Below are 115,343 nucleotides of genomic sequence, written 5' to 3' on the forward strand. Positions count from 1 at the left end.
CAGCCAAATAGCACTACAAATATTAACTCATTAGTGAGTAATGGCGTAAAGTATGTTTGACAGTCTGATCTTAAGAACCAATAATCCATTTATCTACATAATTGAGGCGATCCCTTTTTGAACGAAGTACCCTTAGGTGTTCTTGGTGGAATACTTTTTTGTCTAATTTTACTTTCTGCTTTCTTTTCGAGTTCCGAGACAGGGATGTTGTCGATCAACAAATATCGACTAAAACATCTTGTTAAAAACAAGAATCGGTCAGCAACCAAAGTACACTCTCTTTTAGAACGTCCGGATCGACTGATTGGCGTTATCTTAATTGGCAACAACTTTGTTAATATCCTTGCTTCTGCCATAGCAACCATCATTGCTGTGCGCCTTTGGGGCGACGCAGGTGTCGCTATTGCAACCGCTGCACTCACCATGATTGTGTTGATTTTCGCAGAAGTTACCCCAAAAACATTGGCGGCAATCCACCCTGAGAAAATTGCTTTCCCAGCCTCTTGGATTCTTGCGATTTTATTAAAAGCTCTTTATCCACTAGTTTGGCTAGTAAATGGCTTGTCTAATGGTCTGTTACGCTTAATCGGTGTGAATGCTTCACAGAAAAACCATGACACACTCGACTCAGAAGAACTAAGAACCGTGGTAAATGAAGCGAGTGGTTTGATCCCTGCAGCCCACCAAGAAATGCTTATTTCGATTCTGGATTTGGAAAAAGTCTCAGTCGAAGACATCATGATCCCTCGCAATGAAGTGGTGGGTATCGATATAGAAGATTCAATTGAAGAGATCATTGAGCAGATTTGCCAAAGCAGGCACACCCGCATGCCGGTTTATAATGGTGAGATCAATAAAGTCATCGGCATACTGCACGCACGCCATGCCGCTGTATTTCTTCGTGACCCAACACCATCGAAAGCCGCGCTTTTAAAAGCAACCGTTGAACCTTATTTCATCCCTGAAAGCACCTCACTAAACACCGTACTGCTGAATTTTCAAAAAGATCATCAGCAAATGGGGATAGTGGTCGACGAATATGGTGACGTTCAAGGTATTGCTGCTTTAGAAGACGTACTTGAAGAGATCGTTGGCGAATTCACCCCACCAACTCAAGACGAAGAAGAAGAAATTAAAACGCTTGATGATGGTTCCTTTAGAATTGAAGGCTCCACGCATATTCGAGAAATCAACAAAACATTGGACTGGCATTTACCAACAGATGGCCCCAAAACACTCAATGGTCTTATCATCGAAACATTGGAATTCATTCCTGAACACCCAATTAGTCTATGGGTTGGTCATTACATGATTGAAATTCAAGAAATTGAAGATAAGGTTGTCAAATACGCCAAACTTCAGTTGAAACGGTAAGGACATTCCATGAGATACTGCCCGCAATGTGGTCATGCTGTTAATATGACAATTCCTGCTGGAGACAATAGGCTGCGCGCAGTCTGTCCAAGTTGTGATTTTATCGATTACGACAATCCTAGATTAATAACGGGCACTCTCCCGCTTTACAATGGCAAGATCCTATTATGCAAAAGAAATATTGAGCCCCGTTTAGGTTATTGGACGCTGCCTGCAGGTTTCATGGAAAACCAAGAAACCACAAGTGAAGGCGCGTTAAGGGAGACATTAGAGGAAAGCGGATCAACTGCCATCTGTAAACAAGCATTCAGCATGATTAGTATCCCCAGGATCAACCAAGTTCATCTGTTCTATATCGCTGAATTAGAAAAAGATGACTTCCATGCGACAGAAGAAAGCTCTGAAGTCGCACTATTTGGTCTCGATGAAATTCCTTGGGATGAACTGGCTTTCAGCAGCGTGACTAAAACGATTGAACTATTCATCGAAGATCACAAAAAAGGTCAGTATGGCTTTCACGAAGACACCATTCACTTCAATACTGTACCGGAATAAAATGATAGGCCACCTCTTCATAGGGGTGAGCCAATAACAAAGCAGCCAAAACCCTTGCCTTTACCTCCTTACTCAGAACCATTTCCACTCGATACTCATCAACAACTTCTAGTTCATCAACCTTACCAAGAAACGGCGTCGCTCCTTCCACTGGTCTAAACTGCCCTTGGCCTTTTATCTGCCAACAACAAGAGTCATAGTCTCCCATTGAACCAGCACCAGCCGAAAACACAGCCTGCTTTACAGATTCTAAATGCGACTCAGGAACATAAAAAACTAATGAATACATAACACCTTCCAACCATTTCATTGAGATGAATAATCAATTTCCCCTGCTCACCACAGATTCGTCTGCTCCTGGCTTTGCGGTAAAACCAAAGACTTTTGATAACTAGGCGTTAGCGCACGAACTTTATCGTCTAATATTGCCGCTAACGTTGGCGCAGCGATATTATCTGACGAGTGCACAAACACACTCGGCGTCAGCCCTTCAAATAACCATTGTGACAGTTTCGCCGCCCATTGATCTAGCCAGATTTCATTAAGAGGTAAATCAGGATGACCAATAAAACGTACAACAGGATGTTTAGCCGTCGCTACAGGGTGGCAAGGCACTCTCGGCTTTTTCTTTTGCGCATCAATCAAACTATCACAGTACGCTTGTGTTGAAAAAACAGGGCGTGAATCCATCACCACACGATTCACATTACGCTCAGACAAAGCAGATAAAAACTGGCGTTCAGTATAAGTCTTATCAAAATAAGCAAGGTTACGCACCTCAACAGACAAAGGCGTAGATAACGTCCACATATCACACAAAGCCAAAATCGTCTCCAAAGCACGCTCGTCACATATAGCAGGGAACTGCAGCATGGTCGGTCCAAGTTTATTCTGTAGAGGTTGCAAGGAAAGCATGAAAGCGAACCAATCTTGCTGAATATCGCGCCAAGGGCGTTCTATTAATCGGTGAGAGACGGTTTGTGGCGCCTTAAAACTAAACCTAAAATCGCCAGCAACCGAATCATACCAACGCAGCAGCTGAGTATCGTCCACCCTAGTATAAAAAGTACTACCGACTTCAACCGTTGAGAATACTTGTGAATATCGACCAATTCTCTCCGCGGCAGGAAGCGAAGCAGGGTATAACCAATTAACCCAAGCAGGATGCTGCCATTGCGCCATACCGTAATAAATGCTCATGTGGATTTTTGACGATATTCGACAGCGTCAATAAAGTAGAATGTTTCTCTGCCTGCAAACCACCTACTCACAACACCTTCTGGTTTTAGATAGAAAGAATTAGCAGACACTAAGCTAGATACTATATCCCCCAGACTATATCTATCCGGATAGAAAACAGCACAAATCCCCAAACGCATGGTAAAGCCTCTGATGTACATGCTACACCTCCAATCACAGCGCTATAAATCAATTAGACTCAAGAATATCACACTCAAAGACCCTGTTTTGAAAAGTCACTAAGCCCTAACTAAATGGCACTTGGTGTTCCACGCTATTTAATAGAAAAAATACCACCTTAACCTTCAGAAAACACAGGACTAGACAAGCATCAATCCGATAAAAGCGTTTACAGATAGTCGATTACAAATTAGATTATGTACGCTCCTTTCTTGCATTGAATAGATAAAGCTTACGCTTTTTGGCCATGATAAAGACGGTATTATCTATTCTCGCTCCCCAAACACATAATAAGTGGAAGTTATGAACGAAAAATTTACGAATGTGCCTAATACACCACCCTTTAAGGTTATAGGTATTGCCTTTGTAGTATGCCTAATCTTGGGCTTTGGAATTCTGAACCCTGGTAGCTTGCCAATTAACTCTGTGGTGCTGGCGATTGGTCTGATGATTTTCCTTTGTGTTGCGCGAGTTCCTGTCACTATTGCTCTAATTGCTTCCGCTTTGGCAGGTGGCTTACACAGTGGGCTTTCCACCCAAGAAGCCATTGCCGCGATTAATGACAATCTGTTGGTCGGCTCTCAAGTCGGCATGACCTATATTATGGTAGGTGCACTTGCGGTTGCTCTTGCACGAAGCGGTGTGCTCGATTTGCTCGCTAGAAAGTTGGTGAGCATGTTAGGCAACGAAGATACGCATCACCAAAATAAAGTAAAATGGCTGCTTTATGGGGTTTTCATGGTCGCGTCGATCTTGTCCCAAAATGCGGTACCAGTTCATATCGCTTTTATCCCTGTGATGATTCCGCCTCTTTTGGTTATTTTTAATAAGCTGCGTATTGACCGTCGCGCTATTGCTTGTATTTTGGCCTGCTCAATCAGTTCTAGCTATTTACTACTACCTACAGGTTTTGGGGCGATTTTCTTAAATGAAATTTTGTTAGCAAACGTTAATGATGTCGGTTCTGCATATGACCTAGCGGTAACAGCTGATATGGTTCCAAAAGCTATGTTTCTCCCTGTTATGGGAATTCTTGCAGGCATGTTGGTAGCAATATTTTTCTCTTACCGCAAACCTCGTGATTACACCACGAACGAAGCCGCTCAGCAGCATCTTGATAACACCAAAGACACTGTACTGAAGCCCTTCCAGCTGGTCATGACATTAATCGCTATTGCAGTCACTTTGGTATTTCAAATCACGTTTGATTCACTGCTTGTGGGTGCCATGATAGGATTCATGATTCTATCGATTTCAGGCATATTTCGTTGGGATCAGCAGGATGATGTCTTTACAGAAGGCATGAGAATGATGGTGCAGATCGCGGTAATCATTACCATAGCGTCGGGCTTTGCGGGTGTACTAGAAGCCACAGGGGAAATTAAACCCTTGGTACAAGCGTCGGCGGAAATGATCGGAGATCACAAAGCGCTAGCAGCCGCGATCATGCTGATTGTAGGTCTGTTTATTACGATTGGTTTCGGTGATTCATTCGCCAGTGTACCAATTCTAGCGCCTATTTATATTCCTCTCGCGCTGACCTTAGGCTTCTCACCAATGGCGGCAGTCGCATTATTAGGAGCCTCGGCCGCACTGGGTGATGCAGGCTCACCAGCCTCAACCATCACTCTTGGCGCGACCTCGGGACTTAACGCCGATGGCCAACATGACCACGTTCGCGATTCAGTAATCCCTACCTTTATGCATGCTAACTTCGGCATGGTGATCTTTGCTTGGGTTGCTGCAATGATTCTGTAAACAATGCTTTTTTGTCTTCTGTACAAAAAACTAAAATACAAGGTAGCCTTTAAAACAAAGCCTCAGAGACGAGGCTTTGTTTCCTAAATAACACGAAGAAGTGAAGTTGTTATCCGCGAAAATAATGACGCCATAAACATCACTCTTTTGTGGTTGTACTAACTGCAGAGGCAAAATACGCCATAATTTCTGCTTTAGTCATTTCTTTCGTTTTATTAGCAAAACAATAATAACCAGGACGTTGGTCGCTAAAATATTGCATATCCATTTCAATACCATCAAGATCTGAAAAGATCCCGACCGACATGTTATAAGCGCCGCTTTCTTTCAGTTTATAAAATAAATGCGTGCCACATTCGGCACAAAAACTCCGTGACGCCCATGCCGAAGAGTCATACTCTTTAATGTGATCTTGACCTTCAATCACCACGTCGGTACCACATTGAACGGCAAAAAAAGGCGCACCGCCCCAGCCACGACAAGAATCACAGTGGCAAACGGTGAATTTAGGATCAATCTGATTGGCCATGATACTTACCGCACCACATAAACACTGTGCTTTTGCTTTTAACATTAGGCTACTCCTGATGAAATGAAATCTGTTGAATAAATGTCTCAATACATTCTATGGTCACCTAATGACAGCCCTATGTCAGGGGTCTAAAAGCAAATTAGCGATTATAGCGAAACCATTAACCATAACGACAAAAATACTCTTCTAACGTCATATCATGAGGCGTAAATGTTGTGGAGAGTAAATCGAGGTTTTGTATTCTATCTAAACGAAAGTTTCTAAAATCTTTACGTAAACGACACCAAGCAACCAGTATCCAGCCCTTCCTCGTATTTAATAAAGCAAAGGGTTCAGCTTGTCTTTGCGTCAGTCGACCGCTTTCATCCGTATAGCCAATATCGATGAGAAAGAAATTCGTGAGTGCGCATTGTAGCGTCGATAAATGATTGCTGTTCTTCTCTTGCGCCTTCATTTGGCTGAATTGCGTTCGTTCCGAGAGAAGATTCACCTTCGCCTTACTCCTACTGTTGAGCGATGACTTAATTTTATCTATGGCATTGGAGTACTCTTTTACTAGCGATGAATCCTTATTATGAAGCACTAACTGTTCCACCATCACCAAAGCATTCGCCTCATTTTCGGTAAACATAATGGGCGGTAAACGATAGCCTTCGACCATCCGATAGCCTTTGCCTTCTTCTGTATAAATCGGTATTCCCGAGCTCTCCAACGCTCGAATGTCTCGGTAAATCGTCCTGACACTGACTGAAAACCGAGCCGCCAACTCTGTCGCCGTAACTAACGACTTCGCCTGTAATTGTGTCGCAATTGCGGTTAATCGCGAAAGCCGTTTTACATCACTGCCACTCAAAACATTCACCCCTATTTAAAGACTCAATATGCAGTCCGCACGCTACGGTAATTCCCCACCAAAAAACCGACTTATCAATAAGCTAATGATGCGCAAGCTTTAGCAAAGTAATGACAATACAGTTGATAGAAGCGCGTAACATGAATAGGCTTTCCCCCTTTGTATTGGTGTAAAAAATAAAAGTGCCACTCTCTGCCTCTTATTTCAGGCAACACTCTAACAAGTCGCTCTTTATTAAGATCTGTTTGCGCTAAGAACTCGGGCAACAATGCAACCCCCATATCACTTAAAACCGCCTCTAAAGCAGAAGTCAGAGTATTCACTTTTGCACAATGAGCCACAGATATCAGTCGTTCATTCGTTTGTTTATTATCAAACAACTGCAATTTTTCACGATGCCAAGCCGTAGCAATAAATCGATGATTAGATAGCTGCTCAACACACTCAACAACGCCATATTGCTTGATATACAGTGGTGAGGCACAAAATATTTCAGACACCCTACCGACAGATAACGCACGATACCCACAGTCTTTTATATCGCCACCAAAAATTGCAGCATCTAAATTGTGCTCTATCAGATCTTGCCATTTCTCAGTAACCACCACTTCCGGCGTCAATTTAGGAAACTCCAAACACAGCTGTTTTAATACAGGAACAACAATGCCCTTCTCAAGAAAAGGTGGTACTGAGACTTTAAAGTGGCCACTGGGTTGCGCCTTTTCATCGTCAAGAGCCATGAGCGTCATACTCAACTGTTCACTCAGTAACTCACTACGAGCCAATAAAGTTTCACCTGCCGAGGTCAACACGACGCCTCGCGTATTACGTATTAATAACTGATGCCCTATTGATTCTTCCAAACGCTTTATTTGCTGACTGATGGCAGATTTACTCATACCTAATTTTTTCGCCGCCGCAGTAAAAGAACGCTTCTTTGCCACTTCGACAAAAATTAACAATAAAGGAGCCAATTTCACACTGTTCATATTTTTAAACAACAAGTTAATTTTATGAGTATTGTTCATTATGTTTTACGAATTTAAGCTATGTCAACACAACCAATTGAGGAGACACACAATGACAAGTTTAGTAATCGTTGAGCTAACCCCTATCGACAAAACAAAGCTCACAGAATACAGCGCTCTGGCCGCTGAAACCCTCAAACCATTTGATGGACGTTTTATTGCCAAAGGTGAAGTAGAGACATTATATGGAGAAGCCGTTCACCCAATGAAAGCGGTCATCGAATTTCCAGACAAAGAAAGTGCGAAAAACTGGTATAACAGCGATGCCTATCAAGCCATTATTCCATTGAGAGAAAAAGGCATGAAGTGCCAATTCCATTTGGTGTAAAAAATGCTCTCCGCGTAGCATCATCTATGAAAAAAGACCTTGGTAGCCACTTTCAGCCGCCAAGGTTAATCACCCCTAAAAAAAGAGACGGAATACTAAACATGCAGCATGTCACCTCATCGACACTTCCATTACAAAGCGCACTTCGTGATCGAATCAAGCCTATGGATTTCATTGATTGCTACTCTGTTGAAGCCGATTTATCACCACGCCATGCCGCAGAAATCATCACAGATTTTCCGGGGTGGGCTCAGTGTTTGGTTGCCATAAGAAACATCATCACGGCACCATTTGGGCTGTTAAAAGAAGGTCCTGATACTTCAGACAAAGTCGGATTTTTCCCAGTGGAGTCTGAGAATAACGAGGAACTTATAGCGGGGTTTAACGACAAACATTTGGACTTTCGAGTTTCAGTTATGTCTCAAAATGGGCGTATCTTTTTGGCCACTTGGGTGCATACCAACCACCCTGCAGGCAAGCTGTACCTAGCAACAATTCTTCCATTCCACATGCTTATCGTCCGTAATGCCTTAGCACGTGTCAAAGCGACCAACAAAATGAAGCAGCGTTAGAAAAACATGACAATACCGCTCTGATTACTTTCATCATCACGGCTTTTCAATAAGCTCGGCTGTATTGGTATGTTTGTCGTTAACTCCCTGTTTCAATACTTGAACTAATTGCTCTCACCATAATGTGCTGTGGGCCTGCGGATCCACCATAATAAAGACTATTGGTGTCTTTAAAACCTCCCTTTAAGTACAGTGCTTTAGCAATGGAATTTTGACAATTTACGGTAAGAAATATCTCGGTATGGTTTGGATAGGCTTCACTCAGGTAGTTTGGCAAGATCAAAATAGCTTGTTTTGCATAGCCTCCGCCTTGGTATTCTTTGCTGATAAAGAAGCTACGTAAGCCGATTGAGTTAGATTGCTTGGCAAAATCGTAGTTTTTCGAATAGGTGATATCTATCAGGAAGAAACCAACGATTTGATCCTCCGCGAAAATAACATGAGGGCGAACTTGTGCATTAGCACTTTTTAGAATCTCATCAATCGTGCCAACAAACTTTCTTTGCTCTTCCACAACGCCCAAATTAATGACGTCCGCTAGGTGTTGAGTCGTCATCTTTTCGATAATCACCATATCCTCTACTCCTAATTTTTTTCTTTTTTATCTTGTTGTATTTATTCTATTGGCCCAAATTATAAACAGCTATCCAAGTTAAACGTGGTGCTTTATGTTTGTTATCAAGATTGTGGTTGCCGTGATTGTAATACTGGGCCTAGCGGTTTATTTCGTTAATTTAAACATTAAATCCAAGGTAAATCCTATCGAGGAAACCACATCCGCGCCTTATCATAACGCTAAGTTTTATAATACAGCGCCTCGTATCCCCATGTCTTTTTCTGATATGGCCGCTTTATGGGTTCGTTTTTTCACTGAAAAAAAAGTCGACACTACGCCCGATATCAGCATTCCGCTACACACTGTTAGTCGTACTGATTTAGAGGTACTGAGTAAGGATACGCTGCACCTGATTAAGCTTGGACATTCCTCTATATTGCTAAAAGTTTATGGCGAATATTGGCTAATTGACCCAGTCTTCTCAGATCGCGCGTCGCCCTTTCAGTTTGCTGGACCAAAACGATTCCACCAGCCACCAATCAACCTAGAAGATCTGCCACCTATCGATAAAGTATTGATTTCCCATAACCATTACGATCATTTGGATAAGGCAAGCATTAAAGTTTTACAAGCAAAAACACAGCAATTCTTGGTACCAAAAGGAGTTGATGGTGATCTAGTAAATTGGGGAGTTGAAATACATAAAATTACCACGTTCGATTGGTGGCAGGAACTTCAAACTAATCAAGGCTTGGTCGCCTTTACACCGACTCAGCACTTTTCGGGACGTGGTATGGGCGATGGCAACGCGACTTTATGGGGAGCTTGGGTTATTAAAACACCGCAGGAAAGTATTTTCTTTAGCGGTGACTCTGGCTATTTTTCAGGTTTTAAACAAACAGGTGAAAAATACGGGCCATTCGATCTCACCATGATAGAAACCGGCGCTTACGATGAAGATTGGGCCGATATTCACATGAAGCCAGAAGAAAGCGTTCAGGCCCATATCGACTTACAAGGAAAAGTGATGATGCCAATTCACAATGGCACTTTCGATCTGGCATTCCATACATGGCATGATCCGTTTGACCGAGTGGTTGCCGAATCAGAACGCAGGAATGTGACCTTAAGTACACCTGAATTTGGTCGTATTGTTTCTATTAACAATCTGCCACCATTAACGCCTTGGTGGAATAAGTAATAAACGTGTCGAAGGTTTTGTATAAGGTCAGTTCGGTGCCCCTTCAAACATTCTATTACGAGCGCTATTCAAGTGTTTCTTCATTGCTTCTCGTGCCGCAGCAGGATTACCGTCTCTTATCGCTTCGACTATCTCATTATGCTCTTTCTGAACAAGTTGTAAGCGAGACTCTGGGTGTAACAAGGATAAATTCCGCGTGATATTGATGCCTTCTTTAATGCTCTTGCGCAGCAACTCCAATACCGTACTATAAAAATGATTATTGGCTGCGTTGGTAATGGCAATATGAAAATCAAAATCTTCATCTGTCGCCAATTTATTCGAAGCATTCGCCACATTCATCTTTTCATACGCTTTAACGATTGCGTCTAACTGGACACTAGTCCTACGCTCCGCAGCAAGTGCAGCAGCATCTGCCTCAAGATTAGAACGAAACTCAAAGCAACGTTGAATATCAGCAATACTTGAAAGTGGTGAAAACTGTAAAACCAGATTATCTGGCTGCTTGATAACATAACTGCCCGATCCACGCCGTGATGCTATCAGCTCATCTTCACGTAAACGAGAAAGTGCTTCACGTAATACAGGTCGAGAGACTTTAAATTCCTGACACAGTATGGTTTCAGCCGGAAGCTTTGTATTCAGCCCATAAGTACCATCCATGATTAATGCAAGTATCTGTTCATAAACTATTGCACCAAGAGACTGCTGGGAGTTTTTTGTTCGAGTAGGAACCTTACTCATAGTGTTTCACCGACTTAATAAATGGAAGCAATTTAGGATTATCGACTTGGAATATCGCCCGTCTATCTTCAGCCTAAGCATGACAGGCTAAAACGCTTATTAAAAATAACACATTTTAACACCTTTTCTTATTTATAGTACCAAGACAAGACAATGAAACCAAAAAAACACAAAAAAAGAGCCATTACATACAACAACTTAGAAATAATTAGTAAATAGTTGTAATAATTAGTTTGATTTGTAAATTTTCAGGGTGTATTGTTCTCAGGCGTTTCTTACCAATGGAGATCAAGGTTAATGAGCATTACAAACAAATATAAAAAATTAGATGAAGCTGTCTTAAAGCAACTGCATCAGGTATCAACAGCCACCTTACACACTGCTCTTTTCAAAAGAGGACTGCGCAATACATATATACAAGGTGTTAGCCAAGTTAATAACACAAAAGTAAAAATGGTCGGTCAAGCATTCACATTGCGCTATATTCCAGCCCGTGAAGACCTTGATACCGTTGCGGCCTTTAAAGATCCAGAACACCCACAGAGGTTAGCGGTTGAGTCTGTTCCTGAAGGCATGATTTTAGTCTCTGATTGTCGTCAAGATGCTTCTGCTGCAAGCGCAGGTAGTATTCTTCTAACTCGATTAGAGTTCAGAAAATGTGCGGGATTTGTATCAGATGCTGGCATTAGAGATTTTGAAGGTGCTTCAGCAATGAATATGCCAATTTTCTGCACTAAGGCAAGCGCTCCAACCAACCTCACTAAGCACCATGGCGTTGACCTCGAAGTGCCAATCGGATGCGGCGGCGTTGCCGTTTATCCAGGTGATGTCTTAGTCGGTGATGGCGATGGCATTATTGTTATTCCATTAGAAATTGCAGATGAGATATCAGCTGAAGCAATAAAAATGGAAGCGTTTGAAGATTATGTCATCACTAAAGTTCGCGCAGGCAGCGCAGTCATTGGTCTTTATCCACCAAATGATGAGGCGCAGAGAGAATACAATGAATTTATAGCAAGCTAATTTGGATAATTTGTTATTGTCCAAATACCACTTGTGACATTGAGAAATACAGGTTTGACAACAAATCTGTTGGTTAAACTAGGCGTAACCCCCTAATAATAAAAAGAGACAAAGTTATGTTATCTAAAAAACTAAAAAGTACATTAATGGCTGCTGTTGGTGCGTGCATTATCAGCTCATCTGTTGTTGCTGCAGACTTTCCATCTAAAGACATTCGTCTGATCGTACCTTGGCCTGCTGGCGGTGGTGCAGATGCTATTTCTAGGAAAATCAGTAATATTGCTGAGCAGTCGCTGCCTAAATCTATCTATGTTGAAAATATCGGTGGTGCGGTAACGGCAACAGGTCTGATGCAAATGACCCGTGCTCGCCCTGATGGACATACTGTTGGTGTACTTACCTATGACAGCGTCATCACACTACCTCGCGGTAAAATGGTACCTGGATATTCTCTAGACAAAATGACACCCATTGCTCGAATTACTCGTGAAGCAGATGCCATCGTGGTATCTAAACACTCAGGCTATAACAACTTTGAAGAGCTTATTGATGCGGCTAAAGCGAACCCGAACACGGTGCGAATTGGTGTGGCGCCAAAAGGTTCTGGCCCTTTCCTTGCCGTTCGCCGTTTAGAAAAAGAGCTGGGGGTTTCGTTTAATGTGATTACTTATCCTGGCTCTTCTAGTGCAGAAGCAGAAGCGCTTCTATCTGGCGAGCTGGATGCGGCAATCTCAAGCCTAGGCGATTTTAGCGGTATTATTAGTTCGGGAGATGCAAAAGGGGTTATTGAGCTATCTTCTGAACAAAACCCATCTTACCCAGGCGTTCCACCTATTAGCTCTCTGGGTTATCAGTTAGAAACTGGTAGCTTCATTTTGTTAGCGGCACCGAAAAATACACCAAAAGAATCCATTGCCACTCTAGAGTCTGCATTTAAAACCGCATTTGACAGTAAAGAGTTCCAAGATTGGGTAACGACTATTGGCGTAACACCTAGCTGGTTGGGCTCCACTGATGTTCAAGCTTGGATAGATGAATTGCAATCTAGCACATTTAAAGTCATGGATGATTTGAATCTGTAGTAACTCGGTATGACAGCCCCGAAAATATTTCGGGGCGTTTACAAGGTAGATGATGATGTTATTCAATAAAAATATCGCGTTCTTTTTTTTGATTTTTGCTTTTTCAGTTGCTTACTTTGCGACCGCTTTCAATTTAGGTAGTCCCATCTCGAACAACCGGGTTGAACCTTCTTTTTTCCCATTATTACTAGGCTTTTTTGCTGTGTTATTTAGCTCAATTTTACTATTTAAAGAAATTTCATCTAGTAAAAACAAAGATTTAGATACGTCAAATGAAGAGTCTCAAACGACTAAAGGTGAAAAAAGAAAAACGAACTACGCCCCTCTCTTGATTATGCTATCTATATTTTTATATATCTTAGCATTTTCATTTATTGGTTATTTCACTTCATCTTTTTTGTTCGTTCTATCAATTATTGTCATTTTTTCTTCGCTGGAAAAAATTATTCAAAAATCGATTATATCAATAGTCATCGTCTTAGTTGGATATCTGGTGTTTGATCAGCTATTCGGTGTAAGACTCCCGACTGTGTGGGGTTAAATGATGGAATTCATTAGTCTAGTAGCGAGCAGCTTGTCTATGCTGTCCGATCCTTTGATCCTCGCTTATGTTATTTCGGGTTTTATTATAGGGACTATTTTTGCCGCTATCCCGGGCCTAACCGCAACACTTGCTTTAGCCTTATTACTTCCTCTGACTTACAGTTTGGATGTGACAACCGCTTTAATGGCCTGTGCAAGTATTTACATGGCAGGTATGTGTGGGGGGAGCATTACCGCGACAACCATCAATATTCCTGGCGCACCATCTTCAATGATGACAGCTCTAGACGGTTATCCAATGCAACAAAAAGGAAAAGGCGCTTTAGCATTAGGTCACGCTGCTGTTGGTTCTATGGTTGGTGGGGCATTAGGAGCATTACTGCTTATCGCTGTTGCCCCATTCGTTGCTGAAGCGTCTTTACTGGTAAAGACCACAGGTAAGTTCTCATTACTCGCCTTTGCAATTGTCGTCATTATCATTGCACAGCGAGGAAAAATGCTTAAAGCCGCAATGGCAGCCTGCATTGGCTTAATGCTAGCAACCGTTGGGTTAGATGCTATGGAGCCGGTCACTAGATTCACGTTCGGATTAAGCGACTTGACCGCTGGTATAGATCTGATGCCAGTAATTATCGGCACGTTTGCCATTAGTGAAATTCTGATCCAAACCAACTCATCCGCAAATGCAAGAAAAGCAGTGGAAGCCTTCAGTAAAGTCACTATACGTAGACGAGACTTTATTCCACCTCTTTCCTCCATTCGCAAAATAGGAGTGGTTTGTTACGTCAAATCCAGCTTGATCGGCTATTTTGTTGGAACATTACCTGGCGCCGGTGGCTCTATGGGGAGCTTTTTGGCCTATGCGGAAACCGTCCGAACATCCTCCGATCCCGAGAGCTTTGGCAAGGGCAACCCAAAAGGTATTGCGGCATCAGAAAGTGCCAATAATGCCGTGTGTGGTGGTGCGCTGGTCCCTATGTTGACCTTCGGTATACCTGGCGACCCAATTACTGCGATTATGCTAGGTGTTTTAGTCATAAACGGTATTCAGCCTGGCCCACAACTTATGTCAGGGCAAGCTGAGCTAATCGCTCCCATGCTGGCATCATTGCTCTTTAGTGCAATTGTGTTGATTCCGCTGACCCTATTTTTGCTTGGGCCTTACTTCATCAAAATCGTCTCTATTCGCAAAGACATTCTTTATGGAATCATCGCACTCCTAGCCGTTGTCGGTAGCTATGTCGCAACTTATTCAGGCTTTCAAATGATAATGGCGTTAATGATGGGAGTTCTGGCGTATTATCTAAGAAAGAACGACTTCCCTATTATCACGCTACTATTAGGTTTTATTTTAGGGCCGAATTTAGAAGAATTTTTACGCAGATCCCTTGCTCTGTCTAATGGTAATCCACTTACTTTCTTCACAAATCTCGACAGTCTTTTCTTTATTATTTTAACCTTGGTTTTTGTCTATTTTCTAGCCATAAAGCAACCTCTTAAAAGCCCCGTAAAGCAAACTAAATAAAGAACTAGAGCTATTACTCTAAACCAGTAATAGCTCTAGTTCGCACTTCTTAGTCCTTTTAAGAAAAGCGCTTAATCCATTGTCATTAATTAAATAATCAAACCTATTTTAGGAGTTTCAAATGAAGTTAACAGGTCAGCAACTGATTGGACAAAGTAGCTTTTCAGCTTCTGGTACGCTCATCTGGGCAATAAACCCAGCAACAGGTGAAAAACTCCAACCTGGATACCTAAGTGGCGGACATAGTGAGGTTCTTCATGCTTGTAAATTAGCAGAAGCGGCATCTGTACCATTTCGCACTACTTCTTTGGAAGAAAGAGCAACGTTTTTGGAAACAATAGCAACAGAGATAGAAGCCCTAGGTGCTGACTTGATCAAGCGTTGTTCACTAGAAACAGGCTTACCAGCTGCGCGCATTGAGGGTGAGAGAGGCCGTACTTGTGGACAATTACGTTTATTTGCTTCCGTTGTAAGAGCAGGTGAATGGCTTGATGCTCGTATAGAACCAGCTCTGCCAGAGCGAAAGCCTCTGCCTCGCACTGATTTACGCCAGCAAAATATTGCCCTTGGCCCTGTGGCTGTTTTTGGCGCCAGTAATTTCCCGCTAGCATTCAGTGTAGCAGGCGGAGACACAGCGTCCGCATTAGCAGCTGGCTGCCCGGTTATTGTCAAGGCGCATTCAGCTCACCCTGGAACGTCTGAAATGGTTGGCCGAGCGCTTCAAAATGCAGTGACAAAATGCCAATTACCAGAAGGCGTGTTTTCATTGTTGTATGGATCAGGGAATGAACTAGGACAAGCCCTGGTCAAAGATCCAAGAATAAAAGCAGTTGGCTTCACAGGCTCTCGTAATGGCGGAGTAGCACTAATGAAAACAGCTCAAGCTCGACCTTACCCAATACCTGTCTATGCAGAAATGAGTAGCATTAACCCAGTTTTCCTGTTACCTAATGCTCTTAAAGCCCAGTCAGTCAGTCTTGCAGAGGGCTTTGTGACATCATTAAGTATGGGAGCAGGACAGTTTTGTACAAACCCAGGTTTAGTGCTTGCGGTACGAGGAAAGGACCTTGACCAATTTCTAACCACTGCTGAAAAAGCTATTTCCAAAGTCGGTGCGCAAACAATGCTAACGCCAGGTATCCATCAAGCCTACACAAATGGCATTATCTCGTTGGCAAATAATGATTCAGTGCAACTACAAGGCAAAGGAAAAATAAGTGACTTACCTAACCTTTGCCAAAGCAGCCTCTTTGTCACAAAAGCGAATGATTTTCTAGTCGACGAGAAACTACGAGACGAAGTCTTTGGAGCTTGTTCCTTAGTCATTGAATGTGATGATTTTGAACAAATGTTAACAGTGGCAAAGCAGCTGGAAGGACAATTAACAGCAACACTACATATGGATGATAGCGACCTTCAAGCCGCTAAAGGGTTGTTACCTATACTTGAGGACACAGCAGGTAGAGTCTTGGTTAACGGTTGGCCTACTGGTGTGGAAGTATGCCATGCAATGGTTCATGGCGGACCGTTCCCGGCAACCTCTGATTCTCGTAGCTCTTCCGTTGGAAGTTCGGCAATAAACCGCTTTTTGCGCCCTGTTTGTTACCAGAACTTACCACAAGCACTATTGCCTGAAACATTACGAGACAACAATCCTGTTGGCATCTCGCATTTATTCGATGGGAAACGAGTGAGTAAAACCGTCAAATAAGCACAAGATGCACTAAAGGCATGATTATTAAAATCATACCTTTAGTGCATCTGCGTTGAAATCAATAAAAAGCCTTGGCTTCTTCTCTTAAGTATTGAATTAATGTCTGCATTTTTTTCGGTAAATGACCAAAAGGATATTGTAGGTAAACCGGTAGTGGCTTACCTTTCCATTCTGGCAAACAAGAAACAAAGACTTCTGGGTGGCGACTTAAATGTTTCCCTGCAAAGTAATGCGGTAACAAGCCAACACCTTTCCCCCGAATAATGGCTTCAGCGTGTAATATATATTGATCCACTGTAAGACGAGATTTGGGCAAATCGAAGGACACACAACCCTGCGTGTCATGTTCCAGCGCTATGTCATTCTGCTCACTCTTCAGCGTATCAACCCAAGCATATTGATTCAACTCACTTGGGTGACTCAGCATACCTATTCGGTCTAAATAATCAGCGCTAGCGTATAAGCCTTGACTTAATGTACCTATCTGTTCTGAACGTAGATGATCGTTGGCGGGCTCACCAAGCCAGACACAAACATCATTGCTTTTTACTTCCTGAAAAAGCTGATTGCCAGAACGTACTTCAATATTCACTTGAGGAAATTCATCTAAAAAATCAAACATTAACCCTGAAAACCAACCCCGAACTAAGGTGGTATGTACATACACTATTAACGATCCGCTGATTTCATCTTTTAATTCTTCAACCGCTTTATGACCTTCATCGGCGACAGTAAGCATTTTTTTCGCAAAAGGTAAGAACTTAATCCCCGCTTCATTAGCAAAAAGCCGATTCGCTTGACGACGCAATAACGGCTGGCTTAATGCGTGTTCGAGATGATTAATACGGCGACTAAGAGTGGATTTTGACACTCCAAGCTTTTGGGCGCTTTCTTTCAAACTTCCTGTTTCCATTACAGAAACAAACGTTCTAACTTCGTTCAGGTCGTACATTCATTTTCCTCTTGATCCAACCTTTTCCATATTAATCATAATAGCCCCCTACTTTTTCCGAGTACTTACCGAGATTTTCAAGATTTTCAGATGTTGCAGAAAGAGGAACAAGACGTATCAACACAGAAAGCTTACATTGCTAGATAATAAAAATGATAAGCATTCTTAATATCTTTAAAGACTAAATTATACGGAATAAGTTCCATTCTAAATACGGAGAAATTGTTCATAATGCCCCTTTCAACTCGCCATTATAAACTGACTACTTTGGCCGCCCTAATTAGCGCCACCACCTATTCTGCAACACTACTTGCCGAAGATACTCTTACCGAAGATGCAATCAGCTTAGATAAGATGGTGGTGACCGCTTCGGGACACGAGCAACAGATAACGGATGCGCCAGCTTCCATAACCGTAATCACTCAACAAGAGCTTGAAAAGAAAGCCTACCGGGATGTTACCGATGCTTTAAAAGATGTTCCGGGCGTTATGATAACTGGTGGTGGCTCAACAGAAGAGATATCGATGCGCGGTATGAGCGGAAAATACACGCTAATATTGGTCGATGGAAAACGCCAAGGTTCTCGTGAAACAAGACCAAATAGTGATGGTTCCGGCATCGAGCAAGGCTGGACACCGCCATTATCAGTCATTGAGCGCATCGAGGTCATTCGCGGTCCCATGTCTTCTCTTTATGGCTCTGACGCACTTGGTGGTGTCATCAATATCATCACTAAAAAAGTACAAGATAAGTGGGGAGGCGAACTGTCTTTAAGTACCACAATCCAAGATAACTCAGCATCAGGTAACAGCCAACAAGCAGACTTAACCTTAAGCGGACCTTTAGTAAAAGAGAAACTCGGCTTACAACTCTATGGACAAGTTTCACAGCGCGACGAAGATGAAATTGTAGACGGTTATGCTGATCAAGAAATTAAAAATGCTACAGCAAAATTATCATGGGCCGTTTCCGAAAACCAACAACTGACCTTTGAAGCAGGGAAAGAAGAGCAATCCCGTTATCGTAATCCAGGTTATTCTATTTCTGCTGATGGCAGTGTATCAGAGCAAGACTATGACCGAGAGCACTACGCTATTACGCATTCAGCAAGAGTAAATGGCAACAGCATTGAAACTTATTTAACCCATGAAGAAATTGATAACCCTAGTCGTGATATGAATTATCAAAACACGGTACTAAATAATCAAACAGCGCTCCCATTCGACTCTCATGTACTTACTCTAGGTGGCCAATATGATTATCAAAAACTAAAAGATGAAGGCAATGAAGCTGGTAATGGTATAGACGAGTTAACGCGTTGGAACGCAGCCCTATTTGCAGAAGATGAATATTTCATTACTGACAATCTTTCAATTACTGGTGGTTTACGCTACAACGAAGATGAAAACTATGGCTCCAATATATCACCGCGTTTGTACAGTAACTGGTCATTCGCTCAAGACTGGACACTAAAAGGTGGAATAAGTACTGGCTACCGTTCACCAAATCTTCGTCAAGGAAGCGAAGGTTGGGGGCAAATATCTGGTCGTGGTTCAGCGCTTATTTTGGGCAATTCTGATTTAAAACCAGAAGAAAGCACCAGCCATGAAATTGGACTTTACTGGGATAATCAGCGCAGCACACAAATCAGCGCAACGTTATTTCACACAAACTACAAAGATAAAATTACAGAGCAGCGTATTTGCGATACTACAGCTGGAGATGCCAGCTGTTCGTACTCAGGCAACTCTTACACCTTCATCAGTGAACGAACCAATGTAGATCGAGTAGAAATGCAAGGGATTGAATTCACTTTATCCCATGAATTCTCAGACTCTATCAACGTAGTGGGGAACTATACTTATACCGAATCAGAGCAAAAAACAGGTAGTTTTGCTGGCGAGCCATTAAACCGTCTGCCAAAACATATGGCCAATGCGACACTGAACTGGGATACAACTCCCAAGCTGACTTCCTGGACTCGTATAAACTACCGTGGAGAATCAAGCGAAGGTTTAAACCGTACCTCAATGCAGGAAGCGATCCCTTCCTATACCTTTGTGGATACAGGCATCAGCTACAGCATAAACGATGCCATTTCTGTTTATGCTGGAGTGTATAACTTGTTTGACAAAAAAGTAGATATCGACACTTATGACACCGTATTAGATGGTCGTCGTTATAACGCTAAAGTAAAAATGGCCTTCTAGTTTATATTCCTCTTTTACTTTCCCTTTGTGCAATTTGCACGCAAAGACCGCAACCTAACTTGCGGTCTTTTTTTGGGGCTGTAACCTGCGGCCTATTAAACAAGCAATAGGCATAAAAAAACCACGACTCTCTGCAAGAGCCGTGGTTTTTAGTTCATCAACAAAACTTAGTTCTGATTGATGAAATAGTTAATTACATAAGCTGGAAGCTCTGCTGCTGGCACAACGATTTGCTCCATAGTATCACGGTCACGAACCGTCACAGGCGCACCTTCTTGTTCGATAGAATCGAAGTCGACTGTTACACAGATTGGCGTGCCTACTTCGTCATGACGACGGTAGCCTTTACCTACATTGCCTGTATTTTCATAAAGAATACGACCAAGGCCCAATTTCTGAAGCTTATTTTTCAATTCTTTAGCAAGGGCAACAATCTCTGGCTTGTTCTTTTTAAGTGGCATGATAGCCACTTTGATTGGCGCTAGATGCGGTTTGAACTTAAGAACTGTTCGAGAGGAGCCATTTGGCAGCTCTTCTTCGGTATAAGCTTCTGTCATTACAGCTAATAGACCGCGATCTAGGCCTGCAGAAGGCTCGATGCAAAAAGGCACTTCCCATTTATTTTCTTCAAGATCGCGGATCGCCAACTTAGCCGTTGAGTGCTCGTTTTTCTTCACTTTCGCAGAAAGGCCAAATTCTTCTTGTGCTTTTGTGTGAGAACCAAGATCGTAATCCGTACGGTTAGCAACGCCTTCTAGTTCTTCAAAACCATGTGGAAACTTGTACAAGATATCCACAGTCGATTTCGAATAATGTGCTAGGTCATCGCCTGTCACGTATTCAAATTCAATATTTTCTTCTGCTAGTCCTTGATCCAACCACCATTGCTTACGAGCGCCTACCCAGAATTCATGCCATTTCTCGTCTTCACCAGGCTTACAGAAGAATTCCAATTCCATTTGTTCGAATTCACGAACACGGAAAATGAAGTTACGTGGCGTAATTTCGTTACGGAATGATTTACCAATCTGTGCGATACCAAATGGCAAAGTACGAGAAGTCGAATCGACAACGTTTTTAAAGTTAGTAAAGATACCTTGTGCAGTTTCTGGACGAAGGTAAGTATAAGACTCCTCGTTCACCATTGGGCCAACGTTGGTTTTAAACATCAGGTTAAAGTCACGCGGCGCCGTAACGTTAGTAGAGCCACAGTTATCACAGACTTTGATGTCTTTCATGTGGTCGGCGCGCATACGAGACTTACACTCGTGACAATCCACCATCGGATCGGTAAAAGTATCTTCGTGACCTGAATATTTGTAGACATGTTTGTTTTGGATAATCGCCGCATCCAAACCTTCTACATCATCACGCTCATAAACCATTGAGCGCCACCAAGCGGCTTTTAGGTTGTTTTTTAATTCAATACCTAGCGGACCGTAATCGTAAGCACCTTGCATACCACCGTAGATTTCACTGCCTTGGAAAATAAATCCGCGACGCTTACATAGGGAGACGAGTTCATCCATTGTTTTAGCTGGCATTTCTAAACACACCTTAAGCAAAATTTGTTAATGAAGACATAAAAACCAATCAGGTATCATGTTCAAGTAATAATAGCCGCCCATTGTACTCGTTGACCCTATTTCGCTCAATGGCGATTCCATACAAGCCATGAATAAGTGTTCTTGACTATTATTCAAAAGACAGCGGGCAAGATCATACCTAGATACTTAAGCCTATTTGGCCATAATTAAAAACTTTACACTTCTATGCACAAAAATAGGACAAAGTAAGGAACTAGACTGCTGTTTTAAAGTCCATTTTGTTAGATAATTCGTATTGTTTACATATTTTAATTTACATAGAACATCTATTTAAAGGTAACGGCATGCGTTCTTACAAGCCAGTAGTGACTACATTAGCAATATTGGGTATTTTTCCGTTTATCTTCACGACGTATTTAAGCCTAACTAACGGGAGCTTCCTTGATAAATCTGGAGTAACACTCTTTGCCGCTTATTCTGCTGTGATTGTTAGCTTTCTCGGTGGGACAATGTGGGGGCGACTAATAGAATTACCTCACAGTTGTAACGGTGCGAAACTGCTTTTTTGCTCTTTTGCTACCCTTTTCTGCGCTTGGACTTCTTTACTTTTAAAGACACCGGAACTGTCCATTGTCCTTTTGTTACTTAGCCTAATCACTATTTTTTGGGTTGATGCTCGTTGGTTGAAACAGGCAAATAATGCAAAGCCGTATTACACCTCGCTAAACTTCGGTTTAACATCGGTTACCTCTATCATGCATTTGCTGGTTCTGTATCCGCACTATTAAGCCTACAGCAACGAAATCTTCGAAAAACTGATCTAACTGCTTTCTTGTTCCGTATCATTACTCGACTATAACGTTAAAAGAGCAATGATATATGCTAACTATTTTCTACGACGGACACTGCCCTCTTTGTGCCGCAGAAATGAGAACATTACAATCATTAGATACACAAAAAAAACTACAATTAGAAAATATTCACGCCGACAACTTTAGCGAGAGATTCCCTTATATTGACCAGGTCGAAGCAGATAGACTGTTGCACGGCCAACTCGCCAATGGAAAAATCATCAAAGGGCTAGACGTTACCTGCCTCGCTTGGAAACTGGTCGAAAAACACAAATGGATGCAGATGCTCCGCTGGCCAATAATTCGTTTTTTCGCGGATATAGGCTACAAATTTTTTGCACGCTACCGCCATCAAATATCTTCTTTTGTCACTGGAAAACAGCGTTGTGAGTCTTGCCTAAAAGATCGCTGTGATTTGTAAACTATCTTGATTATTGTTGGAGTCTGAATATGTCATCATTTTATGCCTTGGTGATTGGCGCAAGCAGCGCAATTGCTCAAGCTGCTATTCAACAGTTCGAAACGGATCAAGATTGCCTTGGCGTTTTTGCTGTCAGTCGATCTTTACCAGAAGCTGAAATAACCACAAAAGCCCAATGGTTAGAATCTGATTATACTGAAGCGAGTATTCAACAGACTTGTAAAAACCTTGCCCCCTATGCTGGGAAGATTACCAAAATATTGATTTGCAACGGTATATTACATAATGACAACATGATGCCAGAAAGAAAATTAGAAGAGATCAGAGTCTCTCAACTGGAAGATACATTCCGTACAAACACTATCATTCCCATGTTGTGGTTAAGCCAACTATTACCTATTGTGAAAGGTGAGAAAGCCACGCAAATTGCACTGTTTAGTGCTCGAATTGGCAGTATTTCAGATAACAAAACCGGCGGTTGGTACAGTTACCGAGCGTCAAAAGCGGCATTAAATATGCTGATTCAAAGCTGCTCGGTGGAATACGCTAGAAGAGCAAAAAACGTCAAGCTCATTGCTTTCCATCCAGGCACCACCGACACCCCTCTTTCCAAACCTTTCCAACGATCCGTACCGAAAGACAAACTTTTCACTGCAAACTTCGTAGCCACACAGCTCTTATCCATCATGAAAAGTGTCACCATGGACAATAAAGCTGCGTATTTAGATTGGAATAATCAGCCGATTGACTGGTGAGTTTTCAAACACCCAGCCAGCCCAAAAAAGTAAGATGCTAAATCATGTCTAAGCTTAAGAATAATCGCTTTTTCGTATCACTCGCAGAAGGTGATCGATGCACCACACCTCGCCCCAATGACGTAGGCCATTCGTCCCCTTTCATAAGCGCCACATCACCTACATTTAATCGATTAATACGGCCTTTTTCATGCAGACCACTATTGTGGTCGGCCACATGCCCACCAAGTCCCAAGCGATCTCTTATCACGTGAGCTTCATGCAGCCACTCACTGCCTATTCCTGCATACGTCGATACTAATCGACAAGGGATTTTATCCACATGAAAACGCGGACACATAGCACTTGAGAGCACATTCAGGCGTAGACCAACTTCTTTAAGGTCAAATAAACACGCAAACATATCGACCAATAACGTCACATCTTCCACGAACAAGCCCTTATGTTGGGCATCAGGCAAAAGCTTTGTTAACGTGGTGTTAAGTTGTTCTGAACTGCCATGAGATTTGAACACAAAATTTGGCGCAGACACTAATAAAGATTCGGCGTATTGAGAAACGGCCCCAAGCTGCCTTTGCCAAACCGCCATACTAATATTGTCTTGGTAAATATCGGCAAGAACGTCTTGATCATACGACTTCACTACCCCCAATAACTGCGGCTTTAGCTCGAAACTTACTTGATCAGTTTGCTCTGTATCAATGAAATTGAAACGAATATTCTTTAAATCAATCGATTCCGACATTTTTTGTAAACTAAGATTCACCTTCAAAACCACTTCCTCTAAAAATGCATGCTGACCAACAACATCAAAGTATCGATATGTTACGTTATAACATTTTATAAATAAAGTATTGAAATGAAGCCTGTGAATCCATTAAGTTAATGCCTACTTAAAAGAGATAGACGCTATGGAACAGTTAGACTCAACCGATCGTAAAATTCTTAATTTACTACAGCACGATGGCAGCCTAAGTGCGACTCAGGTGGCGGATAAGATAGGCTTGTCTCAATCACCCTGCTGGCGACGCATTAATCGTCTTGAACAAGACGGCTATATTCGTTCAACACAAGCAATTTTAGACAGAAACAAATTAGGATTAGGAATCGTCGTATTGGTAAACATCAAGCTCTCTTCCCATGGCCGAAAAATGCTAGATGAGTTTGAACAAGCAATTGTTGACTACCCCGAAGTGGTCGAGTGTTGGACGATTTCTGGTTCTATGGATTACAGCTTAAGAGTGGTTTCTAATAGCATCGAAAGCTATGAACACTTCCTACGTAGCCAGTTATTACAGCTGCCACATATTCAGGAAGCGCAAAGTCACTTCACCATGCGTGAAGTGAAAAACATCACCACTCTTCCACTGGACTTATAACCACTTACTGCAGTAGCGGGTCATCTTTAGGTAGTAATTTCTGAATCCACAACGCTAGCTTGTGTTTCATATTGGGCAAGTCTTCTTTATCCGCAGGTAAAGCAACGACCAACTTATCAAGTACCAATAAACGATAAATTGCTTCGACTTTTTCATTAGCAGACATGGTGGAAGAAAAGCCCGCATAACCACGTTTAAGCGCATAATTTTCGCCAACTTGAATAGCTTTTTTACTTAGAGCCGCTTCATTTTTAATTTTTTTCATAGTTTCCCTTATTTGTTGGGCAATCAAACGATTCTCACGACTCTATCAGCTTTTGATATTCAACCAAGCGTTTATAGTGAATAAAAGCCAAAAATCACTTAATAAACACAATGTTAGTGACTCATCTTACCTCTAAAAACTGCTTGGATAAGATTAAAGAATAATCTAAAGAACCACATATTGTTGACAATACCGCTTGATAATTCGAAAAAACACGACTATAAATAGATAAATTGTCAACAATATGGCGTTTATGGCGCTTGCTTCAAGAGTAAAGTATGAGCAATCTTATTTCGATTAAATCCGCGACACTGTCTGAAGACATCTCTCAACAGCTCACCAACGCTATTGTGCAAGGTTATATTCCGCAAGGAAGTAAGATCTCAGAACCAGAACTCGCCAAACAGTATGGTGTTTCTCGTGGTCCATTAAGAGAAGCCATAGTAAAACTAGAAGGGCTCGGTCTGGTGACACGTACCGCCAATGTTGGCGCTCGTGTTATTGAACTAAACACTCAAGACATGCTCGATACCTTTACCATGCGCGAGGCATTAGAAGGCATGGCGGCTCGATTAGCCGCTTCGACCATGCCATCAGAAGAAATAAACAGCTTGTATGCACTGCTCGACAAACACCAAGCCTATCTTGATGCCAACCAAGACGAGCATTACGTGCAACAAGGTGGTAATGACGACTTCCACTTACGCATTATTCACGCCAGTGGCAATGCCAAACTCATTCGTCTATTAACAGAAGAATTATACGCCATCATTCGTATGTATCGACGCCATACGGCAGATCAACGCAGCGACCCACGCCAAGCACTGCGTGAACACAAAGCCATTCTCGATGCGATTGCCAATCACGAAGGAGACCTCGCAGAGCTACTTATGCGCCGCCATATAAGCCGCGCCAGCCAACTACTAAAGCAAGCGATGGAACATTCTGCTGTCGCTTCCCGCACTTAATTAAGATCGTTCTAAAGAGAGGAAAATAATGACAATACTTTCAGCAGGCGCCCGTTTTAGAGAAGCCGTCGCAACCCAGTCGCCCTTACAAGTTGTCGGCGCCGTGAACGCGTACTGCGCCATGATGGCAGAACAAACTGGTCATCATGCCATTTACTTATCTGGCGGCGGCGTTGCTAATGCGTCCTATGGTTTACCTGATCTTGGCATGACAGACTTACACGACGTGTTAGAAGACGTCAGACGTATTACTTGTGCATCTGACTTGCCATTATTAGTCGATATTGATACTGGCTTTGGTGGCGCATTTAATATCACCAGAACCATTCAACAGATGGAAAAAGCCGGCGCTGCGGCAGTTCATATTGAAGACCAGGTGCAGCAAAAGCGCTGCGGCCATCGCCCGAATAAAGCCATTGTTAGCCAAGATGAAATGGTCGACCGCGTGAAGGCCTGTGTTGACGCTCGTGTTGACGATAATTTTGTCATCATGGCACGCACCGATGCCTTAGCTGTAGAAGGCATGGAACCCGCTATCGAACGAGCGATTGCTTGTGTTGATGCCGGCGCCGATATGATCTTCCCAGAAGCCATGATCACCTTGGAGCAATACAAAGAATTTGTCGCGGCTGTGAAGGTTCCCGTATTAGCTAACATTACCGAATTTGGCGCAACACCGCTGTTCAGCAAAGCAGAATTGGCCAGCGCGGGTGTCGATTTGGTGCTCTACCCACTGAGTGCATTCCGTGCCATGAACAAAGCCGCTCTAAACGTGTATCAGCATTTATTAAACGACGGCCACCAGCGCAATGTCGTCGACAGTATGCAAACCCGTAACGAGCTTTACGAGTTTCTCAACTACCATGAATACGAAGACAAATTAGACGCGCTCTTCTCTAAAAAATAAGAGCCTAAAAAATAAAAAACTAAGATAACAACTGATAAAGCGTTTACATATTTTCAACTAATCTCTAAACAAATAAAAATATGAGGTAGGAAAATGGCTAAAGTACTTTCTGGCGCAGGCTTACGCGGCCAAAGCGCAGGCGAAACCGCACTTTGTACCGTTGGCAAAGCGGCCTCCGGATTAACCTATCGCGGCTACGACATTGATGTTTTAGCGGACAAAGCAAGCTTTGAAGAAGTCGCTTATCTTCTGCTGTACGGCAAATTACCTAACCGCACTCAGCTGCATGACTACGAACAAAGGCTAATGAGTTTGCGCAGCTTGCCTGAAGAGCTAAAAGCCGTCTTAGAACTTATCCCGGAAAGTGCCCATCCAATGGATGTGATGCGTACCGGTTGCTCTTTTTTAGGTAACCTTGAGCCAGAACTCGCTTTTGAAAAGAAACCATCGCTAGCCTTACATACCGCGGATCGATTGGTTGCGACGCTGCCAGCAATGGTCGTTTATTGGTATCGTTTCACCCATGATGGCGTACGTGTTAATACACATAATGCCAATGTACCTTCTTTGGCTGGTCACTTTCTCACCATGCTGCATGACAAAGAACCAAGCGCTCTTCATACACAAGTGATGAACGCGTCTTTAATCTTGTATGCTGAGCACGAATTCAACGCCTCGACTTTCACCGCTCGTGTTTGCGCCTCTACCTTGTCTGATATGCATTCCTGCATCACTGGCGGCATTGGCAGCTTACGCGGCCCACTTCATGGCGGCGCAAATGAAGCGGCCATGGACATGATAGAGCCGTGGAAGACTCCTGACGAAGCCGAAGCCGCCTTGATGCAAAAACTCGCTAATAAAGAAAAAGTCATGGGCTTTGGTCACGCAATTTACAGTGAACGAGATCCACGCAATGACATCATCAAAAAGTGGGCAAAAAGACTCAGTGAAGATGTCGGCGACGATCACTTATATGCCGTCTCAGAGCGTTGTGAAGCTGTGATGTGGCGGGAGAAAAAACTCTTCTGCAACGCGGATTTTTTCCACGCTAGTGCTTATCGCTTTATGGGCATTCCAACCAAATTATTTACACCGATTTTCGTTTGCTCACGCGTTACTGGCTGGGCAGCTCATATCATGGAACAACGAGCTAACAACCGCATTATTCGACCAAGCGCCGATTATATTGGACCAGATCATTCTGAATGGATGGATATTGACGACCGTCATTGAGCCAACATCAGCATTAAAACTTAACGATTAAGGAAAAGAAATGAGTGCTAACGTAGATTTAAACAACCGCCCGGATTATGACCAAGTCATTCAAGACATCGCGGATTATGTACTGAACTTTAAAGTTGAAAGCCAAGAGGCCCTCGACACAGCGCGCAACTGTTTAATGGATACGCTCGGCTGTGGCTTGCTTGCTCTACGCTTTCCTGAATGTACCAAACACCTTGGCCCAATTGTACAAGGTACTGTTGTACCAAATGGCGCTCGCGTTCCGGGTACGTCTTTATCTCTCGACCCAGTCAAAGCCGCATGGGACATTGGTTGTATCATTCGCTGGTTGGATTATAACGACACTTGGTTGGCGGCAGAATGGGGCCATCCTTCCGATAACTTAGGTGGCATTCTGGCGGTAGCCGATCACCTGTCACAAGTCAGACTATCGAACGGCGAAAGCCCGATGACCATGCGCGAAGTGTTAGAATCCATGGTGATGGCGCACGAAATCCAAGGCGTTATCGCCCTAGAAAACTCGTTCAACCGAGTAGGTTTATGTCATGTATTATTGGTGCGTGTTGCCTCTGTTGCAGTCGTAACCAAAATGATGGGCGGCGATAGAGAGCAAATCATGGCGGCGATTTCTCAGGCTTGGGTCGATGGCTCCGCTCTGCGTACTTATCGTCATGCGCCAAACGCAGGCTCTCGCAAGTCTTGGGCAGCAGGCGATGCGACTTCTCGCGCAGTTCGCTTGGCGGACATGTCAATGCGAGGAGAAATGGGCATTCCCGGTGTGCTAACCGCAGATCAATGGGGCTTTTATGATGTCTCTTTCTCGAAGACCAACAAAGACCAAGCCATCAAGCCAGACACTCAACGTCAGTTTTCCTTCTCGCAAGATTACGGTACTTACGTAATGGAAAACGTCTTGTTCAAGATTTCGTTCCCAGCAGAATTCCACGCGCAAACCGCAGCGGAAGCGGCGGTTACTTTGCACCCATTAGTGAAAAACCGTTTAGCAGAAATAGACAAGATCGTCATTCGTACTCATGAATCGGCTATTCGTATTATTTCCAAATCCGGCCCATTAGCGAATGCTGCCGACCGCGACCATTGCTTGCAATACATGGCCGCCGTACCATTAGCGTTTGGTAATTTGATAGCCGAACATTATGAAGATGATTTTCATGCGGCTAACCCAATCATTGATGAGCTGCGCAACAAAATGGAAATCGTTGAAGACAAACGCTTCACTGCCGAATATTTAGAGTCAGATAAGCGCTCTATTGCCAATGCGATTCAAGTGTTTTTTAAAGACGGCAGCAGCACCGAAGAAGTAGTCGTAGAATATCCTGTAGGGCACCGTCGTCGTCGAGAAGAAGGCATTCCATTATTAGAGCAAAAATTTAAAAACAACCTAGCAACACGTTTTCCAAACCACCAATGCCAAAGTATTTTTGTTCTTTGCAAGAATCAAAAAGCCCTTGAAAGCACACCAGTAAATCGCTTTATGGATTTATTTGTTATCGCCTAACTCCCTCCCTTTTTTAGTCCATTTGAAAAGCATCCAATATAATGGGTGCTTTTTTTTGAAAACCTTTTGACAGATAGGTTTTAAAATTTCAAGATCTGCCGCCCGTAAAGAAATTGTAAGCCTTTAAATTAAAGTGTATCGTTTGCGGTAATGAGAATGACTCTCACAAAAACAACCCCCTGTAAGGATAATCTGTATAATGATTTCTTTCTTAAAAAAAGCCTCTCTCCCAACGCAATTGGGTATAGGGACACTTTTCTCTGTTTTACTTGTGTTTACACTTTTAGTGTTTGTTATTGGAAAACTCTTCAGTTACGAGATTAATGAGATTGTCACTAGTCATCAGAAAAAAGAAGCCGCATTGGTTGCGGAGCAACTAGAAAATAAGTACCAACTATTATTAAAAGTAGCAGAAGGTTATGGTGGTGTATTGAGCCAACAGCTTAAGTTTGTCGATATTGACACCACTCTTCTCTCTCAATCAGGCAATCAACGCCTTCCAACGGTACGTTTGAATGACACCATCCTAAATGGTCATTCACAATATCTAACCGATTTTGCAACCGCTTCCGACTTAGAAGTTAGCTTGCTAATGAAAACCCCAAAAGGCATGACTCGAATCAGCACTACGCTGAAAAATGCTAGTGGCATGGAAATAAACGGCAGTCTACAAAATAACGCCATTGCCACAAAATCACTGCAAAATGGAACTGACCTTACTGGACACGTCAAAATACAAAATGAGCAATATGTGGGACATTACGCCCGCATCTCAGGTCAGCCTAACTTGTTAATAGAACTATTGATTCCTTACGACACTATTTTAAAATCTTCTGCTGACTCTATTAACGCCATGACGTTTGGGAAGAGTGGTTACATTTATGTCTCGGATACAGGCGAAAATGAAGGCAAACTACTTATTCACCCAAGTTTGCCTGGAAAGAACTTATATACGCTTTTTCCAGAGTTGAAAAACACCTTCAAAGACATGTACAAAGACGACAGCGGCATTATCTCGTACTCTCTTAAAATCGCAGGTAAGGGCGAAAAATCACGCTCTTCCAAAGCGATTTACCAACATGTAAAGGGTTGGAATTGGGTCGTGACATTGAAATCGTATAACGACGAATATCAAGAAGAAATTAATGTCATCTTATATTTAATCGCTGCAATTTCTATTGTCGCTGCAGTATTACTCAGCTTAATTCTGTGGTTATTTATTCGTCGTGCACTTTTTCCTTTAAAAGAAATCTCTACAGCACTGCATTCTTTAGGGAACGGGAATCTCGCTTTCCGCTTTGCAAGCAAACAAGATAGCGACACTCGCAATGAAATGGCTTTACTTCAAAATGACACCATTATTATGCGTGACAGTTTGATAACGCTGGTTAACAACATCATGACGTCCAGCAATGAACTATTAAAATCTACGGGGGGTATTTCATCAGCCAACCGTAATTTACGGGAAAGCGCCTATGAAAGTCAGGATGCCAGTACTCAGGTTGGCTCTGCTATTACTCAAATTGCCACGTCTATTCAAGAAGTCGCACAGAGCTCGAACCAAGTATCGGAAGAATCCATTGAAGTCAGAAAACTGACAGAGGAAGGCAACAGCGCAGTTAAAAGCATAGAGACGACCGTCAGTGCCCTGTCTTCTGCCTTCAGCCAAGCTTCTGATACCATCAAAGAAGTAGAAAGCAGCTCGGAAAACATTGGTGATGTTGTCACCGTTATTAATAATATTGCCGAGCAAACAAACCTATTAGCATTAAACGCCGCAATTGAAGCCGCTCGAGCTGGCGAACAAGGTCGAGGCTTTGCGGTCGTCGCTGACGAAGTGCGTGTACTAGCACAACGAACGCAACAATCCACAGAAGAAATTCGTAACGTCGTCGAGATATTGCAAAACAATAGCCGCTCAGCGGTGAGCGATATGGAGCAAGGACGCAACCAAGTAGATAATAGTGTGCAACAAGCAAACCATGCCAATGCACTGCTCAATAAAATCTATCTGTCGATTCAAAATGTCGAAATGGGAATTAATAATGTGGCCTCGGCAACGGAAGAACAAAGTGTTGCTTCAACCCAAATCCGCCAAAATTCAGAAGAGTTACAACGTTCGGCTGAAGGTACACTGAAATTGGCTGGCACGTCTGAAGAACACAGTGAACATATTCGAGAATTGACATCTAAGTTGCAAAAAGACTTGTCTATTTTCACTTTAAAATAGACAACAAGTTCGCTTAACATTGGCACTACCTTATGGTCACAGTATGATAGCGTGACCATAAGGAGTTTTTATGCACTCATCAGACAACCATCGCCATTGCTTTTTATTAACTGGCTCAACCAATGACGTTCTGTCCGATTTTTTGAGTCTGTGCAAACATCTCTCAAAACCACTAATTTGCGCCCATGACGTGGCTCAATACAATCAACTGAATCTGAACAAATTTACAACTCGCACTTATAAGCAGGTTCGTCAGGAACTTGGAAGCACTCACGATGCGGTCTTAGTAGACCTAACTCACGGCGTTTCAGCCAGCGCACTGGCAATTTTAGCTGGGACAGTACGTGGTAACGGTGTATTTGCAATTGCCTTACCCAAAGGCGATTGGTTGTCTTTTGTAGATCAGGATTTACCTCGCTATTTACCTTGGCCTTATGAGCCTGCGCAAGTGACATCTCACTTTAAACATTACCTACTCAATAAATTACAGGACAATGACTCTCCTTTTCAACTTGTACTATCTAGTGACATACAGGCACTGCCTAAACTAAAACCAATAGAGTCAAATCCGTCGCTGACTAAAGAACAAGCCGATGCCCAATCCTGTTTATTAGAACAACTCGCTAAATCCTACGTATTGATTGCACCAAGAGGACGAGGCAAATCCACTTTATTAGGCGACAGCTTGGCGAAGCTACTCAAAGCGGGTAAACGAGTTGCGATTACCGCCCCTAATCAAGATGCGATTGTTAGTTTGAAATCTCGCTTCAAGCACCTTCTCGATCAAGACAAAACAACTCTACCGTTTTTCGCCCCTGATGCTCTGATAAGCGATTCGACCCACTGGGACTTTCTCTTTGTGGATGAAGCATCCATGATTCCTCTCCCCTTACTCATGATGTTAAATGAGAAAGCTGAGCACTGTCTTTTTAGTACTACAGACTATGGCTATGAAGGTGCCGGAAAAGGCTTTGGTATTCGTTTTTGTCGTCATTTAGCGTCACAAAAAACCACTCATGCATTCGCATTACAACCATTAACTTTGAGCCAACCTATTCGATGGGGGGGAAATGACCCACTCGAAAATTGGATCAATAGCAATTTCTTTTTAACCGATGCAGACGATAGAAATATCGCAACAACTACTGATCAGAATAATGATAAAGCGACGGTTGAATTTAAACAATTCACGGGGAAAGATTGGTTAGAAAACACAGGTTTACTCGCCTACACCTTTCAATTATTAGTACGTGCGCACTATCAAACATCAGCAGACAATTTACGCTGGATATTAGATGATCCCTCGGTTTCGACACACATTCTTCTATCTGAAGGGCAAGCTCTTAGCGTTGCGATTATTACCGAAGAAGGTAACCTGCCAAGCACGCTCAGCCAAGAAGTAATGCAAGGAAAGCGTCGTCCAAGAGGCCATTTAATCCCACAATCTCTGCTTGCTCACGAAGGGGTAAAAAATGCGGGACAGTACTGCTACTGGCGCATTAGCCGTATCGCAACCGAGCAAAGTCAACAAAACCAAGGATTGGCAAGCCAATTACTAACGCAGATAGAAAGCCTAGCCAATGATCGTTGCGACTTTTTATGCGCAAGTTTTGCGGCTACGCCAGACGTCGTGTCTTTTTGGTTAAAAAACGGTTACTTACCAGTTAGGTTAGGAACGAATAAAGACCAAGCAAGTGGAAGCTACTCTTTAATGATGGTAAAACCAATGACTCAACATGCAACCTTGTTAGCTAACGAGTGGCAGAACCGTTTTATTGAACAGTTTTTACTGAATCTATTACTGCAATATTCCGACTTATCTTCAAACTTAATCCTGATTATTATAAGCCAAAAATATCATCAAGATGAACTCCCTGCTCTGGCTACCTTGACCCAACAGGACTTACAAGATATTGCACTCTTTGTAGATTACCACCGTCATTTTGACAGTATCCGTCCAATTTTTCTCAAGGCAACACTGCACCTTGCCTTAACAGGACGCTTAACGCCCAAAGATCCAACCCATCAACTATTAATAGAAGCCGCTTTAGGCCGTAATACCGAACAGACCCGTCAAAAAGCGCAACTATTTGGTAAGAAATCGATGCATCAAGCCTTCAAACATCTGCTTATGCAAATCCTTAAATAATAGGCGGAAAACCACCCATTACTATCTTATCAATGTGTGTAATCCCCCCCTATAAGGTTTCCTTCATAAAACATCAAACCCCAAGAATGATTAAATTTACTATAAAAATCAAAAAGTTAAAAGAAACATAAAGAGTTGGCACAGATTGTGTAAACAGTATGACTAGCATCACCTGTTTTGCTTTGGCTGCTTCTGACACAAAGATCAGAATAAAGCAGGCTAAAAAACCGGTACACAATAATAATTCAGTTTTTGGAGTTTTATAAAAATGAAAAAAATCAGTCTTGCTCTAACGTCTTTAGCTCTTGCTCTTTCTGCTGGCACAGCGATTGCCAACTGTGATTCAGGTGAGCGCGTAGTAAAATTCAGCCATGTTACTGGTGGTACAACTCACCCTAAAGTAGTTGCTGCGAATAGTTTTGCAGACCGTGTGAACACAGAAATGAACGGCAAATTGTGTGTTGAAGTTTTCCCTAACTCTACATTATTTGGTGATTCTAAAGAACTTGAAGCCCTTCTTTTAGGTGATGTTCAACTACTTGCACCATCACTGTCTAAGTTCGGCTCTTACACTGATAAATACGGTGTATTTGATCTGCCCTTCATCTTCAAAGATATGGACCACGCTATCCGCTTCACAAAAACACCTGAAGGCAAAAAGCTTTTAACAGAAATGGATGATTATGCAGGTTTTGTTGGTTTAGGTTACTGGATGTCTGGCATGAAATACTTCTCTGCCAACAAAGCACTTATCTCTCCTAGCGATGCTGAAGGCTTAAAATTCCGCGTACAAACCTCTGACGTAGCTAAACAAATGATTGCGGCAATGGGTGCATCACCACAAGCAATGGCATTCTCTGAAGTGTACGGTGCATTGCAAACTGGTGTAGTAGACGGTCAAGAAAACACGTGGTCTAACATCTACACGAAAAAATTCTACGAAGTTCAAGACAGCGTGACAGAAACCAACCACCAATTGTTGGCTTACTTGTTTATGACGTCTTCCGAATTCCTAGCAAGCCTTCCTGCAGCAGATCGCGCTCAATTCATTCAAATTGCAGATGATGTAACACAAGAAGCAAACTTGAATGTAAAAGCCGCTGAAGCTGCAAACCGTGCCAACATCTTGAAAGCTGGCGGCAAGATCAATTCTTTGACACCAGCACAGCGTCAAGAATGGGTGGATACGATGGCTCCCGTTTGGACTCAGTTCGAAAGTTACATCGGTAAAGATTTGATTAACGCGGCTGCTGGCGCGTAATCGATTGCTATCCCGCAGTGAGCTGACCTTACCAGGTCAGCTCTTGTGGTTTTATCCTGTTCTTTCTTGATCTGCAATCACATCCGCAATTGATCCTAGAACCGACAAGACACTCCGCTACGCTGCACTTTAATTTGTTCTGGTCCACTTCGTTAAGGAGACCCCATGGCACATTGGCCGCATCTTTATTTACTTGTTTTTATTATTATTCTTTGGCTACTAGAAAGACGTTTCCCCAAAGTCATGGAGCGAGCAGAAGAAAACCTGCTAATTATCGTTATCTCTTCCATCATGGCGGTATCGTTCGGGCAGGTTATTGCTCGTTATGGGTTTAATACCGGTTGGGATGCGGCTCTAGAGTTCAATACTGTCGCCTTTTCTTGGTTAATCTTATTAGGTATGAGCTACGGCATCAAAACAGGTCTTCACCTTGGTGTTGACATTGTCTTGAACGCGGTGCCTAAACGCATTGCCAAAGGTTTGTCTTTGTTCGGCGCGGCAGCCGCTATGCTATATGGTCTTATCTTACTCGACTCCACTTGGCTGGCGATGCTTGGTATAGATGTCCGTGGCGGTGCTATTGAATACTGGTTAAAAATGTTCAAAATTGGCATAGGTTCCAATGAACTTCGCTACCCAGAGTTCGTACAAGAAATGTTTGGTTTGCGTCCTCGAGTTCACCGTTGGATTGTTCTTGTTATTCTGCCAATTAGTTTGGCTCTACTTTCTTACCGTTCTTTGCAAGCCTTCATTGACATCGCACGTGGCAAACGTGGCATGTTGATAAGTGGTCATGAAGCACAAGAATTGGTTGAAGAAAACAAAAACATCTTGAAAGACTAGCGCAGGAGCTTAATCGTGGAATCCATTATTCTATTTTCCTTGGTACTAATCCTGCTGTTTATTGGCTTGCCGGTTGGTATCTCGTTGGGCTTATCGTCCATCTTGTTTATTACTTTTTTCTCACACGACTCTTTGTCGTCTGTTGCCATTTCCTTGTTTGGCGCTGGTCAACACTATACCTTGCTGGCCATCCCATTTTTCATCATAGCCTCGTCTTACATGTCGACTGGTGGTGTAGCGAAACGCCTCATTAACTTTGCGATTGCCAGTGTAGGTCACTTCCGAGGCGGTTTAGCTATGGCGTCTGTTTTGGCATGCATGATGTTCGCAGCCTTATCCGGCTCCTCTCCAGCAACAGTTGTGGCCATAGGTACGATTGCTATTGCTGGTATGACGCAAGTAGGTTACTCAAAAGAGTTTGCCGCCGGCATCATCGCTAACGCTGGCACATTGGGCATCTTGATTCCACCTTCTATCGTAATGGTTGTTTACGCCGCGTCTGTTGATGTTTCGGTTGGCCGTATGTTCTTGGCCGGGGTTATTCCAGGCTTGATGGCAGGTGGTATGCTGATGCTAGCGATCTACGTGGTTGCTCGTATCAAGAAACTACCTGCTGAAGAATGGAAAGGCTTTGGCAACCTGATTCGTGGCGGCAAAGAAGCGGGGTGGGGCTTGTTTCTTGTCGTGATCATCATGGGTGGTATTTACGGTGGTGTATTTACACCAACAGAAGCCGCTGTGGTTGCCGCTGTTTACTCTATGTTCATCGCACTGTTTGTTTACCGCGATATGGGGCCTTTAAAAGGTCAAACATGGACAATCGATGGCGATGCACCGCATGCTCGTGTCGGTTTCAACGGAATGGTTTACGGTGTTTCATTCTTCCTAGTATGGGAAATTATGTCTTTCTTTATTTGGGCAGACAGCGAAACCATTACTGGCGGAGACCGTGCTATTTGGGGCGCGATCATGTCGGTTGCTCTAGCCATCTTCTACGTCTATAAGCGCGCAAGTAAACTAGAAGAATCTATCGGTGTATGTTTGGCCGCAGGTCTACCTATTTGGGGCCGCAACTTGTCGATGATGTTGCGTGGTTTCTTCCCGTCTTTGTTCGGCGAAGAGTCTCGTAAAGTCATGCTAGAAGGCACCAAAACAACCATCATGTTGATGTTTATCATCGCTAACGCTCTGCTGTTTGCTCATACGCTTTCTGCAGAACGTATTCCACAAATGATCACTGAATGGATGCTAGGAGTTGGCTTTAACTGGTTCACCTTCCTTGTTGCTGTGAACATATTGTTACTAATTGGCGGCCAATTCATGGAGCCTTCTGGTCTATTAGTTATTGTTGCGCCTGTGGTATTCCCAATTGCGATGGAGTTAGGTGTTGACCCAATTCACTTGGGTATCATCATGGTGGTAAACATGGAAATAGGCATGATCACACCGCCAATCGGTTTGAATCTATTCGTAACGTCGGGAATTACCGGAATGAGCTTGGCGCGTGTGGTAAAAGCCGCGATGCCTTTCGTTCTTGTATTGATGGTGTTCTTGGTAATGGTGACTTACATTCCAGCCTTGTCTACGGCATTACCGTACAGCATTATGGGACCAGAAATCGTTCAATAAGGATTTCTCCTCGACAAAAAGTCATACAGTTTAGCGCCCCTCGGGGCGTTTTTTTTGCTTATAATCCGCTTCTATATTTTCATGTTGTCATCATAGCTGACGTTTTCAATTTCTTTTCACTTAAATAGCCGTTCTTCAGTGTTTTACGACTTCACTCTGCTAAATATTTTTGTTTTGATGGAAACAAGCCATTTCACTCATCAATAAGGATTTTTCATGATGTTAAAAAAGCGCTGGTTTCGAGCCTTGAGTTTTCTTCCTTTACTTACGATCAGTCAGTTCACTCTCGCTGCTGGGCAAGCAGCAGATACTGTCTCCCCAGAAGCCGCCAGTGGCCTAGAGAAAAAGAGTTTAGCTCACGCCCAAAAATTTATGGTCGCTACCGCCAATCCAGAGGCCAGTAAAGCCGGTTACGATGTTCTAAAGGCGGGCGGCTCTGCTATTGATGCCTTGGTGGCAGTACAAATGGTACTCGGCTTAGTCGAGCCTCAATCCTCTGGATTAGGCGGTGGTGCTTTCGCTGTGTATTACGATGCCGTCAATCAAAAACTCACTACTTTTGATGGCCGAGAGACAGCCCCACAAGAAGCCACGTCAGAGCTTTTTCAAGATAAGAATGGCAAACCGCTTGCTTTCTATGATGCCGTGGTTGGTGGCCGCTCTGTTGGCACGCCAGGCACCGTCAAATTAATGGGCGAGCTGCACAAACGTTATGGCACCATGCCGTGGAAGGACCTATTAGCACCAGCCACCCAGCTTGCACAAGAAGGTTTTATTGTTTCGCCTCGTTTGGCTGATGCAGTCAAAGGCAGCGCAGAGCGGTTGTCTCGTTACCCAGAAACCAAAGCCTACTTCTTTAATATTGATGGTACACCGCTGGAAGCTGGTAGCCGCTTACAAAATACTCAGTATTATGAAACCTTACGTTTTTTAGCGACTTACGGGGCAGACGAATTTTACACAGGACAAATCGCCAAAAAAATTGTTTCTCAGGTACGCGGAACAATTGATAACCCCGGCGTTTTATCTGAACAAGACTTTCTCAGCTACCGAGTAAAAGAGCGAGCTCCTGTGTGCTTACCTTACAAAGAGTACGATATCTGTGGTATGGGACCACCAAGCTCAGGCGCCTTAACTGTTGGGCAGATTCTTGGTATTACCGAACACTTTGATTTAGCAACCTTAGGTGCAAACTCTCCAGAGGCATGGCAAATTATTGGTGACGCTTCTCGTCTTGCCTTTGCTGATCGAGGCCGCTATATGGCTGATACTGATTTTGTCCCCATGCCACAAGGCTTATTAGACAAATCATATTTAGCAGAACGCGCAAAGCTAATCACCAAAGGCAAAGCGCTAGAAAGCGTTGAAGCTGGTGAACCAGAATGGCGTCATCCCATCAAACAAGCCGACGATATTGCCATCGAACTGCCCTCCACTAGCCACATATCTATCGTTGATAAAGACGGTAATGCCGTTTCTGTTACTACTACAATCGAGAATGGCTTTGGCTCCAGCCTGATGAGCAATGGCTTTTTACTCAACAATGAACTAACGGACTTTTCTTTTAAATCTCACCAAGATGGCTTCCCGATTGCCAACCGCTTAGAGCCCGGCAAGCGCCCTCGCTCCTCTATGTCCCCAACCATAGTAATGAAGGACAACAAACCTTATTTGGTTGTCGGCTCGCCAGGTGGTTCGCGTATTATTGGCTATGTAGCAAAAACCTTGATCGCTCATCTCGAATGGGGAATGGACATTCAGGAAGCCATCACGTTGCCAAATATGCTCAACCGCTTCGGTACTTACGATATTGAAAAAGGCACAGAAGCAGAAACCTATGAGAAGACACTAACTGACATGGGGTATAAGGTATCCGTGAGAGATTTGAACTCTGGCGTACAAGGGATTGTTATCGAAGAAGACAACTTACTTGGCGGCGCGGACCCAAGACGAGAAGGTTTAGTATTGGGGGATTAATTGTGAGGCAATAACACACTAAAACGGAATATGTACGACGTTACTTTTGATTTGCATAATACACAGCATACCCATTTCGCCCTGAACGCTTCACATCGTAAAGGGCGGAATCAGCTGATTTAATCGCTTTATCAAGGTCTGATGTGTCATAGCCAGTAAAAGAAGATAAACCGACACTGACAGAGAACGAAATAGAATGCCCATCGGATTCAACTTTTATTGACCGCACTCTATCCACAATTTCTGTTGCCAAGGCTTGAGCGTCGTCCAAACTAGACTCTTTTAAAAATACCACAAACTCATCACCACCTAAGCGGCCGACGAAGTTCGGTTCTTGAACGACATTTAGCACTATTTTACTGAACGCTATAAGCACTTGATCACCGCCAGCATGGCCAAATTGATCATTTATGCGCTTTAAATCATCTAAATCTAACACTAAAAGCGAAGACTGATTTGGTTGTTTTAGTGCTAATAATGTAGATAAGTAGTGTTTACTATTTTCATAAAAATAGCCGCGATTATATGTGTTGGTCATGCTATCCATAGTGGCTAGCCTTGCCATTTGCACTTCCATTTGATCAATTTTAAAAAAAAGTCCAACCAAATACCAAGATAGTAAAGGGGTAACTAACATCGTGATAATGCAAATCACAACAATATCTTGCTCTGGAAGATAAGCGAAGTCTAACCAATCGACTATCGAAAAATTGAGGATTATGGCGAATATGGTTGATAAAATAGTCAATAAAAAAACTAAACCAACTCGACCTAATTTTCGGAGACTCATTCTCACTAGCGGCGTCACTTAGCCTCCAAGAGGTAAAAAAGGGATTACAAAACAATTAGATAATTCACACTTAAAGATATAGCAATATAACCATTTAGTTCAACTAAACCTTTTCCTGCCAATAACATTCTCTCACGACATACAAGGTTCCATTTTATCGATAGCTTTCGTTGTTACCAGATCAAACACTCGATGTGCCTAAAAATAATATTATGGCATACTACAACAATACCCAAGACTGCCAAATCAAACGTAGCGCCATTAGAGTCAATACTATATTAAATATTTGATGGAAGCGTTTATCTGGTATCCGCTTCAATAATCTTAGACCTATCCAAGTCCCAATTGCACCACTAATTACCATACAAGCTAATAAAGGCAACCAAGCAGCAAGCGAAAAACCTGCAACTTTAAACACTCCAATTTTCAAAATATGCTGTAACGACATCGCCGTGGCGAAAGTAGCAAGGGTGCGGAAGCGATCTGTATAAATCTGTTTTACGAAGGCAGCAACTAAAGGCCCAGTCGCGCCTGCAAAAAGCGTGATTAAAGTTGTCACAGCACCAGCAATGACCGTTCCCCATGCCCCCAATACCATTTTGGGTAATTTGGGGCCCCAACATAAGTAAAGAATAAACACCGCAATCGTTAAATACATAATAACTGGCGGCAAAGAGACTAAAACAAAGCTTCCTATAAAGGCCCCGAAAATCGCACCAGGTAAAAATGCACCAATCAACTTCCAGTCAATATGTCGCCAACTCATCACAGCGCGCCCAGCATTCGATCCAAGCTGCGCCACACCATGTAATGGAATAATCAACTGTGGGGGTAATATTTGTGCCATCACAGCAAGTAACATAACCCCACCACCAGCCCCAAAGCTTGCGGTAAAAAAAGAAGTCAGCCCAGCCATAGCAACCAGTAAAATAAACACATCCAAGGAAACTTGGTCAAAAAACAAAACTGAAAGGCTCATACAATCGACAAGGAGATCAAAAATAATAAAGTCGCCAGAATAGCAAAATGGGCCACAAAAATCTCAGCGTGCCCATTCTTGTTCGTTATAGAGAAAATTATTGCTTATAAATATCTTTGTCTAAATCGTATTTGCGCATTTTGTCATAGAGAGTTTTGCGCGGTAGCCCAAGCGCATCCATGGTATCTTTGATAGAACCTTTTTGGCGCAGCAACTCTTGCTCTAGCAAGGTTTTTTCAAAGCGCTCTAACTGCTCAGGGAGTGTCATTACACCAGGGTTGTTTTCATTGATGATAATCTGATCAAATTCAAACGAGCCCGCTTCCCCCATTAGCACGTAGCGCTCAGCAAGATTACGTAATTCACGAACATTCCCCGGCCAATCATAGCTCAACAAACTGTGCATTCGTGCAGCCGAAAGTGGCTCAGATTCACGTTTATATTGGGCTATGGCCACCAAACAAAAATGCTGCCACAACAAAGAAATATCGTCTTTTCGTTCCCGTAATGGTGGAATATCCACTCGTACAACATTAAGTCGATAATATAAATCTTCGCGAAATGTGCCACCTTCGCTTAGTTGTTTCAGATCTACTTTGGTCGCGGCAAGAATACGCAAATCTAAATCAATCGCCTTATTTGACCCCAAACGCTCTAAACGGCGCTCTTCCAATACTCGCAGCAAGCGAATCTGCATCGACATCGGCATGCTTTCAATTTCATCAAGAAACAAGGTTCCGCCATTGGCATGTTCAAGCTTACCGATACGTTGTGTCTTAGCGTCGGTGAAAGCCCCTTTTTCATGACCAAATAGCTCAGATTCCATAATCGAATCAGGCACTGCGCCGCAGTTAATCGCCACAAATGCGTGATTACGACGAGAGCTGTGCTCATGAATATAACGCGCTACGAGCTCTTTACCTGTACCGGTTTCTCCTTGAATAAGGATATCCGCGCCCGTATCAGCAACATGCAACAGAGCCTGGCGTAAACGATGAATTCCCGGCGTATTACCAATGATTCGCGGGCCGGGAGCATTTTGTGCTGCTAACTCCAAGCGTAAATTACGATTCTCTAACGTCAGTTGACGCTTTTCCGATGCTCGGCGAACCACTTCAAGAAAGTCTTCATTAGAAAAAGGTTTTTCAATAAAGTCGTAAGCACCATCACGAATCGCGCTTACCGCCATGCTTATGTCACCATGACCCGTTATGAGAATAAAAGGGATTTCCGCATCGATCTTTTTAACTTCTTCAAACAGTTCTAAGCCACTTTTACCAGGCAAATTGATGTCACTAACAATCACACCAGACCAATCTAATGACAATTTTTCAATCACGCCTTGCACCGATGCAAACTCTTCAACCACAAAAGCTTCAAGCTGTAATGTCTGAGAAATGGCCATGCGAACCGCTTGCTCGTCGTCAATCAATATTACTTGCTTGCTGTCTGGCATTAATTTTCCTCTTTAGGATCTCTAGAAAGAGATTAAGACGGGGGAATCAGGTGGTTAAAACGAGGTAGCCTAACACAAAATTCGGCACCGCCAGAGTCTTGATTTTTTGCACTAATTTGCCCGCCCATTGCCTCAACAATACGCTGACTAATCGACAAACCTAGACCCAAGCCCAACCCTAAGGATTTTGAAGTAAAGAAGGGTTCAAAAAGGTGTCGAATGGCTTCTTCACTTAAGCCATTACCTGAATCTTGGATACAAAGAACGACTTGGTTTTCTGTCGAAGTTTGCTCAATACTGACGCGTCGAGTGTTATCGGGGGATTCTAAAATTGCATCGGCGGCATTCGCTAGCAAATTAACCAACACTTGCTCTAAAAAGACCATATCACCGTTTACGATAAAACCTTGATCTTCCGTCACCACTAATTCTATCCCCACTTCTTTATAGCGTGGACTCATGATTTTCAATGCTCCCATAATAGCGGTTTGGACAGCAATCGGCCCATGATGCACATCACCTTTACGCGCAAATACTTTAAAGCGAGCAATAATATCACCCATGTGATGGCCTAACTGACTAATATGTTGCAAGTTTGTATGGGCTTGTTCGTACTGGCCTCGATCTAGAAACTTCAAACCATTCCCTGCGAAAGCTCGAATAGCGGTCAAAGGCTGATTTAATTCATGGTTTAGGCCTGCGGTTAACTGACCTAACACGGCTAGTTTTGCCGTTTGTATTAGTTCTCGCTGTGTACCTTTATGCTCTTCGATTTCATGACGCAGACGAGTATTGGCACCCTGTAATTCAAAGGTTCGCTCTCTCACCCGCTCTTCTAGTTCGATACGTGCCTGTGTGATTTCCTGCTCGTAACGCTTGCGCTCCGTCATGTCATGAAAGGTCACCAAGTAACTTAGGCGATTCGGTAACTGCATCTTACATAAGGTCATTTCAACCGGAACCGTTTGGTCGGAATAACATAACCGCCCTTCTCTGGTTAACACTTTAACCCCTAAATCATTTGCAGCTTCCAAAAAATCATCCTGAGCTGGCGCATCCGACTCATCTGCTAGAAATAATGCATTCAATGGTTGTCCGACTAAAGGCGCTAACGGTTGGCCCAGCAATTTTTCAACGGCAGGATTAAACGACTCGATTTTATGGTTTTCATCCAGCGTCACTAAACCAGCTTGTGTATTTTGGATAACTTCACGAATGTAAGCTTGATTATGACGGGTCATTTCGTTGGCATCTGATCGCTCTCGCAACATTCTCGAGCGCAACATAGCAAGGCCAAACAACAAAGCTGTGATCGTCACCCCACCAGCAAAAATTGCTCGCCATAGCGCAATTTCTTCATTAATGGTTTTGAGTGGTGCAAGAATAGATATTTTAAAATCTAGCAAACGAATGGGGCGACTCATTTTCAAAAAAGACAGCCGCTCTATTTCGACATCATCATTCAACAGAGTGTTTTCGAGCACATCTACAATTTGAGATTTTTCATCAAACGGCTTTTGATACACAATCGCTAATTTTTCAATCGACTTACCATAGTAGCGCTGTGAATCAGCGATACGCTGTAGCTCGGCATGGGTTAATTCACCAAAAATGCGATACAACCAATTTGGCCGAGAACTACTAAATACAATGCCATCAGGATCCAGCAGTAAAAACTCATAGTGCTGATTGGCAAAACGTTTCTCAAATTGGGTCAAGTCTACCTTTACGACAGCAATACCAATAATCGAATCACCTTCGTAAACAGGATAAGAAAAGTAATAACCTCGACGATTAGAGGTCGTTCCCAAAGCGTAATAGCGACCAGGCTTGCCCTGAATAGCATCTTGAAAATAGGGACGAAAAGCGAAATTGCGGCCGACAAAGCTGGTATTTTCACGGTAGTTAGAGGCAGCAATCGTTAAACCTTCCGTATTAAGAATATAACTATCTGACGCCTCTGTAATTCGGTTTATCTGTTCAAGCTCCTGATTCAATTGGTTAATATCTGAATCAAAACCATCACGAAGAGCTTTTTTGACTCTATCATTAGACGCCAATAGAGTCGGCATGTGTTGATATTTAGCAATAGCACTTTCAAGCACACTCGCAAGCTGATTAAGCTGCTCAAAAGAGTCAATTCGTAACGTCTTAATTTGCTGATTTTTTAGCGCTTCGCCCCCCTTCCATGTCATCAATAAAGTGATGAGAAACACAATAAAATACAGCCAAAAAAAATGTTTTTTAAGACGGTTTAAATAAAATGATCCTATACTAAAGCGCTTACTCTCACTCAAAAACTTAACTCTCTATACGGTAGGGTTTAGATACATTTTTTACATTGTATTCGTATTCTATTTCAGGCACGTTCTAATACTCTTAAATAAAAATACATTTATTAAATCTCCATCGACAGGATAAAAATGCACTCCATTAGCTTTCATTGCCAATCAATTGACGACCTAACTCAGAAGCTGGAGGGTATTGACGCACCGGATTTAGTCCAACTATACGGAACATTGGCCATAAAAGAAGCCAAACCGTGGGCAATTTACCTGTCAAAACGCTTTCCTGCGGCTTGCCGAGTTGGTATGGCAAGCCAAAGGCATATCTCTAATGGTCTGGTAAAAAACCATGGCGCGACGCTTATTTTATCCTATTTTGAAAAAAGTCATCTCGTTCACCACAGCGTGGCATACGATGATGAGCGTGCAGATCAATCTGGACAAAATTTATTTGCACCATTTTTAACACAAACAGAACAAAACCAAGCCAATTGTTACATTGTGTTAGTAGATTCAAAAGAGGCTATTCAAGACGACTTTTTTCATGTTTCTCAACACAACGACCTCACTATAAGTGGTGGTAGAGCTGGTCTATTTGATCATAAAAATAGTTGGGTAATGTATCAAGATAAGCTGTACCAAAATCAGTCTATTGCAGTGGGCATTGTAAGCCCATATTTAACACAACAACGTGATGTATTTGTTGATAATATCGCGATTGGGCGACATATGCTGATCACCTCAAGCGAGGGCAAAACCATCAAGCAAATTGATCATTTGCCCGCACAACAGGTCTATCAGCGCTACCTATCAAATGGTGAAAAAATCAGCCTCGAATTGGCAAATCGCTTTGCACTTACCTCGATGCATAATAACGTTGAAATCAATGCCGTGCCTTTAGACTGGGCAAATGACGGAGGCATAGTCATGAGCGAAGCGCTTCCTGAAGGCGCATCAGTGAGATTTCTCTATTTTCACCCGGCTCAATCATTGCATGCCATTGCACCCAAAATACAACACCTCAACGAGCAACAGCCGGACAGTGTTTTTGTCTTTAGCTGCATTAGCCGTGAAGACTTTATCGATGAACAACCCACTGACAAACTGAACCTACTTAATCAGGTTATACCCTTGCATGGTACTTATTGTTTTGGAGAATTTTTTACCACGCAATTCGGCACTAGAATCATGCAACATGCGTTAACTTACTTAGCAATAAACGAGTCTAACTGTGGAGTTAAGCGAGAAGTTGAACCTATTCGGGTTACAGATGAAGGCGACTCTTTAGCCCCCATGTTCAATTTAATCAGTAATGCTTTTCAAGATCTTGAACAAGAGTACGCAACCCTGTCGGCACAAAAACAGGATCAAATAAGCGGTGATTGGTTGCATGACTTACAAACAGGGTTACTGAATCGTTTTTCGCTACTTGGACGACTTAACAATAAGCAGGATATTTTTCATCTTGCGGTTCTTCGAATCCGTAGTTTTCGTCTGATCAATCAGCAATATGGTTACAATGCAGCTGACGACTTGTTTGCCCAGCTGGCGCATTACTTAAAGCGTCGCTTAAGTACCAATTCAGTTGGCATTGAGTTCACTTGCTATCGTTTATCAGCCAATGAAATTGCGGTTTCTATTCACAGTCATATCGCACCTAACAAAATAGTTCGATTATTTCGTAACTTAGCGGAAGACATTGAAAACCAAGAATTTTCAATCACGAACAAAATAGAGCACTTACTAACTCTTAGTTTATCTATTGGCATGGCTTCTGTTTTTGATCAACAAGGCCAACCTCTCTGCGAGCAAGCTCATCTTTTAATCAAAGCCAGTGAAGCAAGACGATTTGCACAGATAAACAATCAGCCTATTTATTGGAATGGTGATTTACAAGATCACGCCACATCAGAAGAAAATCTAGATTGGATTCTAAAAATACGTAAAGCCCTAGAAAATGATGACATATTGGCTTACTTTCAACCTTACTATGACAGCCAAACAGGCGAAGAAGTGGGTGCTGAAGCCTTATTGAGAGCGCGTATTGATGGCAAAATAGTAAGCCCTGCGTTGTTTTTAGATTTAATTAAACAAACACAGCTTTATGCCAAAATAACTCAAGTTATGTTGTTGAAATGTGAGCATATCCTCAATCGCTATCCAAATGTACATGTTGCCTTGAATCTTTCTGTTTTAGACTTTAAACACTATGCGACATTAAAGGCGCTACGTGAATTCTTCAAACGTAATCAAGTCAATGGCCGATTAACACTTGAGATCACAGAATCAGAATCCATCCAAGACTATGAATGGATCAGCCCTATTATTAATGAATTTAGAGCCGCTGGGGCGCTATTAGCCATTGACGACTTTGGTGCTGGCTACTCAAATTTAGAAAAACTCATCGCTTTGAATCCAGACATATTAAAATTAGATGGTTGTATCGTAAAAACCATAGACACAGACGAGAAGCTCCAGAAACTGGTAAAACACGTTAACAGCCTTGCTCATTCTTTAGGTACAAAAACTCAGGCGGAATTTGTTCATAATGCCGCCGTACAACAACAGTTAGTAGACCTAAAAATAGACTATTTGCAGGGTTATCATCTATCAGAGCCTATCAGTGAGTCAGAATGGCTTGGGCAACAGGATAATAAAACAAACCTATAAAAAATTTCGCTTATGCTCTCGCGTGAGCGAATGACAACACCTCGGCAATATGGGGTTTATGACACAATAACATTAATAAACGGTCTACACCGAGCGCCACGCCAGCACAATCAGGTAGACCGCTTTCTAATGCGGTAATGAGTCGCTCATCGAATTGCCTATTCGCCAGGCGCAATGCCTTGCGTGTATTTTTATCTTCAGCAAATCGTCTTGATTGCTCCTTGGCGTCCGTCAGTTCATGGTAGCCATTTGCCAGTTCCATCCCCTGCCAATAAAGCTCAAAACGTGCCGCGACTAACTGACCTTTTTCATCAAGATGTGTCTTAGCAAGTGCGGCCTGAGAAGCTGGGTAGCTATGAATAAAACAAGGGACGTATTTACCAATAGCAGGTTCTACCACGCTCGAGAAAAGTAACTCAAGCAAGGTGTCACGGTCGTCTTCTTGTAAACCGTATTCAGTGTGTGCATGGGCGCACTCTTGTAATTGGAACAGTGTCGCAGTGAAAGGATCAAGTCCAGTATGACGTAAAAACGCCATTTGATAACTGAGTCGTTCGCAAGTCAGCACCTCGTCATTCAAAAGTGTCGATAACAAACTTTGTATTTCATCCATTAACTGCCAATGATCAAAACCGACTCGATACCATTCCAACATGGTAAATTCGATACTATGACGTCGGCCAATGTCCTCGGCTCGGAACACTTTACCCAATTGATAAATAGAACCAGAACCCGCACATAATAGACGCTTCATGGCGAATTCAGGGGAGGTTTGAAGATAATAAGTAAGGTCTTCGCCTTGAGAACGCGTCTGGCAGGTTAATACTTCAATATGTGGATCGGTAATACTGCCCAGAGACAGGCATTGAGTATCCACCTCCATCACCTCACGTGCATCGAAAAAAGCGCGAATAGCTTTCAGTAACTGAGCGCGCTTTTGCAAAATCGACATATCAGCACTGGGTTGCCACAAAGAAGCGTCGTACATAGAAAAACACTCTGAAAAATAAAGTGCATCATAACAAATACAGCCTTATATATTCACTTTACTCAACAATATTTTAATGCCCGCGATGCCAAACATCAGAGTGAAAGCCGCATCAAAGCCGCGTTTCATTTTAAAATAACCTTGGCGAATCCGTGGGTTGGAAAACAGCACAGCGTAGCCCAAATTTATGCAGGCACTTTGAATCGTTAATAGGACAATCACAGACAACAAACCTTGTGTGGAAACCGAACTCGGCATCCCCATGGCAAATAAAGACCCTAGAAACAGAATCGCTTTAGGATTGGTTAAGTGGATAGCCAAACCACGAAAATAAGCAGTGTGTAAAGACGTTTTTTTAGTCTCTAGCGTGGCCAACATTTTGCTCGTATCCGATTTATTCGTCATTGCCGAACGACAAGATTTGTAAGCTAAGAATAATAAATAGACCGCACCAACATAACGTAAGCTCTCGAATAGCCAGACATTCGCATACAGTACAGCGCCTAAACCAAAGGCGGCCGAACACGACCAAAATAGCGAGCCTGTAAGTATGCCTGATGCTAACGCCAAGCCTTGCACTCGCCCCTGATTCATTGACGTCGATGCAATCGCCAATGTCGCAGGCCCAGGACTCGCCATAGCGACAAAAGCCCCCATTAATATCAAGACATAGTGGATTTCTTGCATGAATCACCTCTCAGTCTTCTTAAAAAACTCCATTTTGGTAATGTCATTTGCCCAACAAACAGACCTAATAAAATCAGCACAGCTGCGATTATCTGATTCGTTTCTATTGGCTCATGGTAAAACCAATAACCACCCAGAATGCCAAATACTGGCACCAATAACGTCATCGGCGCGACACTCGACACTGAGTATTTCATGATCATTTTATTCCAAAACCAGTAACCCAATAATGTCGTCGGGTAAGCTTGAAACAAAGCGGAAAACAGCGTCCATTGGGTAAATTGATTCGGCAACTCAGTGACAACTTGCGTCCCTTCAAAAATAACCGCAAGCAATAACAAAGGCAAAGGTGCAAACAAGATTCCCCAGATATTAAAGGCAAAAATCGCTTTGGTATTCGCCCGCTTTACGATCAAGCCATTAATACTCCAAAACATTGACGCCATTAATACCAGCACCAAACCTTTGCCAGTCACCGAACCACCTTCGGAGTACATAATCAAAGCAAGTCCAAGTAACGCCAATCCAGCGCCAAGCAACTTATTGCGAGTAATGGTTTCGTTTAAACATAGCCAACCCACCAGCAAACTACTGACAATACTCATATCCAACAACAAAGACGCCATTCCCGCAGAGACACCAGCGCCAATCGATAAGGTCGTTAATCCCCAAACGCCGACACCAAAAGACAAGCCATAAGCGATCAAATAACGCCACGGCACATCTGGTTTTTTAATAAAAAAGATCAAGGGAAACACCGCAAAGCTAAAACGCAACGCGGTTAATATCAAAGGATGAACATTGTTCACCCCAAGCTTGATCACACTAAAGTTCAATCCCCATAACGCCATCAAGGCAAACAGCAACCCAAAGTCTCGCAGCTTCATTATTCGTTCCTAGTAAATAAAATCTGTTGTAAACAATAACGAAGGCGCTCAATTACACGCGGTGTTTCTATTCGAAACTACCGCCTACCTCACAGAAACACCGCGTGTAACTGAACATAGCTAAGCATTCCTTCAGAAAAGAAGTATCACTAGAAAACAAAAAAGAACACAGATTCAATTTTCAATAAAAATAAGAGTACAATTCAGGAAGATAGAAATATTTCTGGAGAGGTTATGGCGCTTTACGAAGCACTGGCTCAGCACTATATCGACGACATACAAGCACAACGACTGCCAGCTGGAAGCCGTTTACCAGCGCTACGAACCATGGCGAAACAACATCAAGTCAGCATGACCACGGCAACTAAAGCCTACGATTACCTGCAACAAACCGGTTGGATTTATGCACAGCCACAGTCTGGATACTTCGTTGCCAACCAACTCGAAAGTACGGCCTTCCCAAGCCTAGACATCAAAAGTATTGAACAACGCGACCCAAAACGCTTCGCGCCATTAAATGGCTATAACCCTGCCTCGGCGCTTTTTAGTCCGCTTGGCACCTCGATGATTTCGCCAGAATTACAACCTAGCGTCGCACTGCAACGCAGTATTAAACGTGTCACCCAAAGAGCAGGAAAGCATCTATTTCAATACCCAGAAACACAAGGCGACAAAGGCCTGAGAAGCGCCCTTGCGGAACATTTCCGCCATGACAATCTAGCCTTTGCAGCCGCCGACTTTGTGATCACCAATGGCTGTATTGATGCGGTAAGACTGGCAATAGAAAGCGTTACCAAAGCAGGCGACACCATTGCCATTAGTTCCCCTTGCTTTAGTGGCTTGCTCGATTTACTCAGCGCTCTATCTCGCAAAGTGATTGAAATCCCTATTAGTGACAAAGGCTTAGATTTAGACCATCTAGAAACCTTGATGCAACAAGGTTTAATAAAAGCCTCTCTGTTTAGCACATCGAACATGAATCCAACTGGCATGACGCTACCTATTGAGCAAAAACAAGCGCTAGCTAAACTGGCAACTCAATACCAAACGCCAATGATAGAAGACGATATCTATTTCGAATTGGGTCATCAGAAACAACAATCGCTGCCAGCAAAATATTGGGATAAAGAGGGTTACATTATTTGGTGCGGATCTTTTTCAAAAACCTTAGCCGCTGGACTGCGGCTTGGTTGGTGCGTCCCAGGGCGCTATTTATCGCCCTATCTCAATCAACATACATTAACCAGCTTTGGCGTGAACGGACTTATACAGTCTTGTATGGCAGAATTTATCAACACTGGTGAATATCGCTCTCATGTGAATAAAATTCGCACGATATTGAATCAACACATCCACAGCTACCAACAATTTTTGCTCGAACACTTACCCGCCACAGCGAAAATCAGTGCACCACAGGGCGGTATCGTTCTTTGGGTACAAATCCCCAACCTAAATGCGCTACAGCTTGAAAAAGAAGCCAATAAACAGGGCATCGACATACGAAGCGGCGCGTGTTTCAGCACCCACGACTTCTATCACGATTGCTTCCGTATCAACTGCGGTTGGCCGTTAGAAAACACTGGGGATAAACACAGTACTTATCAACAATTGATTCATTTATGTGGAATGATCAACAACCTAATAAGCCTAGATATTTAACAAAATCTCAGCGATTGCACATTTACTCCTTTAAACCTAACCTTTAGATCAATGAAAAAAACCCAATCTATCTAGGTAAACATTAAGAGGAATATTTGATATGTCTTACCGCTCCATAAAACTCATTAAACGCCCTGCTCTAGAAATCACTAACGACATATTTGAAATTGTCACACAAGACATTCCTACGCCAGCAGAAGGTGAGGTACTGGTAAAACTCTCTCACTTGTCTTTAGACCCCGCCATGCGAGGTTGGATGAGCTCTGACGAAAACAGCTACATTCCGCCAGTAAATCTAGGCGATACCATGCGTGCCAGCGGCATAGGTGAAGTGGTTGAATCCAATAATGAAAAATTTCCGGTTGGCACACGTGTCATGGGGCTTATGGGGTTAACTGAATACGCGATTAGTAAGGGTGACGGCTTAAACATCATTCCCAAAGAGCTACCAGCTGAAGCCATTTTATCCGTCATTGCTTTACCTGGAATTACCTCTTATCACGGTGTATTTGAAGTACTTAAACCTGAAGCAGGCCAGACCCTTATTGTCACAGCTGCGGCAGGGTCAGTTGGATCTCTTGTCGGTCAAATGGCCAAAAACCTCGGCTTAACTGTTATTGGCGTAGCGGGATCTGACGAAAAATGTCAGTGGTTAACTAAAGAGCTTGGTTTTGATCATGCGCTTAATTACAAAGACGCAGACTTTGTTGAGCAGCTGACAAACGCCACACCGAAAGGCATCGATCTATTCTTTGAAAATACAGGCGGCGTCGCACAAGCCCCAATCTTTGAGCGTATGAATGCTCATGGCCGCATTGCTGTCTGTGGATTGATCGCCGAGTACCAGAAAGAGGAAGCCGCTCCTGGACCAAGCTGGATTGGGATCATCAAAAAGCGCCTAAACATTCAAGGTTTCACTATGCCTGATCATTTCCACCGCATTCCAGAGTACGGTCAGGCGTTGGGTGCCATGCTCGCTAAAGGTGAACTGAAATACCGCGCTCATGTTATTGAAGGCATTGAAAGCTCAACCGACGGTATTAACTTGTTATTTGAAGGCAAAAATACAGGTAAGCTGATCGTTAAACTGTAGCGCTTTCCATCAATCAAATGTGATAGGAGCGTTAAAGGGAATAGCTAGGCAGTTATTCCCTTTTTATTTAAAGAGCAGCATGAGCAACTAAAGAACAACTACAGGTCAAACTGCGATGGTAACAACACCACATCTCTAATCGTCACATGACGAGGCCGCGTCAACATAAAGATCAATGCTTCTGCCACATCACTCGCTTCCATCAAACTGCCTTTTGCCTTAGCTTCTGCCAATTTTTCATCAGGCCAATCTGACAGTAAAGAAGTAATAACTGGGCCTGGAGACACCGAACCAACACGAATTCCATGCTTACTGACTTGTCTTCGTACAGTTTGCACAAAACAATTTATAGCCCATTTTGATGAGGCATAAACAGGTTCCCAAGGCGTCGGAAAATGTCCGGCTAAAGAACTGGTTATCAAAATATCTCCAATGCCTCTCTCAATCATATGCGGCAAGACATCGCGTACGTTTTTAATGACCACATTAACATTCAAGTTCAACATTCTGTCTATAGCATCATTATCAGCATCAACCAAGTCTCCGCCCACATACAAGCCGGCATTGGCGTGAAATATGTCAATTACTTTGGTCTTTTCTATAATTTGAGGCACCATAGCCGAGCAAGCGGCAGGATCCAATAAATCTACCGCCAGAGTCACGACCGAGTCGCCATGCTTTTCTTGTATAGCTTGAAGTGCTGTCTCATCACGATCAATGATAACGACTTGAGCACCTTCTCCTATCATAGCTTCCGCACTAGCAAGGCCAATACCGGATGCACCACCTGTGACTACAGCCACCTTCCCTATTAATAATTTAGACATGCTTGACCTATTGTTGTTATTTAGTCGATAAAAAAGTCGATCCAATCAAAGCTACCATCTTAAAGAGATAAACCTCTGCTACTTTTTTGCGCATAAATAATGAAAAAAACTCTTTTTCCAATCCTCGTACAATAAAATCGTAGCAATAACCTTGAAAGATGCAAAAACTCAGTCAAAAAACCGGCCAAATAGGGAAAAGCCATTTTAATTCCCCTAACTTCAGCAATATTCAATTTTTTTGAACACTTACCTCAAAATACTCCGTTACTGTGCAGCTCGATTTTTATATACAGTAGATATCACTTAAACAGAACTTCCACATACGAAGGCAAATAGACATGAAAACTCTAGTTAAAAACATCACAAACACAACGTCAGGTATTGCTAGTACAATTTTGCGTATTCCAATTGGCCTTATCCTAATGGCACATGGCGCTCAAAAATTATTCGGTGCTTTTGGCGGTTACGGTTTAGAAGGTACAGGTCAATGGATGGCCTCTATTGGTTTAGAGCCAGGTTATTTGATGGCACTTTTGGCTGGTAGTGCAGAATTCTTTGGTGGCTTGGCGCTGGTTATCGGTTTGCTTGTTCGCCCAGCGTCTGCGGTTATCGCCTTCGCGATGCTAATGGCAATTTTCTCTGTGCATATATCGAACGGTTTATTTATGGCAAACAACGGCTACGAATACGCACTAACGCTGTTGGTTGTGGCTGTTTCTTTGGTGTTTAGCGGCGCGGGCTCTTTCTCTGTTGATAAAGCCATTGCGGCTAAATTGTCACTTGTTTGACTACAGCGTGATCCTTGCTATCAATAATTTAAAAACCTCGAGACTTTGTATCGAGGTTTTTTTCTTTTAGACAGAGTATAGAAAAAGAGCTAAAGGAAAACGCTATTCATTTTGAACGTTTTTGATATTGTTAACACGAATAAACCAAGGTGATGATGGTGGTTAATTTTGAGCACCAAATAATCTATTATAAAAAAAGGTTTTCTCATGTCTGACTATGTCATTATTGGTGGCGGCGCCGCGGGCTGCTTGCTTGCCGAGCGCCTATCTCGCCACCCTCATATTTCAGTTACCTTACTTGAAGCCGGTGCCTCTGATACCAACCCTTTGATTCACATTCCGGCAGGCATTATTGGGCTAATGCGCAGCCAAAAATTAAATTGGGCGCTGCGTACCGAGCCACAGTCTGAATTAAACAATCGCCACCTATTCTGGCCTAGAGGAAAAACCCTTGGCGGAAGCTCCTCCATCAATGCAATGTGCTATACACGCGGGCAAGCCGAGGACTTTGATCACTGGAAAACGCTAGGGAATATTGGATGGGGCTATGAGGACTTATTACCTCACTTCAAATCCACCGAGCATTTTTATCTAGATGAAAATCAATGGCATGGTTCAGATGGGGAATTATTCGTTGAGCCTTTGCGCCATATAAACCCACTTTCACATGCTTTTATCAAAGCAGGGCAAGAGGCTGGAGTGCCATTAAATGAAGACTTTAATGGCCTAAATCAATACGGCATTGGTCCTTATCATGTGATGCAAAAAAACGGCGCTCGTTGCAGTGCTGCAAGTGCTTTTCTTGATAAAGCGAAATCTCGTACCAATCTTACTATCATTACCCATGCTCAAGTCGAACAAATTGAAGTTCAACACAAACGAGCTGAAGGCGTGCTTTATAAGGTTCACGGTAAGTCCCACTTTATTTCAGCAACACAAGAAGTACTCCTATGCGCTGGCGCTTTACATAGCCCGCATCTCTTAATGTTATCTGGAATTGGACCAAAGGAGGAATTAGAAAAACATAAAATAAAAGTACAACATGACTTAAAAGGCGTGGGAAAAAATTTACAAGACCATCTCGATATTAGCCTTATTCACTTAGAAAATAATCGCAACAGTATTTCTTTTCACCCCAGTTTTTGGCTAACTGGCATAAAAAGCCTTTGGCAGTATAGAAAACGCCAAGGCATGCTGACATCAAACATGGCCGAAGCTGGCGCTTTCATCAAAACAAATAAAGAAGATGATCGTCCTGACGTACAACTACATTTTTTACCCGCTATCGAAGTCGATCATGGCTTAAATCTCTGGCCGACTTTCAAACATTACGGCTTCACCTTACGCGCCTGCTTACTTAGACCCAAGAGTCGAGGCTACCTAGGTTTATATTCCAATAAAGTCAGTGATCCTCCAAAAATCGATGCGGGCTATCTAACCAACGATGAAGACATAGAAGGCATGATTAGAGCCTTTGACGCGACAAGAGAAATATCTCAACAACTGTCTCTATCACAACATAGCCTGCGGGAGTGGCAACCAGGCCTCCCTTGCCAAACAAAAGAACAAAAAATCGCTTATATACGTTCTCACGCGGAAAGTATTTACCATCCTGTAGGAACTTGCAGAATGGGCACTGATGAGCTCGCCGTCGTCGACCAATCACTCAAAGTACGGGGGATTGATAAATTGAGAGTCATTGACGCCTCCATAATGCCTACGCTAATCAGTGGCAATACCACTGCCGCCACATTAGCCATAGCAAGTAAAATAGCAGAGGAAATGGCCGCACAAGTTGTTTAAAAAGACTCTTGTTCAAAACAAAAACTTACCCTAAGACAAACCTTACCCAAAACAAAAAAAGCCCTGATAGTTTCCTATCAGGGCTTTCATGTTCATTACGCAAAGCTAGAAATTATTTACCTGTTGCGCGCGAAACGTAGTCGCCTGTACGAGTATCAACACGTAGCACTTCACCGATATTGATAAACAGAGGGACACGAACCATAGCACCTGTTACCAAGTAAGCTGGCTTAGAACCACCATTAGCCGTATCACCTTTTACGCCTGGATCTGTGTCTTTCACTTCAAGTTCAATGAAATTAGGAGCAGCAACTGCCAATGGAGCACCGTTGTATAAGGTTACAACGTATTTTTCTTGCTCTTTCAGCCACTTAATCGTGTCGCCTACAGCCGTTTCATCCGCTGCATGCTGTTCAAAAGAACCATCGATAGCCATAAAATGCCAGAACTCGCCGTCTGTGTATAAGTACTCCATATCGGTGTCCATAACGTCAGCGGATTCAAGCGTATCACCTGATTTAAAAGTACGCTCCCACACTCGTCCAGAACGTAGGTTACGTAACTTCAGGCGGTTAAAGGCTTGGCCTTTACCAGGTTTAACGTGTTCATTGTCGATAATCGCACATGGATCACCATCAACCATTACTTTCGCGCCGCTGCGCATATCGCTGGTAGAAATATTAGCCATACATCCTCACAGTATATTTTTAGAGAAAAGGCTCTGACTGGCGTATCATGTCAGTCCCAAGATCTCTGCAAACTTCTTTTTTGTACTCTTTTGAGTAATTTAAAAAGAGCGTTTGCAAAGATCTCTAAGAGCCACTGGCCGAGTGGGCCAAAATAAGTTGGCGCAATCATAACCCAAATGAAGACAATTTTGCAGATATTTGACGTGATCCCTACTCAAACAAAGAACAATTTAAGCTGGTCGCAGCACCTGTCACAGGCCCTAACCTCCTTACCGGAACTGGTTGAGCATTTAGGCTTACCAAAAAGTCTTGCTCAACAAGGCATAGAAGCACATCAAGGTTTCAAATTATTAGTGCCTCGCCCTTATTTGTCTCGCATTGAATATGGCAATCCAAATGATCCCTTGTTATTGCAGGTCTTACCCAGCCTAGCAGAGATGCAAAAGGTTGCGGGCTATACAAAAGACCCATTAGAAGAAATTGACCATAATCCGCAAAAAGCCATCGTGCATAAATACAAACGCCGTTTATTGGTTATCACCACAGGGACATGCGCGGTAAATTGCCGTTACTGCTTCCGTCGTCATTTTCCTTACGGCGACAATCAACTGGCGCAAGCAGAATGGCAGTCGGTGATCGATTACTTAAAAGATCACCCAGAAGTCAACGAAGTAATCTTAAGCGGCGGCGATCCTTTGATGATGAAAGACGCCTTGCTCGCCGATAAAGTCCGTAAGCTTGATGCTTTACCGCAAATAAAGCGCCTGCGTATTCATTCACGCTTACCTGTGGTAATTCCAGACCGTGTTTGCGACGACATGTTGGCGTGGATCAAGACAAGTCGGCTAGACATTGTCATGGTGTGGCACATTAATCATGCCAATGAAATGGACGAAGAGCTTACCCAAGCGGCTTATAAGCTAAAAATAGCCGGAGTCACACTGCTCAATCAAGGCGTTTTATTAAAAGGCGTCAACGATTCGGTAGAAGCTCAAGTCAATTTGAGCGAAGCCGTGTTTAATGCAGGGATTTTGCCTTATTACATGTTCACCTTAGACCCAGTCGAAGGCGCGGCGCATTTTGATATTTCAATTGAAGACGCTCAGCGTTTAATGGGGAAGGTCGCTGCCGAGCTACCCGGCTACTTAGTGCCTAGACTCGCTAAGGAAATCCCTGGCAAGCCAGCAAAAAGCGTCTTTGCACCAATTTTCAATGAACTCGACAAATAGCTGCTCACTTGGACATTTGTTCTGTTTAGCGTCATCTAAGCAGCGCAATACGACCGACTTTAACGTGCTGGCGTCGAATACTCACGTTTGGCGCTAGCTGGTATAAGTCGCCATTTCGACCAATTAATTGATCTGGCACATGACTGAGTTTCGCCACTTCAGCGTGAGCATCTAAATGTTTTGCCTCGCCATGAACGGGAATCGCCAATTGTGGCTGTACCCAAGTATAAAGCTGTTTGAGCTCTTCGCGACAAGGATGACCACTCACATGAATGGTTAAGTCAGTTTCATGAGCTTGCAAAGTACGGATCTTTCGGCCTTTAAATTGCTCGGCTAATCTGTCTATGGCTAGCTCATTACCCGGAATCCTCATGGAACTAAAAATCACCAAATCATCGGCTTCAAGACTCAAATCAAAACAATTATCTGCAGCTAAACGATTCAAGGTCGCTCTTGGCTCCCCTTGGCTTCCAGTCACGACCGCCAATACTTCTTCTCTTGGCAAATAACCAAGATGCGCCGCATCGATAATCGGCAAATCATCAGGCCAATGGCCTGTTACGCGTGCGGCGCTGACCATATTGGTCAGCGACCTTCCAATCAAGGCAAGGTATCGGCCTGTCGCTTTTGCCACTTGCCCCAACGCAACTAAACGCGCGACATTACTACTGAAACAACCTACCACAACACGGTTCTTTTCTGCCTCAATGGTTTTCAACAAGCCCTGATAACAATCGCTTTCAGATGGCGAAAAACCGTCTTTTAGTGCATTCGTTGAATCACACACCATGGCAAGAATATTTTCTTTGGCTAAGGCTTTAAAGCCGGAGGAAGAAAAACCGTCACCAAGAATCGGAGTCTTATCAATTTTCCAATCACCTGTATGAAAGATTTTTCCTACAGGTGTGTCGATGGTCATGGCATAAGGTTCGGGCACAGAATGTGTTAATCCCAACCATTTAACATTAAATACGCCAATTTTTTTGGTTTCATTCTCTTGCACTTCAATTATCGGCACTTGATCGGTCAAACCAACTTGAACCAACTTACGACGCAAGACTTCTGCGGTAAACGCCGTGGTATAAACTGGACATTTGAACCGTCGCCACAAAAATGGCAAAGCGCCCACGTGGTCTTCATGGGCGTGAGTAATCACAATGCCGGCTAAGCGCTCTTTTTGCTCGCTAATAAAACGCGGATCAGCACAAACGATTTCGGAAGTACGCAGGTCATCTGGTGTTAATGGCTCGTTAAAGGAAACACCACAATCGACCATCAACCATTGGCCATCGTGACCATATAGATTCATGTTCATGCCGATCTCGCCCGTGCCACCTAAAGGCAAAAACCATAAGTCCTCTTGTGAGGGAATCAAAGATGAAATAACGCACTCCTTGTAAATACAGGTCAATTCTTTCTATGGTACGCATTTTTCATAAATATCACAGCGTGCTCGTGACGAATGGAGAAAAGAAGCCCAAAATAAAAAACCTCTTTCTACTTTTCAGGTAAAAAGAGGTTTTGATCGACTCAGGAGCTTAAAAGTAGTGCTTTATAAAACTTCTTCACCATTCGCTATCACAGTATCACGCACAATTTGAGTGTAGTCTTGAGCCTCTTTCACAATTGCAGCTTCATCTACGGTAAGTATTTTCTTGTCTTCCATAAGGATTTTGCCGTCTACGATACTGTGTCGAACATCACTAGGATAAGCAGAATAAACCAAGGCTGAATAGGGGTTATAGATTGGTACCATATGCGGCGCCTTAGTATCCACCACGATAATGTCGGCCAGTTTGCCCACTTCCAATGACCCAACACGATTTTCCATATGCAGTGCTTTTGCTGCGCCCATAGTTGCCATATCAATGACTTTAATTGGTGGCATAGCCGCACGATCTTGATTCACTAACTTATGAACTTTAGCAACCTGACCAAACTCAGCAATGGTACTTAGGTTATTACCAGACATTGGACCATCTGTTCCTAGACCAATCCGCACTCCTTCGTCATACATTTTTAGAGCAGGCGAAACACCTTTCGCCGACTTGATATTCGCACTCATGTTGTGAGTCACACCCATACCGCTCTCTTTGACAAGTTCAATATCATGATCGTCTACAAGGATCATATGCGCGCCAACTAAGTGATCATTCAAAGCACCAATATCATGCATATATTGCACAGGACTTTTGCCATCGGCACGTGCAGCAATTTTTTCTTGCTCAGTGTGAGATTCCGCTAAATGAATCAGCACCGGCACATTTTTATCTTTGGATAACTCTGCTACTCGCTGCAATACTTCGGTGGTGTTGGTATAAGGAGCATGAGGCGCGAATGCTGGCGTAATACGCGGATGGTCTTTGTACTCTTCAATAAATTTTAACGCGTAGTTAATACCCTCTTCGGCATTTTTAGCATCAGCGACCGGAAACTTAATCACGGTTTCACCCAACACAGCACGCATACCGATTTGATCAACCGTTTTTGCGACTTCATCTTCAAAATAATACATATCAGCATAAGTCGTAACACCGCCACGTAACATCTCGACATTGCCAAGATTAGCGCCAATACGCACCATATCACGGGTGATTAGCTTGTTTTCAAGAGGAAATATATAGCGATGCAAACGATCAGGCACATCGTCTGCTAAAGAACGTAAAACCGTCATAGACACGTGAGTATGAGTATTTATTAAGCCAGGCATTACGATATCGCCTTGCACATCTAAGACTTTTTTCGCTTCAAACTTAGCAACCAAGGATGCGTCGCCGACTGCATAAATTTTGTTTCCTTTAATTGCAATAACGCCATGCTGGTATAGCGTTTTACTGTTATCCATGGTCAAAACGGTAGCGTCTTTGATCAACAAATCGACAGATTCAGCACTCCATAAGGGCGCCGACAAAGTTGTCGTTGCTAATACTGCCAATAAGACACTTTTTTTAAACTGCATTCGATTGTCCTTTATTAGATAATGTTCCAAGTAGATCGCTATTCATGACGGCGACATTGCTTAATAATACCTGCATGTTTTATTCCAACACAGAAGCATGTTCAAAACTTAGGATTAGAAATTGAATAATAACATCGTAACCAAGCTTCAAAATGGCCTTGGCAAAGCCATCACCTACTTCATCTTACTGTCCTGCGTGGCTATTTTTGTTGTCTATCTTGTGCAGCGTTTTGGGGCACAATACGCCGAGGACAAAATTAAGGAGCAGCTTGATCAGTCTGGCCTAGCACCTTTTGTTCAATATGGAAGTGTTCACCTTGATCCATTTACTCTGACACCTTCTCTGGAAAATGTCAGCTTTGGCAACGAAAATGCGCCGTGGTTACGTTTCGCTCGGATTTCATTCAATAGCTATCCAATAAACTACCCTGATTTAGATGTGGACTTTTGGATACAAGAAAGCCCAATAGACAGTTTGTCACGTGACACACGACGCCTCATGCGTGCTGCGGGAGTGGACACCTTACTTGGAAAAGGCTCGTTTACTTCCAAGGTTGAAGGTGAAAAAGTTTCGTCTCAATTCAAATTAGACATAAAGGATATTGGCAAGCTCAACCTGTTTTCTAACATCAATGTTCTGGATCACAATATCGCCATGTCTGATTTACGTTCAGATGTCATTGCATCGTTTGCATTAGGGCAGCCTGAGGCGCTACCTATCATCTATGGTGACGTCATTGAACTGCATTCTTTAAAAGTGGAATACGAAGAGTCTGGATTGATTGCTCATCTGCTCCCTAAGTCAGCGCTCTCACGCGACTCAAACGAAAACCAGTTAAACGGGCTGAAATATATGAGCCAAGCATTAGGTCTTGCACCAGCTAACTCAACAGAAGCAGAGCAGATTGCCGAGACGTTACTGACGTTTTTAAAGCAACCAGAAAAGCTAAACCTGACGATGTCGCCTCCATCAGCGATTAGCCTAAAAGAGCTCGCACTACTGGCAAACGAAGGTACGCTTTATAAAGACAGTAAGATGACGCTATCGAACGACTAATTTGACTGTTTTTCACAGCCTAGATGTCTTGAAAACAGAAGGCTGTGAAAAGTCGACACCTAAAAAGGGTTAAACATTTCTCGATAAGATTGATTAGATGTCGCTCTGGCAATGCCTTTCACCATTCTAAAAATCGACCAAGCCCAAACACAGAACAACAAAATATAACCAATAAAGAATAATGTCAGTATTACACCAATGACACTCCAGAAAATCCCCCACCAAAAGGTGCCAATAATATTGGCATAGTGATCTTCAAAAAATGTACCGCGGGCCTCATCCACTTTCACCATGGCCCAAATCGCACCAATAAACCAAAACACACCGGTAAATATGCCCAACAGCATAAAAACATAAGCGATCACCACATTGCTTTTTGCATTTTCCTCTCGTGATGTTAATGACCTAAAACGCTTCTCAGGTTCAAATCCGGACATCTATAAACACTCCGTTATCTCATAAAATTTTCTCTAATAAGCATAATGGGGATACTTTTAAAATTATCGCCCTCTTCTAATCCAGTTTTATGATTTCTTTTCAATACAAATACTTGTAACGTGGACTTTTCCCATTCTGTATTTACTCATACCTCCTAGGAACACTATGAAAAATGTGACTATTTTAGTCGATGTTCAAAATGTCTATTACACTACAAGACAAGCATTTGGGCGCCCTTTCGACTACAACACCTTTTGGCAACAAGCGACAGAAGGCCGAAATGTCGTAAAAGCGATTGCGTACGCGATAGACAGGGGTGATGAAAAACAACGGCAATTTCAAAATATCCTGCGAGCGATTGGCTTTGAAGTAAAATTGAAGCCATTCATTCAACGCGCGGATGGATCTGCAAAAGGTGACTGGGACGTAGGTATTGCTATTGATGGTATAGAACATGGCAAAGACAGTGATGTCCTTGTTTTACTTTCTGGTGATGGTGACTTCGACATCCTCGCTAAAACACTCAGAGAAAAATATCAAACTAGAGTCGAAGTGTATGGCGTTGAACCTTTAACCGCCCAGTCTTTAATCAATGCTGCTGACTCTTTTACTGCAATCAGTAACAAATTGTTACTTAAATAAATCTAACTATTCTATATTTTTAGGAGAGAATGTGTCGTCTTAAAAACCCTTACTGATTATTTTACATACAAAAAGTACAACATGATAACTCAGAGCAACTCCTTATTATTAGAGACAAGAGACATACTGCATAAGTGGCTTAGTCTTGCCACGGGTGCCATTATGATTTTTTTCTGCTTCATTAATGTCGTTATGTTAAATCAAGTGACTATTGGGGTTATTGAAGGCGTCTTCGGCTTACTGAACCTGTACTCTTTTAGAAGATCCCTATTAGAAAAAACGCATGAAGGGCATCATTACATGTTGGCTTTTTCAATGACTGCCGTTGTTTTATCTGCCTTTTATTTTGCAGACTTAAGAGCAGGCGCTATTTACTGGCTGCTTATTTTACCGCCTTTATATTGTTTATTAGCAGGCCCTAAACTTGGCCTTTTCTATACAATTGCCTTATCCCTACCTGCTATTGCCATTTTATTCATAAAATCAGATACCGAAAACTTTATCCCCTATCGGTCCATTCTTAATTTCGTATTAGCTTATTTTTTGTCCTACGGAATATGCTATTTATACGAGAGCCAGTACGCAAAAAGCAGCCTATTACTCGAAAAAATGGCTTTCCAAGATCCATTAACGGGAGCACAAAATCGTCATGCGTTAAGACTCTTCTTTGACCACTTCAATAAAGCGGCGGTAGACCCTTTTCAGGAAGAAGAACAAGAAGAAACTCGTCTGCTAATTATAGATATTGACCACTTCAAAAGTGTCAATGATGAATTTGGGCATGATGTTGGCGACTCAGTACTCATTGAGATGACCGAACTTCTTCATTATTGTATAAATAACAACCGTGTATATCGCATTGGTGGAGAAGAGTTTCTTATTGTCTTAACGAATCACACCCAAAACCAAGCGTTTGATTTTGCTGAAACTATTCGAAAAACGGTAGAGAGCTCTATTTTTAGAACGCATCAACAAAACATCAAGATCACAGTCAGCATTGGTATAGCGCAACTCAACAAAGGACAATCATTCAGAGAGTTTTTACGAGACGCAGATAAAAACCTTTACTCCGCAAAAAATAAAGGGCGCAACTTAGTACATTATGGGTCGATGAGTGTTACCGAAGCGGTTTAAAAGCACGCACTGCCTGAATTGAAGTATAGCTAACCACTCTTTACCTCCATGACTCTTAGGTGAGTCACAACTGGCTAAACGTTTCTAAAAATAGCGCTTCAACCTTATCTCTCGCCCAAGGCGTTTTACGAAGAAACTTTAAGCTAGATTTAACCGATGGATCACTTTTAAAACAATTGATATTGATACGAATCGCTAACTCTTCCCAGCCATAATGTTCGACCAAATCCGTGACAACCTTCTCTAATTTCACACCATGTAAAGGGTTATTAACTTGTGTTCCGACCATGTCTGTTTATTCCTATGACTCAATTAGCTATTTAGCCGAAAGTATACAGCAAGCTAAGACAAACTAACTTTTTTATTCAAAATCCTATCCTGCTTGTAGTAAGCTGACGATTAAAATAAATCATACGACGGCATTTGACTATTACAACAAATCCCCGAAGAATAACGAAAAATATAGGAGAACAATTTCATGGGTATTTTATCTAGCCTCAAAGGGCTATTTGCAAGCGGCGAAAGTAGCACATCAGAGAAAGCAGAAGACGTCGTAGAGTACAAAGGCTTTTCTATTGTACCAGCGCCGATAAAAGATGGCGGTCAATACAGAGTGGCCGCAACCATTACCAAGGGCGAAGGCGAAGAGCAAAAAACACACACCTTTATTCGTTCAGATTTAATGCCTAACCGCGACGAGTGTCTTGAAATCACCTTACGAAAAGCCAAGCTTACGATTGATCAACTAGGTGATAATATTTTTTAACTAATAGATGAAGAAGACGAATATGAGCGCACCAATAGGACAACACTGGCAACAAGTTAACGAATGTGAAGACCTATTGGGGGCAGACTTTCGCGCCCGCACCTTTTCCTTTGCAGGCCCTAAGACTCAAGTCCACACGACACTTATTCATCATCTCGGTAACCCTAATGCCACTAAAGCCATTTTGTACGTACACGGCTACACTGATTATTTTTTTCAGACCGGTTTAGCAGAGCACTTTGTCGATTTGGGCTATCGCTTCTATGCTCTGGATTTACAAGGCTATGGTCGTTCCATCCGACCATCAACGCCGCCAAATTGGTGTGAATCAATCGAACAATACGGCCAAGACCTAGACATTGCTTTGGCGACCATAAAACAAGATGGCGTTGATCAAGTTGTCATACTTGGGCATTCTACTGGCGGCTTGGTTGTATCAACTTATTTGGCTCAACCTTATGCTCTGTCTGAACGAGAAAGTCATTACAACAAGGCGTTTCCAAAAGTGATTGGACTCATGCTCAATAGCCCATTCCTCGCTTTGCCTTTTCCACCAGCGGTATTAAATTTTGTCAGCTGGCCAGTTCGAATTTTAGTATCTTTACTCCCGTTTTCCTATTTACGAGCGAAAAAAATCAACATCTACTCAAAATCACTACACACAATATACGGCGGTGAATGGGATTACCGATTAGATTGGAAACCCTCACAGGGGTTTGATTTATCTTTCCATTGGCTAAGGGAAGTTATTGTTGCCCAGCGTCACCTTGCAAATCAACGGCTAGACATCCCAACACTGATGTGTCATTCAAAAATCAGCACCATAGGCAAAGTAACGATAGAAGAAACGCAACAAGGCGATGGCGTATTAGACGTCGACAGCATGCAGCAAGCTGCCAAAAATACCTTCACCAACCTCACAAAAACGAGTATTCCACAAGGTTTCCATGACTTGTATTTGTCTCATCAACCAGCCCGTAGCGCTTATTTAGCTGCGATGACGGATTGGCTTAGAAGTATCAAATGAAATATTCATTATAGTAAATAGAAAATCATTAACGTCGAGCCCAAAATTGTGCGGCAAGCTGATATAAAGCTCCTGTTAACGAGCCAGCCTGATTAGCCTGTTCCAAATTTACTTCACCTGAATTCACATTGGAATTGGCTGCATTTCTTATCGTTTGTGTTCCAGCATTGATACCATCACAAACTACATTTTGTTGCTCTACCGCAGCTGCGATTTGTGCATTCATATCCGTAAGATTAACAATTTGAGCACGAATTTCCAAAAGAGACTCCGATGCTTGTCCCGCTAGCTTTACACAGGACAGAGTCTGCTCTCGACTGCTATCCATAACACACACTGCACGACGAGCCCCGTCCTGAATAGCAGAAATCATTTGTTGTGTATCCAAAGTCGAAGCCTGGGTACGGGCGGCTAAATTACGAACTTCATCAGCAACAACAGCAAAACCTCGCCCTTGCTCCCCAGCTCGAGCAGCTTCTATCGCTGCATTCAAGGCCAATAAATTAGTTTGATCCGCAACATCGCTAATCGCATCCATAACCTGAGAAATATCACCACTACGCTTCTCAAGCTCTTGTATGACATCAACGGCTTGCTGAATTTCCTTTTCTAGATCGTTAATCGCCAGACTGGTCTGCTCAACAAGTTGCATACCTGAAGTTGCTTCTACATTAGCCTTTTCTACGACAGAAGCAGCTTGTGCTGCATTATTTGAAACATTTTGAATACTTGCTGTCATTTCGTCGATGGAAGAGGCTATTTGTTCAGTTTCTTGCTGCTGCTTTAACGACTGATCATACGTCGTAACGACCGCTTGTTGTAACTGTGTTGTACACTCTTCTAATTGCCTAGCTGAATCACCAATACGACCAATAACAGCGCCTGTTTCGGACTCAGCCATACGTAAAGCAAACTCAATTTTCCCAAGTTCATCATGTCGCCCTGTATATACCATCTGACTTAAAGGGTTATCGACTATGCCCATCGCCTTCTTTGCCAGTTTATCTAATGGAGAAAGCGTATAAAAAAGCAGCACCAAACCAATTAGAGTACTTAAACCACCTGCAGTAAGGGCACTTGAAATAGACAAATCTGTTATACAAGCAGTCAGTAAAAGACTACTGACTATAGTAAGTAGTAATTGAAATCCGACCTTGGATTTGAACCCAAAACAGAGCCATCGTGAAAGCATTGGCTTACCAGCCCTCAATCTTGCATAAATATCTTCCGCTGCCTTTACCTGTTGTTCACTTGGCTTTGTACGCACGGACTGATATTCAACGGTCTTCCCATCTTTCACGATAGGAGTAGCGTATGCACTAACCCAGTAATGGTCTCCATTTTTGCAGCGGTTTTTAATAACCCCCATCCATGAGCGTCCAGATTTCAATGTTTGCCACATATGTTGAAATGCGTCTTTGGGCATATCAGGATGTCGTACAATATTATGGGGCTGCCCTGATAACTCTTCTTTTGTAAAACCACTAATCCGAATAAAATCAGGATTGACATAGGTAATATGACTGTGGATATCTGTTGTAGAAAGGATATTCGCACCTTCAGAGAGAGTAATATTGCGATTAGTTATCGGTAAATTACTGCGCATTTATAAAACTCCATTCTAATAAACGCCTTTTTAGTAGGTATTCCTTCGTAAACATACTCACAATGTACATTTGTCCTACAATGTATTTTAGACACTGCTTTAGTATCAGAATTTGGGTAAAATTAAATGTTTTGATAATTGATCATCCTGCTAAAAAATCAATTGGCACTACCTAAAAGTGAGAAGAAAATAACAACTTGAAGTTGAATTTGCTTAATTTAGAAAAATCATTATAGTGGAGAAAATACACATTGCAATTAGATTATGTGGAAGAAATACACAAAAGAATAAAGCCTGAGCTAAAAAGACTCGGCATATCAATGGCAGAAGCATCCAGAAGAATAGGAGAAACCGATTCACAAGGACTACGAGATGTATGTGCAGGCCGAAAACGGGCCAGTGCCGAACTGATCGCTAAGCTTATGTTGATAGAAGGAATTAACATTCAACATATTCTTACAGGAGGAAGTATGGAAGAAAATACGCTAAACAAAGAGAAATTATATGACACTTCTGTTTGTATATTAACCATGGAAGAGAAGGCTATTCTATCAAGTTACCGTCTCGCCTCAGAAACAGGCAAGCGGGTAATTGCTGCTGCCTGCACTATCCTTGCCGAAGAAAAAATACAAAATAAAGAAAACAGATAACGAACCCAATTAATGATCTATTTATATATTAAAAGATATAGATGAATCACCTACCTTGTTTAAGCATCACTCTATCCAATAAACAAGTCGGTAAAATACGCTTCATTAGAACCGCGGCATACGTTGGTGTCGTCACATAATAACGAGCTCTAGGTCGCGTTGACTCGAGCGCATGAATCAATTTGTGCACCACCGCACTGGCTGGCAAGGTTTGTGATGAGGTCACGCCCTCTTTACTCAAACGAGCAATCGCTTCTGCGTAACCTTTTTGGTGACGGCTGTTTTCCATGTCGATATTGTTTTGCAAAGCGAGCAAAGCATTAGCACGAAAACGACTTTCAATCGGACCTGGCTCAATTAAGCAAACCTTAATAGGCGTGTCCGACAATTCCAAACGCAAGGTATCTGTTAAGCCTTCTAAAGCAAATTTACTAGCGTTGTAAGCACCACGGAACGGCGCAGCAACCAAACCAAGTACAGAGCTATTATTGATAATACGCCCATAACCTTGAGCCAGCATTATTTTCAGCACTTTCGTGGTCAGCTCGTGCGTACCAAAGAAATTACACTCAAACTGAGCTCTTAACGCATCCACCGGCAAATCTTCTACCGCACCGGGCTGGCCATAAGCGCCATTATTAAACAGAGCAAAAAGCTGGCCATTGGTAATAGCCAATGTTTCTTGCAAGCCTTTTTCTATCGAAGCCGAATCCGTTAAATCCAGCTGAATAACATGCTTGATACCTTGGGCTTTCAACGCTTCTACATCTTCTTGTTTGCGACAACTGGCCACCACCAAGAAATCACGCTCTTGGAGCATTCTGGCGGCTTCCAGTCCAATTCCCGTCGAACAACCTGTAATAAGAATAGAATATTGCATAGCGCTTCCTTATGAAAAAAGTATTCAAGCTTTGGATGGTAGCAAAAAGTCATGCTAAGTGTCGTTTTCTTGATTTTGATCACAATATTAACAGCCACTCCAGCCCATAATCTCTGCTTATAAAACAAACATTAATACTAATAGGGATATCGCATGAAGCTCAGCTCAATCAAGGTCAGCTATAAACTATGGGGACTTATCGGCACTTTAGTCACATTACTCATCGTATTTAGCGCCATGGCCTATAGCGAACTGCACAGTGAATTGCTCAACGCACGACAGCTTCAAGTGAAAGAACAAGTAGATAACGCTTATTCCCTCGTAAAATATTACGGAGATCAAGCGCCCGTCATCGGAGAAGAACAAGCTAAACAGTCTGCTTTGGCTGCGCTATCTGCCCTACGCTTTGGCGCCGATGGCTATTTCTGGGTAAACGACATGCAAGCTACGCTACTAATGCACCCTTTCAAACCGGAAATCATTGGCAAAAACATGACAAATGTCACCGACATCAATGGCTTTCACCACTGGCAAGAAATGGTATCTGTAGTGAAAAAACAAGAGGAAGGCTATGTTCACTATGCCTACAAAGGCCCACAAGTTTCACAGCCTGAGGATAAAGTGTCTTATGTAAAAGGCTATCGACCTTGGGGCTGGGTCATTGGCAGCGGCGTACTATACAGCGGTGTTACGGATATTTTTTGGGCTGCAGTGCAAAAATCTGCGGTTATCGAACTGATTCTAGTGCTTATTGCTCTTATCGGTAGCGTCACCATTGTTCGCAACATCACACGACCACTTAAAACCGTAACAGAACACTTACAACATATCTCAGATGGCGATCTTACCAAGCAATTAGATATGCAACGAGGAGACGAAATTGGTATTTTAGCCAACGCGGCAAACCACGTATCCGTTTCATTAAACGACACTTTACTAGAAGTCGATCACGCCATCACCGAACTGCAAGCTGTTTGCGTACAAATGCAAGGCAATAGCTTACATACTAAACAAGGGATGGATCACCAATTTCAAGAAGTCGAAATGCTCGCTACCGCCATGAACGAAATGTCTTATTCCATAAAAGACGTAGCACAACATGCCAAAGATACCGCCGATGCGACACAAACAGTGCAAACTATTACGCGTCAAAGTAGCCAAGACCTAAATGCCACTAACGAAGACATCCAAAGCTTAACCAAGAACATAGAAGGTGCTAACGACGTCATTATTAAACTGCTTGAGCAAACAGGCGACATCGACTCTGTTTTAGGCGTGATTGGTGATATTTCCGAGCAAACCAACCTACTTGCCTTAAACGCAGCCATTGAAGCGGCGCGTGCTGGTGAACTAGGCCGTGGCTTTGCCGTCGTAGCCGATGAAGTTCGCTCACTGGCCAGCCGAACTCAAGGATCGACCGTCGAAATCCGCTCAATTATCGAAAAACTTCAGCATCAATCAAAAGAAGCATCAACCTCTATGGCGACCAGCACCCAACAAGCTGAACGCGGCGCGGACAGAATGCATGTAGCCGCTGAAAACTTGAAAAACATGCTAATACAAGTAGACGATGTATCCGCTCGCAGCCATCAAATCGCCTCTGCTGCGGAACAGCAAGGTACAGTGGCCGAAGAGATTAACCACAACATAATGGGTATTCGAACAGTATCTGAAAAGGTACTAGAGGATTCTCAACAAGTATCTGAAGGCAGCACAATGATTGCAAAAATGACCGATGAGTTAAGCAAAAAAATCAAACAATTCCAGTTTGCTTAATCATTCATTGACTTATTTCATCATAAGATCTGACTTCGTTATATTAGCGAAGTCAGACTAAAACCTCATATATCCGTATACCCTTTGCTCTTCAGCAACGTCTGAAACGATACGAGTGATGGCAAAAAATCATAACGCCAGCCCGTTGGAAGCTTTACGTCACCATTCTTATAAAAAGCAGAAAATTAAACACCTTTCTCTTTCAAAATCCCTCAATAGCGGGCATTTTGAGGAATTATCTTAATAACAGTTTATCGGGAAATGGCCTATATTCATCACTAGATGAATTAATAACAGGAGCCAATGATGACCACTAAGATGGGGCGTCCTAAGCAATCAGATAGCAAACAAGAATCAGCGCGCGCGAATCTAATAGAGGCCGCCAAATTATGTTTTTCAACCTATGGCTTTGATAAAATATCAACGCGTAAAATTGCTCTTAAGGCGGGGGTTGATGCCGCCATGATTCGTTACTACTTCGGTTCAAAAGCAGGTTTATTCGAAGCAATAATACAAGAAACCTTAGCTCCAGTTATCGAACAATTTCAAGCTGACATTGACCCAGATACCCCACCCAATCCTTTGTTACTAATGCAAACCTACTATCGCATGATTGCGGCTAACCCTATGCTGCCAAAACTCATGTTACATGTACTCAGTCAACAGGATAATCCGCAAGTATTCACCATATTAACTGGCGTCATCGACAATCTACTCAAGCGCTCAGAAAAATGGATCGAAGCATTCAAGCAACAGGAACAAATTAACCCTAACCTCAACCCAGCCTGGATCCGACTAAGTTTTGTTAGCCTCATGATATTCCCTGTGCTAGCTCCCAAATACCTACAAGACCAACTTGGAGTCGAATTAAAAGAAGATTGGCTACTGGGCTTAGCTGATCACAACCAAACTTTATTAGAGCAAGGCCTTTTTACCTCCCCCTCTATGCCATCAGCGAATCCAACTCAAGACAAACCAAATAAAGGCAAACCATTATGAAAACACGACACATGCTATTTTCAATCATGGTGTTGATATCTTTAACGGCCTGCCAAACAGAAGACAACTCTCATGCCATGGGCAACATCGAACGAGATAGAATCAGCTTGTCAGCTCCCGCAGCAGAACAAATCGTTTTGATCAAAGTACATGAAGGGCAAAAGGTAAATCAAGGCGACACCCTACTACAATTAGACTCACGTAGCGCTGACGCACTCATAGCCCAACGCGAAGCAGAACTTGCTCAAGCCAATGCAGCTCTAAGTGTACTGACTGCAGGCACTAGACCAGAGCAATTAAGTGCCGCATTAGCTGCATTAAAAGCCACCCAGGCTGCTAGTAAAGAAGCGCAATTAAAATATCAAAGATTCGCTGAGCTTTATAAAAGCAAGGTCATTGGCAAAGCAGACTTTGACACCGCCCGAGCTAACAGAGACAGTACCAAAGCCAAAGCACAGCAAGCTCACGATCAATGGCTAGAACTAAAAAATGGTGCCCGTGAAGAAGACATTGCTCAGTCAAGTGCCAAAGTACAAGCCGCACAAGCGGCCTTATTGTGGCAAGAAAAAGCCCGTGAAGACCTCATCATCAAAGCGCCAATTGAAGGCATTATTGACACACTACCATGGCACGAAGGTGATCGGGTCACCGCTGGCACTCAGTTAATGAGCCTGCTGTCTATTGGCCAACCTTATGCACGAGTCTATTTACCCGCCAACGCATTAACAAAAATAAAAACCGGCGATACCATTAACGTGTTTGCCGATGGCATCGAGTCCCCCATTCAAGGTCGTGTACGAAATATCCGCTCACAACCCGCTTACACACCCTTTTATGCGCTCAACGAACGTGATCGAGCGCGTTTGATGTACCTGACAGACATCGACCTAATCAATGCTAACAATTTACCCACTGGGCTAGCTGTAGAGGTACGTTTACCATGAATACCTCTCCAATAACCGAACCAACAGAATTCGCCATCGAAGCCAAAGGCTTAAGCAAACACTTCGGCAATAAAATTGCTGTGAATAAACTCAATTTAACCATTCCAAAAGGGAGTATCTATGGCTTTCTTGGTCCTAACGGCTGCGGAAAGTCCACCAGTATTCGCCTACTTACTGGATTGTTAGAAGCCAGTGAAGGTAATGTCAGCATTTTAGGAAGCCCGTTGTTGGGCCATGAAGAATCTCTAAAGAAACGCATTGGTTATATGACACAAAAGTTTTCTTTGTACGACAACCTTACAGTTCAAGAGAATCTAAGCTTTGTCGGTGCTATCTATGGTTTTGCAGGAAAGCGCAAGAAAAACCGTCTAGAAGAGTTACTCGCTTTATACGATTTAGAAAAACAAGCAAAACAATTTGCAGGGTCAATGAGTGGCGGACAAAAACAGCGCCTCGCACTGGCTTGTGCCACACTCCACTCGCCCGAATTATTGTTTCTCGATGAACCTACATCTGCTGTTGATCCTGAGAACCGTCGAGAATTTTGGGAAAGACTATTTGACCTTTGCGCTACAGGCACAACCATCCTAGTATCCACCCACTATATGGATGAGGCCGAGCGCTGCCACGCTCTCGCAATTTTAGAAAACGGTAATAAACGCGCTGATGGTTCTCCCCAAGCCTTAATGGATGCTATGCCTGCCACCGTCGTGGAAGTTAGTGGTAATAAGTTAAGACAACTCAAACAGACACTAACCCAACATCCAGAAATTCTCTCTGCGGCGCAAATTGGCGCGCATCTAAGAGTATTAGTGAAGAAAAAAGTACAAGACCCTCTCAATTTCATCTCACAACTCAGCAATGGCAGAGAAACCGTATTAGCTCGCCCCAGCCTTGAAGACGTGTTTGTTACCTGCACCGGAGACCGATATGTGGATTAGAGTGTATGCCATTTTTATCAAAGAATTAAAACAGCTCTCCCGAGACAGAATGACCTTTGGCATGATTATCATGATACCGCTGGTACAACTTATGCTGTTTGGTTATGCGATTAACACCGATGCTAGACACATTAACGTTGGCCTTGTCGACCTCAGCCAAACATCGGAAAGCCGAGCTGTCGAGCAAGCACTGGTCGCCACTCAATCCGTCGACTTTATTGCACGCTATCGCTCGATAAAAGAAGCCGAAGTCGCAATTACCAAGGGCGAGATTAGAGCCGTCCTGTATTTGCCAGCCGATATGACTCGTCGCCTATTCAATCACCCACTCTATGATAATAAACAGGCCGATTCTGCGCTCACTCTGCCCATAGGACAATGGATAGTCGATGGCTCAGATACTGTTATTACCTCCACCATCAGAACATTACGCAATATGCCCTTAAACGAAGTGGCTAACCATACCGTAACACGCTCTTCGCCGAGTTTCGAAGTCGTACAATACTTTAATCCAGAACAAAGAACCGTGGTGAATATTGTCCCAGGCTTAGTGGCAGTAATTCTGACTATGACAATGATTTTATTCACCTCATCCGCCATAGTAAGAGAAAGTGAGCAAGGCAATATGGAGTTCCTCATTACCACGCCAGTACGCTCGATCGAACTCATGATAGGAAAAATAGCGCCTTATGTTTTAGTTGGGCTATTACAAGTCGCCATTATTTTAAGCGTGGGTCAATGGCTTTTTTCGGTGCCGATTAAAGGCAGTTTCCTATCACTACTTGGCAGCTCTATTTTGTTCATTTTTGCCAGCTTAACCCTTGGATTGGTGCTTTCCACCATTGCAAAAACACAGTTACAATCGATGCAAATGACCATATTTATTCTCCTGCCATCAATATTGCTATCGGGGTTTATGTTCCCTTACGATGCCATGCCAGTCGCAGCTCAATGGATTGCAGAAGCCCTGCCGGTCACGCACTTCATGCGTATGATTCGTGCTATTGCCTTGCGAGATGCCAGCTTACTTTTATTAGGAAAAGATGCACTATGGTTAGGATTATTTACCGTAGGCGGGATCGTGATTGCCTCGTTACGCTTTAAGAAGACACTGGGGTAAATGTAACAAGCCCCTTAAAGTGTCTTTATATATTGACTTGGCGTAATCCCGAACGACTTATAAAAACGCTGACTAAATCGCTCTTGAGACTGGTAACCACAGCGCACCGCGATGTCTATTTGTTGGCGATAACCTTGTTGCATCAAACTAAGAGCATGATTCATACGCACTCGGGTTAACAAAGTCCTAAACTGTGTATTTTCTTCTTTTAAACGACGAATCAGCGTCGCCCGACTCATCGAGAAATGGGTAGCAACTTGATCCAATTGATAATCTTGCCATGGTGCTTGTTGTAAAAGCTCAGTGATTTTTTGCTCAAAAGATACAGAATGCCCTTCAAAGAGTAGATGTAACTTCCCTGCCTCAGCCAATTGCTGGTAAAAGCCATTTAACCAATACGCCTGAATCGTTTCACTCACACTCTGTGTATCTAATTCCAGCAAGAAATCGAGACTCACCATTACTGAACGATTAGGTTTAAAGCGTGGCGAGCATTCATTCTTAGCCACCTTAATGCTCATCTGTATCATGTCTTCTGCAGGCGGCAATAAAAAACTCATCTGCACGGACAAAAAGCGTTCTTTGCTTGGCTCATTTTCAAACGTCAGTTGTTGTCCTGCTTTCGTTAACAATAATATTGAGGCATCAAATTCCAACACGTCATCCTGCCAAAATAAACGTTTACGCCCTGAACGAATTTTGAAAAGACTAGGAGTAAGAATGGCCACATTCCGCAATCGCTGTGTCTGCAAACCATACATTTGACTAACTTTAAAAACAGGACTCATTTTTACTCCTAATAGATGATCAGTTATCTATTATAAGATGCGACTAACATAGCCTTACCAATTGCCATGCTACGGACGGTAAAGCCAGCTAACGCAGCAGATACATCAGCGCTTAAATCCAGCTTTTCAACGGGTAACGCCCAAACAGTAAACTGATAACGATGCATATTATCGCCCTTTGGTGGGCAAAAACCACCAAAGCCAACACTACCGTAATCTGATTTCAGCTCTGTCGCACCAAGCTTAGTTAAGTCTGCACCTTGAACCAAAGACGTAACAGAAGCCGGAATATTAAACGCCGACCAATGCCACCAGCCACTGCCTGATGGAGCGTCTGGATCGTACACGGTAATAGCGTAACTTTTCGTTCCTTTAGGCGCATCGGACCATTCAAGTTGGGGGGACTTATTATCTCCGTTACAACCAAAGCTGTTAAACTCAAAAGCATGCGGTATCTTTTGCCCTTCTTGAATATCTTGGCTTGTAAGTTCAAATGCATTGCTGCTCATGGATACTAAGCCGCTTAACGCTGCAGTCATAAGAAATACTTTTTTCATCATTTTCACCTTACTGTTTTAACCTTTAAAGTCGTTATAGTAAGAATTCATAGCGACACAAACTCGACTAAAAGTATCTTATTTAAGCCATAAAGCATTTTTTTTGATACTTTATGTAAAACATCCTGAAAAAACCAACTATTCCAACTTCCGATACAAGGATCGCAGGCTAATGCCAGCGATCTTGGCAACTTGTTCTTTGTCATCTTGGTAAAACGCCATCAGTTCAGACAGATAACGTTTTTCTGCGGTTTTTAAGTCCAGCCATTCTTTGTCTTCACCAGCATCAATAATGCTTAACGATTGAGAAGCCGATGAAGTATCTATTAGCGGATCAAGTTCACGATCGATCTCCAGACATTCTTGAATAGTGCTTCGTTCAATCAAATTCGTATCAGTTAAGAGTGTTGCGCGATTGAGGATATTACTTAGCTCTCGAATGTTACCGGGGAAATCATATTGCTTTAATACTTGCATCGCCGTGTCGGTAAGATGATATTCCTTTCGTTCACTAATACGTTTTAACAAGGTGTTGGTTAACAAAGCCAAATCATCTTGTCGTGCTCGTAAGGAAGGAACATGAATAGGAAATACATTGATCCGATAATATAAATCTTGGCGGAATTCTCCTACTCTGACCATTTGTGCGAGGTTCTTATGAGTTGCACAAATTAATCGGAAATTCGTATGCTTAACCGTTGAAGAGCCAACGGGGCGAAATGCACCAGTTTCAATCAAACGCAATAACTTAACTTGCATCGACAGAGGAACATCGCCGATTTCATCTAAAAACAGCGTGCCGCCATTGGCTAGCTCAACTAAACCAATTCGGTTACTGTGCGCGCCAGTGAACGAACCTTTGACATGACCAAATAATTCGCTTTCAAACAAAGAATCCGTCAACCCTGCACACTCCAATGTCACCATGGAATTACTCGCCCTATGGCCACCTTGGTGAACCGCATGCGCGACTAGCTCCTTGCCGCTACCAGATTCTCCAAGTAATAAAACAGACGCATCGCTATGACTAACACGAGTAATTTTTTCCAACATCCGATTAAAAGACTTACTTGAACCAACGAGTTTATTACTGCTGTCTTGGGCACTCGCTACCGGCACAGAACGCAATAGCTCAACGAAAAATAGCAATTGTCCTTGATTGTCATGAATGGGCAGCATTTCTACATCGACGTGTTCTTTGCCTCTTGGTGTTTGGTGGATATGCAGCACTCGCTCTTTGCGACCTGATTGCAAAGTGGCCGACAGAGGGCAATCTTCTCCTGCTTCATCACAAGGAACGCTATAACCATGGGAAACTTCAAAGCAGCGTTTGTTTTGCTGTAAAGGAACCTCACCAAACTCTTCTCGATAACACTGGTTAATGGCAAGAATTTGATAATCCGCCGAAACTAAAATTGCAGGGCAGTCATAGCCTTCTAACATGCTGGCGAGCCCATCAAAGGAAGAAGAATCGGATGCGATGATATTCATGAGAACTTGCCACTTTTGTCAAAAACTAACGACAAATATGACAATTGACATTAAATTAGTCAACTCTAATATAATAAATCTTATTTGATTAAAAAATAACTCTATATATTTCATGCAGTTAATTAAATACAAGAACCTTGGCACATTTTCTGCTCTATTAGAATTATTAATACATCGGATGAGCGAATCATTTGATCTTATGGACAATTAGATAACGAGGCGAAGCATGACAAACACAAATGCAAACAAACCTGATGTGGCGGCTTTTTTTGATAAAGACTCCAACACCTTTTCTTATGTCGTTAAGGACCCAGCGTCTTCTAGCTGTGCCATTGTCGATAGCGTATTAGATTTTGACTACGCCTCAGGTGGTACTTCCCATCAAGGTGCTGACGAGATTATTGCGTACGTCACCGCACATAAACTAACCGTAGAATGGTTAATTGAAACCCACGTTCATGCCGATCATCTTTCGGCGGCACCTTACATTCAAAACAAGGTCGGCGGCAAAATTGGGATTGGCGAACACATAACTACCGTTCAAGAAACCTTTGCCAAAGTCTTTAACGAAGGCGCGGACTTCTTACATGACGGCACTCAATTTGATTACTTATTTAAAGACGGCGAGCAATTTAAAATTGGGCAAATGCAATGCACAGCACTCCACACACCGGGTCATACACCTGCTTGCTTCACCCATGTTTTAGGAGATGCCGTATTTGTTGGTGATACCTTGTTTATGCCAGATGCTGGTACTGCCCGTGCAGATTTTCCCGGAGGCGACGCAGGAATATTGTTCGATTCCGTCCAAAGAATCTTAGCGTTACCAGAAGATAATCGCATTTTTATGTGTCATGACTACTGCCCAAATGGCCGTGAGCTGGAATATGAAACCACAGTCAAAGCGCAGCGCGAACTGAATATTCACGTCAAACAAGGCATGAGTAAAGACACCTTTGTTGCATTACGTGAAACACGCGACAAAACATTGGCCATGCCTCGCCTGATTTTGCCATCACTGCAAATCAATATGAGAGCAGGACATATGCCCGAACCGGAAGATAATGGTTTGTCGTATCTGAAAATTCCGTTGAATGCATTTAAGTAAGTCGTAACAAAAACAGTAACTCACTATAAATAACCTATAAATAATAAATAGAGACCTTTTCACGATGTCGCGAGTGCAGTCGTTGTGTAAAGTTCTCAAAATCGAGAGAGCAGCCATGTTACGTAAACAAATAACAGACAACTATTCGGTATCCGAGCAGATCGGCTTAGACGATGTAGACGCTTTAGCAGAATCCGGCATCACGCTTATTATCTGCAACCGACCAGATGGTGAAGAAGAAGGGCAACTACCTTTTGCGGATGTTGCCGCTTATGCCAAAGAAAAAAACATGAATGCTGAACATATCCCGTTTGCTGGCGGACAAATGACCGCATCTGATGTCAGCGCTTTTCAAGCCGCCACAAAGGACGCCGAAAATATTCACGCCTATTGTCGAACAGGCAATCGTTCTAGCCAAATTTGGCAAGCAGCTCAAGAATCATCAACAGCGTCATCCTCTCAGAGCAACGCTGCAACAGCTCAATACGATGTTGTCGTTGTCGGTGCAGGCTCGGCCGGTATTTCTACTGCCGCCAGTTTATTAAAACGCAAACCTAGTTTGAAAATTTGCTTGATTGACCCAGCCGACAGTCATTTTTATCAGCCCGGCTGGACACTTGTTGGCGGAGGTGTTTTTAAAGCAGCCAATACACGTCGTAATATGTCCGACGTTATTCCTGCCCACACTAAATGGCTGAAAGAGTCGGTAAAAACTTTCTTACCGAATGAAAACCAAATCGTGCTCGAAAACGGTCAGAAAATCGCTTATCAATACTTAATTGTGGCGGCTGGCATCAAACTTAACTGGGATGCTATTGAAGGCTTATCAGAGACATTAGGTCGCAATGGTGTGACATCAAATTATCGTTACGACCTAGCACCTTATACATGGGATTTGGTTAAAAACCTAAACGGCGGCAAAGCCATATTCACCCAACCACCTATGCCGATCAAATGTGCTGGCGCGCCACAAAAGGCCATGTATTTATCTTGTGACCATTGGCTGAAAAGCCACAAACAAAAAGACATTAACGTGTCTTTCTACAACGCGGGAGCAGTGTTATTTGGCGTAGCCGAATATGTTCCCGCTTTGGAAAGCTATATTCAAAAATACCAAGTTAACACTCACTTTACTCACAACTTAGTCAAAGTAGACGGTCCGAATAAACGCGCCTATTTCGCCACCGAAAACAAAGATGGCGAGAAAACTATTGTCGAAGCTGAATTCGATATGCTGCATGTTTGCCCACCACAAACCGCACCAGATTTTATTCGAAACAGCCCATTAGTAGATGATGCAGGCTGGGTCGATGTAGATAAAGAAACCTTACAACACACCAAGTTCAATAACATTTGGTCGTTGGGTGATGTCAGCAATACACCAAATGCAAAAACCATGGCGGCAGCGCGTAAACAAGCACCAATCGTTGCACAAAATATTGCCGATGCTATCGACGGGAAGGCGATAAGAGCCATCTACGATGGCTATGGCTCCTGTCCGCTTACCGTTGAACGCGGCAAGATTGTCTTGGCAGAATTTGGTTACGGCGGAAAGCTGCTGCCAACTTTTCCTAAATGGCTTAACGATGGTGCTAAACCTACTTATCTAGCTTGGATACTAAAAGAAGACTTACTGCCTCCGTTCTACTGGCACGGCATGCTGAAAGGCTATGAATGGTTCGTTAAACCGACAATGCGTAAGTAACGAGAACTCCAAAATGAACTTTGAGCGTTTCATTCCCGCCCTGTCTTGGCTAAAGACCTATAACCGTGGCCAGTTTAGCCAAGACGCCACCGCGGCCTTTATCGTCACTATGCTGCTGATCCCTCAGTCACTGGCCTACGCCATGCTGGCCGGGGTGCCGCCTGAAGTTGGCTTATATTCCAGTATATTGCCTTTGGTTTTGTATGCCTTATTTGGCACCAGCACATCACTGTCGGTTGGCCCGGTTGCCGTGGCGTCGCTCATGACAGCGACATCACTGGCGATCATTGCCGAACAAGGCACTGCCAGTTACCTTACTGGCGCGATTACGCTCGCGCTATTATCTGGCGCCATATTGGTCATCATGGGCGTAATGAAACTCGGCATGATTACTAACTTGCTTTCTCACTCAGTGATTTCTGGGTTTATTTCCGCTTCAGGCATCATCATTGCGCTAAGCCAGTTGAAACATATTCTGGGCATCCAAGCCCATGGTGACAATGTCGTTACGCAATTACTTTCTATGCTGGAAAACATCGAGCAATTTAAGCCCATCACCTTTGTGATTGGCGTTTCTGTGATCGCATTTTTGCTGCTGGCTCGTCGTCACGCGAAACGTTTTTTGATCATAATAAAAATTCCCGAAGCATCCGCCGCGTCGTTGGCGAAAACCGCGCCAATTCTTGGCGTGCTTTCTAGTCTTGCGATTGTCTATTGCTATGATCTGCAATCTCATGGTGTAGCGATAACAGGACATATTCCAGCAGGGTTGCCGGGGTTAATGCTCACCTTGCCTTCTCTGGAATTAATCAAGGAACTTGCTCTGCCTGCCTTGATGATTTCGATCATTGGCTATGTAGAGTCCATTTCGGTTGGCAAAACTTTAGGCGCTAAAAGGCGTGAAAAAGTCAAACCCAACCAAGAACTCATCGGTTTAGGTGCAGCAAATATCGCATCAGGGGTATCTGGTGGCTTTCCAGTGACAGGCGGGTTCTCTCGATCGGTAGTGAACTTTGATGCCGGCGCAGTGACTCAGCTTGCTAGCATTATGACCGCTCTCGGTATTATGATTGCGTCTTTGTTATTAACGCCCATGTTGTACTTTTTACCCAAAGCCACACTGGCAGCGACGATCATAGTGGCCGTCACCACCTTGATCGATTTTTCTATTTTGAAAAAGACTTGGCAGTTTTCCCGCAGTGATTTCTATGCTGTGCTGGCAACTATTGTGATTACTTTATTACTGGGGGTAGAAGTGGGCGTAGCTTCTGGCGTAGCTTTGTCTATTGCTTTGCATTTGTATCGCACGTCCAAACCACACGTGGCTGAAGTTGGCTTAATTAAGGGGACTGAGCACTTTCGAAACGTAAGGCGCTACGAGGTAGACACCTCGCCTCAACTGCTTTGCTTACGACCAGACGAAAGCCTATTCTTTGCCAACGCAACCTACTTAGAAGATCACATCATAGACACGATTAATCTACGCAAAGAGATCAAACATGTGGTAATTCAATGTAGCGCGGTAAATGAAATTGATTTCAGCGCCTTAGAAATGCTCGAAGCCCTGAATCTACAACTAAAAAGCCTGAACATTAAACTCTCACTTTCAGAGGTAAAAGGCCCAGTAATGGATCACCTAGAGTGCAGCGGATTCCTGCAACACCTCAATGGCAAAGTGTATTTATCCCAATTCCAAGCGTTTAAAGATATTACCCATAGCTAGAATGTGCGCAAATAAATTTTGGGACACTTTTTAAGCATCATCCGCTTTTTATCGTCGTAAATAGGCAGGATCCCTTGTTTCAACAAGGGACCCTGCATTATTCTAATTTTCCATGTCGGAATGCCTGTGCGCTGTACCTTATTTATCTATCTGCTTAAAGCAATCAGGCTTAGCAAATTTATGCGTATCCCTCTTTCCCTAACCAATCACATAAAAACGAGTAGTTAAATGGAACTAAACAACTTAAGCCACAATGATTTTTTAACCTCCCAGCGAAACATAGTAGGCGAAAAAAACGTTATTACTGATGAAAAAAAAGCGGCAGGTTATTCAAAAGGGTTTCGATTTGGGAGCGGAAAAGTCTTAGCCGTTATCATTCCTAACAGTCTCATTGAGTTATGGAGAGTTGCCAAAAGTTGTGTTGAAGCCGATATAATAATGATAATGCAGGCCGCTAATACGGGGTTAACTGGCGGGTCTACCCCACATGGCGAGTATGATCGACATGTCGTCATTATTAGCACCACCAAACTGCAATCGATCCAACTGTTGGATGAAGGCAAACAGGTGGTTTCTTTCCCCGGTAGCCGCCTCTATGAATTAGAAAAAGCGCTGGAAGTCTATGACCGCGAACCCCATTCAGTGATTGGTTCATCTTGCATAGGCGCTTCCATTGTTGGAGGCGTTTGTAATAACTCCGGTGGCGCATTGATTCAGCGTGGCCCGGCTTATACTGAAATGGCGTTGTATGCGCGCATTGATGAAAACCAGCAGTTAACCCTGATTAACCATCTTGGTATCCATTTAGGAGAAGACCCTGAAGAGATACTCAATACCTTAGAAAAACAGATTTACATAAACAAGGACATAGAATACCCAGAACGGGCGGCCAGCGATAATGAATACCAAGAACGCGTACGTGATGTGGATGCTGACACGCCTTCTCGTTTTAACAATGATAGCCGACGTTTGTATGAAACGTCTGGATGCGCAGGCAAGCTGATTGTATTTGCCGTTCGTTTAGACACCTTCCCAAAGGTAAAACAAGATCGAGTATTCTATATAGGCTCGAATGACACCAGCACCTTAACAAGGTTAAGACGTGATATTTTAAGTGACTTCAAGAATCTTCCTGTGGCGGGAGAGTACGTACATCGTAGCTATTTTGATGTGTGTGATAAATACGGAAAGGATTCCTTTATTGTCATACAAAAAACAGGCAGTGAAAACATGCCGAAGCTATTCGCCCTGAAGAACAAGGTGGATCGTATCTTCAATAAACTCCCCTTCCTTCCTAAAAATCTTTCAGACAAAATGCTGCAGACCATCGCCCATTTATTTCCAGATCATATTCCGAAGAAAATACGACAGTATCGTGATCAATACGAACACCACTTAATGCTGCATATGTCTGACGATGGCATCAATGAAGCGAAGAATTACCTAAGTGAGTTTTTTGCAAACAATGAAGGCGAGTATTTCGAGTGCACGGATGATGAAGGCAAGCGTGCTTTCTTAAACCGCTTTGTCGCCGGTGGCGCCGCAAAACGTTATCACACATTGAACCCACAATTCGGTAATTTGCTGTCTCTTGATATCGCCTTACGCCGTAATGAAACAGAATGGTTTGAGACGCTCCCCCCTGAAATAGATAACTTGATCATCGAAAAATTGTATACCGGACACTTTATGTGCCACGTCATGCATCAAGACTATTTTCTAAAACCAGGAGTGGATGAAAACGCAGTAAAAGAACAGCTATTGGCCTTTTTGGATCAAAAAGGCGCGGAGTATCCAGCTGAACACAATGTTGGTCAGCTTTACAAAGCAAAAGAACCGCTCAAAAAGTTTTATAAAGAGAATGATCCTACCAACACATTAAACCCTGGGATTGGTAAAACACAAAGAGGGAAATACTGGAAAGATTAAGCCAATAAATCAAGCAAGAGTAATACTATTACTCAGATTAAGTATCAGAGCGTAGAAATACATAAATAAAATCCAATGGCGACAAACCATTGGATTTTATGTAATCGATAAAGCACTAAATTAGCACTTTATTCAGCTTATTTTTGCGTGTAACGATAAAGAGTTTTGTAGTCGCTATCGTCTTGCAAACAATAAAAATCGGTATTTTTTGCTCCCAAAATTTGGCAACTAAAGTCGATACTTTCCTGTTTTTCCCATTCACTGTCACAGCTACTGCGGAATCGATTGTCAGAGCTAGTCTCCGTTATAAATCCCATAAAATGGGACCATTTGAAACTACTTTCGAAGACATTACAGCGGTTAGATTCATCTGTATCAACAAAGGTGCCGGTGCCATCTTCATTAAAGTTTTCAATTCCGGTATCAATCCAGTTACATTGCTCATCTAAGTATTCTACGTTGAAGCTGTTCAGCAAGTCTTTACGCTTAATATTTTTGATTTTAGCTAAGTCTTGAAAATACATAGACCAGTTACTTTCATAGCCTTTTCCGTTAAATCCTTCTTGAACATTTAAAGTAAATGGCACACCTCTCAACGCCGCAGAAACAGTGTATAAGTCTGTGCAATCGTTCCCCATATTGGCACTGTATTGTCCAAAATTCATCACTAAATCACTTAGCTTAGTACTGTCCATAGCGACGGCAACCATGCCATTTTGAACCACCTCTTCCGTTGTTAACTGCTCAGCAATTTTCTGACTTTTCTCTCCGCTGTAAGCAACTAAATGCTTCCCCTTAATCGCTACGAATGCATCAATAGGCAAGCCGCTGTCTGCCAGATTTACCGCACGTCCGTCAGTCGGAATCTGAATGCCTCGGAGCATCGGCAAATATTGTCCGGCCAACGCAGCCAACACCTCTGGCTTCTCACTGGTAAGAGTCGCAATGGCATCGTATTTTAAACCTATTTGGCTGTTCTCATCTTTTTCGATATCAAAGATACCGACACTTACGCCAGAGAAACCTTGAGCCATGCTGGTAAATACAGAAAGTGCAGCAGGGTTCTGTTCACGCAACTTTTCTTGTGCCCTTAGCATTGATTTACAACTAAAGTCAGCTGTGGTGAATTGGCGCCACAAGCTCGTCAGAACTGGCGAAACAGCATCTGATGCTACACCAATACCCAAGCCTAACGTCAAATCATTATCGGTATTCAAATAGCTCGGAATAAAGCCACGCAATTTATTTAACTCACCAAGAATATTGGCATTTTTAATTTCTAATGCGTAAGAAAAACCCATCGCCATATCATCGCCTTGAATGTCGTAGCTATTAATGCCAAAGACCACACGCGGGACACCAGACACGATATTGACGATGTCGTCCTTACATTGCATTTGCGCGTTACTCAATTCAGGTAAGTCATCACCCACCAATGCTTTTACTTGCTGATGAGCACGAGAGTCTTTATCTAAGATCGCATTCGCAATATTCTGTAAATTTATATAACCATGGGAAGCGGCTAAGAAATTATAAGCCTCGCCATCCTTCTTCCAACTATCAGCCATTATAGACTGCGTAGGTTTGGCTAAGGCGAAGCGTTGCTCTTGCGCTGTCTTGTCTTCTTTTTGCGATATAACCGCCGCAGTAAGCACTTTATCCTTGATAATAAAGCCCAGCTTAAGTACGACATCATCTTTGTTTACCAACTCAACTGTCGTTAACGTCTGACCACCAATCGTCTCAGCACCAAGGGTGACATCCGTTTCTTGTGCTGCTTGCTTTATCAGCGCCAAAAATGCCGCTTCATTTTCTAAAGCTATGCGCGTAACAGGAAAAACCCCATCTAGATAAATAACACGCGCGCCTTCAACATCAAGACCGTAATGTTGGTATATCTCCATACCACCATTAGAGGCAACGTCGTAATAGTCTTTCACCAACCAATTAACAAAGTCCAACCCCTTGCTGGGAGGCAAAGATTCGAGCAACTTCATAAAAGCATCGGCATCGCCATTGCCTTTAAATTGCGCCATCATCTCATCAGAGCTGGTAACAAGTTTCTTATTTGAGACTCCGCCAAGAAAAAGCGCCGTATCAGCAGGGACATATTCAATCATGCTGTCGATCGAATTGTTTTTTTTGAACCAGCCAAAAACATCCAAGTTAAAGCCGAATGCGGCAACGGAAGACAAACAAACCACAACGGCAGCCGCTTTAAATATTTTTACCTTCATTATGAATCCTTCAAAATGAGCACTTATTAAAGTGCATTAAATGATATTGAAAATCCTGTATTAAAAACGGCCAAATTTTAGCGTTAAACAAGACGAAGAGCCATGACAGATGTTAACAACTGTTTAAAGGATATTTATGACGTAAACAGACAAACCCCTAAGTCATCCGCACCCTACAATTTATGACCTTTAACTCAACTTACAATCTGGAGCTACTATGTCTGACTTTATCACCGTCATGCGTGAAACCTGCCCTACCCCTGTGGTAAACGCAACAAAATGGACTCGTATTGGTGGCGATCCGCATACAGTAAACCTAAACGCTTACCTTTCAGCAGACGGCAGCAAAATCATGGGAACTTGGATCTGTACCCCTGGCAAGTTTGAAGTGAACTACGACAAATGGGAATTCTGTCATTTCCTAGAAGGCTACTGCATCATCACCCCAGAAGGCGAAGAGCCAAAGCACCTAAAAGCAGGTGATGTATTTGTTATCGAGCCAGGTATGAAAGGTACTTGGGAAGTAGTAGAAACCGTTCGTAAATACTTCGTATTCGCTTAAATAGCACGTCAAAGTAGTCGGTAACAAACGTATCTCAATAAATGCCAGCAAATAGTCGTTTCTGTCTGCTGGCATTTTTTACTAACGGCCACGATCCAGACCATTTAACTGACGAATAATATCCACAAACAAATCACGACCGATGGGAATTAAGCCATCGGGAAAATCGTAATCAGGATTATGTAATTGCGGGCTTGCTTGCCCTGCTCCTAACACAAACATCGCGCCTTCTTTTGCCGTAGCGGTAAACTGGCCAAAGTCCTCCGACCAACGCATTGGTTCATCTAATAATACAAAAGGTGTTTGAGTATTATCACAAGCACAGACGACCAAATCACAGCCTTGTTGAGAGTTCACGCTAGCCTGAAACACATCATCGTATTCAAACGAAATACTTAGATTTTCACTCTTTGCCACAGCTTGAGAAAACCGTTCGGCTTCCTCTACCAGAGTTTGCATACCTTCATTACTTTCACTGCGCAACGTCACCATAACCACGGCATCGCCTGGCGCCGTACCAAAGGCAATTTCGCCTAATTTTGCGTGGATAACCGTTACCCAATTTCGCCCTGTGGCCACTTGTTGCGGAATCTTTGCTGGCAGAGAGTTTAGTTCTTGGATAATTTTGCACATGGCATTGGCAGGACTGACGCCATTTTCAGGATGTGCCGCGTGGGAGGTTTTGCCTTTTAAATGGATAATCATCCCCCGAGACGCACAATTAAACGTGCCCGCTCGCACTGCCACCTTGCCTAACTCTAAGCCAGGGTAATTGTGCAATGCAAAAGCATAATCCGGAATGAGAGCCGCAAAACGCGCATCGTTTACGACTTGAATCGCCCCCATACCAGTTTCTTCTGCCGGTTGAAAACACAGCACGACACGCCCCTTCTTAGGACGATGTTTCGCCAATTCTGCACCCAGTGCCGTTACGATACTCATGTGACCATCGTGACCGCATTTATGAGAAACGCCTTTCACCTGTGAGCGATGTGCAAAGCTATTGGTTTCTTCAATCGGTAAGGCATCCAACTCACTACGAATCAAGGTCGTTGGCCCACTTTCAGCGCCATTGAATACAAACGCCAGACCCGTTCCGCCAAGATCGGTAATAACTTCATCCGCAGAGAAAGCCTGAAACTCTTCGAGAATTCGAGCCGCCGTCGCTTGCTCTTGATTAGACAACTCAGGATTCTGATGAAGGGCTTTACGTAACGCGATTAACTCATCAAAAGTTTGCATAATTGGTCCCGTGGCTTAGATATAGATATTTCGCTGAGAAGCAGACTTAGAGACAGTTTCAGCTAAAAAAGATCACCAATCAACTCCAACGCCGCCTCAATTTCTGATTCCTCATAAAACCCACGCTGAAGCTCACGCGTAGAGCAATTGATTCATACTTGGATCGACTCTAACTCTTCTATTCTTGCTGCTCGGATAGTGAGATTCATAGAATAATTTCCGTGTTAACTGCTAGCTAACTCAAAAGCTCCAAACAATATTTGCGCTATATTTCTATCATACAGAATAGCTCTGGTAAAAATATTCCCTCACACATAGATGCGGGGCAAGATTAAACCAAGCGTTGTTTGGAGTAAATTTTCAGGCAATAAAAAAACGAGCCGCTGCTCGCTTTTTCGATTCCAACAATGAGAAAGCTAAGTGCTAACCCAAGGCTCTGGAATGATGCTCTAAGTGCTCATCAATAAAACTGGCAATGAAAAAGTAGCTGTGATCATAGCCCGGCTGACGACGCAGTGTGATTGGGTGACCCACTTTTTCACAAGCGGCTTCTAAGGCTTCAGGCTTAAGCTGTTCAACCAAGAAGTTGTCGGCTTCGCCTTGATCAATCAATAGAGGTAAGCGTTCACTCGCTCTCTCAATCAATAATGTCGCATCCCATTCACGCCAAGTCGCTTTATCCTCACCCAAGTAACCCGTAAACGCTTTTTCGCCCCAAGGACAATCCGTTGGATGAACGATTGGCGCAAAAGCCGACACAGACTGATAATGGCCTGGATTTTTCAACGCACAAATCAACGCCCCATGCCCCCCCATAGAATGGCCAGAGATAGAACGTTTGTCCGTCACCGGAAAATTGGCTTCCACCAAATGCGGCAACTCTTGCACCACGTAATCGTACATGTGGTACGTGTTCGAATACGGTGCCACCGTCGCATTAAGGTAAAACCCTGCGGCGGAACCAAAGTCATAACTCTCGTGCTCACCAGGATAATCGGTTCCACGGGGACTGGTGTCTGGACAGACAATCGCCAATCCTAGCTCTGCAGCTTTACGAAAGGCACCCGCTTTTTGGGTGAAGTTCTCATCGGTACACGTCAAACCTGATAGCCAATACAAAACTGGGACATTTTGCGTTTCCGCTTGTGGCGGTAGATAAATGGCAAAGGTCATTTCACCTTTTACCGACAAGCTTTCATGCTTATAACGCTTCAGCCAACCGCCAAAGCTTTTGGTACTGGATAGCAATTCCATATTCTTCTCCTTAACGTTAGCCATTTGCTTGCTACACAGCAAAATAGCAAATGGCTAACGGGATGAGTTCGACTGATCTTAGCGATTATTTTTGATCAAAAAGGATGACAGTACGAATACTCTCGCCTTTGTGCATCAAGTCAAACGCTTCGTTGATCTGTTCAAGTGGCATAGTGTGTGTCACAAACGGATCAATTTCGATCTTGCCGTTCATGTAATCTTCTACGTAGCCTGGTAATTGACTGCGACCTTTTACACCACCAAACGCTGAACCTTTCCAGACTCGCCCCGTGACTAATTGGAACGGACGGGTAGAGATTTCTTGTCCAGCACCCGCCACACCAATGATAATAGACTCGCCCCAACCTTTATGGCAGCACTCAAGCGCAGAACGCATGACTTGTACGTTGCCGATACACTCAAACGAGTAATCCACACCGCCGTCTGTCATTTCCACGATGACTTCTTGGATAGACTTGTCGAAGTTTTTTGGATTAACGCAATCGGTCGCACCAAATTGTTTCGCCATTTCGAACTTAGATTCGTTGATATCGATAGCAATAATGCGAGAAGCCCCCGCCATACGAGCACCTTGGATACATGACAGACCAATGCCGCCAAGACCGAAGATAGCAACGGTATCGCCTTTTTCCACTTTCGCGGTGTTAAGAACGGCACCGATACCCGTGGTGATACCGCAACCTAGCAAGCAAACTTTTTCTAATGGCGCATCAACGTGGATTTTTGCCAAAGAAATTTCAGGAACCACACTGTACTCAGAGAATGTCGAGGTCCCCATGTAATGGAAAATAGGTTCGCCATTGATGCTGAAACGGCTCGTGCCATCTGGCATAAGGCCTTTACCTTGTGTTTCACGAACCGCTTGGCAAAGGTTGGTTTTGCCAGACTGACAGAATTTACATTCGCCACATTCTGCTGTGTACAGTGGAATAACGTGATCGCCCACTTTTAGAGTTGTCACGCCTGCGCCAACGGCTTCAACAACCCCCGCGCCTTCATGGCCTAAGATCGCTGGAAAAATACCTTCTGGATCTTCACCAGACAAAGTAAACGCATCAGTGTGACAGACACCCGTTGCGACCATGCGAACTAATACTTCGCCCGCTTGCGGGTCCTGTACATCCACTTCTTCAATTTTTAACGGTTGGCCTGGTCCCCAAGCAACAGCGGCTTTACATTTCATTGCGTACTCCCAAATTGGTTTGAATTCGACACTCTCTAAATCAAGTAAGAGGAGTGTAGTCGTAAATCATTGAGACGATAATGCTCATATTGGCAAATTATTATTGTCATATGGCAATAATAATTTCAAAATACCGTCAAATAGTTATAATATAACACTCTATCAGGGTCAATTTAGGGCACCATAATGAAAAATTGGGAAGCAATGGAAGCCTTTGTGGAGGTGGTTCGACAAGGCAGTTTTTCGGCTGCGGCAATCAAGTTAAGTGTCTCGGCTTCTCATATCAGTCGTTTAGTAACGCAACTGGAATCTGAGCTTGGCAGTACTCTCTTGTTCCGCACCACCAGACGCATTCGCTTAAGTGAAGCGGGTGAACTGTATTATCAGCATTGTCGTGGTTTGCCAGCGGCTCTAAGCAGTGCTGAAGAAGTCATTTCGTCACTGAATCAAGCCCCCATTGGGGCCTTTAAAATGACCTGTGCGACCACCTTTGGTGAGCGATACATCGCACCGGTCATGAACGACTTTTTAACCACTCACCCTAAAATCGAACTGGACCTACACCTTACTAATCGTGCTGTGGATCTGATCGAAGAAAATTACGACTTAGCGATTCGTATGGGCGCGATGAAGGACTCCAGTCTGTTGTCTCGACGTCTCTGTGATCGCAAAGAATTCCTCTGCGCTTCAAGAGAATACATTGATCAATTCGGTATGCCGCACACCTTGTCTGAACTCAGCAAACATAAGTGTTTGATTGGATCAAAAAGTCATTGGCTATTCCAACAAAATGGCCAACGCAAAGAAGTCAAAGTCAGTAGTCAATGGCGTAGTAATTCAGGTTTAGCTTTATTGGATGCAGTCAAAAAAGGCTTAGGAATCGCCCAGTTACCCGATTATTACGTACAAGAAGAATTCGACTCTGGTCGCCTCGTGCCATTATTATCGCAATATCAGTACCCTTACAGCGGCGTTTGGCTGGTATATCCGAAAGTTCACCACCCTTCTCCAAAGCTAAAAGCCATTTGCGATTATCTAATTGACTGTTTTCAAGATAACGCCCCATTTCAACCAACACAGGCCTATGATTAAATAGCCGCTCCATTGTCTGGGAATACGTTATGTTTGCACAAGAAGATCTAATCCAAGTGGCTCGCCAAACCATGCCGTTTGGCAAATATCAGGGGCGTACGCTGATTGACTTACCCGAAGCCTATCTGTTGTGGTTTGCTCATGAAGGCTGGCCAAATGGCAATTTAGGAAAGTGGTTACAGCTGGTATTGGAGATCAAAATTAACGGGTTAGAAAAGTTGGTTGATCCTTTGCGTAAACCGACCGAGAAAAAGCCCGACGAACCTAAAGTTCGCATTCGCTTTGATGATTAATCAGTTATAGAAAACATAGTGGGGTAAACATAAAACAATACGCCATTTTCTTGTTTGTCTAAGACAAAACCCACACGCTCTGCGACTTTGATAGACGCAATATTATCAGGCTTAACCTGCGCCACTAACGGTTCATCAAGACAACGCACCAAGTTGGCCAGCATTTGATACGCTATGCCTTTTCCTCGTGCTTCTGGTGCGACGGTCCAAGATAGCTCCCACGCGTTTTCTAATCTGTCTGCTCGACACGTTGCAACTGCTATACCATCAACTTCGGCGATCCATAACAGCCGCTGATCCGATTTGAGCGAGTTACTCAACCATTTAATATGAGCTTCTAAACTAATGATATCTTGATTATGAGACGCTTCACGAGTAACTGTATCATTACGCCATGCAAGCAAACATTCGGCATCTGTTATTTGTACGGGACGTAAAAGAAACGGAATCGCCATACTGCTTTTGCTTCCTATCCTGATCCTATGAGAGTCTCAGTATACACGTTTGCCCTATTTCACCAGAACAATAAATTAAGGTATAAAACTTGCTTGATTTTATCCTTCTCTCTACCAGCATTACCTAAGGAAAACACATTAAATGGACATTAGAATAGACGATTTATCTGGCCCAGAAGTTAAACAAATACTCACTGAACACCTTGAAGACATGTTTGCAACCTCACCACCTGAATGCGTTTTCGCATTAGATTTAGAAGGGTTAAGAAAACCAAACATTACCTTCTGGACAATTTGGGAAGACAAGCAGCTACTTGGTTGTGGCGCACTGAAAACACTAGACGAGGCGCATGGTGAAATCAAATCCATGCGTACCACCAGCGCGGCACGCAACAAAGGCGTTGCTTCTACCCTACTTCGTCATATTCTCGATACTGCAAAACAAAAAGGGCTCAATAAAATCAGCCTAGAAACTGGGTCACAAGACTTCTTTGCGCCAGCAAGAAAACTTTACGCCAAGCATGACTTTACTGAATGTGGGCCATTCTCGGACTACAAACTTGACCCTTACAGTATATTTATGAGCAGAGGCCTTTAATTTCCTTACAGTCCGCCTCATTTAATTTGCCATCTGTACATTACGGCGACTTATTAACAGAGTTAAACTTTATCGATCCGTTGCAAAAACCAAAGGGCACAGGTATGAAAACGATCGGCATTATTGGTGGTATGAGCTGGGAATCATCCGCACTGTATTACAAAAACGTCAACGAGCTAATCAGACAAAAGCTAGGCGGGCTGCATTCAGCTAAAATCATCTTATCCAGTATCAACTTTGCCGAAATTGAACGATTACAACATCAAGGCGACTGGCTGCAGCTAGGAGAGATTCTTGCCACTGAAGCCAAGCGTTTAGAACATGCTAAGGCAGACTTCATTCTTATCGCAACAAACACCATGCACAAGGTGGCGAGTGTAGTTCAAAATGCGGTAAAAATTCCTCTACTGCATATTGCCGATGCAACAGCCGAAGAACTCATTAAACAAAAGCACCAAAAAATTGGCTTTATCGGAACTCGTTATTCAATGGAGGAAGACTTTTATATTAAGCGATTAGAAGAGCAATATGGTTTAGAGGTAATCACGCCATCGAAGCAAGACAGGGACGACATACACAGAATTATTTACAAAGAGTTATGCCTTGGGAAAATTCTTCCTGAATCAAGACAGGTCTATATTGATATTGTAAATCGTTTACAAGCCAGCGGGGCACAAGCGGTTATCGAAGGTTGCACGGAAATCACTTTATTATTAAAGCAAGAACACGTCACTGTGCCTTTGTTTGACACCACATACATTCATGCTAAAGCCGCTGTGGATAAGGCATTAAAATAAATAATTAAGCATAAAAAAAGCCAGCGCGAACGCTGGCCCGGGTTTTCTATATTTGGAAAGGGAACAACCAAATAAAGAAACTACAGCCCACCATGAGTTAACTTGGCAGGATCGAGTAAGGAGAGCAATTCGTCTCGGCTTAACTCTGTTTCTTCTTTTGCAACATCCACCACTGGCCGCCCCTCTTTATAGGCTTTTTTCGCGATTTCCGCTGCTTTTCCATAACCTATAATTGGGTTTAGCGCAGTCACCAAAATAGGATTACGATGCAATGCTTCATTCAATTTATCTTCATTGACCGTTAGCGTGGCGATGGCGTTATCTGCCAATAGCTGCCCGCTGTTTGCCAATAGTTTGATGCTGTTTAATAAGTTCTTAGCAATCATTGGCAGCATGACATTCAGTTCAAAGTTCCCTGACTGCCCTCCAATGGTAATCGCGGCATCGTTACCAATAACTTGTGCGGCAACCATGGCCGTGGCTTCTGGAATCACTGGGTTCACTTTACCCGGCATGATAGACGAGCCTGGCTGCAAAGCTTGTAGAGAAATTTCACCCAGACCAGCCAATGGGCCAGAGTTCATCCAACGAAGATCGTTGGCAATTTTCATATAGGTCACGGCAACTGCTTTTAACTGACCAGATAAAGCAACAGCGGTATCCTGAGAACCAATCAAAGCAAAGAAATTCTTTCCCTTGCTGAAAGTAACATTGGTTAGATTAGACAACTCTTTGGCAAATAGTTCAGCAAATTCTGGGTGCGCATTAATACCAGTACCAACAGCTGTTCCACCTTGGGCAAGCTGAGTAGTTTTGCTTTCAAGGTAAGTAAGGTTATCAATATTGTCTTGCAGTTGTGCAGCCCAAGCATGAAAAGTCTGATCTAATCGAACTGGCATGGCATCCATTAAATGTGTTCGACCTGTTTTAGTATATCCCGCAAGTGCAGTGCCTTTTTCAACTATGGTGTCTTTTAGATGAACCAATGCAGGTAAAAGGTGACCTGTCAATTCTAACGTGGCACTGACATGAATAGCACTCGGAATAACGTCATTACTACTTTGACCATAGTTCACATGATCGTTCGGATTAACCACTGAACCATTTGCTTCAGAACAATAGTACGCGTTCGCTAATGTGGCAATCACTTCATTAGCATTCATATTCGAGCTAGTGCCTGAACCTGTTTGGAAAACATCCACAGGAAAATGCTGCATCAGGTCATCGGCTGCTAACAGTTCTTCGCACGCATTTTGAATCGCCTTAGACATCTCAGGCGTTAAGCATTCAAGGGATTCATTGGCGCGTGCAGCTGCGGCTTTTATTAGAATAAGAGAGCGAATAAAAGCTTCCGGAAGTGGCTCATCGCTAATTGGAAAGTTGTTAATGGCTCTTTGTGTTTGAGCACCATAAAGTGCATTTTCAGGAACGTCTAACTCACCCATGCTGTCTTTTTCAATACGCATTTTCATTAGTAAATGATGTCCTTATTGTTCGAAGGAAGAAATAAAGTAATGGCTCAAAATCCGTAAATTATGCTCCATTTTGAAATAGTTCTTGGCATCTTGATAAGTAACAATTAGATGCTTTAGATTCGACAAGGGTAAATACACCTTGTCTAAACAAGTCTGACGCCAATGCGGTGCAACACTGGTATCACAAACTGTATCAAGCAAAACATTGAACACTCTTTGATGCAGCAATGTTGCATCGGTAATGTTCAGTCGTTCAGCATACTCTTCTGTTAAGTTCAAATAATGATAGAGCACTTCCGGGGAATCTGCACACTGCCCGCCCTGAATGGTCTGCTCAAGCACTGAAAATGGTACTAAATAATGACTCATCGCTTCGCCCTCTGAAAACACACAACACGACATAAATGATAACTATTATCAATAATGTGCATGAAGGCGAGATCTGTCAAGCAGTTGATAACGATTCTTATTAAATTTTAATATTTTCTGCGCTTAATTGATCAAAATCAACCAATGGCTGATCCTAAACAAAAGACCAGAAACACAAAAGCCCCTGCTATGTTATTCATAACAGGGGCTTTGTAAAAAACCAGTACCTAGAGAGCTTCGCTCTTAATGATGATGACCACCAACACCGTGAGCATGACCATGAGAGATTTCATCATTCGTTGCTTCACGCGTGTCGATGATTTGAATATTAAAAGTCAGATCTTTACCAGACAATGGGTGATTCAAATCAACAGTAGCGTGTTTCAAACCTGCTTTTACCACAGTAACCTGACGCATACCTTTATCGGTTTGCACCATAGCAACCATGCCTGCTTTCCAGCGTTTTGCACCTTGTAAGTGTTTTACTGGCACTTGTTGCTGACGATCTTCATGACGCTCTCCATATGCATCCGCGCAAGCAACAGTCACCTCAAATTCGTCACCAACTTCTTTTCCTTCCATGGCTTTTTCAAGTCCTGGAATAACATTGCCATGACCATGTAAATACGCCGCTGGATCTTTACCCGTAGAAGTTTCGATCAACTCTTCGCCATGACGCAAAGTATAGTGAAATTGAACGACTTGATTGTCTGCAATCGACATGCTGTTTCCTCATTTATAATTCAATAATTAAGCGTTAGAGCTTATTGTAGCTGGATAGTATCGGGGCATTATAGAGGCTATGTCGAAACATACCTAGACCCACTTTTCTAAAAAAGAGAAAGCTCTAAGGAGTCTTCTTTAATAATAATATCTTTCACTAAAGAGGCTGCTGTCTTTTCGAACGGGGAATGATCCAGTACATATACTGGATGTTTATCGAAATACTGTACCAAGGCCTTTTCAAAGTCATCATGCAAAGACCCCAAAGTAGATCGCAGTATTTTATCGTTGAAGCTTGAACCTTCCACCTCAATTTTAGTTATTTTTGGCGCCACCAAATATAGACGGTCTTCTTCAATTCGCACACCAGACTCAAAAGAAGGGTTAACTTTCGTTGTAAGTGAAAACTGCTGACCAAATGCCGTCAAAGTACCCGTCATTTTACTAATCAAATCAACCAACACTAAACCGCCGTCGCGTACGGTAAAATCAATATGAGCAGATGTCACCACGAGATCCAAATTAAGCGTATTTTTATCTACAGTCAGCTGTATTTGATTCTGTTGCGGCTGAGACAAGTGTTTAGCCACTTCTTTATTTACATCATCTTCACTCACACGAAAACTGTTACACCCTGCCAAAAGTACAGAGATGGACACTAATAAAAGTGCTGAAAGAACACGAATATAGCTAATCATTGAGCTCTCCTTTCATGATGCTCAAGTCACGCCTTTCATACCAAAATCGCATAAAATCTTCTGTTACTTTTTGCTCTATTTCCACTGCTTCATCAGTTGGGCAAAACAGTGAAACTGTAAAAACATTATACCCTTCTGCTGTGGTAGTGATTCGAACCCGCGGCTCTGGACCTGATATTTTAATATCCAAGCGCTTTTCTATAAGGCTGTTATAGCGAATCGCTACATCGTGAAAATGCTCACTGTATTCTCGAATATTATTCAAAATATGTTCTTTTATAGAAAAAAGGTTCACATCATCAGTGCCACGAGAAATAGAGAAAGTGTGCGTCACATAGCGGCGCATGTAATTCAGATTTTGTACAGTGTGCAGTAGCAAAACGCTATTAGGAACCACTGTAGTACGGCCAGTATATGTGTAACTTCCACCTTTTAGATCGACCTCAAACAAAGTCGTTGAGAGCCAATCACTGTCAGTAACTTCCCCTTCATAATTGGCAATACGTATCCAGTCTCCAACTTGATACGGTCTGGTACTAGCACGATAAAAAGCCCCGACTATACAAGCAATAAACTCTTTTGTAGCGATAACTAAAGCCACCATAAAAGCAGCAATCGAAATCGCGATATTCTGGAGTTCCGATGACCAAACGAGAACCAGACCGACAACTAAAAGTAAATTGAATATATTGTCGACAGCATTAATTCTTTGACGCTTTTTATCGTGTTCAATCTTTTGGTTAAGCCGAATAGCACGCTTAGTGTAACGTCGAACAATGTAAGACAATAAAATCCAAGCGACTGTTAAAACAATCTCAACATGATCCATCAGAATGGAAAAGTCCAATTGGGAAAAATCAACAGGCATAAAAGTGTTTCCTTTATTAAGCCCGTTACTTTAACAATCATTATTAGGATCAACAAACAAAAGCACTAGACAAGAGGAGAAAAATAACTGTATATTTATACAGTATTATTTTCACGAGGTGGATTATGCCTGTAATTATTAAATATGTTGTAGAACGCGATGGAATTGAAAAAATGACGTTTACTTCAAAAGCGGAAGCCGATGCGTACGACAAATTGTTGGATACTGCCGAAGCGCTGTATGAGGTTTTAGATCAAAGTGATCTAGCTGGAGACCATAGCCAGAAAGAAGCGCTCTCCATGTACCTTGCACAGAACAAAGAGTCTATTTTAGAAATTTTTAGCAATAAAAAGAAACAGTCTCAGAAAACTAAAAAGTCGAATAAAGCATCCGATTCACAACTTGATCTAGCAGAAACAGAACAACCAAAAAAAGCGCTTGAGGATCTAGTAATAGAACCTGACGAAGATGCTGTATATGGTGACGAAGAAGAAAGTACCCTCGTATTTGATGAGGAGTTAGCTGACTACCGTGAAAATGATGCCGCATAATGTGGCATCAAAAAAACAAATTTCCTATAAAACATGTATAAAAATCAGAAAAGACAATACATTCAATCAAAATAACAAAATATAGGAATAATCAACGCAAAAAACACCAAAAAAATACACTACATAAATACAGAAAAGCATTATTTTCTATCTATAAAACCCCCATATGAGTGTTCACATTTAATGACACTTAGCAAATAATAAGCAAACAATCGTTTAATACTTTGCAGACGGGAATAAAATAGATGCAACTAGCTTTTATATTATTGGTGATAACCACCTTCACTATGTGTTCTATGTACTACGTATTTACCCATAGAGGAAACATACGTTATACAAGCTGGTCAGAGTATTTCCGTAAAGGTTGGCCAATTTTTGCGCCGCTCAACTGCCTACTCTATTTGTTTTCAAATAGAAAAGTCCGTCAGCCTATTATTAATACTCTCCAATACAAAGAACTAGATGAACTAAGAAAGAACTGGAAAATTATAAGAGATGAAGCGCTGGCCCTACAGCGCCAAGGAGAATTAGAAAGCATCAATAAACCAGGCTCAGATGCTTACTATGATGTGGGGTTCCGCACTTTTCACAAATATGGCTGGAGAAAATTTTACCTTAAGTGGTATGGATATACCCACACATCAGCTCAAAAACTATGCCCTCAGACAACCAAAATACTAAGCAAAATAAAAAACATTAACGGCGCTATGTTTGCTTACATGCCAGAAAACTCTGAACTGACTCGCCATCTAGATCCGGTAGCATGCTCTTTACGCTATCACCTAGGGCTAGAAACGCCTAACTCAAATGACTGCTTCATCAATGTTGATGGTCAACAATATGCTTGGCAGGATGGTAAAGACTTATTGTTCGATGAAACCTACTTACACTTTGTCAAAAATAATACAGACCAAAGTCGACTAATCCTTATGTGTGATTTTGATCGCCCCGTTAATCCTCTCGGGAAGGCGATTAACTTCTGTTATAAAATATTAATGAGAGCCTCTATTGTCCCCAATACAAGTGAAGATAAAAGTGGGTTAGCCAATAAAGTTTTCAAGACCGTTACGCCATTATTACAACAAAGCAAAGAGCTCAAAAAAACGAACCGAAAAGCGTATAAGTGCTTAAAATATACAATAAATACGCTGCTACTTTTAGCTATCGTTGCGCTAGTAGCTGGCTTTATTCAAATGACATCTTGGCTAATTTTATAGAACAAACAAACGTTACCCTTTTCGTCCTAACTGTAATACTTGTGTATAAGGGTGAAATCTATAAAGAGCTTGCGTCACTATTACCTTCTTTTATTTCCAGCAATTTTGTACTGCGTTCTACAGTAACCACGAGAAATATCAGGGCTGCGCAGTGCCAAATGCTTACTTGTGCGACCCGATACTCTCGCCCGCCAGTTTTTGAAGGCTTTGGATTTAAGATTACTGCGCATTAGCAAAATAACATCAGGCTCAGAAAGCCCGTAAAGTGTTTTAATCGCTTCAAATGGTGTACGATCTTCCCAAGCCATTTCGATGATTCGTGACGTTTCTGGAGTCAAAGTTTTTCCTTAAGTAATAACCATAATGAGCGTTATACGAAAGACCAGAATCAATGGATCAACTATTTTTAGCTAAGTGCGCTTGCCTTACTAACCAATCAAAAAATACCACGGCTGCACCATGTAATTCGGCACCGGATCGGCGCACTAAATAAAAAGACTCACTGGCTTCAATACCTTTTCTAAACGGCTGGCCAAACGGTGCGACCAATTTCCCTTCATTCAGCATGTTTTCTACCATAGAAGAGCGAGCCAAGGCCACACCTTGCCCAAGCTCCGCCATACGCAAGGTCGACACGAGCGTATCGAATTGCATACCGACTGACGAATCGACGTTATCCACGCCCATGATGTTTAGCCAATAACCCCACCCCTCTTCATAGCCAATCACATGCAGCAATGGATGGTTCACCAAATCCTCAGGTTCCAACAAAGGCGATTTTTCCATAAGTTCAGGAGAACACACAGGAACCAATTTATCCCAAGTCAGTCGTTGCGAAATCAACCCAGGCCACTCACCATGGCCCCAGCGAATTTCCATATCGGCTTCACCATCCAATGCTTGCACCCAAATATTACTCACATAGCGAATATCGTATTGAGGATAAGCTGCACTAAAATCAGCCAACTTTGGCGCTAACCAGTGAGAGAAGAAAGATAAACTGCCACAAACCTTAATGGTTTGTTTATCATGTTGAGTAAAGATTTCATTCGTACCAACCTCTAAACGAGAAATAGCGTCTTTTACTACGGGAAAGTAAGAACGTCCTTCTTCTGTTAAACTCAAACCACGCGGCAAGCGTTTAAATAACGACACACCCAAATGGCTTTCTAACAAACGAATCTGTTGACTCACCGCCCCTTGGGTCAAGCACAACTCTTCAGCCGCATGAGTAAAATTAAGACATCGAGCCGATACCTCAAAAGTATGCAGCCAGTTTAATGGAGGAAGGGATTTCTTATTCATGATGAATACCCAAAAAAGGAGAGAATCTTGACCAACATTTTTGGCCAAGATTTGTCATCAAAACTAGAGAACTTGACCAAGGAAACGCTGCAGACGCGGATTGTCAGAACTAAAAAAGCGCTCAGGGCTTTCTTCAAACACCAACTCACCATCCTCCATGAACACTACACGATCGGCCACTTCACGAGCAAAACCCATTTCATGCGTTACCACGACCATAGTCATACCATCACTAGCGAGGCTTTTCATAACGTCCAATACTTCCCCAACCATTTCTGGATCGAGGGCACTGGTTGGTTCATCAAACAACATAATCTTGGGATGCATAGCCAGCGCTCTGGCAATGGCAACACGCTGTTGCTGACCGCCAGACAAATGCGATGGATAGTTATTCATGCGTTCAGCTAGACCGACTTTTTTGAGTAGCTCACGGCCTTCTTGTTCCGCTACTGTGCGAGCTTTTTTCTTCACCTTCATTGGTGACAAGACCACATTACCAAGCGCTGTTTTGTGAGGGAAAAGGTTAAAGGACTGAAACACCATCCCCACCTCTTCACGCACTTTATTGATGTTGGTTTTTCTGTCTGTCAAACTCACTTCATCAATATGAATTGAGCCATCAGAAATACTTTCTAACTGATTCAAAGTACGTAAAAACGTCGATTTACCGGAGCCGCTTGGCCCAATGATCACCACCACTTCGCCACGATTAATATCGAGGGATACGTTTTTTAAGGCATGACAACCATTCGAATAAATTTTTTCAATATTGCGAGCTTGAATGATGCTCTTATCGGTCATATTAGTCACTGGCAGATAACCTCTTTTCAAGACGCTGAATGGCCCAAGACAAGGCGCCGGTTAACACTAAATACATAAGAGCTACAGCAAACCACACTTCAAATGGTGCAAAAGTAGAACTCACCACTTCACGACCAGCCTTGGTTAAATCCGTGATGGAAATAACAGATACCAAAGACGAGTCTTTAATCAAATTTATAAATTGTCCAGCCATTGGCGGTAGCGTACGTTTGAACGCTTGCGGCAAAATCACATTCACCATGGCTTGAACATAATTCATCCCTAAGCTGCGTGCAGCTTCCATTTGTCCTGGGCTAATTGACTGAATACCAGAGCGCACGATTTCTGCGATATAGGCACCAGTAAATACAGACAAAGCCGCCACACCGGCAGTAAAACGATCTAGATCCAACACGGTACCAATAAAAAAGTAGAAGATAAAAATCTGTACTAGTAAGGGCGTACCACGAATAAGTTCGATGTAAGTAACGGACAAATAGCGCAGCGCCGGATTAGTCGATATTCTAGCCAAACCTGCAAACAAACCGATAACCACAGCAAAAACTAGCGACACAACAGACAATTGCAATGTCATCACTAGCCCCCACGTGAGCGGACCTATATTCCAGTTTTCTACTTCGACAAGAGGATCGCCCTCAAACACCAAATCGCCATTACTCACCAGCAAATTATCAAACTTCTCAATCACTAACGGATCATCACCGTAGTCCGAAGTCACCACCAGCTTATTGCCTTTCTCTATTGTGGCTGAACCATCAAAGGGAGATCGAACCGTCGTAGCTTCGGTATTAATAATGTACTGCGGAATACGTTCCCAGCGCCAAGTGTAGTCAATGCTTTTACTACCAGCATAAATGCCAAAGCCAAGTCCTATCATGATTAGAACAAAGACCGCTTTCCACAAAAGTAGATGAGGTTGTTTTTCCATCGATGAGAAGTTCCCCGTCGTTTTTTTTAACTCAAAGAGTCGTTTTTTTAACTCAAAGAAGAGGTAATAAAAAGTGGCGCTACACTGCGCCACTTTTTATTAATTGGTGTTACTGAACGTTGCTAATCCAAGAGCTACTAGCAAACCATTTGCGATAAATTTTATCGTAAGTACCATCGCCTTTAATTTGCGCAAGATAGTTGTTCAAGAAATTCATAAAGTCTGGATCCCCTTTGCGAATCGCAAAACCTAGCGGTTCGTAAGTAAAAGAGTCATCCAAATGCAATACTTTGCCTTCATTTTGAGCAGAGTAAATCGCGTTATAAGGCAGGTCATAAACAAAAGCATCAGCATTGCCATTCACTACTTCAAGCACACCTTCTGATTCTGTTTCAAACAAATTCAATTTGGCTTGGCTCATGTATCTTTTTACCGCGTAATCAGATGTCGCACCCAACTTAGTCGCTATCGTATATTTAGCATCGTTCAAGTCACGGTAATTAGTAACCTTGCCTTTCAATTTAGGGCTTAACAGAATCGTTTGACCAACAACAATGTAAGGATCAGTAAAATTCACCTTCAAGTTGCGCTCAGGCGTGATCGTCATCCCAGAGATAATGATGTCACACTTATCCGTTAACAGCGCAGGAATAATGCCATCCCAAGCGGTATTACGAATATCCAATTTTACACCCATCGCTTTTGCCATGGCTTTCCCAATATCCACATCAAAGCCGACAATGTTGCCTTTTTTATCACGCATATCAAACGGCATATAACCAGCTTCAGCACAAACACGAAGCTCACCACGGTTAAGCACTTGATTTAAAGTAGATTTTTCCCACAGATCATTATCTGACGCGGATGCTAGCGTTGCGCTACATAGAGCCAATGCTGTAATAAATATTTTTTTCATTCTTTTATGTCCCCTTTTTTTAAAAACAAACCCTAATCTGTTTCAAATACATGACCCTAACGCCATTTTCTAGCGGCGCATAATACAGGAGTTGCAACGAACAGTCCCTACTAAAACACCAATGCTTTCCACTGTACTTTTCATTTCGCTCCAAATTAATCCAAGTCCATTTCTGAATAAGAAAACCCACGAACTTGCTCAAACGCTTGCTGTAAATCAGCGATTAAATCTTCAGTATCTTCAATCCCCACAGATATCCGCACCAAACCTTCAGAAATACCTAACGCTAAACGTTCTTCTAAGGTATTTTCAACATGACTTGTGGTTCTGGCTGGACCGTAAATGGTTTCTACCGCACCCAAGTTTCCCGCACAATGCCCATATTGTAATTGCGGCAACAAAACCTTCACCGTATCCATGCCACCGACTAACACGAAACTCACAATCGCCCCAAAACCCTGCATTTGTTCACACGCAATGTGATGATTCGGGTGACTGGGTAATCCGGGGTAATTCACCGCTTCGATCAAAGGTTCAGTTAATAAATACTCCGCAATCGCTTGTGCGCTGCTTTGTTGCTGTCGAATACGCAGAGCCAAGGTTTTCATACCACGAATAATCAAATAGGCAGAAAACGGGTCCAATGATGCGCCATTAATTTCTCGATAATGACGGACTTTACCCATTAACTCTTCAGAGCCACACACTAAACCGCCCATAGCATCCGCGTGACCACTCAAGAATTTGGTCGCACTGTGAACAACAATGTCGACACCCAATGCCAAAGGACTTTGATTCAAAGGCGTCGCAAAGGTGTTATCTGCAATCACCAAGGCGCCTACTTTTTTAGCCGCCGCCACAAGGCGTTTTACATCGACTATTTTTAACGTTGGGTTAGTTGGTGTTTCCAAATACAAGACATCGCAGCCTTTGGCAATTTCCTCTTCTATTTGTTCATGGCTGTGAGTCTCACAAAGCGCCACACTCACCCCCATGCGTGGCAAAAATTCTTCAAAGACCTTATTAGTGCCACCGTAGCTGTCTTTCGTCGACACAACGCGACAACCATTCGACAAAAAAGTATAAAGCACGCTACTAATCGCTGCCATGCCAGTACTAAAAGCAACTGCAGACTCGGCATTTTCTAAGCCGCAAATTTTCGCTTCTAGGATTTCTACTGTTGGATTGCTCATACGGCTATAAATAAAACCGGGGGCTGTACCTAGAGCCGCATCGTACCACTCATCGATATCTTGGTAACCATACGCAGCACTGGCGACAATAGGAGTTTGCGTGGCACGATAAGGATGCTGGACTTGTTCGCCACTCCATACGGATCGTGTTCCACTTCCCGCTTGATTAAGCGCAGACTTCGCCAATTTATCACTCATTACAGATCTCTCACATTAAATGGCCAAACAACCAATACGAATTCAATTAGCTTTCACTATAGCCAAATGAGGAAAATGCGAGAAATCATCTTATCAAGCACTAAGGGTCGTTTTTTTTAATGGATAAAACGTCGACCGAATGACTTATACTCTTCATTATTCTGCGTTCATTTGCTGACTTTTAGGGCCCCTCATGAAACCTGCTGCTTCGCCTAATAATACTGTCGATAAAAACATGCTTGGCGTCTTTCGTTATAGCCGTCGTGCCATTGATTTGGTGTGGAAAACTTCACCAGCGTTAACCATTGGTTTGGCACTGGCTACACTGATTGCTGGCGTGCTACCTGCGGCGATGGCGTATGTCGGGCAATTGATCGTCGATGCCGTACTGGCTGCAATGGAAAGCTACAAACAAGATCAGGTCTTGCATTATCAAACCGCACTCAACTATGTGTTCCTAGAAGGTATTTTAGTGTTGGTGATTGCCGCCGCGCAGCGGGCTTTAACAGCACAGCAAGCCATTTTACAAGGCTTATTAGGTCAAAAAGTTAACCTACTAATCTTAGAAAAAGCCCAAAGCTTAACCCTGTCTCATTTCGAAGATTCTGAATTCTACGACAAATTAGTTCGCGCCCGTCGCGAAGCATCAAGCCGCCCACTTGCTCTGGTTAATAAAACCTTTTCCCTACTACAAAATGCCATCTCGTTATCCAGCTTTGCAGTCTTACTCTGGCACTTTTCTCCGTGGGCGTTGGCATTATTAATTTGTGGTGCTTTACCTTCTTTTATAGCCGAGGCTAAATTCTCTGGCGATGCCTTTATGATGTTTCGTTGGCGCTCACCTGAAGTACGCCAGCAAAACTATCTTGAAACCTTACTCGCCCGAGAAGACAACATCAAAGAAGTTCGCCTATATCAATTAGGCAATCGTTTTTTAAAACGCTACACCGACATATTCATCAAGCTGTTCAAAGAAAGTAAGCGACTGATTTTACGTCGTGAAAGCTGGGGCTTCGCCCTTGGCGTGATAAGTACCTTGGTGTTTTATGGCGCCTATGGTTGGATTGTCAGCGACACCATTATAGGTGCAATTACCTTAGGTCAGATGACCATGTATTTGCTGTTATTTAAACAAGGTCAAAGTTCAGTTTCAGCTTCACTTACCGCCATCAGCGGCATGTACGAAGATAATTTGTATTTATCTAATCTCTATGAATATCTAGAACAAGAAACCCCGCTTTCTACCTCTGGGCTTTCGAAGGGACCCATTCCAAACGATGGTATTCGTTTTGAAAACGTCTCTTTCCAATATCCAGGCAATGAAAAAACCGCACTTGCCAACATCAATCTACATATTCGACCCAGCCACAGCCTTGCGATTGTGGGTGAAAATGGTTCGGGTAAAACTACGCTGATCAAACTACTAACGCGACTTTATAATCCAACACAAGGACGAATTTTGCTAGATGGTTTGGATTTGCTGGAATGGGAAGAAGGCGCACTGCTAAAACGCGTTGGCGTGATATTTCAAGACTTTGTTCGCTATCAATTTATTGTTGGTGAAAACATCGGCGCTGGCGACAACGACAGATTTAACGATCAAACTGGTTGGAAAAAAGCAGCCGCACTTGGCAAGGCCACCGACTTTATTGACGAACTTGCACAAGGCTACCAAACCCAATTAGGTCGCTGGTTCCGCGGCGGACAAGAACTATCAGGAGGACAATGGCAAAAAATCGCCTTGGCGCGCGCTTTCATGCGCGAAGACGCCGATATTTTGGTGTTAGATGAACCGACCGCGGCGATGGATGCTCAGGCCGAAGCCAATATTTTTCAGCATTTCCAAGAACATACTAAGGACAAAATGGCGATTCTGATTTCTCATCGTTTCTCCACTGTTCGGCTCGCGCACGAGATCATCGTCATGGAACATGGACGCATAAAAGAACGTGGCACCCACGATTCACTTTTAGCACAACAAGGCCAATACGCCCATTTATTTACTTTACAGGCGCAGGGATATCGTTAAAAGCCTGATCGAGGCCAACCTATAAAGCTTGCTTTTTTGTTATGCTCTGCCTTATTAAATTAACTCTTTGGCGAAATTCACGCGAATGACTCACAGGAAAAGCCGTTTTGAACAGACGTAATTTTATAAAATCCAGCCTCTTAGTCGCCATGACAAGTACACTACCTAAAGTTGTTCTTGCTGCTACGCCGTCTGCTGGTTTCGACTACGAATTGATCATCGCACCAGCCGATGTAAACATTGTTTCTGGCGGCAGTACGCCTGCACTTTGCTTTAACGGCGGTTACCCTGCGCCAGTGATTCGCGCCAAGCAACATCAGCCCGTGCGTATTCGCGTGATCAACAAATTAAACGAACCGACGACGATTCATTGGCATGGCATGAGAATCCCGATTGCAATGGACGGCGTGCCATTTTTAAGCCAACCGCCAATCATGCCCGGTGAAACCTTCGACTATGAGTTTACGCCACCCGATGCGGGTTCTTTTTGGTATCACCCGCACATGAACAGTGTCGAACAGCTTGGCAAAGGCTTGGTTGGCGCACTGATCGTAGATGAAGCTGAAAAGCCAGATTTTGATGAAGACTTGGTGCTTTGTATGAAGAACTGGCACATCAAAGACGATGGCTCTTTCACCGCGTTGACAACACCGCAAAATGCTTTTCGTATGGGCACACCCGGTCGAGTGATGACGATCAACGGCGAAATTCATCCAACCTATGAAGTCCCTGCCGGCGGGGCCATTCGAGTGCGTCTTTTGAATGTGGATAACACCTTACTTTATCAAGTGAATTCAACTGATCCACAAGCTCAAATCATCGCCATTGATGGCAACCCGATTGATCAGCCAGTTGCTTTGAAAAACCACGCAGTCGGTCCTGGAATGCGTCTTGATCTTGGTGTGATAGCACCGAAAAAGGTAGGAGAAAGCGTCACCTTTAAACACAAAGGTAAGCCTATGGTGACCATCAAAAGCGTGGCGAGCAAACTTAAAGAGCGCCGTTTACCTAGGCTGCCACTCAACCCAATTCCCGCACCCGATTTAAATAACGCAGAAACCATTAAATTTGCTTTCGAATGGAACGCGAACATTACACCAATCGAAAAAGATGGCAAGGTGAGCTATAACTTCTGGACGATGAATCGACGCTCTTGGGAAGGCATGTCAAAAGGTCATATTCCCGACCCTCTCGCCACATTAGAACGCGGTAAAACCTATATTTTCGAGCTGTCGAATTTGACTCAATATCACCATCCGATTCATATTCATGGTCATACTTTCACGGTTTTAAAATCGAATAAAAAGGCCATCACGCCATTTCATACCGACACCGTTTTACTCGGACAAAATGAAACTGTGCTCGCCGCATTGGTAGCAGACAATCCAGGGCGCTGGATGTATCACTGCCATATCATCGAACACCTAAAGACAGGTTTTATGAGCTTCGTTGAAGTAACGTAAAGCACACAATAAAAAACCAGATCAGAGCAAGGATCTGGTTTTTATTAATCCGTACAGATAACTAAATAAAGTCATCACTACCAAAATCGTCAAAACCGCCCATGTCGTCAAACCCTCCCTGATCAAAGCCGTCTTGATCAACACCACCAGAGTCAATATCGCTTTGATCCATATTGGCTTGGTCAAACCCGGCCTGCCCAAAGCCTCGGTTAGGGTCTAAAGCATCATCCGATTGATCAAAGCCTGTCTGGCCTGAATCTGCTGCGGCTCCAAGATCTGGCTCTTGCCCAAAGTCTGAACTGTCAGGCGCTTCATTAATAACATTCGCCATATCCGCTTCGGAATGATGACTAAACATATTCATCAACATATTCCCAACAACCACACCACCAGCCACACCCGCTGCCGTTTGTAAGGCACCACCTAAAAAGCTACCAGCGCCAGAACGACTGCGGCCGAATGCTTGATTCCTTGTCTGTTGATCTCTGGTCTGTTGATCTCTGGCCTGCTGATTGTTTGATTGCCCAAAGCCTTGTTGTGAACCATTACCTCTTCCCCAACCCGAACCTTGCTGAACAGATTCTTGGGAAGAAACCTGCTCGCCACCAAATAGTCCAGACAAGAACCCGCCAGAACTAGGCTTAGCAGATACATTCCGCTCTAACTCTTCTACACGAGCATTTAACTGCTTTAACGCGGCCTCTTGCATGATAATAGTTTGCGCCATGTAGTAAGGCGCAGCGGGATTCGCCACGAGATGTTTATTAATCTGCGTTTCTGCTACTTTGTCCCGCTCACCAGTGCTTTTCTCTGCGGTATTAATACGCTCAAATAAACTGTCAATTAAACCACTTGCATCGTTACTCATGTTCTTGTCTCCAACTGAAAATAGTCAGCAGGCAAATGAAAAAAAGAGGCCTGCGATCTCTTAATCATAAGGCCAGCTAATACGCGAACAAGTGATTAAAGAGTCAGGAAAAAGGAAACAAGGCTTGGTGCAAGGTTGAGATTTTTACTTAATTGGATGATCAAAGGGAGCAACAAACAAAAACGCCAGATCAAGCGAGCTTAATCTGGCGTTTCTTTAATGTCTGTGACTTAGTTGCTGAGCTTAGAGCTCTTCGTTGCTTTCTGCTTCTTCTAGCTCATCGTCTTGTTCAACTACTTCACGTTTTGTACGCTGTGCCGGTGCGGCTAGAATTTCAAGGTAGAACTGAGTCCACTCTTGGCTTTCAGCAAAGCTAATTTTTTCATTAATTTGAGCGACATGAATCTCTTCAGCCAATGCCTCTGTTTCACCAAAACGACAATCAAAGCCCCAAAAGTCAGCGTACTCTGGCAATTTTTTATTGCGCTCTCTTTTTAAATATTTTTTAACTTCGTTCTTTGTCGCTTCAATTAAACGTGGGTATTTGATTGTTGGATGAGATAGTTTAAATGTCTTTTTCATTGGGATCCTAAAGGATTAAAAGTCAGGAGACGTTGTTGCATGCTCCAATTGCCGAGCATGATAACGGATCGACTTATCTGTCGCCATGGATAAGTCGATAAAATCTCTGCCACGCAGATTATTCTGCCGTATAAGATCGCAACAAACGATGAATAAAAGCCAACTTCTCCCGCACAGCTGGCACCAAGACAAAAGGATACAAATCCGGTTGCCCCATGCCACGATTCAAATTGTTTACAGCGAAAGTTAACGGCACATATTGCGCAAGAATATCGTCGAAATTATCGTGTCGATAAGGATCAATATTCACCATCACAGCGAGGTTTTGTCGATTCGTACCTGTAGGTTGAAGACTCAAACCAAAATCACTTGCCATTTCTAAAGTATCGACGATATGCAGATAATGCGCCCATGTTTCAGCCCAGTCTTCCCAAGGGTGAGAAGAAGCGTACACACTCACAAAAGATTCCTGCCAATCTGGATTTGGCGCTTTGTAATGCGCTTCTAATGCATCTGCATAACTAACCGTTTCATCGCCAAAAACAGATCGAAAATCCGCCAACACTTGCTCATCATCAAACACCAACCAATCCCAATAATAATGGCCGATTTCATGACGAAAATGACCAATTACCGTTCGATAGGATTCTTGCATGTCTTCACGCATTTGCTCACGATCAACTGAGTTGCCCTCTGCGGCGTTGATGGTCACCTGTCCAGAAGCATGCCCTGTCATGGCACTCACATCTTCTGGCACCACGTTATTTTCCGAAATAAAATCAAACGACAAACCGTCTTCTGGCTCTGTCTTTTTGCTGATCAAAGGCAAACCTAAACGCAATAAAGAATACACCAAGCGATGCTTAGCAAACTCCAATTGTTGCCATGCTTGGCGTTCTTCTATTTTCTCTAAATTTGGAATATGACGGTTCAGCTCACAGGCCATACAAAACGTACTACCGCCTTCTTCTACTAACCAATTACACACTTGATGCTGATGGTTCTCACAGTAATACCAACGCTTTGCGGGAATGGATTTATCAGCCATCGCGTACCAAGCATTATCAACCGACTTTAACGCACTAATTACTAATTGATCTGGCAAAAAGCCCAACGATGAAGAACATTGCTCGCAGTGAGTGTTTTCAAATAACACTGTCTGTCCGCATTGCTGGCAGCTGAAAATTTTCATAAAACTCCTGCTATTAAAAAAATGTCTCTAATTGCACCCTGCTAGGATCATAGTTTACAGTACGACAAATCACCTACTCTTATACTCACGAAATACAACTGTTGAGACGACACATTGCCGAAGAAAAACAACAAGAACTTCACCACTATTTCAGACGTTGCAAAATACGCCAAAGTAGGTAAGACCAGTGTTTCACGTTACCTCAATGGGGAACAAGATAAATTATCAGAAGAGCTACAAGAAAAAATTGCGCAAGCCATCACTCATCTGGATTTTCGTCCTAACCATTCGGCCCGAATGCTCAGAGCTGGGCACTCAAAACTCATCGGATTGTTACTCGCGGATGTCACCAACCCCTATTCCATTGATGTACTACAGGGGATAGAGCATGTTTGCCGTCGCGAAGGGTACATGCTGATGGTCTGCAACACAGATAACAAAGAAGACCTACAAGACAGCTATTTATCCTTACTCGAAGCACACAGAGTCGATGGCATAATCGTCAACACCGCTGGCATGGCACAAAAACAAGTTAGCAATTTAAAGCGGCTATCTTGTCCTTTAGTGTTGGTCGATAGAATCAATACTTCTCTCGGCTTCGATACTGTCGGACTCGACAACGAAGCCGCCGCAAAAGAAGCTTGCGAACACTTACAAGCCAACGCTTACGAATCCATCTTGGTGATGACCGAATCCATCGCGATTGACCCTCGCCAAGCAAGGGTCGATGCGATCCAAGCCTTCATTAATGAAAACGACAACATTACCTGCGATGTCATTGAAATTGAAAAGATGAGCATCAGCTTAATAGTCAAAATCATTGAGGACTTCATCGCCGCTCACCCAAAGCGCAAAAAAGCCATCTTCACCACCAATGGTGTTGCCATGATGAGCACCGCGAAAGCATTGAAACAGCTAGATATTCGCATCGGCACGCAAATTGGTTTAATCAGCATAGACGACCCAGAATGGGCACAACTGTTCGAAGGTGGCATCACCGTCATGCGCCAGCCAACACAACTCATCGGCCAAACGGCTTGCCAACGATTGCTTGCTAGAGTTCAAGGCAACAACGAAGTCGCACAGCACATAAAGCTAAAAGCCGAACTCGTTATTCGTCATTCCATCTGACTTCATTACCAACTAGAAAAGAACAAAAGAACAGCCAAGGGATGGTTAGCAGTAATTAAGAAAACTATTCATGGAATCGATTCCATGATACTTTCATCGAACACAATTTGACCTCCATAAACACAACAATCTCAGGGGCAATCTACATGCAAAACAAACGAACACACTCTTTCATCACTCTTGGTGAAGCAATGGCTATGTTTGTCGCCAAGACACCAGGGCAATTAGCAAACATTGAAGAATTTCATCGTTCTTTAGCTGGGGCGGAAGTCAATGTCGCTATCGGTATGGCACGTTTAGGCTTTGAAGCCAGTTATATTAGTAAAGTAGGCAAAGACAGCTTTGGGCAGTTTATTCGCAAAGCAATAAGCAAAGAAAACATTCGCACTGCTTGGATTTCTGAAAGCACCAACCACGCTACAGGTTTTATGCTGAAATCTAATGTCACCGATGGCAGCGACCCTAAGGTCGAGTACTTCCGAAAAAATTCGGCTGCTTCCACATTAAGCGCTACAGACATAGACGAAAATTTATTCAAAACGGGTACCCATTTACATCTAACTGGCATCTCGATAGCAGTATCTAGCACAATGCGTGAAGCAACAAAGCACGCTTTGAATCTAGCCAAAGAGCAAGGTTGCAGCGTGTCTTTTGATACCAATTTGCGCCCTACTTTGTGGCCAGATGAAGCCACTATGATTGCGAATATTAATGAGTTTGCCTTTGCCAGCGACATTGTTTTACCAGGAATAGAAGAAGGAAAAATTCTCGCGGGTAGTGATCAACCAGAGGTGATTGCCGATTTTTATCTTCAACATGGCGTCAAAACGGTTATCGTCAAACTCGGTAGCAAGGGCGCATTCTTCAAAACCAATACTGGTGAATCTGGAACGGTTGCAGGCTTCCCAGTAGAAAAAGTAGTGGATACAGTGGGCGCTGGAGACAGTTTTGCCGTTGGTGTGATATCAGCCTTACTCGATGGTAAAGCCATGGAACAAGCCGCTCGTCGCGGAAATCTACTAGGCTCTTTAACTGTGCAAGTTCGTGGTGACAGCGAAGGCTTGCCAACTCGCGCGCACCTCAGTACTTTAGAAAAAGCAGTTTAGAGAAAAGCGAATTAGAAAAAGGCAGCTAACAAAGGAATAGTAGAATGAAGAAAAAAGTCATTTTATACCGAGACATTCCAGCACAAGAACGCCAACGATTAGAGTCACAATGCGAAGTTACCTTCTTTAATGGCATCAATGACACTAACAAAGACGCCTTTGAGGCTGCTCTCGCCGACGCTGAAGGATTAATAGGCACCAGCACAAGAATGAGTTCAGAGCTATTAAGCCTTGCACCCAAGTTAAAAGCCGCATCGACAATTTCCGTTGGCACAGATCTATATGACTTAAACTACCTCACTGAGCGTGGCATTCCCTTAATGCATACACCGGGTGTATTAGACGAAACCACCGCCGATACCATGTTTACGCTCATTATGTGTACAGCAAGACGCGCTGTTGAATTATCTAACATGGTGCGAGAAGGTCGCTGGAACAGCAACATAGGTGAGTCGCTTTACGGCACTGATGTACATGGAAAAACCCTTGGTATTATTGGCATGGGCCGCATAGGTTATGCCATCGCTAAACGCGGTCATTTTGGTTTTGAGATGAAGATTCAGTACTGCAACCGCAACCGTAAACCAGATATCGAGCAAGACTTAAACGCCACCTATATGAACATGGAAGAACTGCTCAAAACATCCGATTTTGTCTGTGTAATGACACCATTAACACCAGAAACCGAACGATTAATTGGTGCAAAAGAATTCGCTCTGATGAAGCCAAGTGCCATCTTCATTAATGGTTCTCGGGGTAAAGTCATCGATCAAGCTGCGCTTGTCGACGCCTTAACCAATGGCACTATTCGTGCTGCTGGACTGGATGTTTTTGAAGTCGAACCTTTACCGGACGATTCACCGCTTTGCGAACTAAATAACGCAGTTCTGTTTCCACACATTGGCTCAGCTACTTCGGAAACCCGCCTTGCTATGATCACCTGTGCTGTGGACAACCTGATCAATGCACTCGATGGTGACATTTCACATAAC

General features: G+C 43.0%; 109 protein-coding genes (2 of these 109 cut by a window edge). 60 read left to right on the forward strand and 49 right to left on the reverse strand.

What is annotated here, in order from left to right; translation table 11 throughout:
• From DFP80_RS15810 to DFP80_RS15820, 3 genes are all read left to right on the forward strand, one after another.
• Positions 1 to 34 carry the final stretch of a cytochrome C assembly family protein gene (locus DFP80_RS15810; RefSeq protein WP_113917780.1) on the forward strand. It extends 734 nt beyond the left edge of the window, so the window shows 34 of its 768 coding nt (coding positions 735-768); the start codon falls outside the window, past its left edge; its stop codon occupies positions 32 to 34.
• Between the two features lie 83 nt (positions 35 to 117).
• Positions 118 to 1,374 (forward strand): HlyC/CorC family transporter, encoded by a 1,257-nt coding sequence (locus tag DFP80_RS15815; protein ID WP_113917781.1) that lies wholly within the window; start codon positions 118 to 120, stop codon positions 1,372 to 1,374.
• A 9-nt stretch (positions 1,375 to 1,383) separates the two neighbouring features.
• Positions 1,384 to 1,929 carry an NUDIX hydrolase gene (locus DFP80_RS15820; protein WP_113917782.1) on the forward strand — a complete coding sequence of 182 codons (546 nt, stop codon included), beginning with the start codon at positions 1,384 to 1,386 and terminating at the stop codon, positions 1,927 to 1,929.
• Here DFP80_RS15820 and DFP80_RS15825 read toward each other — a convergent pair.
• From DFP80_RS15825 to DFP80_RS15835, 3 genes are read right to left on the reverse strand one after another with little or no spacing between them, the layout of a single operon-like run.
• Entirely contained in the window at positions 1,910 to 2,218 is a 309-nt protein-coding gene (locus DFP80_RS15825) for a YqfO family protein (RefSeq protein ID WP_113917783.1), read from the reverse strand. The genes DFP80_RS15820 and DFP80_RS15825 overlap by 20 nt on opposite strands.
• Before the next feature lie 47 nt (positions 2,219 to 2,265).
• Complete coding sequence (locus DFP80_RS15830; protein ID WP_113917784.1) at positions 2,266 to 3,129, reverse strand: DUF72 domain-containing protein; 864 nt, start codon at positions 3,127 to 3,129, stop codon at positions 2,266 to 2,268.
• A complete protein-coding gene (locus DFP80_RS15835; RefSeq protein WP_113917785.1) occupies positions 3,126 to 3,329 on the reverse strand; it encodes a hypothetical protein in 204 nt (67 codons plus the stop codon). Before DFP80_RS15835 ends, DFP80_RS15830 begins: the two co-directional genes overlap by 4 nt.
• A gap of 322 nt (positions 3,330 to 3,651) precedes the next feature.
• Between DFP80_RS15835 and DFP80_RS15840 the strand changes: the two genes are divergently transcribed.
• Positions 3,652 to 5,106: a Na+/H+ antiporter family protein gene (locus tag DFP80_RS15840; RefSeq protein ID WP_445081466.1), complete on the forward strand. Its 1,455-nt coding sequence runs from the start codon at positions 3,652 to 3,654 to the stop codon at positions 5,104 to 5,106.
• Positions 5,107 to 5,245: 139 nt separating this feature from the next.
• Here DFP80_RS15840 and DFP80_RS15845 read toward each other — a convergent pair whose 3' ends face one another.
• From DFP80_RS15845 to DFP80_RS15855, 3 genes are all read right to left on the reverse strand, one after another.
• A complete protein-coding gene (locus DFP80_RS15845; RefSeq protein ID WP_113917786.1) occupies positions 5,246 to 5,680 on the reverse strand; it encodes a GFA family protein in 435 nt (144 codons plus the stop codon).
• 118 nt (positions 5,681 to 5,798) lie between these two features.
• Positions 5,799 to 6,491 (reverse strand): helix-turn-helix transcriptional regulator, encoded by a 693-nt coding sequence (locus DFP80_RS15850; RefSeq protein ID WP_113917787.1) that lies wholly within the window; start codon positions 6,489 to 6,491, stop codon positions 5,799 to 5,801.
• Positions 6,492 to 6,565: 74 nt separating this feature from the next.
• On the reverse strand, positions 6,566 to 7,519 hold the full coding sequence (locus DFP80_RS15855; protein WP_241560282.1) for a LysR family transcriptional regulator: 954 nt from the start codon (positions 7,517 to 7,519) through the stop codon (positions 6,566 to 6,568).
• Positions 7,520 to 7,571: 52 nt separating this feature from the next.
• Here DFP80_RS15855 and DFP80_RS15860 point away from each other — a divergent pair, with 52 nt between their 5' ends.
• Both DFP80_RS15860 and DFP80_RS15865 read left to right on the forward strand, forming a co-directional pair.
• Complete coding sequence (locus DFP80_RS15860; protein WP_113917788.1) at positions 7,572 to 7,847, forward strand: DUF1330 domain-containing protein; 276 nt, start codon at positions 7,572 to 7,574, stop codon at positions 7,845 to 7,847.
• A gap of 101 nt (positions 7,848 to 7,948) precedes the next feature.
• Entirely contained in the window at positions 7,949 to 8,419 is a 471-nt protein-coding gene (locus DFP80_RS15865; RefSeq protein WP_113917789.1) for a DUF2867 domain-containing protein, read from the forward strand.
• A gap of 79 nt (positions 8,420 to 8,498) precedes the next feature.
• On the opposite strand, the gene DFP80_RS15870 is transcribed toward DFP80_RS15865, so the two are convergent.
• Complete coding sequence (locus tag DFP80_RS15870; protein WP_113917790.1) at positions 8,499 to 8,993, reverse strand: GNAT family N-acetyltransferase; 495 nt, start codon at positions 8,991 to 8,993, stop codon at positions 8,499 to 8,501.
• Positions 8,994 to 9,087: 94 nt separating this feature from the next.
• On the opposite strand from DFP80_RS15870, the gene DFP80_RS15875 reads away from it, so the two are divergent.
• Positions 9,088 to 10,176: an MBL fold metallo-hydrolase gene (locus tag DFP80_RS15875; protein WP_175020619.1), complete on the forward strand. Its 1,089-nt coding sequence runs from the start codon at positions 9,088 to 9,090 to the stop codon at positions 10,174 to 10,176.
• A 27-nt stretch (positions 10,177 to 10,203) separates the two neighbouring features.
• Here DFP80_RS15875 and DFP80_RS15880 read toward each other — a convergent pair whose 3' ends face one another.
• On the reverse strand, positions 10,204 to 10,920 hold the full coding sequence (locus DFP80_RS15880; RefSeq protein WP_113917791.1) for a FadR/GntR family transcriptional regulator: 717 nt from the start codon (positions 10,918 to 10,920) through the stop codon (positions 10,204 to 10,206).
• A gap of 297 nt (positions 10,921 to 11,217) precedes the next feature.
• On the opposite strand from DFP80_RS15880, the gene DFP80_RS15885 reads away from it, so the two are divergent.
• The 5 genes from DFP80_RS15885 to DFP80_RS15905 all read left to right on the forward strand — a co-directional run bounded on the left by DFP80_RS15885 (position 11,218) and on the right by DFP80_RS15905 (position 16,804).
• Positions 11,218 to 11,943 (forward strand): ribonuclease activity regulator RraA, encoded by a 726-nt coding sequence (locus tag DFP80_RS15885; protein ID WP_113917792.1) that lies wholly within the window; start codon positions 11,218 to 11,220, stop codon positions 11,941 to 11,943.
• A gap of 116 nt (positions 11,944 to 12,059) precedes the next feature.
• On the forward strand, positions 12,060 to 13,025 hold the full coding sequence (locus DFP80_RS15890) for a Bug family tripartite tricarboxylate transporter substrate binding protein (protein WP_113917793.1): 966 nt from the start codon (positions 12,060 to 12,062) through the stop codon (positions 13,023 to 13,025).
• Positions 13,026 to 13,080: 55 nt separating this feature from the next.
• The gene (locus DFP80_RS15895) at positions 13,081 to 13,566 is read left to right on the forward strand and encodes a tripartite tricarboxylate transporter TctB family protein (protein WP_181799889.1); all 486 of its coding nucleotides are present in this window, start codon (positions 13,081 to 13,083) and stop codon (positions 13,564 to 13,566) included.
• A complete protein-coding gene (locus DFP80_RS15900; protein ID WP_241560283.1) occupies positions 13,567 to 15,093 on the forward strand; it encodes a tripartite tricarboxylate transporter permease in 1,527 nt (508 codons plus the stop codon).
• Positions 15,094 to 15,214: 121 nt separating this feature from the next.
• Complete coding sequence (locus DFP80_RS15905) at positions 15,215 to 16,804, forward strand: aldehyde dehydrogenase (NADP(+)) (RefSeq protein ID WP_113917795.1); 1,590 nt, start codon at positions 15,215 to 15,217, stop codon at positions 16,802 to 16,804.
• A 61-nt stretch (positions 16,805 to 16,865) separates the two neighbouring features.
• On the opposite strand, the gene DFP80_RS15910 is transcribed toward DFP80_RS15905, so the two are convergent.
• Positions 16,866 to 17,759, reverse strand: coding sequence for a LysR family transcriptional regulator (locus DFP80_RS15910; protein WP_113917796.1), 894 nt, complete (start codon positions 17,757 to 17,759; stop codon positions 16,866 to 16,868).
• Between the two features lie 231 nt (positions 17,760 to 17,990).
• Between DFP80_RS15910 and DFP80_RS15915 the strand changes: the two genes are divergently transcribed.
• Complete coding sequence (locus tag DFP80_RS15915; RefSeq protein WP_113917797.1) at positions 17,991 to 19,970, forward strand: ligand-gated channel protein; 1,980 nt, start codon at positions 17,991 to 17,993, stop codon at positions 19,968 to 19,970.
• Between the two features lie 167 nt (positions 19,971 to 20,137).
• Here DFP80_RS15915 and DFP80_RS15920 read toward each other — a convergent pair whose 3' ends face one another.
• Positions 20,138 to 21,514 (reverse strand): glycine--tRNA ligase, encoded by a 1,377-nt coding sequence (locus DFP80_RS15920; protein WP_113917798.1) that lies wholly within the window; start codon positions 21,512 to 21,514, stop codon positions 20,138 to 20,140.
• A gap of 347 nt (positions 21,515 to 21,861) precedes the next feature.
• Here DFP80_RS15920 and DFP80_RS15925 point away from each other — a divergent pair, with 347 nt between their 5' ends.
• The 3 genes from DFP80_RS15925 (at position 21,862) to DFP80_RS15935 (ending at position 23,544) form a co-directional block, all read left to right on the forward strand.
• Positions 21,862 to 22,305, forward strand: coding sequence for a DUF3429 domain-containing protein (locus DFP80_RS15925; protein ID WP_113917799.1), 444 nt, complete (start codon positions 21,862 to 21,864; stop codon positions 22,303 to 22,305).
• Positions 22,306 to 22,396: 91 nt separating this feature from the next.
• Positions 22,397 to 22,789, forward strand: a complete 393-nt coding sequence (locus tag DFP80_RS15930; RefSeq protein WP_113917800.1) for a thiol-disulfide oxidoreductase DCC family protein — start codon at positions 22,397 to 22,399, stop codon at positions 22,787 to 22,789.
• A 29-nt stretch (positions 22,790 to 22,818) separates the two neighbouring features.
• Positions 22,819 to 23,544 carry an SDR family NAD(P)-dependent oxidoreductase gene (locus tag DFP80_RS15935; protein ID WP_113917801.1) on the forward strand — a complete coding sequence of 242 codons (726 nt, stop codon included), beginning with the start codon at positions 22,819 to 22,821 and terminating at the stop codon, positions 23,542 to 23,544.
• 37 nt (positions 23,545 to 23,581) lie between these two features.
• Here the strand turns inward: DFP80_RS15935 and DFP80_RS15940 are convergent, their stop codons facing one another.
• Entirely contained in the window at positions 23,582 to 24,322 is a 741-nt protein-coding gene (locus DFP80_RS15940; protein WP_241560284.1) for a DUF1826 domain-containing protein, read from the reverse strand.
• 133 nt (positions 24,323 to 24,455) lie between these two features.
• Between DFP80_RS15940 and DFP80_RS15945 the strand changes: the two genes are divergently transcribed.
• Complete coding sequence (locus tag DFP80_RS15945; protein ID WP_113917803.1) at positions 24,456 to 24,923, forward strand: Lrp/AsnC family transcriptional regulator; 468 nt, start codon at positions 24,456 to 24,458, stop codon at positions 24,921 to 24,923.
• Between the two features lie 4 nt (positions 24,924 to 24,927).
• Here DFP80_RS15945 and DFP80_RS15950 read toward each other — a convergent pair whose 3' ends face one another.
• Complete coding sequence (locus DFP80_RS15950; RefSeq protein ID WP_113917804.1) at positions 24,928 to 25,188, reverse strand: DUF5062 family protein; 261 nt, start codon at positions 25,186 to 25,188, stop codon at positions 24,928 to 24,930.
• Positions 25,189 to 25,466: 278 nt separating this feature from the next.
• On the opposite strand from DFP80_RS15950, the gene DFP80_RS15955 reads away from it, so the two are divergent.
• From DFP80_RS15955 to ggt, 10 genes are all read left to right on the forward strand, one after another.
• Positions 25,467 to 26,156: a GntR family transcriptional regulator gene (locus DFP80_RS15955; RefSeq protein WP_113917805.1), complete on the forward strand. Its 690-nt coding sequence runs from the start codon at positions 25,467 to 25,469 to the stop codon at positions 26,154 to 26,156.
• A 28-nt stretch (positions 26,157 to 26,184) separates the two neighbouring features.
• Positions 26,185 to 27,063, forward strand: coding sequence for a methylisocitrate lyase (prpB, locus tag DFP80_RS15960; protein ID WP_113917806.1), 879 nt, complete (start codon positions 26,185 to 26,187; stop codon positions 27,061 to 27,063).
• Positions 27,064 to 27,156: 93 nt separating this feature from the next.
• The gene (gene prpC / locus DFP80_RS15965; RefSeq protein ID WP_113917807.1) at positions 27,157 to 28,296 is read left to right on the forward strand and encodes a bifunctional 2-methylcitrate synthase/citrate synthase; all 1,140 of its coding nucleotides are present in this window, start codon (positions 27,157 to 27,159) and stop codon (positions 28,294 to 28,296) included.
• A gap of 40 nt (positions 28,297 to 28,336) precedes the next feature.
• Complete coding sequence (prpD, locus tag DFP80_RS15970; RefSeq protein WP_113917808.1) at positions 28,337 to 29,824, forward strand: 2-methylcitrate dehydratase; 1,488 nt, start codon at positions 28,337 to 28,339, stop codon at positions 29,822 to 29,824.
• A 199-nt stretch (positions 29,825 to 30,023) separates the two neighbouring features.
• Entirely contained in the window at positions 30,024 to 32,054 is a 2,031-nt protein-coding gene (locus DFP80_RS15975) for a methyl-accepting chemotaxis protein (protein ID WP_113917809.1), read from the forward strand.
• Between the two features lie 70 nt (positions 32,055 to 32,124).
• Positions 32,125 to 34,203, forward strand: a complete 2,079-nt coding sequence (locus tag DFP80_RS15980) for a tRNA(Met) cytidine acetyltransferase TmcA (RefSeq protein ID WP_113917810.1) — start codon at positions 32,125 to 32,127, stop codon at positions 34,201 to 34,203.
• 268 nt (positions 34,204 to 34,471) lie between these two features.
• Positions 34,472 to 35,464: a TRAP transporter substrate-binding protein gene (locus tag DFP80_RS15985; protein WP_113917811.1), complete on the forward strand. Its 993-nt coding sequence runs from the start codon at positions 34,472 to 34,474 to the stop codon at positions 35,462 to 35,464.
• A 165-nt stretch (positions 35,465 to 35,629) separates the two neighbouring features.
• Positions 35,630 to 36,307: a TRAP transporter small permease gene (locus tag DFP80_RS15990; RefSeq protein WP_113917812.1), complete on the forward strand. Its 678-nt coding sequence runs from the start codon at positions 35,630 to 35,632 to the stop codon at positions 36,305 to 36,307.
• A gap of 15 nt (positions 36,308 to 36,322) precedes the next feature.
• On the forward strand, positions 36,323 to 37,936 hold the full coding sequence (locus DFP80_RS15995) for a TRAP transporter large permease (RefSeq protein WP_113917813.1): 1,614 nt from the start codon (positions 36,323 to 36,325) through the stop codon (positions 37,934 to 37,936).
• Positions 37,937 to 38,152: 216 nt separating this feature from the next.
• Positions 38,153 to 39,913, forward strand: coding sequence for a gamma-glutamyltransferase (ggt, locus tag DFP80_RS16000; protein ID WP_206610604.1), 1,761 nt, complete (start codon positions 38,153 to 38,155; stop codon positions 39,911 to 39,913).
• A 40-nt stretch (positions 39,914 to 39,953) separates the two neighbouring features.
• On the opposite strand, the gene DFP80_RS16005 is transcribed toward ggt, so the two are convergent.
• From DFP80_RS16005 to DFP80_RS16020, 4 genes are all read right to left on the reverse strand, one after another.
• Complete coding sequence (locus DFP80_RS16005) at positions 39,954 to 40,703, reverse strand: GGDEF domain-containing protein (protein WP_113917814.1); 750 nt, start codon at positions 40,701 to 40,703, stop codon at positions 39,954 to 39,956.
• 220 nt (positions 40,704 to 40,923) lie between these two features.
• The gene (locus tag DFP80_RS16010) at positions 40,924 to 41,682 is read right to left on the reverse strand and encodes a sulfite exporter TauE/SafE family protein (RefSeq protein WP_113917815.1); all 759 of its coding nucleotides are present in this window, start codon (positions 41,680 to 41,682) and stop codon (positions 40,924 to 40,926) included.
• Between the two features lie 97 nt (positions 41,683 to 41,779).
• Positions 41,780 to 43,138 carry a sigma-54-dependent transcriptional regulator gene (locus DFP80_RS16015; RefSeq protein WP_113917816.1) on the reverse strand — a complete coding sequence of 453 codons (1,359 nt, stop codon included), beginning with the start codon at positions 43,136 to 43,138 and terminating at the stop codon, positions 41,780 to 41,782.
• Positions 43,139 to 43,170: 32 nt separating this feature from the next.
• Positions 43,171 to 45,354: an ATP-binding protein gene (locus tag DFP80_RS16020; protein ID WP_241560285.1), complete on the reverse strand. Its 2,184-nt coding sequence runs from the start codon at positions 45,352 to 45,354 to the stop codon at positions 43,171 to 43,173.
• Between the two features lie 207 nt (positions 45,355 to 45,561).
• Between DFP80_RS16020 and DFP80_RS16025 the strand changes: the two genes are divergently transcribed.
• Positions 45,562 to 48,093: a bifunctional diguanylate cyclase/phosphodiesterase gene (locus tag DFP80_RS16025; protein ID WP_113917817.1), complete on the forward strand. Its 2,532-nt coding sequence runs from the start codon at positions 45,562 to 45,564 to the stop codon at positions 48,091 to 48,093.
• Positions 48,094 to 48,103: 10 nt separating this feature from the next.
• Here DFP80_RS16025 and epmA read toward each other — a convergent pair whose 3' ends face one another.
• The 3 genes from epmA to DFP80_RS16040 are packed head-to-tail and all read right to left on the reverse strand — an operon-like array spanning position 48,104 to position 50,655.
• Positions 48,104 to 49,081: an EF-P lysine aminoacylase EpmA gene (gene epmA / locus DFP80_RS16030; RefSeq protein WP_113917818.1), complete on the reverse strand. Its 978-nt coding sequence runs from the start codon at positions 49,079 to 49,081 to the stop codon at positions 48,104 to 48,106.
• Positions 49,082 to 49,126: 45 nt separating this feature from the next.
• Positions 49,127 to 49,768 (reverse strand): LysE family translocator, encoded by a 642-nt coding sequence (locus tag DFP80_RS16035; protein ID WP_113917819.1) that lies wholly within the window; start codon positions 49,766 to 49,768, stop codon positions 49,127 to 49,129.
• Complete coding sequence (locus DFP80_RS16040; protein ID WP_113917820.1) at positions 49,744 to 50,655, reverse strand: EamA family transporter; 912 nt, start codon at positions 50,653 to 50,655, stop codon at positions 49,744 to 49,746. The genes DFP80_RS16035 and DFP80_RS16040 overlap by 25 nt, the downstream gene beginning before the upstream one ends.
• A 234-nt stretch (positions 50,656 to 50,889) precedes the next feature.
• Here DFP80_RS16040 and DFP80_RS16045 point away from each other — a divergent pair, with 234 nt between their 5' ends.
• Positions 50,890 to 52,314: an aminotransferase-like domain-containing protein gene (locus tag DFP80_RS16045; RefSeq protein WP_113917821.1), complete on the forward strand. Its 1,425-nt coding sequence runs from the start codon at positions 50,890 to 50,892 to the stop codon at positions 52,312 to 52,314.
• Between the two features lie 100 nt (positions 52,315 to 52,414).
• Positions 52,415 to 53,407: an NADP-dependent oxidoreductase gene (locus DFP80_RS16050; protein ID WP_113917822.1), complete on the forward strand. Its 993-nt coding sequence runs from the start codon at positions 52,415 to 52,417 to the stop codon at positions 53,405 to 53,407.
• Between the two features lie 98 nt (positions 53,408 to 53,505).
• Here the strand turns inward: DFP80_RS16050 and DFP80_RS16055 are convergent, their stop codons facing one another.
• The gene (locus DFP80_RS16055) at positions 53,506 to 54,234 is read right to left on the reverse strand and encodes an SDR family oxidoreductase (RefSeq protein WP_113917823.1); all 729 of its coding nucleotides are present in this window, start codon (positions 54,232 to 54,234) and stop codon (positions 53,506 to 53,508) included.
• A 338-nt stretch (positions 54,235 to 54,572) separates the two neighbouring features.
• On the opposite strand from DFP80_RS16055, the gene DFP80_RS16060 reads away from it, so the two are divergent.
• Positions 54,573 to 55,022 (forward strand): DoxX family protein, encoded by a 450-nt coding sequence (locus DFP80_RS16060; protein ID WP_113917824.1) that lies wholly within the window; start codon positions 54,573 to 54,575, stop codon positions 55,020 to 55,022.
• Between the two features lie 207 nt (positions 55,023 to 55,229).
• Positions 55,230 to 56,825: a GMC family oxidoreductase gene (locus tag DFP80_RS16065; protein ID WP_113917825.1), complete on the forward strand. Its 1,596-nt coding sequence runs from the start codon at positions 55,230 to 55,232 to the stop codon at positions 56,823 to 56,825.
• A gap of 112 nt (positions 56,826 to 56,937) precedes the next feature.
• On the opposite strand, the gene efp is transcribed toward DFP80_RS16065, so the two are convergent.
• Positions 56,938 to 57,513, reverse strand: coding sequence for an elongation factor P (gene efp, locus DFP80_RS16070; protein WP_113917826.1), 576 nt, complete (start codon positions 57,511 to 57,513; stop codon positions 56,938 to 56,940).
• Positions 57,514 to 57,717: 204 nt separating this feature from the next.
• Between efp and epmB the strand changes: the two genes are divergently transcribed.
• Positions 57,718 to 58,743: an EF-P beta-lysylation protein EpmB gene (gene epmB / locus DFP80_RS16075; RefSeq protein ID WP_113917887.1), complete on the forward strand. Its 1,026-nt coding sequence runs from the start codon at positions 57,718 to 57,720 to the stop codon at positions 58,741 to 58,743.
• Positions 58,744 to 58,774: 31 nt separating this feature from the next.
• Here the strand turns inward: epmB and DFP80_RS16080 are convergent, their stop codons facing one another.
• Positions 58,775 to 60,058, reverse strand: a complete 1,284-nt coding sequence (locus DFP80_RS16080) for a ribonuclease J (protein WP_241560286.1) — start codon at positions 60,056 to 60,058, stop codon at positions 58,775 to 58,777.
• 237 nt (positions 60,059 to 60,295) lie between these two features.
• Complete coding sequence (locus DFP80_RS16085) at positions 60,296 to 61,702, reverse strand: amidohydrolase (protein WP_113917827.1); 1,407 nt, start codon at positions 61,700 to 61,702, stop codon at positions 60,296 to 60,298.
• A 121-nt stretch (positions 61,703 to 61,823) separates the two neighbouring features.
• On the opposite strand from DFP80_RS16085, the gene DFP80_RS16090 reads away from it, so the two are divergent.
• Complete coding sequence (locus DFP80_RS16090) at positions 61,824 to 62,759, forward strand: aq_1923 C-terminal domain (RefSeq protein ID WP_113917828.1); 936 nt, start codon at positions 61,824 to 61,826, stop codon at positions 62,757 to 62,759.
• A gap of 59 nt (positions 62,760 to 62,818) precedes the next feature.
• On the opposite strand, the gene DFP80_RS16095 is transcribed toward DFP80_RS16090, so the two are convergent.
• The gene (locus DFP80_RS16095; RefSeq protein ID WP_113917829.1) at positions 62,819 to 63,196 is read right to left on the reverse strand and encodes a DUF4870 family protein; all 378 of its coding nucleotides are present in this window, start codon (positions 63,194 to 63,196) and stop codon (positions 62,819 to 62,821) included.
• A gap of 166 nt (positions 63,197 to 63,362) precedes the next feature.
• On the opposite strand from DFP80_RS16095, the gene DFP80_RS16100 reads away from it, so the two are divergent.
• Both DFP80_RS16100 and DFP80_RS16105 read left to right on the forward strand, forming a co-directional pair.
• Positions 63,363 to 63,839: an NYN domain-containing protein gene (locus DFP80_RS16100; RefSeq protein ID WP_113917830.1), complete on the forward strand. Its 477-nt coding sequence runs from the start codon at positions 63,363 to 63,365 to the stop codon at positions 63,837 to 63,839.
• 81 nt (positions 63,840 to 63,920) lie between these two features.
• The gene (locus DFP80_RS16105) at positions 63,921 to 64,973 is read left to right on the forward strand and encodes a GGDEF domain-containing protein (protein ID WP_241560287.1); all 1,053 of its coding nucleotides are present in this window, start codon (positions 63,921 to 63,923) and stop codon (positions 64,971 to 64,973) included.
• Positions 64,974 to 65,037: 64 nt separating this feature from the next.
• Here the strand turns inward: DFP80_RS16105 and DFP80_RS16110 are convergent, their stop codons facing one another.
• Positions 65,038 to 65,262 (reverse strand): VF530 family protein, encoded by a 225-nt coding sequence (locus tag DFP80_RS16110; RefSeq protein ID WP_113917832.1) that lies wholly within the window; start codon positions 65,260 to 65,262, stop codon positions 65,038 to 65,040.
• Between the two features lie 189 nt (positions 65,263 to 65,451).
• Here DFP80_RS16110 and DFP80_RS16115 point away from each other — a divergent pair, with 189 nt between their 5' ends.
• Together DFP80_RS16115 and DFP80_RS16120 are read left to right on the forward strand one after the other, a co-directional pair.
• Positions 65,452 to 65,739, forward strand: coding sequence for an HlyU family transcriptional regulator (locus DFP80_RS16115; RefSeq protein ID WP_113917833.1), 288 nt, complete (start codon positions 65,452 to 65,454; stop codon positions 65,737 to 65,739).
• A gap of 22 nt (positions 65,740 to 65,761) precedes the next feature.
• Positions 65,762 to 66,766 (forward strand): alpha/beta hydrolase, encoded by a 1,005-nt coding sequence (locus tag DFP80_RS16120; protein WP_113917834.1) that lies wholly within the window; start codon positions 65,762 to 65,764, stop codon positions 66,764 to 66,766.
• A gap of 28 nt (positions 66,767 to 66,794) precedes the next feature.
• Here the strand turns inward: DFP80_RS16120 and DFP80_RS16125 are convergent, their stop codons facing one another.
• Complete coding sequence (locus tag DFP80_RS16125; RefSeq protein ID WP_113917835.1) at positions 66,795 to 68,372, reverse strand: methyl-accepting chemotaxis protein; 1,578 nt, start codon at positions 68,370 to 68,372, stop codon at positions 66,795 to 66,797.
• Positions 68,373 to 68,623: 251 nt separating this feature from the next.
• Between DFP80_RS16125 and DFP80_RS16130 the strand changes: the two genes are divergently transcribed.
• Positions 68,624 to 69,022 (forward strand): hypothetical protein, encoded by a 399-nt coding sequence (locus DFP80_RS16130; protein WP_113917836.1) that lies wholly within the window; start codon positions 68,624 to 68,626, stop codon positions 69,020 to 69,022.
• A 46-nt stretch (positions 69,023 to 69,068) separates the two neighbouring features.
• Here DFP80_RS16130 and DFP80_RS16135 read toward each other — a convergent pair whose 3' ends face one another.
• On the reverse strand, positions 69,069 to 69,902 hold the full coding sequence (locus DFP80_RS16135) for an SDR family oxidoreductase (RefSeq protein WP_113917837.1): 834 nt from the start codon (positions 69,900 to 69,902) through the stop codon (positions 69,069 to 69,071).
• 153 nt (positions 69,903 to 70,055) lie between these two features.
• Here DFP80_RS16135 and DFP80_RS16140 point away from each other — a divergent pair, with 153 nt between their 5' ends.
• The 5 genes from DFP80_RS16140 to DFP80_RS16160 all read left to right on the forward strand — a co-directional run bounded on the left by DFP80_RS16140 (position 70,056) and on the right by DFP80_RS16160 (position 75,682).
• Entirely contained in the window at positions 70,056 to 71,678 is a 1,623-nt protein-coding gene (locus DFP80_RS16140) for a methyl-accepting chemotaxis protein (protein ID WP_113917838.1), read from the forward strand.
• 306 nt (positions 71,679 to 71,984) lie between these two features.
• Positions 71,985 to 72,677, forward strand: coding sequence for a TetR/AcrR family transcriptional regulator (locus DFP80_RS16145; protein ID WP_113917839.1), 693 nt, complete (start codon positions 71,985 to 71,987; stop codon positions 72,675 to 72,677).
• On the forward strand, positions 72,674 to 73,621 hold the full coding sequence (locus DFP80_RS16150; protein WP_113917840.1) for an HlyD family secretion protein: 948 nt from the start codon (positions 72,674 to 72,676) through the stop codon (positions 73,619 to 73,621). The genes DFP80_RS16145 and DFP80_RS16150 overlap by 4 nt, the downstream gene beginning before the upstream one ends.
• Positions 73,618 to 74,562, forward strand: coding sequence for an ABC transporter ATP-binding protein (locus DFP80_RS16155; RefSeq protein WP_113917841.1), 945 nt, complete (start codon positions 73,618 to 73,620; stop codon positions 74,560 to 74,562). Before DFP80_RS16150 ends, DFP80_RS16155 begins: the two co-directional genes overlap by 4 nt.
• A complete protein-coding gene (locus DFP80_RS16160) occupies positions 74,552 to 75,682 on the forward strand; it encodes an ABC transporter permease (RefSeq protein WP_113917842.1) in 1,131 nt (376 codons plus the stop codon). The genes DFP80_RS16155 and DFP80_RS16160 overlap by 11 nt, the downstream gene beginning before the upstream one ends.
• Positions 75,683 to 75,696: 14 nt before the next feature.
• Here the strand turns inward: DFP80_RS16160 and DFP80_RS16165 are convergent, their stop codons facing one another.
• From DFP80_RS16165 to DFP80_RS16175, 3 genes are all read right to left on the reverse strand, one after another.
• Positions 75,697 to 76,470: a helix-turn-helix transcriptional regulator gene (locus tag DFP80_RS16165; protein WP_113917843.1), complete on the reverse strand. Its 774-nt coding sequence runs from the start codon at positions 76,468 to 76,470 to the stop codon at positions 75,697 to 75,699.
• 23 nt (positions 76,471 to 76,493) lie between these two features.
• The gene (locus DFP80_RS16170; protein WP_113917844.1) at positions 76,494 to 77,027 is read right to left on the reverse strand and encodes a YbhB/YbcL family Raf kinase inhibitor-like protein; all 534 of its coding nucleotides are present in this window, start codon (positions 77,025 to 77,027) and stop codon (positions 76,494 to 76,496) included.
• 138 nt (positions 77,028 to 77,165) lie between these two features.
• Complete coding sequence (locus DFP80_RS16175; RefSeq protein ID WP_113917845.1) at positions 77,166 to 78,518, reverse strand: sigma-54 interaction domain-containing protein; 1,353 nt, start codon at positions 78,516 to 78,518, stop codon at positions 77,166 to 77,168.
• A 226-nt stretch (positions 78,519 to 78,744) separates the two neighbouring features.
• On the opposite strand from DFP80_RS16175, the gene DFP80_RS16180 reads away from it, so the two are divergent.
• The 4 genes from DFP80_RS16180 (at position 78,745) to dld (ending at position 84,983) form a co-directional block, all read left to right on the forward strand.
• Positions 78,745 to 79,626, forward strand: a complete 882-nt coding sequence (locus tag DFP80_RS16180) for an MBL fold metallo-hydrolase (protein WP_113917846.1) — start codon at positions 78,745 to 78,747, stop codon at positions 79,624 to 79,626.
• Positions 79,627 to 79,741: 115 nt separating this feature from the next.
• Positions 79,742 to 81,331 (forward strand): bifunctional protein tyrosine phosphatase family protein/NAD(P)/FAD-dependent oxidoreductase, encoded by a 1,590-nt coding sequence (locus DFP80_RS16185; protein WP_113917889.1) that lies wholly within the window; start codon positions 79,742 to 79,744, stop codon positions 81,329 to 81,331.
• A 13-nt stretch (positions 81,332 to 81,344) separates the two neighbouring features.
• The gene (locus DFP80_RS16190; protein WP_113917847.1) at positions 81,345 to 83,054 is read left to right on the forward strand and encodes a SulP family inorganic anion transporter; all 1,710 of its coding nucleotides are present in this window, start codon (positions 81,345 to 81,347) and stop codon (positions 83,052 to 83,054) included.
• 228 nt (positions 83,055 to 83,282) lie between these two features.
• A complete protein-coding gene (gene dld, locus DFP80_RS16195; RefSeq protein WP_113917848.1) occupies positions 83,283 to 84,983 on the forward strand; it encodes a D-lactate dehydrogenase in 1,701 nt (566 codons plus the stop codon).
• Between the two features lie 137 nt (positions 84,984 to 85,120).
• Here the strand turns inward: dld and DFP80_RS16200 are convergent, their stop codons facing one another.
• Positions 85,121 to 87,220 (reverse strand): hypothetical protein, encoded by a 2,100-nt coding sequence (locus DFP80_RS16200; RefSeq protein ID WP_113917849.1) that lies wholly within the window; start codon positions 87,218 to 87,220, stop codon positions 85,121 to 85,123.
• Between the two features lie 217 nt (positions 87,221 to 87,437).
• Here DFP80_RS16200 and DFP80_RS16205 point away from each other — a divergent pair, with 217 nt between their 5' ends.
• Positions 87,438 to 87,782, forward strand: a complete 345-nt coding sequence (locus DFP80_RS16205; protein ID WP_110575810.1) for a cupin domain-containing protein — start codon at positions 87,438 to 87,440, stop codon at positions 87,780 to 87,782.
• An 81-nt stretch (positions 87,783 to 87,863) separates the two neighbouring features.
• On the opposite strand, the gene DFP80_RS16210 is transcribed toward DFP80_RS16205, so the two are convergent.
• The 3 genes from DFP80_RS16210 to DFP80_RS16220 form a co-directional block, all read right to left on the reverse strand.
• Entirely contained in the window at positions 87,864 to 89,024 is a 1,161-nt protein-coding gene (locus DFP80_RS16210; protein WP_113917850.1) for an amidohydrolase, read from the reverse strand.
• A gap of 423 nt (positions 89,025 to 89,447) precedes the next feature.
• Positions 89,448 to 90,278: an S-formylglutathione hydrolase gene (gene fghA, locus DFP80_RS16215; RefSeq protein WP_113917851.1), complete on the reverse strand. Its 831-nt coding sequence runs from the start codon at positions 90,276 to 90,278 to the stop codon at positions 89,448 to 89,450.
• Between the two features lie 85 nt (positions 90,279 to 90,363).
• Positions 90,364 to 91,482 carry an S-(hydroxymethyl)glutathione dehydrogenase/class III alcohol dehydrogenase gene (locus DFP80_RS16220; RefSeq protein ID WP_113917852.1) on the reverse strand — a complete coding sequence of 373 codons (1,119 nt, stop codon included), beginning with the start codon at positions 91,480 to 91,482 and terminating at the stop codon, positions 90,364 to 90,366.
• A gap of 186 nt (positions 91,483 to 91,668) precedes the next feature.
• On the opposite strand from DFP80_RS16220, the gene DFP80_RS16225 reads away from it, so the two are divergent.
• On the forward strand, positions 91,669 to 92,574 hold the full coding sequence (locus DFP80_RS16225) for a LysR family transcriptional regulator (protein ID WP_113917853.1): 906 nt from the start codon (positions 91,669 to 91,671) through the stop codon (positions 92,572 to 92,574).
• 29 nt (positions 92,575 to 92,603) lie between these two features.
• Positions 92,604 to 92,867, forward strand: coding sequence for a DUF3820 family protein (locus DFP80_RS16230; RefSeq protein WP_113917854.1), 264 nt, complete (start codon positions 92,604 to 92,606; stop codon positions 92,865 to 92,867).
• Here the strand turns inward: DFP80_RS16230 and DFP80_RS16235 are convergent.
• On the reverse strand, positions 92,864 to 93,322 hold the full coding sequence (locus DFP80_RS16235; protein WP_113917855.1) for a GNAT family N-acetyltransferase: 459 nt from the start codon (positions 93,320 to 93,322) through the stop codon (positions 92,864 to 92,866). The genes DFP80_RS16230 and DFP80_RS16235 overlap by 4 nt on opposite strands.
• A gap of 142 nt (positions 93,323 to 93,464) precedes the next feature.
• Between DFP80_RS16235 and DFP80_RS16240 the strand changes: the two genes are divergently transcribed.
• Entirely contained in the window at positions 93,465 to 93,920 is a 456-nt protein-coding gene (locus DFP80_RS16240; protein ID WP_113917856.1) for a GNAT family N-acetyltransferase, read from the forward strand.
• 104 nt (positions 93,921 to 94,024) lie between these two features.
• Complete coding sequence (locus DFP80_RS16245) at positions 94,025 to 94,717, forward strand: aspartate/glutamate racemase family protein (RefSeq protein WP_113917857.1); 693 nt, start codon at positions 94,025 to 94,027, stop codon at positions 94,715 to 94,717.
• An 80-nt stretch (positions 94,718 to 94,797) separates the two neighbouring features.
• Here the strand turns inward: DFP80_RS16245 and DFP80_RS16250 are convergent, their stop codons facing one another.
• The 5 genes from DFP80_RS16250 to DFP80_RS16270 form a co-directional block, all read right to left on the reverse strand.
• Positions 94,798 to 96,189 (reverse strand): class II fumarate hydratase, encoded by a 1,392-nt coding sequence (locus DFP80_RS16250; RefSeq protein ID WP_113917858.1) that lies wholly within the window; start codon positions 96,187 to 96,189, stop codon positions 94,798 to 94,800.
• Positions 96,190 to 96,204: 15 nt separating this feature from the next.
• On the reverse strand, positions 96,205 to 96,561 hold the full coding sequence (locus DFP80_RS16255; RefSeq protein ID WP_113917859.1) for a hypothetical protein: 357 nt from the start codon (positions 96,559 to 96,561) through the stop codon (positions 96,205 to 96,207).
• Between the two features lie 243 nt (positions 96,562 to 96,804).
• Complete coding sequence (locus DFP80_RS16260; protein ID WP_113917860.1) at positions 96,805 to 97,284, reverse strand: FKBP-type peptidyl-prolyl cis-trans isomerase; 480 nt, start codon at positions 97,282 to 97,284, stop codon at positions 96,805 to 96,807.
• Positions 97,285 to 97,391: 107 nt separating this feature from the next.
• Positions 97,392 to 97,982 carry a DUF1439 domain-containing protein gene (locus DFP80_RS16265; protein WP_113917861.1) on the reverse strand — a complete coding sequence of 197 codons (591 nt, stop codon included), beginning with the start codon at positions 97,980 to 97,982 and terminating at the stop codon, positions 97,392 to 97,394.
• On the reverse strand, positions 97,975 to 98,850 hold the full coding sequence (locus tag DFP80_RS16270) for a mechanosensitive ion channel family protein (RefSeq protein ID WP_113917862.1): 876 nt from the start codon (positions 98,848 to 98,850) through the stop codon (positions 97,975 to 97,977). The genes DFP80_RS16265 and DFP80_RS16270 overlap by 8 nt, the downstream gene beginning before the upstream one ends.
• 125 nt (positions 98,851 to 98,975) lie before the next feature.
• Between DFP80_RS16270 and DFP80_RS16275 the strand changes: the two genes are divergently transcribed.
• Both DFP80_RS16275 and DFP80_RS16280 read left to right on the forward strand, forming a co-directional pair.
• Positions 98,976 to 99,401 (forward strand): YebG family protein, encoded by a 426-nt coding sequence (locus DFP80_RS16275; RefSeq protein ID WP_113917863.1) that lies wholly within the window; start codon positions 98,976 to 98,978, stop codon positions 99,399 to 99,401.
• A gap of 401 nt (positions 99,402 to 99,802) precedes the next feature.
• Complete coding sequence (locus DFP80_RS16280) at positions 99,803 to 100,618, forward strand: aspartyl/asparaginyl beta-hydroxylase domain-containing protein (RefSeq protein ID WP_158601368.1); 816 nt, start codon at positions 99,803 to 99,805, stop codon at positions 100,616 to 100,618.
• Positions 100,619 to 100,698: 80 nt separating this feature from the next.
• Here the strand turns inward: DFP80_RS16280 and DFP80_RS16285 are convergent, their stop codons facing one another.
• From DFP80_RS16285 to DFP80_RS16310, 6 genes are all read right to left on the reverse strand, one after another.
• Positions 100,699 to 100,956, reverse strand: coding sequence for a TIGR03643 family protein (locus tag DFP80_RS16285; RefSeq protein WP_175020621.1), 258 nt, complete (start codon positions 100,954 to 100,956; stop codon positions 100,699 to 100,701).
• Between the two features lie 58 nt (positions 100,957 to 101,014).
• Positions 101,015 to 101,923 carry a LysR substrate-binding domain-containing protein gene (locus DFP80_RS16290; RefSeq protein ID WP_113917865.1) on the reverse strand — a complete coding sequence of 303 codons (909 nt, stop codon included), beginning with the start codon at positions 101,921 to 101,923 and terminating at the stop codon, positions 101,015 to 101,017.
• 63 nt (positions 101,924 to 101,986) lie between these two features.
• Positions 101,987 to 102,724: an amino acid ABC transporter ATP-binding protein gene (locus DFP80_RS16295; protein ID WP_113917866.1), complete on the reverse strand. Its 738-nt coding sequence runs from the start codon at positions 102,722 to 102,724 to the stop codon at positions 101,987 to 101,989.
• Between the two features lies 1 nt (position 102,725).
• On the reverse strand, positions 102,726 to 103,673 hold the full coding sequence (locus DFP80_RS16300) for an amino acid ABC transporter permease (protein ID WP_113917867.1): 948 nt from the start codon (positions 103,671 to 103,673) through the stop codon (positions 102,726 to 102,728).
• Between the two features lie 109 nt (positions 103,674 to 103,782).
• Positions 103,783 to 104,589 (reverse strand): transporter substrate-binding domain-containing protein, encoded by an 807-nt coding sequence (locus DFP80_RS16305; RefSeq protein ID WP_113917868.1) that lies wholly within the window; start codon positions 104,587 to 104,589, stop codon positions 103,783 to 103,785.
• A gap of 155 nt (positions 104,590 to 104,744) precedes the next feature.
• On the reverse strand, positions 104,745 to 105,980 hold the full coding sequence (locus DFP80_RS16310) for a cystathionine gamma-synthase family protein (protein WP_113917869.1): 1,236 nt from the start codon (positions 105,978 to 105,980) through the stop codon (positions 104,745 to 104,747).
• A gap of 193 nt (positions 105,981 to 106,173) precedes the next feature.
• On the opposite strand from DFP80_RS16310, the gene DFP80_RS16315 reads away from it, so the two are divergent.
• Together DFP80_RS16315 and DFP80_RS16320 are read left to right on the forward strand one after the other, a co-directional pair.
• Positions 106,174 to 108,009 (forward strand): ABC transporter ATP-binding protein, encoded by a 1,836-nt coding sequence (locus tag DFP80_RS16315; protein WP_113917870.1) that lies wholly within the window; start codon positions 106,174 to 106,176, stop codon positions 108,007 to 108,009.
• A 107-nt stretch (positions 108,010 to 108,116) separates the two neighbouring features.
• Entirely contained in the window at positions 108,117 to 109,472 is a 1,356-nt protein-coding gene (locus tag DFP80_RS16320) for a multicopper oxidase family protein (RefSeq protein WP_241560289.1), read from the forward strand.
• 61 nt (positions 109,473 to 109,533) lie between these two features.
• On the opposite strand, the gene DFP80_RS16325 is transcribed toward DFP80_RS16320, so the two are convergent.
• From DFP80_RS16325 to DFP80_RS16335, 3 genes are all read right to left on the reverse strand, one after another.
• Positions 109,534 to 110,340 carry a DUF2076 domain-containing protein gene (locus DFP80_RS16325; RefSeq protein ID WP_113917871.1) on the reverse strand — a complete coding sequence of 269 codons (807 nt, stop codon included), beginning with the start codon at positions 110,338 to 110,340 and terminating at the stop codon, positions 109,534 to 109,536.
• Between the two features lie 243 nt (positions 110,341 to 110,583).
• Positions 110,584 to 110,922, reverse strand: coding sequence for a DUF6172 family protein (locus DFP80_RS16330; protein WP_113917872.1), 339 nt, complete (start codon positions 110,920 to 110,922; stop codon positions 110,584 to 110,586).
• A 118-nt stretch (positions 110,923 to 111,040) separates the two neighbouring features.
• The gene (locus DFP80_RS16335; RefSeq protein WP_113917873.1) at positions 111,041 to 112,114 is read right to left on the reverse strand and encodes a zinc-binding metallopeptidase family protein; all 1,074 of its coding nucleotides are present in this window, start codon (positions 112,112 to 112,114) and stop codon (positions 111,041 to 111,043) included.
• Between the two features lie 114 nt (positions 112,115 to 112,228).
• Between DFP80_RS16335 and DFP80_RS16340 the strand changes: the two genes are divergently transcribed.
• From DFP80_RS16340 to DFP80_RS16350, 3 genes are all read left to right on the forward strand, one after another.
• Positions 112,229 to 113,245, forward strand: a complete 1,017-nt coding sequence (locus DFP80_RS16340) for a LacI family DNA-binding transcriptional regulator (protein ID WP_113917874.1) — start codon at positions 112,229 to 112,231, stop codon at positions 113,243 to 113,245.
• A gap of 146 nt (positions 113,246 to 113,391) precedes the next feature.
• A complete protein-coding gene (locus DFP80_RS16345) occupies positions 113,392 to 114,351 on the forward strand; it encodes a sugar kinase (RefSeq protein ID WP_113917875.1) in 960 nt (319 codons plus the stop codon).
• Positions 114,352 to 114,395: 44 nt separating this feature from the next.
• Positions 114,396 to 115,343 carry the 5' portion of a 2-hydroxyacid dehydrogenase gene (locus tag DFP80_RS16350; protein WP_113917876.1) on the forward strand. Its footprint extends 30 nt past the window's final position, so the window shows 948 of its 978 coding nt (coding positions 1-948); the start codon lies at positions 114,396 to 114,398; its stop codon lies off the right edge, out of view.

It is taken from the genome of Marinomonas rhizomae (genome assembly GCF_003315485.1).
Taxonomy (GTDB): domain Bacteria; phylum Pseudomonadota; class Gammaproteobacteria; order Pseudomonadales; family Marinomonadaceae; genus Marinomonas; species Marinomonas rhizomae.

Excerpts from the sequence above, each read along its gene's own strand:
- DFP80_RS16305 (WP_113917868.1), bottom strand. The coding sequence starts at position 104,589 with ATGAAAAAAATATTTATTACAGCATTGGCTCTATGTAGCGCAACGCTA.
- DFP80_RS16145 (WP_113917839.1), top strand. The coding sequence starts at position 71,985 with ATGACCACTAAGATGGGGCGTCCTAAGCAATCAGATAGCAAACAAGAA.
- DFP80_RS16295 (WP_113917866.1), bottom strand. The coding sequence starts at position 102,724 with ATGACCGATAAGAGCATCATTCAAGCTCGCAATATTGAAAAAATTTAT.
- DFP80_RS15895 (WP_181799889.1), top strand. The coding sequence starts at position 13,081 with ATGTTATTCAATAAAAATATCGCGTTCTTTTTTTTGATTTTTGCTTTT.
- DFP80_RS16300 (WP_113917867.1), bottom strand. The coding sequence starts at position 103,673 with ATGGAAAAACAACCTCATCTACTTTTGTGGAAAGCGGTCTTTGTTCTA.
- DFP80_RS15885 (WP_113917792.1), top strand. The coding sequence starts at position 11,218 with ATGAGCATTACAAACAAATATAAAAAATTAGATGAAGCTGTCTTAAAG.
- DFP80_RS16245 (WP_113917857.1), top strand. The coding sequence starts at position 94,025 with ATGAAAACGATCGGCATTATTGGTGGTATGAGCTGGGAATCATCCGCA.
- DFP80_RS16235 (WP_113917855.1), bottom strand. The coding sequence starts at position 93,322 with ATGGCGATTCCGTTTCTTTTACGTCCCGTACAAATAACAGATGCCGAA.
- DFP80_RS16210 (WP_113917850.1), bottom strand. The coding sequence starts at position 89,024 with ATGCAAACTTTTGATGAGTTAATCGCGTTACGTAAAGCCCTTCATCAG.
- DFP80_RS15890 (WP_113917793.1), top strand. The coding sequence starts at position 12,060 with ATGTTATCTAAAAAACTAAAAAGTACATTAATGGCTGCTGTTGGTGCG.
- DFP80_RS15945 (WP_113917803.1), top strand. The coding sequence starts at position 24,456 with ATGGAACAGTTAGACTCAACCGATCGTAAAATTCTTAATTTACTACAG.
- DFP80_RS16110 (WP_113917832.1), bottom strand. The coding sequence starts at position 65,262 with ATGGTCGGAACACAAGTTAATAACCCTTTACATGGTGTGAAATTAGAG.
- DFP80_RS15920 (WP_113917798.1), bottom strand. The coding sequence starts at position 21,514 with ATGCCAGCTAAAACAATGGATGAACTCGTCTCCCTATGTAAGCGTCGC.
- DFP80_RS16315 (WP_113917870.1), top strand. The coding sequence starts at position 106,174 with ATGAAACCTGCTGCTTCGCCTAATAATACTGTCGATAAAAACATGCTT.
- DFP80_RS15925 (WP_113917799.1), top strand. The coding sequence starts at position 21,862 with ATGCGTTCTTACAAGCCAGTAGTGACTACATTAGCAATATTGGGTATT.
- efp (WP_113917826.1), bottom strand. The coding sequence starts at position 57,513 with ATGGCTAATATTTCTACCAGCGATATGCGCAGCGGCGCGAAAGTAATG.
- DFP80_RS16100 (WP_113917830.1), top strand. The coding sequence starts at position 63,363 with ATGAAAAATGTGACTATTTTAGTCGATGTTCAAAATGTCTATTACACT.
- DFP80_RS15825 (WP_113917783.1), bottom strand. The coding sequence starts at position 2,218 with ATGTATTCATTAGTTTTTTATGTTCCTGAGTCGCATTTAGAATCTGTA.
- DFP80_RS16250 (WP_113917858.1), bottom strand. The coding sequence starts at position 96,189 with ATGAAAATGCGTATTGAAAAAGACAGCATGGGTGAGTTAGACGTTCCT.
- DFP80_RS16140 (WP_113917838.1), top strand. The coding sequence starts at position 70,056 with ATGAAGCTCAGCTCAATCAAGGTCAGCTATAAACTATGGGGACTTATC.
- DFP80_RS16255 (WP_113917859.1), bottom strand. The coding sequence starts at position 96,561 with ATGAGTCATTATTTAGTACCATTTTCAGTGCTTGAGCAGACCATTCAG.
- DFP80_RS16170 (WP_113917844.1), bottom strand. The coding sequence starts at position 77,027 with ATGAAAAAAGTATTTCTTATGACTGCAGCGTTAAGCGGCTTAGTATCC.
- DFP80_RS15915 (WP_113917797.1), top strand. The coding sequence starts at position 17,991 with ATGCCCCTTTCAACTCGCCATTATAAACTGACTACTTTGGCCGCCCTA.
- DFP80_RS16240 (WP_113917856.1), top strand. The coding sequence starts at position 93,465 with ATGGACATTAGAATAGACGATTTATCTGGCCCAGAAGTTAAACAAATA.
- DFP80_RS16010 (WP_113917815.1), bottom strand. The coding sequence starts at position 41,682 with ATGAGCCTTTCAGTTTTGTTTTTTGACCAAGTTTCCTTGGATGTGTTT.
- DFP80_RS16225 (WP_113917853.1), top strand. The coding sequence starts at position 91,669 with ATGAAAAATTGGGAAGCAATGGAAGCCTTTGTGGAGGTGGTTCGACAA.
- DFP80_RS15955 (WP_113917805.1), top strand. The coding sequence starts at position 25,467 with ATGAGCAATCTTATTTCGATTAAATCCGCGACACTGTCTGAAGACATC.
- DFP80_RS16135 (WP_113917837.1), bottom strand. The coding sequence starts at position 69,902 with ATGCAATATTCTATTCTTATTACAGGTTGTTCGACGGGAATTGGACTG.
- DFP80_RS16260 (WP_113917860.1), bottom strand. The coding sequence starts at position 97,284 with ATGTCGATTGCAGACAATCAAGTCGTTCAATTTCACTATACTTTGCGT.
- DFP80_RS16055 (WP_113917823.1), bottom strand. The coding sequence starts at position 54,234 with ATGTCTAAATTATTAATAGGGAAGGTGGCTGTAGTCACAGGTGGTGCA.
- DFP80_RS16205 (WP_110575810.1), top strand. The coding sequence starts at position 87,438 with ATGTCTGACTTTATCACCGTCATGCGTGAAACCTGCCCTACCCCTGTG.
- DFP80_RS16025 (WP_113917817.1), top strand. The coding sequence starts at position 45,562 with ATGCACTCCATTAGCTTTCATTGCCAATCAATTGACGACCTAACTCAG.
- ggt (WP_206610604.1), top strand. The coding sequence starts at position 38,153 with ATGATGTTAAAAAAGCGCTGGTTTCGAGCCTTGAGTTTTCTTCCTTTA.
- DFP80_RS15870 (WP_113917790.1), bottom strand. The coding sequence starts at position 8,993 with ATGGTGATTATCGAAAAGATGACGACTCAACACCTAGCGGACGTCATT.
- DFP80_RS16310 (WP_113917869.1), bottom strand. The coding sequence starts at position 105,980 with ATGAGTGATAAATTGGCGAAGTCTGCGCTTAATCAAGCGGGAAGTGGA.
- DFP80_RS16270 (WP_113917862.1), bottom strand. The coding sequence starts at position 98,850 with ATGCCTGTTGATTTTTCCCAATTGGACTTTTCCATTCTGATGGATCAT.
- DFP80_RS15845 (WP_113917786.1), bottom strand. The coding sequence starts at position 5,680 with ATGTTAAAAGCAAAAGCACAGTGTTTATGTGGTGCGGTAAGTATCATG.
- DFP80_RS16160 (WP_113917842.1), top strand. The coding sequence starts at position 74,552 with ATGTGGATTAGAGTGTATGCCATTTTTATCAAAGAATTAAAACAGCTC.
- DFP80_RS15820 (WP_113917782.1), top strand. The coding sequence starts at position 1,384 with ATGAGATACTGCCCGCAATGTGGTCATGCTGTTAATATGACAATTCCT.
- DFP80_RS16105 (WP_241560287.1), top strand. The coding sequence starts at position 63,921 with ATGATAACTCAGAGCAACTCCTTATTATTAGAGACAAGAGACATACTG.
- DFP80_RS16185 (WP_113917889.1), top strand. The coding sequence starts at position 79,742 with ATGTTACGTAAACAAATAACAGACAACTATTCGGTATCCGAGCAGATC.
- DFP80_RS16190 (WP_113917847.1), top strand. The coding sequence starts at position 81,345 with ATGAACTTTGAGCGTTTCATTCCCGCCCTGTCTTGGCTAAAGACCTAT.
- epmA (WP_113917818.1), bottom strand. The coding sequence starts at position 49,081 with ATGTACGACGCTTCTTTGTGGCAACCCAGTGCTGATATGTCGATTTTG.
- DFP80_RS15975 (WP_113917809.1), top strand. The coding sequence starts at position 30,024 with ATGATTTCTTTCTTAAAAAAAGCCTCTCTCCCAACGCAATTGGGTATA.
- DFP80_RS16150 (WP_113917840.1), top strand. The coding sequence starts at position 72,674 with ATGAAAACACGACACATGCTATTTTCAATCATGGTGTTGATATCTTTA.
- DFP80_RS16080 (WP_241560286.1), bottom strand. The coding sequence starts at position 60,058 with ATGAACATGAATCTATATGGTCACGATGGCCAATGGTTGATGGTCGAT.
- DFP80_RS15985 (WP_113917811.1), top strand. The coding sequence starts at position 34,472 with ATGAAAAAAATCAGTCTTGCTCTAACGTCTTTAGCTCTTGCTCTTTCT.
- DFP80_RS15830 (WP_113917784.1), bottom strand. The coding sequence starts at position 3,129 with ATGAGCATTTATTACGGTATGGCGCAATGGCAGCATCCTGCTTGGGTT.
- DFP80_RS16275 (WP_113917863.1), top strand. The coding sequence starts at position 98,976 with ATGCCTGTAATTATTAAATATGTTGTAGAACGCGATGGAATTGAAAAA.
- DFP80_RS16005 (WP_113917814.1), bottom strand. The coding sequence starts at position 40,703 with ATGAGTCTCCGAAAATTAGGTCGAGTTGGTTTAGTTTTTTTATTGACT.
- DFP80_RS16035 (WP_113917819.1), bottom strand. The coding sequence starts at position 49,768 with ATGCAAGAAATCCACTATGTCTTGATATTAATGGGGGCTTTTGTCGCT.
- DFP80_RS16125 (WP_113917835.1), bottom strand. The coding sequence starts at position 68,372 with ATGCGCAGTAATTTACCGATAACTAATCGCAATATTACTCTCTCTGAA.
- DFP80_RS15860 (WP_113917788.1), top strand. The coding sequence starts at position 7,572 with ATGACAAGTTTAGTAATCGTTGAGCTAACCCCTATCGACAAAACAAAG.
- DFP80_RS15880 (WP_113917791.1), bottom strand. The coding sequence starts at position 10,920 with ATGAGTAAGGTTCCTACTCGAACAAAAAACTCCCAGCAGTCTCTTGGT.
- DFP80_RS15855 (WP_241560282.1), bottom strand. The coding sequence starts at position 7,519 with ATGAACAATACTCATAAAATTAACTTGTTGTTTAAAAATATGAACAGT.
- DFP80_RS16335 (WP_113917873.1), bottom strand. The coding sequence starts at position 112,114 with ATGAAAATTTTCAGCTGCCAGCAATGCGGACAGACAGTGTTATTTGAA.
- DFP80_RS15935 (WP_113917801.1), top strand. The coding sequence starts at position 22,819 with ATGTCATCATTTTATGCCTTGGTGATTGGCGCAAGCAGCGCAATTGCT.
- DFP80_RS15950 (WP_113917804.1), bottom strand. The coding sequence starts at position 25,188 with ATGAAAAAAATTAAAAATGAAGCGGCTCTAAGTAAAAAAGCTATTCAA.
- dld (WP_113917848.1), top strand. The coding sequence starts at position 83,283 with ATGGAACTAAACAACTTAAGCCACAATGATTTTTTAACCTCCCAGCGA.
- DFP80_RS16175 (WP_113917845.1), bottom strand. The coding sequence starts at position 78,518 with ATGAATATCATCGCATCCGATTCTTCTTCCTTTGATGGGCTCGCCAGC.
- DFP80_RS15840 (WP_445081466.1), top strand. The coding sequence starts at position 3,652 with ATGAACGAAAAATTTACGAATGTGCCTAATACACCACCCTTTAAGGTT.
- prpB (WP_113917806.1), top strand. The coding sequence starts at position 26,185 with ATGACAATACTTTCAGCAGGCGCCCGTTTTAGAGAAGCCGTCGCAACC.
- DFP80_RS15990 (WP_113917812.1), top strand. The coding sequence starts at position 35,630 with ATGGCACATTGGCCGCATCTTTATTTACTTGTTTTTATTATTATTCTT.
- DFP80_RS16060 (WP_113917824.1), top strand. The coding sequence starts at position 54,573 with ATGAAAACTCTAGTTAAAAACATCACAAACACAACGTCAGGTATTGCT.
- DFP80_RS16290 (WP_113917865.1), bottom strand. The coding sequence starts at position 101,923 with ATGAATAAGAAATCCCTTCCTCCATTAAACTGGCTGCATACTTTTGAG.
- prpD (WP_113917808.1), top strand. The coding sequence starts at position 28,337 with ATGAGTGCTAACGTAGATTTAAACAACCGCCCGGATTATGACCAAGTC.
- DFP80_RS16045 (WP_113917821.1), top strand. The coding sequence starts at position 50,890 with ATGGCGCTTTACGAAGCACTGGCTCAGCACTATATCGACGACATACAA.
- DFP80_RS16120 (WP_113917834.1), top strand. The coding sequence starts at position 65,762 with ATGAGCGCACCAATAGGACAACACTGGCAACAAGTTAACGAATGTGAA.
- DFP80_RS15980 (WP_113917810.1), top strand. The coding sequence starts at position 32,125 with ATGCACTCATCAGACAACCATCGCCATTGCTTTTTATTAACTGGCTCA.
- DFP80_RS16180 (WP_113917846.1), top strand. The coding sequence starts at position 78,745 with ATGACAAACACAAATGCAAACAAACCTGATGTGGCGGCTTTTTTTGAT.
- DFP80_RS16065 (WP_113917825.1), top strand. The coding sequence starts at position 55,230 with ATGTCTGACTATGTCATTATTGGTGGCGGCGCCGCGGGCTGCTTGCTT.
- DFP80_RS15905 (WP_113917795.1), top strand. The coding sequence starts at position 15,215 with ATGAAGTTAACAGGTCAGCAACTGATTGGACAAAGTAGCTTTTCAGCT.
- fghA (WP_113917851.1), bottom strand. The coding sequence starts at position 90,278 with ATGGAATTGCTATCCAGTACCAAAAGCTTTGGCGGTTGGCTGAAGCGT.
- DFP80_RS15900 (WP_241560283.1), top strand. The coding sequence starts at position 13,567 with ATGATGGAATTCATTAGTCTAGTAGCGAGCAGCTTGTCTATGCTGTCC.
- DFP80_RS15910 (WP_113917796.1), bottom strand. The coding sequence starts at position 17,759 with ATGTACGACCTGAACGAAGTTAGAACGTTTGTTTCTGTAATGGAAACA.
- DFP80_RS16050 (WP_113917822.1), top strand. The coding sequence starts at position 52,415 with ATGTCTTACCGCTCCATAAAACTCATTAAACGCCCTGCTCTAGAAATC.
- DFP80_RS15835 (WP_113917785.1), bottom strand. The coding sequence starts at position 3,329 with ATGTACATCAGAGGCTTTACCATGCGTTTGGGGATTTGTGCTGTTTTC.
- DFP80_RS16220 (WP_113917852.1), bottom strand. The coding sequence starts at position 91,482 with ATGAAATGTAAAGCCGCTGTTGCTTGGGGACCAGGCCAACCGTTAAAA.
- DFP80_RS16015 (WP_113917816.1), bottom strand. The coding sequence starts at position 43,138 with ATGCCAGACAGCAAGCAAGTAATATTGATTGACGACGAGCAAGCGGTT.
- DFP80_RS16040 (WP_113917820.1), bottom strand. The coding sequence starts at position 50,655 with ATGAAGCTGCGAGACTTTGGGTTGCTGTTTGCCTTGATGGCGTTATGG.
- DFP80_RS16325 (WP_113917871.1), bottom strand. The coding sequence starts at position 110,340 with ATGAGTAACGATGCAAGTGGTTTAATTGACAGTTTATTTGAGCGTATT.
- DFP80_RS16115 (WP_113917833.1), top strand. The coding sequence starts at position 65,452 with ATGGGTATTTTATCTAGCCTCAAAGGGCTATTTGCAAGCGGCGAAAGT.
- DFP80_RS16165 (WP_113917843.1), bottom strand. The coding sequence starts at position 76,470 with ATGAGTCCTGTTTTTAAAGTTAGTCAAATGTATGGTTTGCAGACACAG.
- DFP80_RS16345 (WP_113917875.1), top strand. The coding sequence starts at position 113,392 with ATGCAAAACAAACGAACACACTCTTTCATCACTCTTGGTGAAGCAATG.
- DFP80_RS16200 (WP_113917849.1), bottom strand. The coding sequence starts at position 87,220 with ATGAAGGTAAAAATATTTAAAGCGGCTGCCGTTGTGGTTTGTTTGTCT.
- prpC (WP_113917807.1), top strand. The coding sequence starts at position 27,157 with ATGGCTAAAGTACTTTCTGGCGCAGGCTTACGCGGCCAAAGCGCAGGC.
- DFP80_RS15865 (WP_113917789.1), top strand. The coding sequence starts at position 7,949 with ATGCAGCATGTCACCTCATCGACACTTCCATTACAAAGCGCACTTCGT.
- DFP80_RS15875 (WP_175020619.1), top strand. The coding sequence starts at position 9,088 with ATGTTTGTTATCAAGATTGTGGTTGCCGTGATTGTAATACTGGGCCTA.
- DFP80_RS16230 (WP_113917854.1), top strand. The coding sequence starts at position 92,604 with ATGTTTGCACAAGAAGATCTAATCCAAGTGGCTCGCCAAACCATGCCG.
- DFP80_RS16330 (WP_113917872.1), bottom strand. The coding sequence starts at position 110,922 with ATGAAAAAGACATTTAAACTATCTCATCCAACAATCAAATACCCACGT.
- DFP80_RS16265 (WP_113917861.1), bottom strand. The coding sequence starts at position 97,982 with ATGATTAGCTATATTCGTGTTCTTTCAGCACTTTTATTAGTGTCCATC.
- DFP80_RS16085 (WP_113917827.1), bottom strand. The coding sequence starts at position 61,702 with ATGCAGTTTAAAAAAAGTGTCTTATTGGCAGTATTAGCAACGACAACT.
- DFP80_RS16155 (WP_113917841.1), top strand. The coding sequence starts at position 73,618 with ATGAATACCTCTCCAATAACCGAACCAACAGAATTCGCCATCGAAGCC.
- DFP80_RS16095 (WP_113917829.1), bottom strand. The coding sequence starts at position 63,196 with ATGTCCGGATTTGAACCTGAGAAGCGTTTTAGGTCATTAACATCACGA.
- DFP80_RS15930 (WP_113917800.1), top strand. The coding sequence starts at position 22,397 with ATGCTAACTATTTTCTACGACGGACACTGCCCTCTTTGTGCCGCAGAA.